96 protein-coding genes, 6 tRNA genes and 1 pseudogene (2 of these 103 cut by a window edge) are annotated in these 115343 nt (G+C 60.8%); 43 read left to right on the top strand and 60 right to left on the bottom strand.

Going from position 1 to position 115343, the window contains the following annotated elements:
• Positions 1-601, top strand: partial view of an ATP-grasp domain-containing protein gene (locus tag SR908_RS14615; RefSeq protein ID WP_246921383.1) — the final stretch only. Its footprint begins 623 nt before the window's first position; 601 of the gene's 1224 nt are visible here — the last part of the coding sequence; its start codon lies off the left edge, out of view; it ends in the stop codon at positions 599-601.
• A 33-nt stretch (positions 602-634) separates the two neighbouring features.
• Positions 635-2656 carry a hypothetical protein gene (locus tag SR908_RS14610; protein WP_246921385.1) on the top strand — a complete coding sequence of 674 codons (2022 nt, stop codon included), beginning with the start codon at positions 635-637 and terminating at the stop codon, positions 2654-2656.
• 85 nt (positions 2657-2741) lie between these two features.
• Here SR908_RS14610 and SR908_RS14605 read toward each other — a convergent pair whose 3' ends face one another.
• The 3 genes from SR908_RS14605 to SR908_RS14595 are packed head-to-tail and all read right to left on the bottom strand — an operon-like array spanning position 2742 to position 5697.
• Positions 2742-4256: a tripartite tricarboxylate transporter permease gene (locus SR908_RS14605; RefSeq protein ID WP_246921386.1), complete on the bottom strand. Its 1515-nt coding sequence runs from the start codon at positions 4254-4256 to the stop codon at positions 2742-2744.
• Positions 4256-4711, bottom strand: coding sequence for a tripartite tricarboxylate transporter TctB family protein (locus SR908_RS14600; RefSeq protein ID WP_246921388.1), 456 nt, complete (start codon positions 4709-4711; stop codon positions 4256-4258). The genes SR908_RS14605 and SR908_RS14600 overlap by 1 nt, the downstream gene beginning before the upstream one ends.
• Positions 4708-5697 carry a Bug family tripartite tricarboxylate transporter substrate binding protein gene (locus SR908_RS14595; protein WP_246921390.1) on the bottom strand — a complete coding sequence of 330 codons (990 nt, stop codon included), beginning with the start codon at positions 5695-5697 and terminating at the stop codon, positions 4708-4710. Before SR908_RS14595 ends, SR908_RS14600 begins: the two co-directional genes overlap by 4 nt.
• Before the next feature lie 199 nt (positions 5698-5896).
• On the opposite strand from SR908_RS14595, the gene SR908_RS14590 reads away from it, so the two are divergent.
• The 5 genes from SR908_RS14590 to SR908_RS14570 all read left to right on the top strand — a co-directional run bounded on the left by SR908_RS14590 (position 5897) and on the right by SR908_RS14570 (position 10498).
• Positions 5897-6487, top strand: coding sequence for an IclR family transcriptional regulator (locus tag SR908_RS14590; protein ID WP_246921392.1), 591 nt, complete (start codon positions 5897-5899; stop codon positions 6485-6487).
• Positions 6484-7191 carry a response regulator transcription factor gene (locus SR908_RS14585; protein WP_246921394.1) on the top strand — a complete coding sequence of 236 codons (708 nt, stop codon included), beginning with the start codon at positions 6484-6486 and terminating at the stop codon, positions 7189-7191. The genes SR908_RS14590 and SR908_RS14585 overlap by 4 nt, the downstream gene beginning before the upstream one ends.
• Positions 7184-8566, top strand: a complete 1383-nt coding sequence (locus SR908_RS14580) for a sensor histidine kinase (protein ID WP_246921397.1) — start codon at positions 7184-7186, stop codon at positions 8564-8566. The genes SR908_RS14585 and SR908_RS14580 overlap by 8 nt, the downstream gene beginning before the upstream one ends.
• Entirely contained in the window at positions 8563-9657 is a 1095-nt protein-coding gene (locus tag SR908_RS14575; RefSeq protein WP_246921400.1) for an ABC transporter substrate-binding protein, read from the top strand. The genes SR908_RS14580 and SR908_RS14575 overlap by 4 nt, the downstream gene beginning before the upstream one ends.
• Before the next feature lie 82 nt (positions 9658-9739).
• The gene (locus SR908_RS14570; RefSeq protein WP_246921403.1) at positions 9740-10498 is read left to right on the top strand and encodes a TlyA family RNA methyltransferase; all 759 of its coding nucleotides are present in this window, start codon (positions 9740-9742) and stop codon (positions 10496-10498) included.
• A 15-nt stretch (positions 10499-10513) separates the two neighbouring features.
• On the opposite strand, the gene mscK is transcribed toward SR908_RS14570, so the two are convergent.
• Positions 10514-13999, bottom strand: a complete 3486-nt coding sequence (gene mscK / locus SR908_RS14565) for a mechanosensitive channel MscK (RefSeq protein ID WP_246921406.1) — start codon at positions 13997-13999, stop codon at positions 10514-10516.
• Between the two features lie 145 nt (positions 14000-14144).
• Here mscK and SR908_RS14560 point away from each other — a divergent pair, with 145 nt between their 5' ends.
• The 4 genes from SR908_RS14560 to SR908_RS14545 all read left to right on the top strand — a co-directional run bounded on the left by SR908_RS14560 (position 14145) and on the right by SR908_RS14545 (position 16245).
• A complete protein-coding gene (locus SR908_RS14560) occupies positions 14145-15158 on the top strand; it encodes a phospholipase A (RefSeq protein ID WP_246921409.1) in 1014 nt (337 codons plus the stop codon).
• An 82-nt stretch (positions 15159-15240) separates the two neighbouring features.
• Positions 15241-15573 (top strand): DUF883 family protein, encoded by a 333-nt coding sequence (locus SR908_RS14555; RefSeq protein WP_246921412.1) that lies wholly within the window; start codon positions 15241-15243, stop codon positions 15571-15573.
• Positions 15573-15968 carry a phage holin family protein gene (locus tag SR908_RS14550; protein WP_246921414.1) on the top strand — a complete coding sequence of 132 codons (396 nt, stop codon included), beginning with the start codon at positions 15573-15575 and terminating at the stop codon, positions 15966-15968. The genes SR908_RS14555 and SR908_RS14550 overlap by 1 nt, the downstream gene beginning before the upstream one ends.
• Positions 15955-16245 (top strand): YqjK-like family protein, encoded by a 291-nt coding sequence (locus SR908_RS14545; RefSeq protein WP_246921417.1) that lies wholly within the window; start codon positions 15955-15957, stop codon positions 16243-16245. Before SR908_RS14550 ends, SR908_RS14545 begins: the two co-directional genes overlap by 14 nt.
• A 43-nt stretch (positions 16246-16288) precedes the next feature.
• Here the strand turns inward: SR908_RS14545 and SR908_RS14540 are convergent, their stop codons facing one another.
• The gene (locus SR908_RS14540; RefSeq protein WP_246921420.1) at positions 16289-16711 is read right to left on the bottom strand and encodes a nucleoside-diphosphate sugar epimerase/dehydratase; all 423 of its coding nucleotides are present in this window, start codon (positions 16709-16711) and stop codon (positions 16289-16291) included.
• Between the two features lie 26 nt (positions 16712-16737).
• Positions 16738-17922 (bottom strand): BaiN/RdsA family NAD(P)/FAD-dependent oxidoreductase, encoded by a 1185-nt coding sequence (locus SR908_RS14535; RefSeq protein WP_246921423.1) that lies wholly within the window; start codon positions 17920-17922, stop codon positions 16738-16740.
• A 273-nt stretch (positions 17923-18195) separates the two neighbouring features.
• Between SR908_RS14535 and SR908_RS14530 the strand changes: the two genes are divergently transcribed.
• Together SR908_RS14530 and SR908_RS14525 are read left to right on the top strand one after the other, a co-directional pair.
• Positions 18196-19314: an efflux RND transporter periplasmic adaptor subunit gene (locus SR908_RS14530; protein WP_246921426.1), complete on the top strand. Its 1119-nt coding sequence runs from the start codon at positions 18196-18198 to the stop codon at positions 19312-19314.
• Positions 19314-22424, top strand: coding sequence for an efflux RND transporter permease subunit (locus SR908_RS14525; protein WP_246921429.1), 3111 nt, complete (start codon positions 19314-19316; stop codon positions 22422-22424). Before SR908_RS14530 ends, SR908_RS14525 begins: the two co-directional genes overlap by 1 nt.
• A gap of 246 nt (positions 22425-22670) precedes the next feature.
• On the opposite strand, the gene SR908_RS14520 is transcribed toward SR908_RS14525, so the two are convergent.
• Complete coding sequence (locus tag SR908_RS14520; protein ID WP_246921432.1) at positions 22671-23672, bottom strand: aldo/keto reductase; 1002 nt, start codon at positions 23670-23672, stop codon at positions 22671-22673.
• 378 nt (positions 23673-24050) lie between these two features.
• Between SR908_RS14520 and SR908_RS14515 the strand changes: the two genes are divergently transcribed.
• From SR908_RS14515 to SR908_RS14495, 5 genes are all read left to right on the top strand, one after another.
• On the top strand, positions 24051-25805 hold the full coding sequence (locus SR908_RS14515; protein ID WP_097024201.1) for a methyl-accepting chemotaxis protein: 1755 nt from the start codon (positions 24051-24053) through the stop codon (positions 25803-25805).
• A gap of 162 nt (positions 25806-25967) precedes the next feature.
• Positions 25968-26783, top strand: a complete 816-nt coding sequence (locus SR908_RS14510; protein WP_097024202.1) for an ABC transporter ATP-binding protein — start codon at positions 25968-25970, stop codon at positions 26781-26783.
• Complete coding sequence (locus SR908_RS14505) at positions 26780-27487, top strand: ABC transporter ATP-binding protein (protein WP_097024203.1); 708 nt, start codon at positions 26780-26782, stop codon at positions 27485-27487. Before SR908_RS14510 ends, SR908_RS14505 begins: the two co-directional genes overlap by 4 nt.
• A gap of 3 nt (positions 27488-27490) precedes the next feature.
• Positions 27491-28360 carry a branched-chain amino acid ABC transporter permease gene (locus tag SR908_RS14500; protein ID WP_097024204.1) on the top strand — a complete coding sequence of 290 codons (870 nt, stop codon included), beginning with the start codon at positions 27491-27493 and terminating at the stop codon, positions 28358-28360.
• Positions 28360-29304, top strand: coding sequence for a branched-chain amino acid ABC transporter permease (locus SR908_RS14495; RefSeq protein ID WP_179703129.1), 945 nt, complete (start codon positions 28360-28362; stop codon positions 29302-29304). Before SR908_RS14500 ends, SR908_RS14495 begins: the two co-directional genes overlap by 1 nt.
• 114 nt (positions 29305-29418) lie before the next feature.
• Here the strand turns inward: SR908_RS14495 and SR908_RS14490 are convergent.
• Positions 29419-30785 (bottom strand): IS3 family transposase gene (locus SR908_RS14490; protein WP_407652255.1). Its coding sequence is split into 2 segments (ribosomal slippage): positions 29419-30323 and positions 30323-30785, totalling 1368 coding nucleotides; the frame shifts between segments, so codons are not numbered across the junction.
• A 128-nt stretch (positions 30786-30913) separates the two neighbouring features.
• Positions 30914-32128: an ABC transporter substrate-binding protein gene (locus SR908_RS14485; protein WP_246920974.1), complete on the bottom strand. Its 1215-nt coding sequence runs from the start codon at positions 32126-32128 to the stop codon at positions 30914-30916.
• A 195-nt stretch (positions 32129-32323) separates the two neighbouring features.
• Between SR908_RS14485 and SR908_RS14480 the strand changes: the two genes are divergently transcribed.
• Positions 32324-32848 carry a cytochrome b gene (locus SR908_RS14480; RefSeq protein WP_246920972.1) on the top strand — a complete coding sequence of 175 codons (525 nt, stop codon included), beginning with the start codon at positions 32324-32326 and terminating at the stop codon, positions 32846-32848.
• A 378-nt stretch (positions 32849-33226) separates the two neighbouring features.
• On the opposite strand, the gene SR908_RS14475 is transcribed toward SR908_RS14480, so the two are convergent.
• The 13 genes from SR908_RS14475 to SR908_RS14415 all read right to left on the bottom strand — a co-directional run bounded on the left by SR908_RS14475 (position 33227) and on the right by SR908_RS14415 (position 40879).
• Positions 33227-33925 (bottom strand): hypothetical protein, encoded by a 699-nt coding sequence (locus SR908_RS14475; RefSeq protein WP_246920971.1) that lies wholly within the window; start codon positions 33923-33925, stop codon positions 33227-33229.
• Positions 33926-34069: 144 nt separating this feature from the next.
• Positions 34070-35809 (bottom strand): hypothetical protein, encoded by a 1740-nt coding sequence (locus SR908_RS14470; protein WP_246920969.1) that lies wholly within the window; start codon positions 35807-35809, stop codon positions 34070-34072.
• A gap of 401 nt (positions 35810-36210) precedes the next feature.
• Positions 36211-36298 (bottom strand) — tRNA-Ser (locus tag SR908_RS14465).
• Between the two features lie 104 nt (positions 36299-36402).
• Entirely contained in the window at positions 36403-36882 is a 480-nt protein-coding gene (locus SR908_RS14460) for a YiiD C-terminal domain-containing protein (RefSeq protein ID WP_246920991.1), read from the bottom strand.
• Positions 36883-36908: 26 nt separating this feature from the next.
• Positions 36909-37469 (bottom strand): nitroreductase family protein, encoded by a 561-nt coding sequence (locus tag SR908_RS14455; protein WP_246920967.1) that lies wholly within the window; start codon positions 37467-37469, stop codon positions 36909-36911.
• Between the two features lie 83 nt (positions 37470-37552).
• Complete coding sequence (gene queF, locus SR908_RS14450) at positions 37553-38386, bottom strand: NADPH-dependent 7-cyano-7-deazaguanine reductase QueF (protein ID WP_246920965.1); 834 nt, start codon at positions 38384-38386, stop codon at positions 37553-37555.
• Between the two features lies 1 nt (position 38387).
• On the bottom strand, positions 38388-39161 hold the full coding sequence (locus SR908_RS14445) for an ABC transporter permease (RefSeq protein ID WP_246920963.1): 774 nt from the start codon (positions 39159-39161) through the stop codon (positions 38388-38390).
• Entirely contained in the window at positions 39158-40120 is a 963-nt protein-coding gene (locus tag SR908_RS14440; RefSeq protein ID WP_246920961.1) for an ABC transporter ATP-binding protein, read from the bottom strand. The genes SR908_RS14445 and SR908_RS14440 overlap by 4 nt, the downstream gene beginning before the upstream one ends.
• A gap of 127 nt (positions 40121-40247) precedes the next feature.
• Positions 40248-40323: transfer RNA gene (locus SR908_RS14435), tRNA-Glu, on the bottom strand.
• A gap of 113 nt (positions 40324-40436) precedes the next feature.
• Positions 40437-40511: transfer RNA gene (locus tag SR908_RS14430), tRNA-Gly, on the bottom strand.
• 37 nt (positions 40512-40548) lie between these two features.
• Positions 40549-40624 (bottom strand) — tRNA-Glu (locus SR908_RS14425).
• 81 nt (positions 40625-40705) lie between these two features.
• Positions 40706-40780, bottom strand: a tRNA-Gly gene (locus tag SR908_RS14420).
• A gap of 23 nt (positions 40781-40803) precedes the next feature.
• A tRNA-Glu gene (locus SR908_RS14415) sits at positions 40804-40879 on the bottom strand.
• Positions 40880-41098: 219 nt separating this feature from the next.
• On the opposite strand from SR908_RS14415, the gene msrB reads away from it, so the two are divergent.
• From msrB to htpX, 4 genes are all read left to right on the top strand, one after another.
• Positions 41099-41500 carry a peptide-methionine (R)-S-oxide reductase MsrB gene (gene msrB, locus SR908_RS14410; protein WP_246920958.1) on the top strand — a complete coding sequence of 134 codons (402 nt, stop codon included), beginning with the start codon at positions 41099-41101 and terminating at the stop codon, positions 41498-41500.
• A gap of 129 nt (positions 41501-41629) precedes the next feature.
• Positions 41630-42586 carry a ribosome biogenesis GTPase YlqF gene (gene ylqF / locus SR908_RS14405; protein WP_246920955.1) on the top strand — a complete coding sequence of 319 codons (957 nt, stop codon included), beginning with the start codon at positions 41630-41632 and terminating at the stop codon, positions 42584-42586.
• A gap of 161 nt (positions 42587-42747) precedes the next feature.
• The gene (locus tag SR908_RS14400) at positions 42748-43980 is read left to right on the top strand and encodes a pyridoxal phosphate-dependent aminotransferase (RefSeq protein ID WP_246920953.1); all 1233 of its coding nucleotides are present in this window, start codon (positions 42748-42750) and stop codon (positions 43978-43980) included.
• Between the two features lie 153 nt (positions 43981-44133).
• Positions 44134-45036: a protease HtpX gene (gene htpX, locus SR908_RS14395; RefSeq protein WP_246920951.1), complete on the top strand. Its 903-nt coding sequence runs from the start codon at positions 44134-44136 to the stop codon at positions 45034-45036.
• A 127-nt stretch (positions 45037-45163) separates the two neighbouring features.
• On the opposite strand, the gene pdxB is transcribed toward htpX, so the two are convergent.
• Positions 45164-46315, bottom strand: coding sequence for a 4-phosphoerythronate dehydrogenase PdxB (gene pdxB, locus SR908_RS14390; protein ID WP_246920949.1), 1152 nt, complete (start codon positions 46313-46315; stop codon positions 45164-45166).
• A gap of 193 nt (positions 46316-46508) precedes the next feature.
• Here pdxB and SR908_RS14385 point away from each other — a divergent pair, with 193 nt between their 5' ends.
• Entirely contained in the window at positions 46509-46793 is a 285-nt protein-coding gene (locus SR908_RS14385) for a hypothetical protein (protein ID WP_097022302.1), read from the top strand.
• A 26-nt stretch (positions 46794-46819) separates the two neighbouring features.
• On the opposite strand, the gene rlmKL is transcribed toward SR908_RS14385, so the two are convergent.
• Positions 46820-49033, bottom strand: a complete 2214-nt coding sequence (rlmKL, locus tag SR908_RS14380) for a bifunctional 23S rRNA (guanine(2069)-N(7))-methyltransferase RlmK/23S rRNA (guanine(2445)-N(2))-methyltransferase RlmL (RefSeq protein WP_246920947.1) — start codon at positions 49031-49033, stop codon at positions 46820-46822.
• 239 nt (positions 49034-49272) lie between these two features.
• Between rlmKL and rmf the strand changes: the two genes are divergently transcribed.
• Positions 49273-49479, top strand: a complete 207-nt coding sequence (rmf, locus tag SR908_RS14375) for a ribosome modulation factor (RefSeq protein ID WP_097022303.1) — start codon at positions 49273-49275, stop codon at positions 49477-49479.
• 90 nt (positions 49480-49569) lie between these two features.
• On the opposite strand, the gene SR908_RS14370 is transcribed toward rmf, so the two are convergent.
• From SR908_RS14370 to SR908_RS14345, 6 genes are all read right to left on the bottom strand, one after another.
• Positions 49570-50574, bottom strand: a complete 1005-nt coding sequence (locus tag SR908_RS14370) for a quinone-dependent dihydroorotate dehydrogenase (protein WP_246920945.1) — start codon at positions 50572-50574, stop codon at positions 49570-49572.
• A 147-nt stretch (positions 50575-50721) separates the two neighbouring features.
• The gene (locus tag SR908_RS14365; RefSeq protein ID WP_245846354.1) at positions 50722-51801 is read right to left on the bottom strand and encodes a hypothetical protein; all 1080 of its coding nucleotides are present in this window, start codon (positions 51799-51801) and stop codon (positions 50722-50724) included.
• A gap of 141 nt (positions 51802-51942) precedes the next feature.
• Positions 51943-56781, bottom strand: coding sequence for an NAD-glutamate dehydrogenase (locus tag SR908_RS14360; protein ID WP_246920943.1), 4839 nt, complete (start codon positions 56779-56781; stop codon positions 51943-51945).
• Between the two features lie 174 nt (positions 56782-56955).
• On the bottom strand, positions 56956-58077 hold the full coding sequence (gene trmA / locus SR908_RS14355; protein ID WP_246920940.1) for a tRNA (uridine(54)-C5)-methyltransferase TrmA: 1122 nt from the start codon (positions 58075-58077) through the stop codon (positions 56956-56958).
• Positions 58078-58135: 58 nt separating this feature from the next.
• Positions 58136-58948 (bottom strand): glutamate racemase, encoded by an 813-nt coding sequence (gene murI / locus SR908_RS14350; protein ID WP_246920938.1) that lies wholly within the window; start codon positions 58946-58948, stop codon positions 58136-58138.
• A complete protein-coding gene (locus tag SR908_RS14345; RefSeq protein WP_097022309.1) occupies positions 58945-59838 on the bottom strand; it encodes a LysR family transcriptional regulator in 894 nt (297 codons plus the stop codon). Before SR908_RS14345 ends, murI begins: the two co-directional genes overlap by 4 nt.
• Before the next feature lie 129 nt (positions 59839-59967).
• Between SR908_RS14345 and SR908_RS14340 the strand changes: the two genes are divergently transcribed.
• Together SR908_RS14340 and SR908_RS14335 are read left to right on the top strand one after the other, a co-directional pair.
• A complete protein-coding gene (locus SR908_RS14340) occupies positions 59968-60432 on the top strand; it encodes a LexA family protein (RefSeq protein ID WP_097022310.1) in 465 nt (154 codons plus the stop codon).
• Positions 60420-61679 carry a Y-family DNA polymerase gene (locus tag SR908_RS14335; protein WP_246920936.1) on the top strand — a complete coding sequence of 420 codons (1260 nt, stop codon included), beginning with the start codon at positions 60420-60422 and terminating at the stop codon, positions 61677-61679. Before SR908_RS14340 ends, SR908_RS14335 begins: the two co-directional genes overlap by 13 nt.
• A 29-nt stretch (positions 61680-61708) precedes the next feature.
• Here SR908_RS14335 and SR908_RS14330 read toward each other — a convergent pair whose 3' ends face one another.
• On the bottom strand, positions 61709-62254 hold the full coding sequence (locus tag SR908_RS14330; RefSeq protein ID WP_097022548.1) for a hemerythrin domain-containing protein: 546 nt from the start codon (positions 62252-62254) through the stop codon (positions 61709-61711).
• A 369-nt stretch (positions 62255-62623) separates the two neighbouring features.
• On the opposite strand from SR908_RS14330, the gene SR908_RS14325 reads away from it, so the two are divergent.
• Positions 62624-63958, top strand: coding sequence for a replication-associated recombination protein A (locus SR908_RS14325; RefSeq protein WP_246920934.1), 1335 nt, complete (start codon positions 62624-62626; stop codon positions 63956-63958).
• 167 nt (positions 63959-64125) lie between these two features.
• Here SR908_RS14325 and SR908_RS14320 read toward each other — a convergent pair whose 3' ends face one another.
• The 4 genes from SR908_RS14320 to SR908_RS14305 all read right to left on the bottom strand — a co-directional run bounded on the left by SR908_RS14320 (position 64126) and on the right by SR908_RS14305 (position 71502).
• On the bottom strand, positions 64126-65385 hold the full coding sequence (locus SR908_RS14320; protein ID WP_246920932.1) for a hypothetical protein: 1260 nt from the start codon (positions 65383-65385) through the stop codon (positions 64126-64128).
• Positions 65382-66008 (bottom strand): condensin complex protein MksE, encoded by a 627-nt coding sequence (locus SR908_RS14315; protein WP_246920930.1) that lies wholly within the window; start codon positions 66006-66008, stop codon positions 65382-65384. Before SR908_RS14315 ends, SR908_RS14320 begins: the two co-directional genes overlap by 4 nt.
• Positions 66005-69715 carry an ATP-binding protein gene (locus SR908_RS14310; RefSeq protein ID WP_246920928.1) on the bottom strand — a complete coding sequence of 1237 codons (3711 nt, stop codon included), beginning with the start codon at positions 69713-69715 and terminating at the stop codon, positions 66005-66007. The genes SR908_RS14315 and SR908_RS14310 overlap by 4 nt, the downstream gene beginning before the upstream one ends.
• A 176-nt stretch (positions 69716-69891) precedes the next feature.
• The gene (locus tag SR908_RS14305) at positions 69892-71502 is read right to left on the bottom strand and encodes a BCCT family transporter (RefSeq protein WP_246920927.1); all 1611 of its coding nucleotides are present in this window, start codon (positions 71500-71502) and stop codon (positions 69892-69894) included.
• A 191-nt stretch (positions 71503-71693) separates the two neighbouring features.
• Between SR908_RS14305 and SR908_RS14300 the strand changes: the two genes are divergently transcribed.
• The 3 genes from SR908_RS14300 to SR908_RS14290 all read left to right on the top strand — a co-directional run bounded on the left by SR908_RS14300 (position 71694) and on the right by SR908_RS14290 (position 75278).
• Positions 71694-73667 carry a RecQ family ATP-dependent DNA helicase gene (locus SR908_RS14300; RefSeq protein ID WP_246920925.1) on the top strand — a complete coding sequence of 658 codons (1974 nt, stop codon included), beginning with the start codon at positions 71694-71696 and terminating at the stop codon, positions 73665-73667.
• 80 nt (positions 73668-73747) lie between these two features.
• The gene (locus SR908_RS14295; protein WP_246920923.1) at positions 73748-74104 is read left to right on the top strand and encodes a 4a-hydroxytetrahydrobiopterin dehydratase; all 357 of its coding nucleotides are present in this window, start codon (positions 73748-73750) and stop codon (positions 74102-74104) included.
• Positions 74088-75278, top strand: a complete 1191-nt coding sequence (locus SR908_RS14290) for an amino acid aminotransferase (RefSeq protein ID WP_246920921.1) — start codon at positions 74088-74090, stop codon at positions 75276-75278. The genes SR908_RS14295 and SR908_RS14290 overlap by 17 nt, the downstream gene beginning before the upstream one ends.
• A 97-nt stretch (positions 75279-75375) precedes the next feature.
• Here the strand turns inward: SR908_RS14290 and SR908_RS14285 are convergent, their stop codons facing one another.
• The 4 genes and pseudogenes from SR908_RS14285 to dkgB all read right to left on the bottom strand — a co-directional run bounded on the left by SR908_RS14285 (position 75376) and on the right by dkgB (position 79589).
• Positions 75376-75789, bottom strand: coding sequence for a hypothetical protein (locus SR908_RS14285; RefSeq protein WP_246920919.1), 414 nt, complete (start codon positions 75787-75789; stop codon positions 75376-75378).
• Positions 75790-75901: 112 nt separating this feature from the next.
• On the bottom strand, positions 75902-77161 hold the full coding sequence (locus SR908_RS14280; RefSeq protein ID WP_246920917.1) for a D-amino acid dehydrogenase: 1260 nt from the start codon (positions 77159-77161) through the stop codon (positions 75902-75904).
• Positions 77162-77314: 153 nt separating this feature from the next.
• A pseudogene (locus tag SR908_RS14275) lies at positions 77315-78597 on the bottom strand (MATE family efflux transporter).
• A 176-nt stretch (positions 78598-78773) separates the two neighbouring features.
• Positions 78774-79589: a 2,5-didehydrogluconate reductase DkgB gene (gene dkgB, locus SR908_RS14270; protein WP_246920915.1), complete on the bottom strand. Its 816-nt coding sequence runs from the start codon at positions 79587-79589 to the stop codon at positions 78774-78776.
• A gap of 220 nt (positions 79590-79809) precedes the next feature.
• Between dkgB and SR908_RS14265 the strand changes: the two genes are divergently transcribed.
• Positions 79810-81624: a sensor domain-containing diguanylate cyclase gene (locus SR908_RS14265; protein ID WP_246920913.1), complete on the top strand. Its 1815-nt coding sequence runs from the start codon at positions 79810-79812 to the stop codon at positions 81622-81624.
• A gap of 61 nt (positions 81625-81685) precedes the next feature.
• Here the strand turns inward: SR908_RS14265 and SR908_RS14260 are convergent, their stop codons facing one another.
• The 10 genes from SR908_RS14260 to SR908_RS14215 all read right to left on the bottom strand — a co-directional run bounded on the left by SR908_RS14260 (position 81686) and on the right by SR908_RS14215 (position 89684).
• Entirely contained in the window at positions 81686-82282 is a 597-nt protein-coding gene (locus SR908_RS14260; RefSeq protein WP_246920911.1) for a YceI family protein, read from the bottom strand.
• Between the two features lie 64 nt (positions 82283-82346).
• Positions 82347-82901, bottom strand: coding sequence for a cytochrome b (locus SR908_RS14255; protein ID WP_246920909.1), 555 nt, complete (start codon positions 82899-82901; stop codon positions 82347-82349).
• Positions 82902-83051: 150 nt separating this feature from the next.
• Positions 83052-83735, bottom strand: a complete 684-nt coding sequence (locus tag SR908_RS14250; protein ID WP_097022328.1) for a type 1 glutamine amidotransferase domain-containing protein — start codon at positions 83733-83735, stop codon at positions 83052-83054.
• 78 nt (positions 83736-83813) lie between these two features.
• Entirely contained in the window at positions 83814-84674 is an 861-nt protein-coding gene (locus SR908_RS14245; RefSeq protein ID WP_097022329.1) for a DUF2797 domain-containing protein, read from the bottom strand.
• Entirely contained in the window at positions 84674-84937 is a 264-nt protein-coding gene (locus tag SR908_RS14240; RefSeq protein ID WP_097022330.1) for a YeaC family protein, read from the bottom strand. The genes SR908_RS14245 and SR908_RS14240 overlap by 1 nt, the downstream gene beginning before the upstream one ends.
• A complete protein-coding gene (locus SR908_RS14235; RefSeq protein WP_097022331.1) occupies positions 84937-85791 on the bottom strand; it encodes a rhomboid family intramembrane serine protease in 855 nt (284 codons plus the stop codon). The genes SR908_RS14240 and SR908_RS14235 overlap by 1 nt, the downstream gene beginning before the upstream one ends.
• Before the next feature lie 168 nt (positions 85792-85959).
• Complete coding sequence (locus tag SR908_RS14230; protein WP_097022332.1) at positions 85960-86967, bottom strand: metallophosphoesterase; 1008 nt, start codon at positions 86965-86967, stop codon at positions 85960-85962.
• A gap of 1 nt (position 86968) precedes the next feature.
• The gene (locus tag SR908_RS14225) at positions 86969-87850 is read right to left on the bottom strand and encodes an NAD(+) kinase (protein ID WP_097022333.1); all 882 of its coding nucleotides are present in this window, start codon (positions 87848-87850) and stop codon (positions 86969-86971) included.
• Positions 87851-87954: 104 nt separating this feature from the next.
• Positions 87955-88224 carry a hypothetical protein gene (locus SR908_RS14220; protein WP_097022334.1) on the bottom strand — a complete coding sequence of 90 codons (270 nt, stop codon included), beginning with the start codon at positions 88222-88224 and terminating at the stop codon, positions 87955-87957.
• Positions 88221-89684 (bottom strand): aminotransferase-like domain-containing protein, encoded by a 1464-nt coding sequence (locus SR908_RS14215; RefSeq protein WP_246920907.1) that lies wholly within the window; start codon positions 89682-89684, stop codon positions 88221-88223. Before SR908_RS14215 ends, SR908_RS14220 begins: the two co-directional genes overlap by 4 nt.
• Before the next feature lie 166 nt (positions 89685-89850).
• Here SR908_RS14215 and SR908_RS14210 point away from each other — a divergent pair, with 166 nt between their 5' ends.
• Both SR908_RS14210 and zntR read left to right on the top strand, forming a co-directional pair.
• A complete protein-coding gene (locus SR908_RS14210) occupies positions 89851-90852 on the top strand; it encodes a DUF1853 family protein (protein WP_246920905.1) in 1002 nt (333 codons plus the stop codon).
• Entirely contained in the window at positions 90846-91286 is a 441-nt protein-coding gene (gene zntR / locus SR908_RS14205; protein ID WP_097022337.1) for a Zn(2+)-responsive transcriptional regulator, read from the top strand. The genes SR908_RS14210 and zntR overlap by 7 nt, the downstream gene beginning before the upstream one ends.
• A gap of 9 nt (positions 91287-91295) precedes the next feature.
• On the opposite strand, the gene SR908_RS14200 is transcribed toward zntR, so the two are convergent.
• Together SR908_RS14200 and SR908_RS14195 are read right to left on the bottom strand one after the other, a co-directional pair.
• The gene (locus SR908_RS14200; RefSeq protein WP_246920903.1) at positions 91296-92939 is read right to left on the bottom strand and encodes an FMN-binding glutamate synthase family protein; all 1644 of its coding nucleotides are present in this window, start codon (positions 92937-92939) and stop codon (positions 91296-91298) included.
• A gap of 94 nt (positions 92940-93033) precedes the next feature.
• Positions 93034-93909 (bottom strand): carboxylate/amino acid/amine transporter, encoded by an 876-nt coding sequence (locus SR908_RS14195; RefSeq protein ID WP_246920901.1) that lies wholly within the window; start codon positions 93907-93909, stop codon positions 93034-93036.
• Positions 93910-93937: 28 nt separating this feature from the next.
• On the opposite strand from SR908_RS14195, the gene SR908_RS14190 reads away from it, so the two are divergent.
• The 3 genes from SR908_RS14190 to SR908_RS14180 all read left to right on the top strand — a co-directional run bounded on the left by SR908_RS14190 (position 93938) and on the right by SR908_RS14180 (position 96123).
• Positions 93938-94402: a DUF6314 family protein gene (locus SR908_RS14190; protein ID WP_246920899.1), complete on the top strand. Its 465-nt coding sequence runs from the start codon at positions 93938-93940 to the stop codon at positions 94400-94402.
• 111 nt (positions 94403-94513) lie between these two features.
• Entirely contained in the window at positions 94514-94981 is a 468-nt protein-coding gene (locus SR908_RS14185) for an outer membrane lipoprotein (protein WP_097022340.1), read from the top strand.
• A 152-nt stretch (positions 94982-95133) separates the two neighbouring features.
• Positions 95134-96123 carry a lipid A deacylase LpxR family protein gene (locus SR908_RS14180; RefSeq protein WP_246920897.1) on the top strand — a complete coding sequence of 330 codons (990 nt, stop codon included), beginning with the start codon at positions 95134-95136 and terminating at the stop codon, positions 96121-96123.
• Positions 96124-96183: 60 nt separating this feature from the next.
• Here SR908_RS14180 and SR908_RS14175 read toward each other — a convergent pair whose 3' ends face one another.
• Positions 96184-96468 (bottom strand): hypothetical protein, encoded by a 285-nt coding sequence (locus tag SR908_RS14175; RefSeq protein WP_246920894.1) that lies wholly within the window; start codon positions 96466-96468, stop codon positions 96184-96186.
• A 265-nt stretch (positions 96469-96733) separates the two neighbouring features.
• Here SR908_RS14175 and SR908_RS14170 point away from each other — a divergent pair, with 265 nt between their 5' ends.
• Positions 96734-97222 carry an FKBP-type peptidyl-prolyl cis-trans isomerase gene (locus SR908_RS14170; protein WP_246920892.1) on the top strand — a complete coding sequence of 163 codons (489 nt, stop codon included), beginning with the start codon at positions 96734-96736 and terminating at the stop codon, positions 97220-97222.
• 89 nt (positions 97223-97311) lie between these two features.
• On the opposite strand, the gene SR908_RS14165 is transcribed toward SR908_RS14170, so the two are convergent.
• A complete protein-coding gene (locus SR908_RS14165) occupies positions 97312-97968 on the bottom strand; it encodes a CDP-alcohol phosphatidyltransferase family protein (protein ID WP_246920890.1) in 657 nt (218 codons plus the stop codon).
• An 86-nt stretch (positions 97969-98054) separates the two neighbouring features.
• Here SR908_RS14165 and msrA point away from each other — a divergent pair, with 86 nt between their 5' ends.
• Positions 98055-98657, top strand: a complete 603-nt coding sequence (gene msrA / locus SR908_RS14160) for a peptide-methionine (S)-S-oxide reductase MsrA (RefSeq protein ID WP_246920888.1) — start codon at positions 98055-98057, stop codon at positions 98655-98657.
• Positions 98658-98667: 10 nt separating this feature from the next.
• Here msrA and SR908_RS14155 read toward each other — a convergent pair whose 3' ends face one another.
• The 3 genes from SR908_RS14155 to SR908_RS14145 all read right to left on the bottom strand — a co-directional run bounded on the left by SR908_RS14155 (position 98668) and on the right by SR908_RS14145 (position 103336).
• Entirely contained in the window at positions 98668-99870 is a 1203-nt protein-coding gene (locus tag SR908_RS14155) for an MFS transporter (RefSeq protein WP_246920886.1), read from the bottom strand.
• A gap of 102 nt (positions 99871-99972) precedes the next feature.
• Positions 99973-100581 (bottom strand): C40 family peptidase, encoded by a 609-nt coding sequence (locus SR908_RS14150; protein WP_246920884.1) that lies wholly within the window; start codon positions 100579-100581, stop codon positions 99973-99975.
• 298 nt (positions 100582-100879) lie between these two features.
• Complete coding sequence (locus tag SR908_RS14145) at positions 100880-103336, bottom strand: DUF1266 domain-containing protein (protein WP_246920882.1); 2457 nt, start codon at positions 103334-103336, stop codon at positions 100880-100882.
• A gap of 204 nt (positions 103337-103540) precedes the next feature.
• On the opposite strand from SR908_RS14145, the gene SR908_RS14140 reads away from it, so the two are divergent.
• Together SR908_RS14140 and gabT are read left to right on the top strand one after the other, a co-directional pair.
• The gene (locus SR908_RS14140) at positions 103541-104989 is read left to right on the top strand and encodes an NAD-dependent succinate-semialdehyde dehydrogenase (RefSeq protein ID WP_246920878.1); all 1449 of its coding nucleotides are present in this window, start codon (positions 103541-103543) and stop codon (positions 104987-104989) included.
• Positions 104990-105002: 13 nt separating this feature from the next.
• Complete coding sequence (gene gabT / locus SR908_RS14135) at positions 105003-106283, top strand: 4-aminobutyrate--2-oxoglutarate transaminase (protein WP_246920875.1); 1281 nt, start codon at positions 105003-105005, stop codon at positions 106281-106283.
• A 90-nt stretch (positions 106284-106373) separates the two neighbouring features.
• Here gabT and SR908_RS14130 read toward each other — a convergent pair whose 3' ends face one another.
• From SR908_RS14130 to SR908_RS14115, 4 genes are all read right to left on the bottom strand, one after another.
• Positions 106374-107663, bottom strand: coding sequence for an acyltransferase family protein (locus SR908_RS14130; RefSeq protein ID WP_246920873.1), 1290 nt, complete (start codon positions 107661-107663; stop codon positions 106374-106376).
• 136 nt (positions 107664-107799) lie between these two features.
• Positions 107800-108042: a GlsB/YeaQ/YmgE family stress response membrane protein gene (locus SR908_RS14125; RefSeq protein ID WP_040243976.1), complete on the bottom strand. Its 243-nt coding sequence runs from the start codon at positions 108040-108042 to the stop codon at positions 107800-107802.
• 109 nt (positions 108043-108151) lie between these two features.
• A complete protein-coding gene (gene mdoH, locus SR908_RS14120; protein WP_246920871.1) occupies positions 108152-110653 on the bottom strand; it encodes a glucans biosynthesis glucosyltransferase MdoH in 2502 nt (833 codons plus the stop codon).
• Positions 110646-112235, bottom strand: a complete 1590-nt coding sequence (locus SR908_RS14115; RefSeq protein WP_246920869.1) for a glucan biosynthesis protein G — start codon at positions 112233-112235, stop codon at positions 110646-110648. The genes mdoH and SR908_RS14115 overlap by 8 nt, the downstream gene beginning before the upstream one ends.
• Before the next feature lie 253 nt (positions 112236-112488).
• On the opposite strand from SR908_RS14115, the gene SR908_RS14110 reads away from it, so the two are divergent.
• Positions 112489-114018, top strand: coding sequence for a glucosyltransferase domain-containing protein (locus SR908_RS14110; protein WP_246920867.1), 1530 nt, complete (start codon positions 112489-112491; stop codon positions 114016-114018).
• 199 nt (positions 114019-114217) lie between these two features.
• Positions 114218-115343: the 5' portion of a solute:sodium symporter family transporter gene (locus tag SR908_RS14105; protein ID WP_246920865.1), read on the top strand. 470 nt of this gene lie beyond the right edge of the window; only the first 1126 of its 1596 coding nucleotides appear in the window; it begins with the start codon at positions 114218-114220; its stop codon lies off the right edge, out of view.

The raw sequence follows: 115343 nt of genomic DNA, 5'->3' as shown, positions 1-115343 counted from the left end.
CAACGGCAAGATCCGCTTTCTCAACATCTCCGAATACGTGACCCTGGGGTATTCGGTGTTCGTCCCGGCGACGCCAGAACTCGAGAGATACCGCGAGTCGATCACCCGCCAGATCGAGAAGCTGATCAAGACCTTCGACATCGATTTCGGCTTCGTGCATCCGGAATACTTCGTCACCAGCGACGGCGAAATGTACTTCGGCGAGGTTGCCTACCGCCCGCCCGGCTTCAAGGTCTTCGAGTTGCTCGAGCGGGCCTACGGCTTCAATGCCTATCAGGGCCTGATCCTGTCCTTCGACCCCAAGACCACCGAGCAGGAGATCACCGACTTCTTCCCCCGTGAAGTGGTCGATGCCAAGGGCGTCGCCGGCTGTTTCGGCGTCTATCCGCGCCGCCGTGTGGTAAGCCGCCTGGAGATGCCCGAGGAAACCGAGGACCACCCCTACTTCGAGTCTCATGAATTGACCTCGCCGCTCGAGGAAACCGTCACCAAGCGGACGGCCTTCGGCACGCACTGGGGGCTTTTGTACTTCTTTGGCGACGATCCGCACACCATGCGCGATCTGCTCAAGCACCAGGAAGATCTCGACTTCTATGTATAATCGCGCCTGTACTCCTGGGCAAAAGGAGCCCTTGTGACGAGCCACGACGAACAAACACCGGATAACGCCAAGCTGGACGCCGCGCTGGCGAAACTCGACGAAGCGGTCGAGATCCTCGCCAATGCGCGCGATTTCGCCAAGCCCGGCAAACTGCGTCGGGTCTTTGACGGCGCCCGCAAGGTGATGCTGCAACCCGGCGGCTGCGCCGCTATCGAGAGGCGGACCCAATCGATCGAAGCCGCCGGCATCTTCGACGGCTCCGACTGGGCCCAGCCGCAGATCCTGGTGCCGTCGCTGACCGTGCATTCGCTTAAGAGCCCCGAGAGCGACACCGTGGTGCTCGAGGCGCTCAGCGAATTGCGCTTACTGGCAGTGGCCATGGGGCGCTACGCGCATACGTTGATCTCCGCCGAGCAGGCGCACCACTATCTCACCCAGGTACTGGCGATCAATCTCGATCTCCTGTTCAGCGCACCCAGCGAGGCCGAACGCGAGACCCAGGGCCGCCTGGCACAGCTGACTCGCAGCCTGTTCGTGCATCTGGCCGAGACTATCGGCTACGAACATGTGATCGACCAGCTGATCGACGAGATCTGGCGCATCCTTCAACAGCGCCCCATTCAGGTCGATGCGATCAAACGCATGATCACTCAGATCGCAATCTGTCAGGCCGATCCCGACATCGACTTGGGCGCCAGCGGCCAAGGCGCCGACCGTCTGGTCAGCAGCCTGTTCGGGGCGACCCAGGCATCTCGTGAGGACCCCGGTGTCGAGGTCTATCTCGAGCGCTTGCAGGCGATGGACAGCGGCGCACTCCAATACGAAGCCACCGGCTTCGCTCGCGCCATGCACGATACCGGGCTGGTCTCGGCCTACCATGCCGTGTTGCTGCGCCATCTACTCGACCAGGGCGATCATCTGCTGGCCGAGGCGTTGGGACTGTCGGCCACCGGACGCGACTGCCTACTCTGCTACCGCCAATTGGTCCAGGCGCTCATCGAGGAAAGTGTCTTTCCCGCAACGCCCCAGGCGGTGTACGGGCTAGCGCTAATGCTCGAGCGCGGCATTCTCTATCAGCAACCGGTCGCGCCCGCCCTATGGCGCCAGATCGGCCTGCCGATCTCGGCCTGGTCGCAGGAGCGCATTCGCATGGCCTATGGCGATGCCGTGCCACCACGCGCCCGCCTGCTGGAGGGGGTACTGTGCATGCTCGGCCTGCCGCTGGGCGTCGGCCAGGGCAACAACCCGACCTGCCAATCGGCGCGTGCGCTGTCGATGTGGGCCTATAACGACCCCGACTATCTGCTGCAGATGGTCGCCTGGGCAGCCCGCGACGACGAGATCATCATGCATTTCGAAGGTATGCCGCTGTCGTCGATGGCCAGCCTGTCCGGCGTGGCCACGGCCCTGCCGCTGGATCTGGACCCGCTATCACTGATCGTGGTCCCGCATCTCGACCGTATCTATGCCGAGATGGGCCGGCGCTGCATCGGCCGCGAGGGAGACCCCCATCGCTGGGTCAATCCGGAATTCCATGGCTGGTGGGCCGGCCGCGGCTTTCACATCAACGTCGACGTGGAAACCGGCCAACTCCATGAACTCGACGTTTTTCTGCGTCACTTCTATGCCAGCTACCATCCGTATTACAACGGCAATCAACCGTTGATCCATCCGCAGCCCGCCGGCATCGCGGTGACCGACAGCGCGGCACGCTTTATCGGCTGGCACGCCATCACCCTGCTACGCGTCAACCTGGACCCTCAGGACGTAATGCGCGCCTACTTCTTCAACCCTAACAACGACAGCGGCCAAGACTGGGGCGACGACGTCAAAGTCAGCACCGCCGGTTGCGGCGAACGCTTCGGCGAAGCCTCGCTGCCTTTCGAACAGTTCGCCTCGCGGCTTTACATCTTCCATTACGATCCACTGGAACACGGCGAACTGGCTACTATCCCCCAGGCCGAGCTCGATCGTGTGATCGGCTATGTGCACCGCAGTTGGGGAGGCGATCGCGTCCCCGCCGCGGAACTGCAAGCCCTTTCATCGCCGTCTTGATTCCTCCAACGACAACCGCCCCGGAAGGTAGAACCATCCGGGGCGGCTGACATCGTGCTCGCGTGTCATGCGAGCAGGGTACTACTTACTCGGCGCTTTGCCGCGCAGCATTCATCCGCCGACGCAGAATCGGGCCGACGATATACGGCAACACCAGGCCGACGAAGGCCACGACCCACAGGCCGATTGCCAGGCCACTGCTCCATAGCACGGTCCAGTCGCCATCGGCGATGTCCAAGGCATGTCGCAGGTTCTTCTCCATCTCCGGGCCCAGCAACAACCCGAGTATGATCGGCACCATGGGAATTTCCAGCTTGCGCAGGAAGTAGCCGAACACGCCGAAAGCCACCATGAAGTACAGATCGAACGCGGAGTTGCTGATCGAGTAGATGCCCACGAAGGCCACCATAGTGACGATCGGCAGCAGGTACTTGGGCGGTACCGAGAGCAACCTGACGAAGATCCCCACCAGCGGGATGTTGAGCAGCAGCAACAGGAAGTTGCCGATCAACAGCGCCGCGATCACACCCCAGACGATATCGGCGTTCTGGGTGAACATCAGCGGCCCGGGGGTGATGTTCATCGAGATCAACAGCGCCAGCAGCACAGCGGTCGTGCCGCTGCCCGGCACACCAAGCGTCAGCATGGGCACCAGCGCACCACTCGAGGCCCCGTTGTTACCGGCCTCGGGGCCGGCAACACCACGCGGGTCACCTTCACCAAAGTAGCCTTTCTTGCCCACTACCTTCTTTTCGAGGGTATAACCGATGAAGCTGCCCAGCGAGGCGCCCGCGCCCGGCAGGACACCCGCGATGAAGCCGAGGACACCGCCACGGATACTGGACGGCATGATCTCGCGAACTTCCTTGAAGGACAGCGTGAGCTTGTTGACCTTCATCGGCCCCTTGCCATCACCGGCGCGACTCTCGATGAAGAAAAGCAGCTCGGAAATCGCGAACAGGCCGACGATGGCGATGATGAAGTCAATCCCTTCATAGAGTTCCAGTACGCCGAAGGTGTAGCGCTGCGTGCCGGTCGAATCGATGCCTACCGTGGCGATCATCAAGCCCAGGGCCGCGGCCAACACCGTCTTGATCGGGTTCTTGCCGGTGATGCCACCCAGGGTGGCGAAGGCCAGCACGAATAGCGCGAAATACTCGGCCGGGCCGAAGGTCAACGCGAACTTGGCCAACAGTGGCGCCAGCAGGATGAGCCCGATCGTGGCGATGAGACTGCCCATGAAAGAAGCGATCGCCGAGATCGCCAATGCCTCGGCGGCCTTGCCCTTCTGGGCCATCGGATAGCCGTCAAGACAGGTCATCATGGCCGGTTCGTCGCCGGGGATGTTGAGCAGTATCGAAGAGATACGCCCCCCGTACATGGCACCGGCATAGACCGACGTCAGCATGATCAGCGCGGTTTCCGGCGGCAGGCCCAGCGTGAAGGCCAGCGGAATCAAGATGGCGACGCCGTTGGCGGGCCCCAGCCCCGGCAAGGCCCCGATCAGGGTCCCCAGGAAGGCCCCGATCAAGGCGAACATCAGGTTGTGCGGCGCCAAGGCGACGCCGAACCCGTCGATCAGATAGCCCAGGGTTTCCATCAGCTTCCCTCCAGGACGCTAAGCACACCCAATGGCAAGGCCAGATTGAGGGCATAGGTGAACAACAGATAGACCACCACGCCGGCGATCGCGCCGGTAACATAGGCACGCATAGGGGGAGCGCCCATGCGCCAGCACAACGTGCCCACCGCCAGCAGCGTCGCGAGAATGAAGCCGAGCGGCTGGAGCAGCAATGTATAGGCGACCAGCACGGCCACGGCGATGACCAGTTCCAGCACGATACGGCCCGTGGGCCAGGCGTTGTCCGGATCCGGCTTGACGATCAGATAGAGACTGGACAGTGCCAGCACTACCGCGAGCACCTTGGGAAAGGTATCGGGGCCGACCGACTCGGCCCCACCGAACGGTTCCGGAAACTGCGTGGCGCCCCAGCCGTACGCGACGGCCAGGACGAGCAGCAGCACACCGCAAATACGGTCGTTGCGTTGGGTCATTGCTTGATCAGCCCGATTTCCTTGGAGAGCGACTGGATGTCCTTAATCTGCTGATGGACGAATTCCTCGAACTCGGCACCGCTGACGTGGAACGGCATTAGGCCATTGCTCTTCATGACCTTCTTCCATTCGTCGCTGGCGTAGAGCTCATCGACGGCATCGATCCAGTACTGCTTGGCCTCGTCGGAAACATCCGCCGGCATGTAGAACCCGCGCCAGTTGGGCCCCACGGCGTCGATGCCCTGCTCCTTGGCAGTGGGAATATCACTGAATTCACCGGGCAGGCGTTCGTCGGAGAGCACGGCCAACACGCGCAAATCACCGGATTCCATGAAGCCCTGGGCTTCGGTGATGTCGCCCGTGAAGGCATCGACATGACCGCCGACCACCTGGGTCATGGCCTCGCCACCATTGTTGTAGGACAGATACGGAATCCGGGGCAGATTATCGACATCCGCCGCCTGCGCCGCGATCAACACCTTGAGGTGATCCCAGCCACCCTTGGCGCTACCACCGGCGAACTTCACCGAGCGCGGGTCTTCCTGGAGGGCATCCATCAGCTCGTTGAGGTTCTGGTAGGGCGAATCCTTGGAGACAGCGATGACGCCGTAGTCGGCACCCAGCGCACCGACCCAATTAACCATGTCGGCATCCAGGCCCTGAAACTGCCCTTGCGCCAACCGTGTAGTGGTCGCCGTGGACGCCGCAACCAGCAACTGGTCGTCGCCGGCACGCTTGCTGACCGTGTGCGCGTAAGCGACACCGCCGCCAGCGCCAGCCATGTTGAGGGTCTGCACGCTACCCGGCACCAGGTCGAGCTCTTCCATCACATTACCCACGCTACGGCATGTGAAGTCCCAGCCGCCGCCGGGATCGGAGGGTGCGATGCACTCGACCTTACCTTCCGGCTCGAAAGCCATGGCGGAACTGGCGCCCAGTGTCAGCGCAGCGGCCATGACGAGTTTGAGTGGCGTCTTTAAAGCCATTGTTGTTATCTCCCTTGCACGAGATTGAAATGGGTTGCGGGCAACCTGACACTTACCTTACAGTTCTGTAAGGCAGAACAACGTTCCCTTGAGCGGAAAACTAGGCATGTCGAGAACGAGCGTCAACGCCAATGACGCCGTTCGCGACTAAAGTTGAATGCCGCCATGGAGGCGGCACGGATCGCTGGAGAGTCCCGCCATGGCGCAGGATCGGGTGGAAGCCGTCGAGCGCGCGCTGACGGTCATGGAAGCCTTCGACACACCGCGCGACAGTCTATCCTTGGCCGAGCTGGCCGACGCGACGGCCCTCTACAAGAGCACCTTGTTGCGCTTGCTCGGGTCCCTGGAGCGCTACGACTACATACAACGCGACGGGCGCGGACGCTATCGCCTGGGCACGACGCCGGCTCGCCTGGCCAGGCGTCATGCCCCCTCGCGTCAGCTCGCCGATCTGGTCATGCCTACGCTCGATGCCTTGTGTCGGCAAACCGGCGAAACCGCCTCACTGCTGGCGCTCGCCGGGGACGACGTCGAGTGCCGCCTGAGCGCGCTACCAGACACCGACCTGCGTCACACGCTGCGCCCTGGCCAACGCTGGCAGCGACAAGGCGACGTCCCTTCCTTGACGATCCCCGGTGGGCGCATGCTGTGTCAGGCGCTGCCCGGCACCGCTTACTGGTTGAGCCTTTCCGGTCCCAAGGGGCGCTTGCCCGCGCGCGAGGCACGTCGCGCGTTGCAAGATGCCGTGGCGCAGCTGCATCGGCACGAACTGCAGGATTACCCACTATGACGCCCGACATCACACCTACCTTGCTGCTCGTCGAGGACGACGCCCTGCTCGCCGGTACGCTGCACGACGCGCTGGCCCTGGCCGGCTACCGCATCGAGACGCTCGAGGAAGGCGACAGTGCCCATGCGCGACTGGCCACCCCGGGACACGGCTATGCACTCGTCTTGCTCGACCTCAATCTCCCGGGACGGGGTGGCCTGGAAATTCTCGACGCCATGCGCCGCCATGACCGCGATACGCCGGTGCTGATCCTCACCGCGCGGGGCGCCATCGAAGACCGCGTCACGGGGCTCGACCTCGGCGCCGATGACTATCTGGCCAAGCCTTTCGCCCTGGACGAACTGGAAGCCCGTGTCCGCGCCCTGCTGCGCCGACGCCAACACGACGACAGCCCTCAGTTACACGTCGGTCCGCTGCACTTCGATGGCCTGGCGCAACGCTTCACGCTCAGTGGCACCCCTCTCGACTTGCCACCCCGAGAGCAGCGTCTCTTGGCCTACCTGATGCGTCACGCGGGAGAGCCAGTGGAAAAGGGCCACCTGCTCACGCACGTCTTCAGCGGGGAAACGCTGGGTGACAATGCCATCGAGGTCTACATACACCGGCTACGACGGCGCCTGGCGGAGTCACCGCTCACGCTGCGCACCGTGCGCGGTCTGGGATACGTGTTGGAGAGCGAGACGTTGGAGGGCGAGAGTGAGTGAACCGGCCACCTTGCCGAGTCTCTACCGCCGCTTGCTGGTCTGGCTGATGGTGCCCATGTTGCTGCTCGGCAGCCTGGTCCTGGCCCAGGCCTACATGGCGTCTCGCGATACCGCCGATCGCGCGTTCGACCGCCTGCTCGAAGCGGCTTCGCTCTCCATCGCCGAGCAAGTCAAACGCCAACAAGGGCAACTGTGGATGGACTTGCCGCCCGCGGCCTTGAAGATGCTGGCATCCCAAGTCGAGGAGCGCGTCTTTTATGCGCTCTACGATGCCAACGGTAATTTCATCAGCGGCAATGCCGAGCTGCCGGCACTCGACGACACCCCCGGCAACATGCGCTTCGCCGATATTCAGTGGCATGACATGGGCCTGCGCCTGGGCGTTCGCCACTCTCAGCTCGAGGGCTGGCGCGACCGTCAGCCATTCGAGGTGCGCGTCGCGCATACCCGCGAGGGGCGCGAGGCATTAACCCAGTCGCTGTTCCAGGGCAGCATGCTGCGCCTGGTCGCCATGGCCATGCTGGCCATCGGTGTGCTGCTGCTGGGGATTCGCATGGCACTGATGCCCCTGACCCGCTTACGCCGCGCGATCCGCGCCCGTGACCCACGCACCCTGGCGCCACTGGACCTGGCAATGCCCCGTGAACTGGCCGAGCTGCGCGAAACCCTCAACGACCTGCTGGCGCGCATGCGCCGTGTGCGCGCCAACCAGGAGCGCTTCATCGGCGACGCCTCTCATCAGTTGCGCACACCGCTGGCCGGGCTTTCGGCACGTGCCGAGCTGGCCCTGCGTCAGGACGATCCACACGCCTGGCGCGACGCCCTGGAGGTCATGCGCGGCAGCGCCGACAAGACCGCGCGTCTGGCGTCGCAGTTACTCTCGCTGACACGCCTCAACAACCCCGAAGCGACGCCCGAAGCGGTCGCCATCGACCTCTGCGATACCGCCCGCCAAGCGGTACGCGACGCCTGGACGAACTGCCACCGTGACGGCATCGACCTGGGCGCGGAAGTGCCGTCGCATCCGGTGATGCAGCATGCAGTGGAATGGCAGCTCGCCGAAGCCCTGGCCAACTTGATCGATAACGCCAGGCGTTACGGCGCGTCCCGCATCACGGTGCGCGTCGGCGAGGCCCCCACGCGCCTCGAAGTCGAAGATGACGGCCCCGGCATCCCCGAAAGCCAGCGCCTACTGGTACTCCGTCCATTCCATCGCGGTATCGAAGGCGGGCAAGGCTCGGGGCTGGGGTTAGCCATCGTCGACGGCATCGCCCGCACGCATGGAGCACGGCTCAGCCTGGTGCCGGCACGCCCGAATGCCGAGCCACCGGGTTTATGCGTGCGCCTGCATTTCACCGAGGAGGCCACATCATGACCACCTTGCGTCGTCTATGCGGCTTGGCCGTGATCGCGTGGGCCGGGGTCACGGCCTCGATGGCCAGCCTCGCCGACCCGCAGGTGCTGCGTTACCCTGCCACTCAGGATCCCGCGCAGCCCCTGGAAATTCATGGCGCGTTGGACAGTGACTTGATGGCCCCACTGCTGGCTGATTTCCAGGCGCGTCACCCCGAGATCGAACTGGTCTATCACAACCTGACCACACTGGCACTGTACCGCCGCTTCATGTCCGCGGACGCCACCTCGGCCGATGTCGTCATGTCGTCGGCGATGCCGTGGCAATATCAGCTCGCCAACCGCGGCCAGGCTCAGTCACTCGACACCGCCGAGGCTCGCGCGTGGCCTCAGGCGTCCCGCTGGCGCCACGAATTGTTCGGCTTTACCTTCGAACCCGTAGTCATCGTCTATCGACGCGACGCCCTCGAGGGCGTCACGCGACCGGATAGCCACGAAGCCTTGTTGAGCTTGCTCACCAACGAACGCCAGCGTCTCAAAGGCCGCGTAGTGACGTATGACCCCTGGCGCAGCGGCGCCGGCTATACCTATGCCACCGAAGACGCGCACATGTCACCGCGCTACTGGGAACTGGTGGCCGCCTTGGGCGGCGTGGAAGCAGCACTGGCCGATACCACCGGCGAAATGCTCGATGGCCTGGCCGACGGACGCTACGCCGTCGGCTATAACTTGTTGGGTTCCTACGCACGCGACTTCGTGGCCGATCACCCGCAACTGGAAATGGTCATTCCCAGCGATTATGCCCTGGTGACGCAGCGTCTGGTGCTGATCCCCAAGCATGCGCCGCATCCGGAGGCCGCCAAGCGCTTCGTCGCGTACCTTCTCAGTCGTCAAGGCCAGCAGGCGATACGCGACAAGACGCCTCTCGGGGCGGTACACACCGCACTCGAAGGCGAAGGCACCGCCCGTGACTTACGCCAGACCCTCGGGGATGCCATTCACCCGATTGCCATCGACCCCAGCCTGCTGGCCACACTCGACACCCTCAAGCGCCACTCGCTGCTCGAGCGTTGGCAACGCGAGTACACGCGGCTCAGCGACAGCGGGCCGTGAACGCATGAACGTCATGCGTCCTCGCGCTATACTGCGCAGCGCTTTATCGACGCTTTTTATCAACTCCTCCAGCGGTGTGGGCATGCAACGTCTCGACCAACTTCTCGTCGCCCAGGGCTGGGCACGCTCACGCACGCGGGCTCAGCGTCTTATCCGTCATGGGCGAGTCACGCTAGTTTCGACGGACCCTCCGCGCACGCTGACCAAGCCTGGCGAAAAAGTCGCCGACGACAGCCGTTTCCAACTCGCCGAAGACCCGGAGGAGCGCTACGTCTCGCGTGCCGGTCTCAAGCTGGAGGCCGTTCTCGACACGCTGGAACTTCGCCTCGAAGGCATGACGGTACTCGACGTAGGACAATCCACCGGAGGGTTCACGGATTGTGCTCTGCGCTACGGCGCCGTATGCGTTATGGGTATCGAAGTCGGGCGCGACCAGCTCGACGCGTCGCTGCGCGAGGATGAACGCGTTATCTGCCTGGAAGGCGTCAACGCCCGCGCACTTCCCCAAGAACGGCTCGCCGCCCTGGCGCCGGAAGGGCTGCACGTGGCGGTCATGGACGTTTCCTTCATCTCACAGACCTTGATCCTTCCCCAACTTGCCGCCGTGCTATCCCCCGGCGCGCACCTGGTCTCATTGGTCAAGCCGCAATTCGAGGTCGGCCCACGCAAAGTCGACGCCCATGGCATCGTGCGCGACCCGGCTCTCTACGCGGCGGTGGAAGCTCGCATTCGCGAGAGTTGCGCCGACGCCGGCTTCGAGATTCACCACTGGCAGGAAAGCCCGCTGCGCGGCGGCGACGGCAACCGCGAGTTCCTGCTGCATGCGGTCAAGGGCACCTGACGGCTGCCCCTCCCCTCATTCATCGCTGTTAGCCGTACCGTCTCCACCGGGGCTACGACCGACATCGACATCCTCGATACCATCGCGTCGCGCCGGCCTCGGTGTCGACACCTCACCGCCCAACGGGGCATCCGCCTGGGGCTGCGAACTTACCCAAGCCTGCCGCCCCGAAGCATCGTGCAACCAGACATCCATTTGATTGAACGCAATACGGATGCCATGTTCGTGGAACAGGCCATCGAGGCGCCGATTGATTTCATCGCTGGCATAAAGGCGATCCATCAGGTCGTTGACGAAGATCCGCAGTTCGAAGCTGAACGCCGTCGCACCGTATTCGAGGCAGAATATCTGCGGCTCGGGTTCCCGCAGCACACGCGGGTTTTCCTCGGCGGCCTGGCGCATCAGGCGGTGGACCTGCTCCAGGTCGGAGCCATGCGACACGCCATAGGTCAGCACCACCCGCGTAATGTTGTCGGAAAGCGACCAGTTGATCAGCTGATCGGTGACGAAGGTCTTGTTGGGAATGATGATTTCCTTGCGGTCGAAATCCGTCACCGTGGTGGCACGAATGCGGATACGACTGACCGTACCGTGCAGATTCCCCAAGGTGATGGTATCGCCGATACGCACGGGGCGCTCGAACAGGATGATCAACCCCGAAATGAAGTTGGCGAAGATCTCCTGTAGCCCGAAGCCTAACCCCACGCCGAGCGCAGCGACCAGCCATTGCAGCTTGTCCCACGACACCCCCAACGTGCCCAGCGACACCACGACCCCTGTCCCCACGATGGTGTAGGAAAGCAGCGAGGAGATGGCATAGGCACTACCCTGCTTGAGGCTCAGGCGCGAAAGCACCATGACCTCCAGAAGCCCGGGCAGGTTGCGCGCCATCATTAAGGTCAGCGCGACCAGCACCAGCGCCGTGAGCACATCGGCCACCGTGATCGGGCTGGTGGTCATCGCCTCGCCCTGGCCACGTTCGATCTGCCACACAGTGACGTTGTCCAGGTAGGACAACACGCCAAGCAAGTCCGCCCACACCACGTAAAGCAGCAGGGTGAAGCCCAGAAACAGAATCAGCTTGGACAGGCGCAGCGACTGCTGGTTGACCTGCTCCATATCCAACGGCGGCTCTTCGACCACCTCGAGGCCACTTTCGGTGTCTTCCTTGGCCTGAGCACGACGACGCGCCACCGCGCGCCGATAGGCCAGTCGCCGCGCCGCGACCGCCAACCCGCGGACGACCGCTGCTTCAACGAGAATCCACAGTCCGAGAATATAGATAGAGGTAATGAAGCGGCCGACCAAGCTTAGCGCGGTGTATTCGAACCCCATGACAATAAGGCCCGCGAGTATCAAAGGCACGATCGATAGCGCCAAGCCCAGCAGCAGACGGAAGAGCTTGAGACCGAAAAACGGCACATGGGCGAGGATCAGACGCACCAAGACTGCGGTCATCGTCACCAGCCCCAGCAGCAGCAACAGCAGCGACAACGGCCGCTCCGCCAGGCGCCCATCGCTATAGGGCGCCACGTTACTGATCAAGATGACCGGAATCAGCGCAATGCCCAGCCATAACAACAGCCGACGCAAGCGCTGCACGTACTGCGGTGACCAGTGAAAGTGGCGCGCGGCCACGCCATCGGCGACCAGCAAACGTCGCGACCAGGCGATGACGCCCCATGCCAGCGCCAGCTGCAGCAGCGCGTCCCCCAGCACCACAGCGAACCCACGCCCGCCCAGATTGAGCGCCCCACCCAAGGCCGCCAACGACAAGGGACCATGTGCGGCAAGCAACGCATTGAGCGCGATCGCCCTGGGCGTATGCATCTGGGTGTCGCGCTTGAGACGTCCGATTTCCTCGTGCAGCCGAAGCAGTGACGTCTTGAGACGACGCCGCCATAGCAACAAGCCGCCGGAAAGCAGCAACAGCGGCACCATGACGAACGCCTCGCCATCAGGGCGTTGCCAAGCGGACACCAACGTCGAACGCCAGTCGCCCTGGGTCATGCCTTGCCACAGCGTGCGTGGAAACTGCCGCAGCCATGCCCAGTCGAGTGGTCGCCCATTGGCCACCCAGAACAGCTGCTCTTCGATGGTCGCGCGCAGCTCGTCGCTGATCTTCAGTAACTGCTGCTGATTGAGCTGCTGGTTGATGGCAATCGTCAGCAGGTTGCCGTATTCCTCGTCGAGCTGATCAAGCAACTCCCGGCGCGACTCGAACAGCTTGACCAACGCCTCTCGCAGCCCCGGGGCGTCGTCGATATCGGCCTCGGCGAGGCTCTCGTCAGCCAATTGCTGAGGACGTCGCAAGGCGTTGCGTTGCTGCGACAGATCGAACTGACGCAGGCGCAGGTCGGCGATGTCGTCCTGCAACCCGCCCAATGCGTCCACCTCGGGCAACGACTCTCGCTGCTCGCGAAGGATCCGCGATAGCAGCAAACTGCCACGAATCGCGTCGATCTGTTCGTTGAGCGTGCGCTGGACCTGGCGCACACGGTCAAGCTGGGTACGCGTTTCGATACCCTCGCGAACCAAGTCATTGGCGCGGTCGGTCACCTCCAGCAATTCACTGCTCAGGTCGCGATTGACCTGCTGCACCTGGGTCAACACGGGATGCCCCGCAATGGTCTCGGCATCTTCGCGGCCGACATCGGCGATGGTTTTCTCCGACTGCGTACGCCGCTCTCGGTCCAGCGCGGATTGCAACGCCGACAATTGGCTTTCCTGGAGCGCGATGCGCTTTTCCAGCACGTCGCGCTGCTGCATCGCCAACTCGCGCAGGCGGGTGTTGTGAGAAAGCTCGCTCTGATGCCACTGCGCACGGCGCTCGGCCAATGCCTGTTCGACCCGATAGCGGTCGCGCTTGGCAAGTTCCGCCTCGTTTGACTCCTCGACGTCGTCCAGCTCGGCCAGTTGCGACTGACGCGTATCGGCACGTGCTCGAGCTTCGGCGATCGCCGTCTGGGCGCGTTCGGGAAGGGTCTGGGCACTGATCAACTGGGCATTGACGTCCGCCAGACGGCTTTGCAGCGTCTCGAGCTCCTCCAGGGCATCACCGGTGCGCTCGCGCAACTCGTCCAGCGACAAATCGCCGAGTTCGTTCTCACTCGGTGACGCCGAAGACTCTTCCAGACGCTGCAGCTGTTGCGTCAAGGATTGCGATTCCTGAGGCGCGTTCTGCGCACGCTGATCCAGCGCGTCGAGTTTACCGTCGACCGAGTCGAGCGCTTTCAGCGCCTCCAGCGTCGCACGAGTATCGTCTATTGCCGTGCGCTGGTCGCTATCGGGTTGCTCGACGGATTGAAGCCGGTCCAGGCGCGCCGTCAGCGCATCGTGTTCAGGTAATGCCGACTGCGCCGAGGCGTCGCCGACCGCCCACAGCAGGCAAAGCGCCACACATGCGATACAATGGGTGACACGCCACTTGGCATGTGCACGCCCATGCCGCCCAGGCCAGCATTGCCAAGCGAAGAAATGATGCCAGCGTCGACACGACATGCTCTGTCCTCGTCCCATACGTTGCGCCGATTGTCGGTGCGTGACACGCACATGGCAATCTCGTGCGGATATTTGCGTTCTACCACCAGCGTGATAGAAACATTCATGATGCCCAGTGCTAGCCATCGACAAGGTACTAAATGACATGGAGTCACCACGCCCCTGCTTGCCGATCCTCGTGTTGCTCACGCTCGTGCTGTCCGCCCCTGCGCAGGCCGCCACCAACCTGAGCGATAGTGAACGGGAGGCCATTGAGGCGCGCGTCCAGTCACTGGAAGCGGAGCTTCACGAGCTACGCGAAACATTGGCCGACGACGCCACGCCCGCAGAACGCGAGGCGCAGAACTTAGAAACCCGCGCCGTCAAACGTCGCGAACTGGAACGAGAGTCGTCGCGTAACCCTTTGGCCGTGACCACGTATCGGCGCAACTACCTGCTGCCGTGGGCCTACAACGCCAATCCGGATCAAGATCGCTTCCGCCAGGTCAGCGATGCGGCCAGCGCCGATAGCGCCGAGGTCAAGTACCAGTTGAGCTTCAAGGTCAACCTGGTCGAAGACCTGTTCGATGATAACGGCGATCTATACTTCGCTTACACCCAGCGCAGTTGGTGGCAGGCTTACAATTCCGAGGCCTCGGCACCCTTTCGCGAGACCAATTACGAACCCGAAATGTTCATAAGCTTCGATAACGACATGAGTGCCCTAGGCTGGACCAACACCATCAATCGCATCGGCTTTGCGCACCAGTCGAATGGCCGCTCCGACCCGCTGTCGCGTAGCTGGAATCGTGTCTATGCCGATATGGTATTCCAACGCGGCGAGTGGGCGGTCAGCGTTGCGCCTCATTGGCGAGTCCCCGAGGACGAGGAAGACGACGACAACCCCGACCTTCAAGACTACATCGGCTATGGTGACATCACCATGGTGCGCGCTTTCGGCGATCAGGAGATATCGTTATTGATGCGTGGCAACCCCGACCAGAGTCATTATGGCGCCCAGTTGGACTACTCGTTCCCGCTATTCGGCAAGGTTCGCGGTTACGTGCAGTATTATCACGGCTATGGTGAAAGCCTGATCGATTACGATCACATCAACCGACGCCTAGGGCTCGGTTTCAGCATCAACACCTTCCTGGCCGGTATTCCAGGCCTGGAGTAACGATGCAGACCATAAGGGCTGTTGATACAACGGCTTTGCCTGCTATGCTGAGTACGCCATTAACCTGTCAGAGGAAGACACCATGACCATGCAGCCTACCGGCGGCCACCGCGAAAGCGAAGCTTCCACCGAGCAGCTCAAGGATGACCTGCGCCACCTGTCACAGACCGTTGAAGAACTGGTCAAGGCGACAGCTGACGATTCTCGCGGACACATCACCGAGGCACGCGAGCGTGCTCAGAAGCATCTCAGCGAAACTCGCGCCAAGCTTGAGGCGCGCGGTGAAAAATTTTACGAAAGCGCACGCGACCAGATGGATTGCTGCGATCGTTACGTACGTGACAATCCCTGGACCAGCATCGGCATCGGCGCTGGTGTCGGGGTCGTCATTGGCTTGCTCATCGGGCGTCGCTAATGGCGGATCGCCAGGGACCGGCGGAGCGCGTCATCACCTCGGCGCGACGTCTGCTTTCCAACATGATCGCCACAGGCGAGACGCGTTTGCGTCTCGCCGTGCTCGAGCTGGAAGCCGAACGTGATCGCATGCTCAGCCTGCTATTGTTGGCTGGCGCAGCGCTGATCACCTTCTCATTCGCCATTGGCATGCTGCTGTTATTGCTAGTGGTCTTGTATTGGGAAGATCATCGTCTGCTAGCAATTGGTGTGTGTGCGATCGTGCTGTTCATCATCACCGCATGCCTTGCGTACGGTGCCAAGCGGATCGCCAAACGCCGGCGCCTGATGCAGTCCACCTTGAGTCATTTGGAACAAGATCGCCAAGCGCTGGGGGGCTCTCGTGAATCGTCGTGAACGCGCTGCGGAACTCGAATATCTCGAGACTCGCATCCTGCAGCAACGTCTCGATATGGGGCATGCGCTGCATGACTGGCGCGAGGCCACGGCACCCATCGATCATGCCTGGCAACGCTTGATGCAGTGGCGAGCGCCACTGATCGGCAGCTTCGGCCTACTCGCAGCACAGGGCGTACGTCGCCCCCGGGCCACACGCGCCTGGATGCGTCGCGGCCTCTCGACCTTCTTGTTGGTCAATCGAGCGCGCGCCCTGTACCGCCTCGTACGCCGTTAGCCCCCGCTATTGTCATGAAGCCCCCTCGGGGGCTTTTTCATATTCAATATGTCAGCCCGCTCGTCAGCTTGGCCTCGATATCCTCGTCGTCCGGCGACAGGCGTACATAGGGCACACCCAACGTCACCAACCGTTCACGCGTTTCATCGGCGAAGACGGCCAAATCGTCGTCGTGGCAATAAACCACCGCCGCTACGCCATGACGCTCCACCAGTGACGGCACCTCGCTGGGATAGTAAACCCGGACGCCTTCCACCTGGGTCCCGTGATGCCATGGATAATCGTCGATTGCCGCCAACGCGATATAACGACGCGAGCGAGCGAGCCGCGTTAGCACCCGATAGTGAGCGTAATCGAGACCACACACGATCACCGGCAAGCGCCGTCGAGCCTTCTTCCCTGAACGCCCCAGCGGGCGCCAATGAAGCAGCGCGCGGAAAAGGCCTCCTCCGGCATGTTGCGACATCGTCGTCTCCTTTCCGTTTACCAGGGTTAGACCGCCTGCCCACAGGCCACACCCGACGCCCAGGCCCATTGGAAATTGAAGCCGCCCAATTGGCCGGTGACATCCAGTACCTCGCCGATGAAACGCAAGGCGGGCAGGCCTTCCACCTCGAAGGTCTTGGAGGAAATCGCTCGCGTATCGACGCCGCCCAGTGTCACCTCGGCGGTACGCCATCCCTCGGTGCCGGCGGGCTTGAGCTGCCAACGTTTTAGTTCGCCCTCCAGGCGCGCGACTTCACGGTTGGACAACGCCCCTAACGGAGCGTCCGTCACACCGTTCCATTCGCACCAGGCCTGCGCCAAGCGCTTGGGCAGTCTCTCTCCCAGCCACGTGGATACACGCCGCTTGGGGGCATCGTGGCGCATCTCGGCCAATTCTCCGGCGACATCGATGTCCGGCAGCAAATCGATGGACAATGCCATGCCCGGTTGCCAGTGACTGGAGGCCTGCAGCATGGCCGGTCCCGAGACGCCGCGATGCGTGAACAACATCGGCTCACGATAGCGCCCCTCGCCGATATCGACCGTCACCGGGCAGCTCACGCCCGCCAGCGACGCCGCACGCTCACGCCATTGCGACGTCAGCGTGAACGGCACCAACGCGGCCCGCGTCTCGGATACTGTCAGCCCGAACTGACGCGCCACGTCATAACCAAAGCCGGTCGCGCCCATGGTGGGGATCGACAAGCCACCCGTGGCGATGACCACCGTGCCAGCGTCGATCACGCCACTCGAAGTCATCAGGCGCATGCCCTCGCCATAGCGTTCGAGTGACTCGACGGAGGTCTTGAGGCGAACGTCCACGCCCGCCCACTCACATTCGGTCAGCAGCATGGCCACCACCTGCTTGGCCGAATCGGCACAAAAAAGCTGGCCCGGCGCCTTCTCGACATACTCGATGGCGTGGCGCTCGACGAGCTCGACGAAGTGGCCTGGCGTATAACGCTTGAGCGCAGAGATACAGAAATGCGGATTGGCCGAGAAGAAATTCGCCGGCCCCGTCGCCAGGTTGGTGAAGTTGCAGCGCCCTCCACCGGACATCAGAATTTTCTTGCCCGCCTTGTTGGCATGATCGAGCAACAACACACGGTGCCCCGCGTATCCCGCGGTCGACGCGCACATCAGCCCCGCTGCGCCGGCGCCGATCACCACTACGTCATACGTCTGCGCCATCGTCGTCTCTCATTCCAGGCAAAGGGTGGCATTCTAAGCGTTATGCGACATCTCGACGAGCGCGGTGGCGTATGTCCCTCGTGCCGCGTTGAACGCAAGCCTTGGCCTATTCACCCAAACGTGAAAAAAGCGTGCATGATGTCGCATGCGCCAGTACGCCCTTTTATCCAGCGCCCGGGTCGGATACAACAAGAGACATTCAGCAACATTTCAGCGCACGCAGGCGCTGCTCCCGCAGTCGTCATCAACGAGCCGAGACAATAACGAGACACTATGCACGTACCTTCTCTGCTAGCCGTGACCGCCCATGGCCAACATCGCTGGGCGGTGGCGCTAGTTGGCCTATTGATGCTGGGCAGCGCCAACGCACAGGACACCGACACACGCACATCGGTCATCGCCGCACCCGTTACCACCACCCAATGGAGCGATCCGCTGGAAGCGCTGGGCACGTTGCGTGCCGACGAGAGCGTGACGCTTTCCGCCACCGTGACCGACACCATCGCCGAGCTCAGCTTCAACGACGGCCAACGCGTCGCGGAAGGCGACCTGCTGATCCGCCTCCACGATAGCGCAGAACAGGCCGAACTGCGTGCCGCTCAAGCCTTGCGCCGAGAACGCGAAAACGCCGTGCGCCGCGCCCGGCAACTCCAGGATCGCAACGTCGGCACCCGCGCCGAATATGAAGACGCCCAGGCCCAACTGGCGCAGGTCAATGCCCAGATCGACGAGATACAATCCAGCCTCGCCGACCATCGAATACGCGCGCCCTTCGCCGGCACCGTGGGCCAGCGGGACATCAGTGTCGGCGCCTTGGTCACCCCCGGCACCGAGCTGATCACCCTAGATAAGCTCGACCATATGAAGCTCGACTTCACCGTCCCGGCGACGTTTCTCGGCGCGCTTGAGCCCGGCATGTCACTGAGCGCCACCACGGCCAGCTATCCCGAACAGATTTTTCGTGGCGAGGTCACCAGCATCGGCACCCGCATCGACCCCGTGTCGCGCAGCGTCAGCGTGCGTGCTCAGTTGCCCAACCCCGATCGCACACTGCTCCCCGGCATGCTGATGATCGTGACCCTGGAGCGTCGTTCCCGCGAGACGCTGGTGGTACCGGAGTCGGTACTTGTGCCCAGCGGCGAACGCCAATACGTGATGCGCATTGCGCGCGACGCAGACAACCAGATTCAGCGCCGCCGGGTAGAGATCGGCGCGCGCCGCGCCGGCGAGGTCGAAATACACAGCGGCTTGCAAGCGGGCGACTGGGTCGTCAGCCACGGCACCACCCAGGTACGCGACGGCGACCACGTTGACATACTGGCGCTCGACGATGGCAGCCGTGAGATCAGTGACATCCTCAAGGCCGCGCGCGACGAAGAGGACAGCGGCTGATGCGTCTTTCCGATACCGCCATTCAGCGCCCGGTGCTGGCGACCGTCTTCGCCCTGCTACTGATCGCCTTTGGCCTCCTCGCCCTCGAAAGGCTCCCGGTGCAGGAATATCCTGCCATCGACCCGCCGGTGGTGAGCGTCGAAACGAACTACCCCGGCGCCTCGGCGGATGTGGTGGAAACTCGCATCACGCAAGTGATCGAGGACCGCATCGCCGGCATCGAAGGCATTGATCTTATCGAGTCGACCAGCAGCGATGGCGAGTCGGAAATCGACATCACCTTCAACCTCGACCGCGATATCGAAGCGGCGGCCAACGACATTCGCGATCGCGTCTCCGGGGTCAGCGACAACCTCCCCGAGGAAGCCGATCCCCCGGAGGTGGAAAAATCCGACAGCAGCGATGACGTCATCATGTGGCTGAGCCTCACGGCGGAAGGCTACTCGGTGCCCGAACTGACCGATTACGCCAATCGCTACCTGGTCGACCGCTTTTCCACGCAAACGGGGGTGTCGCGCGTACGCGTCGGCGGCGGCAAGGAATACGCCATGCGCGTATGGCTGGAGCGTAACGCCCTGGCCGCTCGTGAGCTTACCACCACCGATGTGGAAGACGCGCTGCGCGCCGAGAACGTGGAATTGCCCGCCGGCTTTCTGGAATCCGACTCACGCCAGTTCACCTTGCGCCTGCCACGTAGCTTCGAAACCGACGACGACTTCCGCGACCTGGTCATCGACCAGGGCAACGATGGCTATCTCACGCGGCTGAGCGATGTAGCACGTGTCGAGGTCGGCTCAGTGGAGGAGCGCTCGCTGTTTCGCGGCAACGGCGTGCCCATGGTCGGCCTGGGCATCATGAAGCAGTCCACCGCCAACATTCTGGAGGTCTCCCAGGGCGTCAAGGCGGAGATGGAGCGCCTGGAATCGACACTGCCCGATGGCATGCAATTGCGGCTCAACTTCGACTCCTCGGTGTTCGTCTCCGGCGCCCTGAAAGAGGTCGTGGCCACGCTGTTCATCGCCATGGGGCTGGTCGTCGTGGTGATCTTTTTGTTCCTGGGCAACATACGCACCACCCTGATACCTGCAGTCACCGTGCCGATCTCGATCATCGGCACCTTCATCGCCTTGAACGCCTTCGGCTTCACGCTCAACCTGCTCACGCTGCTCGCCCTGGTGCTGGCGATCGGCCTGGTCGTCGACGATGCCATCGTGGTGCTCGAGAACGTTCACCGACGCATGCAGCTTTACGGCGAAACGCCGCTCGTTGCCGCATTTCGCGGTACGCGTCAGATCGGCTTCGCCGTCATCGCCACCACCCTGGTATTGATCGCGGTGTTCGTGCCGTTGAGCTTTCTGCGTGGCGATATCGGCCGGCTGTTCACCGAGTTCGCGCTGACCCTGGCCGCCGCCGTGGCGATCTCGTGCCTGCTGGCGCTGTCGCTGGCGCCGATGATGTGTTCCAAGGTGCTTGACCCCCGCATGCATGAAAGCCGTATCAGCCATGCCGTGCATACCTTGCTCGACGCTACGCAGCGCCTTTATCGCTATGTACTGGTCACCCTTTTGCGGTGGCGCTGGTGGTGTCTCGTGGCATTCGCCGCGCTGCTCGGCGCCACCGTGTGGCTGTTCGGCGAACTGCCCAACGAGTACACCCCGCAGGAAGATCGCGGCAACTTCTTCATCCTCGTCAACGGCCCCGAAGGCGCCACTTTCGACTACATGCAGGATTACATGGACGAGATAGAAGCACGCCTGCTGCCAATGGTCGACAAGGGCGAGCTGCGCAACATCTCGGTACGCGCGCCGCGCGGCTACGGCAACATCGAGAACTTCAACGATGGCATGGTGGTGGTGAGTCTCGCCGATTGGGGCGAGCGGCGCTCGGCCTGGGCGATCATGGCCGACGTACGCCAGCGTCTCGCGGACCTGCCCGGCGTCGAGGCGGCCCCGGTGATGCGGCAAGGCTTTGGGGGGCGCATTCAAAAACCGGTGCAATTCGTCATCGGCGGTGGCACCTACGAATCGCTGGTCACTTGGCGCGATCGCCTGCTCGAACGCATTCGCGCGGACGAGGACTCGGGGCTGACCGCCCTGGATAGCGACTACAAGGAGACCCAGCCGCAACTGCGCATCGAGATCGACTACCAACGCGCCGCCGCGCTGGGCGTGAACGTCGACACCATCGGCCGCACGCTGCAAACGCTTCTCGGGGGGCGCAGCGTCACCAGCTACGTCGACGACGGCGAGGAATACGACGTCATCCTCGAGGGCGAGCGCGACACGCAGCGCAGCCCCAGCGCGCTGGACAACATCCAGGTGCGCTCCGACCGCAGCGGCGAGCTCATCCCCCTGGCGAGTCTGGTGACACTCAGCAACTATGCTGACGCCAGCGAGCTCAACCGTTTCAACCGCGTGCGCGCGATCACCCTGGAGGCCAACCTCACGGACGGCACCTCCATGGGCGAGGCCCTCGGCTACCTCAACGCTCTCGCCGACGACGAACTGCCCGCCGACGCCATGATCGACTACAAGGGTCCTTCGCGGGATTATCAGGAATCCAGCGGCGCCACCACCTTTTTGATGATCATGGGCTTGCTGGTGGTCTTTCTGGTGCTCGCGGCGCAGTTCGAAAGCTTCGTGCATCCGCTGGTCATCATGTTGACCGTACCCCTGGCGATCAGTGGCGCCCTGCTCGGCCTGTGGCTGACCGGTCAGTCGCTGAACATCTACAGTCAGGTGGGCATGGTGATGCTGGTAGGGCTGGCCGCCAAGAACGGCATTCTCATCGTCGAGTTCGCCAACCAGCTGCGCGACGAGGGCCGCGTCTTCCGTGATGCCCTGATAGACGCTTCGGTGACACGCCTGCGTCCGATCCTGATGACTGCCGTCACCACCATGGCCGGTGCCGTGCCGCTGATCTTCGCCAGCGGCCCCGGCGCCGAGACGCGGCTCGTCATCGGCACGGTCATCTTCAGCGGCGTGGCCGCCGCGACGCTGTTTACGCTACTCGTCGTGCCCGTGGCCTACGATCTTTTGGCACGACATACCGGCTCGCCCAACGATGTCAGCCGGCGTCTGGCGCATGAGATGGAAGGAACGTCAGGATGAGAGGAACGTCGTGATAAAAGCGGCACCGACACAGTCGGCGTCAGGCGCACGGCCAGCATGAAAACGGGAGAGAAAGGGGAAACGCAGGGAACGGCGAGGAAAATAAAAACCCCGGCCATCCTAGCCGGGAGTTTGCACGGCGCATCCTTCGCCGCACCTTCATTCTAAGAGGTTGTCGGTGATTTGCCTGTCAGAGATCAGCAACACGACCTGTGCGCCAAACGCACCACGTGGGGCATCTCGCTGTCAGGCAAATTCCTCGGTATCGATATCCGCCTGCTGCGCCTCGCTGTAGCGTCCGCCACGTACTTGATCGGGTGTCATCATCGCATTCAACTGTTCGCGCGAGGCCGCATCCAGCCGCAGCGTCTCCGCCGCTAGGTTTTCGCGCATATGCGCGACATCACGCGTGCCGGGAATAGGCACGATATCCGCGCCCTGCGCCGTCACCCACGCCAGCGCCAACTGCCCCGGGGTCATCTCCAGCTCATCGGCCAGCGCAGTGAAATCCGCCAGCAAGCGCTGGTTATGCGGGTAATGCTCGGCACTGAAACGCGGCATGCCACGACGCATGTCGCTTTCTTCCAGGTGCGCCGGGTCCGGCACTGCATCCGCGAGAAAGCCTCGGCCCAACGGGCTGAACGCCACCAGCGTGGTGTCCAGTTCACGGCATGCTGCAAGCAAGGCGATCTCGGGGTTGCGCGTCCACAGCGAGTATTCCGACTGCACCGCTGCCACCGGGTACTCTGCGTGAGCACGGCGCAGCGTCTCGGCGGAGACCTCGGAAAGCCCCACCGCACGAAGCTTGCCCTCTTCTACCAGACGACCCAGCGCCCCGACGCTTTCCTCGATGGGCACCTGGCGATCCATGCGATGCAGGTAATAGAGATCCAGCCGGTCGGTCCGCAGGCGCTGCAAGCTCGCCTCGCACTGGCGACGCAGCGTCTCGGGGCGTCCATCGATCACCTTGCGGCCGAGCGCCGGATCGATCGCCATGCCGCCCTTGCTGGCCAGCAGCAACTGATCGCGCCGCCCCTCGAGCGCCTTGCCCACCAGCGACTCGTTGGCCGTCGCTCCATAGAGGGTCGCGGTATCGAAATGCCGATACCCCATCTCGAACGCCGCCTGCAACGCCCGCACGCCCTCGGCCTCCGGCACCGGCGTCCCGTAACCATGGGACAGATTCATGCAGCCGAGCCCGATGGTCGGCGACGCAACCTCCTCGAGAAGAGACAACACATTCGACATGAGGAAATCCTTGTACGCGGAAAAGAAAACAACCGGCAAGCAACCGGGGTGACAGACACACAGCTTAGCAAGAGAACGGCAAGCAAGGCTGTGGTTTCCATGATATGCCTGAGGGATAGCGCTTCTGGGTAGCACCGCTGCGCACGAGACGAGTGTCGAGCGCATCAGACTCCAGGCGGCAATCATCGATACCATGCAGCTCATGTCCTAGCGCCACCACTCCCCTGCCCCCTGACGGCGAGATGCAATTCGTACGCTTCATGAATCTTTCGGGGAATGACTTAAGTATCAGTAACCAAAGTCGCATCCAGACGCTCTCAGATATGCCGATATGACAATGGCATGAAGCATTCACTCTGTCGACGGGAGCTCGTCTGGATGGCTACAACAAGACACGGTGCGCACCGCGGTATTTCGCTCAGCCTGCAGAATAAGGTCCTGCTGCTGGTACTCATTCCACTGTTGTTTATGACCATGACCCTGATCGGGGTGGTCGCCTACGACCTTGTCCAGGCGTCACGCACCGCCCTGGCCGAGCAGCGCGACATGTTGGTCGAATCGCGTAAAGCCGCCGTAGAGAACGTTATCGAGACCGCCAAGTCTGCCATTGAACCGATCGTCGCCGAGGCCGGTCCCGACGACGCCGAAGCTCAGGCCCGGGCTAAGGCGATCCTCAGCAGCATGCGCTTCGACGGCAACAACTACGTCTTCGTCTACGACTATCAGGGGACCACCCTGGTGCAGCCGTTGAAGCCGGAGAGCATCGGCAAGAGCGCCATCGAGACCCAGGACAAACATGGCAATCTGCTGATTAGCGACATGATCGAGCTCGCCAAGCAGGGTGGCGGTCATTATCAGTACGCCTGGCCGCATCCGGACAGCGGCGAGACCGAAGCCAAGTATTCCTACGCTACCGGTATCGACAAGTGGAACTGGATGCTGGGCGCCGGCACTTATGTAACCGGCATCGACGCGGCCATGGCCGCTGTCGAGGCTACTCAAGCGGCCGAACTGCGCAAAGTTCTGATCGCTACCGTACTGATCGGTGCAGCCATCTTCGTCGTCGTTGCCATCATCGCCTATTGGCTGACCCGGCGCACCATCCAGCCCATCCGCCGCACCGCTCATGCTATGCGAGACATCGCCCAAGGCAAGGGTGACCTGACCCGGCGACTCGAAATTGAAAGTCGCGACGAGGTCGGCGAACTGGCGACCCAATTCAATGCCTTCGTGGTACGCATGCAAGAGACCCTTCGCGAGGTGCGCGCCAGTACCGCACAGGTCTCTCACTCCTCGGACGAGATCGCCCGCAGTAGCGAAGAATTGGCAACACGTACCGACCAGGCTGCCGCCAATCTGCAGGAAACCTCGGCCTCGATGGAAGAGATTACCTCCACCGTCACGCATAGCGCGGAATCGGCCCAGCAGGCCAATCAGCTGGCCCAAACCACGGCCGACGTAGCGCGCCGCGGCGAAGAATCGATGAGCCAAGTCGAGCGAACCATGAGCGACATCAACGACTCGGCGACCAAGATCGGCGAGATCATCACCATGATCGACTCAATCGCCTTCCAGACCAATATCCTGGCACTCAACGCCTCGGTAGAAGCAGCCCGCGCCGGCGAGCACGGCCGCGGCTTTGCCGTAGTCGCAGAAGAAGTACGCACCCTCGCCAGCCGCTCCAGCGAGGCCTCGCGGGAGATACGTGAGTTGATCGACACCTCCGTGACGTACACCCGCTCGGGCACCGAACTGGTACGCAATGCGGGCGAGACCATGCAGGAGATTGTCACCAGCGTAGCCCGCGTCACCGATGTGATCGGCGAGATCAGCGCGGGCGCGCGGGAGCAAAGCAATGGCATCAGCCAAGTCAATGTTGCGGTGACGGAAATGGACACCATGACCCAGCAGAACGCCGCCATGGTTCAGCATACTTCCGGCAGCGCCGATGCCATGCGCGCGCATGCCCAGCGTCTGAGCCAGTTGATCAACGGCTTTGTGCTCGGCGAGGACGAGGGCTCGGCGACATCCCGTCCATCTGCTTCGCAGCCGGCGGGATACGCGGCACCGGTACGAAGCGAGAAAACCAAGTCGCCGGTAACCAGCGAGGGTGATGACTGGGAAGCGTTTTAGGCGCTTTTCAGACGAGGCCCAGAAACATGACATTGATATCAATCGCCTGATAGTCTGAATTGTGTTATTTCGTGAACAAGTTCAACTAAGCGAGAGGAGCCCGGCTAATAGCCAGATCCGCGCGCGCACAACCACAACAAAACGCTTACGAGGCATTCTTCCTTGATTCGAATCGACAACGTCTCCAAGGCGTTCGGCGGCTTGCAGGCGGTACGGGGCGTTTCCTTCGAGGTAGCGCAGGGCAGCATCACCGGCTTGATCGGGCCCAACGGGGCCGGAAAGAGCTCGCTGTTCAATATCGTCGCCGGACTCTTCCCCCCTTCCAGCGGCCGCGTGCTGCTCGACGGCCACGACATCACCGGCCTGCCGCCCCACAAACTCTTCCACCGTGGCCTGGTGCGCACCTTCCAGATTCCGCATGAATTCTCGCGCATGACGGTGCGCGAGAACCTGATGGTGGTGCCGCCGGGGCAAAGCGGCGAGAACCTGTTCAAGACCTGGCTGCGTTGGGACAAGGTCAAGCGGCAGGACAGCGAGGTGCTGGACCGCGTCGACGACGTGCTCGAGTTTCTGGAGATCACCCACGTCGCCGACGAACTGGCCGGCAACCTCTCGGGTGGGCAAAAGAAGCTGCTCGATCTGGGCCGCACGATGATGACCGACGCCAAGATGGTACTGCTCGATGAACCCGGCGCCGGCGTCAACCGCACCCTGCTGGGCAAGATCCGCGAAGCGATCCTGCGCCTCAACCGCGAACGCGGCTACACCTTCTGCGTCATCGAGCACGACATGGACCTGATCTCGGCACTCTGCGAGCCGGTCCATGTGATGGCCGATGGCGAGCTCATCGCTTCCGGCTCAATGGAGGCGCTGCGCCAGAACGAGGAGGTCCGCGAGGCCTACTTGGGCGGTGGCGCCAGCGGCCGGATGGGCGAAACGGCCCGCCAGCCCTCGACGGATGAAGGAGAGCCCTCATGAGTAGCCTGCTCGAAGCCAAGGGCCTCTATGGCGGCTATGGCGGCGCCGACATCCTTCAGGGCACCAACCTGCGCGTGGAAAGTGATGAGATCGTGGTCGTCGTCGGCCCCAACGGCGCTGGCAAGTCCACTGCCATGAAGGCGATATTCGGCCTGCTGCACATCCGCGAAGGCGAGGTCCGCTACCGCGGCGAGACAATCACCAACGCCAAGCCCGAACAGATGGTCCGCCGCGGCATCGCCTATGTGCCCCAAGAGAAGAACGTCTTTCCGTCGCTGACGGTGGGCGAGAATCTCGAGATGGGGGCCTACCTGATGAAGGGCGACCTAGCGCGGCGTCTCGACAAGGTCTACACGCTGTTTCCCAAGCTTGCCGAGCGGCGGCGCCAGCAGGCCGGACTGATGTCCGGCGGCGAGCGCCAGATGGTCGCCATGGGCCGTGCGCTGATGATCGACCCGCAGTTGTTGATGCTCGACGAACCCACCGCCGGCCTCTCGCCGCTGCTGATCGATGAAACCTTCGAGCGCATTCAGGAAATAAATGCCCAGGGCATCGGCGTGCTGATGGTCGAGCAGAATGCCAAGCAGGCACTGTCCATCGCCAACCGGGGTTACGTGCTGGCCACCGGTAGCAACCGCTACGAAGACACCGGCCCCAATCTGTTGGCCAACCCGGAAGTCGCCGAAATGTTCCTGGGGGGCTGAACCATGACCGATATCCTGCAACTTCTCATCTACGGCCTGGTATTGGGCAGCGTCCTGACCATGGGCGCGATCGGCGTGTCGATGATCTTCGGCATCCTGCGCTTCGCGCACTTCGCGCATGGCGATTTCATGACCTTGGGCGCCTACCTCGGCCTGTCCTTCATCTCGGCCTTCGGACTGAGTTCGTGGTGGGCGCTGCCCGCGGCGATGGTCGGCATGGCGGTGATCGCGGTGTTCATCGACCAGGTGCTTTACCGGCGCATTCGCCGTACCCAGCCGGTGATTCTGCTGATTGCCTCGTTCGGCATGGCGTTGATCCTGCGCAGCCTGGTACAGCTGATCTGGGGCTCTGACAACCAGACGTACGCCTCGGGCATCCAGTTTCCGTGGCAACTCGACTGGTTGGGCGGGATGCGACTCAAGCCCGATCATCTATGGATCATGCTGATCTCGCTGGGCCTGGTCGCCGGCGTGCACCTGTTCCTGACGCGTACCCGGCTGGGCAAGGCGATGCGCGCGATGTCCGATAACATGGATCTGGCGCTGGTATCGGGAATTCCCGCCGAGCGCGTGATCATGGTCACCTGGGTGATCGGCGGTGCGCTGGCAGGTGCGGCCGGCGTGTTTCTGGGTATCGACACGCGCCTGCATCCGGTGATGGGCTGGACCACCCTGCTGCCAGTGTTCGCCGCGGCGATTCTCGGCGGCATCGGCCGGCCCTACGGCGCCATCGCAGGCGGCATGATCATCGGCGTGTCGATGGAGATGTCGACGCTGCTGATTCCCGCCGCCTACAAGCCCGCCGTGGCCTTCGCGATCATGGTCGGCATGCTCATTCTGCGTCCGCAGGGCATCTTCAAGGGGACTGTGTGATGGAACTCACCGGCATCGCCTCGTACCTGATCTCGTTTCTGACCTTCGCCGGCGTCTACGCCGTACTCGCACTGGGCCTCAACATGCAGTGGGGCTTCACCGGCCAGTTCAACATCGGTGTCGCCGGTTTCTTCGCGGTCGGCGCCTATACCAGCGCGATCCTCACCACGCCATCGAGCCCCGCCTATCTGGGCGGTTTCGGCATGCCGTTCCTGGTTGGTCTGGCCGGCGCGGTCATCGCCTCGACGCTGCTTGGGCTGATCGTCGGCCTGATCACCGCGCGCCTGCGCACTGATTATCTGGCCATCGCCTCGATCGGCATAGCCGAGATGGTCCGCCTGTTCGTCAAGAACGAGGATTGGCTGACCAACGGCGTACGCGGCATCGCCGGCATCGAGCGGCCGTTCGCCGACACCGTGCTGGATAACCCGTTCGTTTACCTGGTGATCGTGGCGTTGTTCGTCGCTGGAGTGTATTTCCTGGTCCAACGCGCCTATGCCTCGCCCTGGGGCCGCGTGCTGCGCGCCATTCGCGAGAATGAGCCGGCCACCGCCGCGGCCGGCAAGTCGATCGCCGGCTTCCGGTTGCAGGCGTTCGTCCTGGGCTCGGCGATCATGGGCCTGGGCGGCGGGCTCTATGCCCACTTCTTCGGCTTTCTCAGCCCCGAGGCGTTCATGCCGCTCTACGGCACCTTTCTGGTCTGGGTGATGCTGATTGCCGGCGGCAGCGGCAACAATCGCGGGGCGATCCTTGGCGCCATCGTGGTGTGGGGCGTGTGGTCGGGAACCGAGCTACTCACCGGGATGCTGCCCTCAGAACATGCCACCCAGGGCGCGGCCCTGCGCGTGCTGCTGATCGGTGTGTTGCTGCAGGTGATCCTGGTCACTCGGCCCGAGGGGATTCTGCCCGAGAAGCCACCCAAGCTGATCGCCAAAAAACGCTGAGCACCTGCGTCGGCGACGCTCCAACGGCTTTCACCCTATACGTTTCCTGTCATGACAGTAACGACAACGCCCGGCCTAGTGAACTGACCCCCAATCGTTGGACGGTTAGTTCTCTTAACCGGCGGCCATGGCCTGAGTCCTGTATTGCACGGGGCTCAGGCCTTTTAGTCTCTGCTTGATCCGCTGATGGTTGTAGTAGTGGATGTACTCGGCAATGCCTTGCTGCAACTGCTCAACGGTATCGAACCGGTTCAGATGGAAGTACTCCGCTTTCAGGGTGCCGAAAAAACTCTCCATAGCGGCATTGTCCAGACAATTCCCTTTCCGTGACATGCTGCGCAGTATCCGCTTCTCCGCCACCAGGCGACGATAGTTAGGGTGGCGGTAATGCCACCCCTGATCCGTGTGCAATAGAGGCCGATCATCCGGCCTGAGCCGGTCAAAGGCGCTCTTCAGCATATGCTTCACTAGGCCGAATACCGGTCGTGGCCCAGTCTGGAAGGCGATGATTTCGCCGTTATACAGATCCATGACCGGTGACAGGTAGAGTTTCTGGTCATTGACCTTGAATTCGGTGATGTCGGTCACCCAGCGTTGATTCGGCCCTTGGGCTTGAAATCGACGCTGTAGCGTATTGGGAGCGGCATAGCCCTCGACGCCGCGATAAGCTCGATATCGTTTGGGGCGAACGCGGGACTTCAAGCCCAGCTGCTGCATCAACCGCTGGACGGTCTTGTGGTTGACCGCCTCGCCTGCCTGGCGCAGCACAGCGGTGATACGGCGATAGCCATAGCGTCCCTTGTGGTGATCATAGATCGCCTGGATACGCGCCTTCAGAGGCGCATACAGATCGTCAGCCCTCAGGGCCTTGAGCTGGTAGTAGAACGTGCTGCGCGGCAGCGATGCCGCACGCAGCAGCAGCGCTAGGGGGTGCTCATGCCTTAACCCTTGGACGGCTTGGGCTTTTTGCCCCGTGTCGTCGCCCGTTTCTCTCGGGCCAAGGCATCGAGCTTTTTTAGATAGGCATTCTCTGCCCGCAGATAGGCCAGCTCCTCGAGCAACTCCTCATGGGAGCGCTCACCATCGGCGGGAGGCTCAGGCGTTGGCGATGGGGGCTTCTGGGGCATCGGGCGGCGTCCCGTACGTTTCGGTTCCAAGGCAGTTAGGCCACCACTATGGTACTGACGCTCCCATCTGCCAATAGCGCCAGCAGCACGGATATCAAACAGGATCTCGGTCTGTCGGATCGACAAGCCGTCGCGCCACCTCCTTTCCAGCACCTCACGCTTGAACGCTGGGCTGTAGTGACGGCGTGTTTGGCGCCATCCCAAAGGCCCATGCTGCCGGTACTGCTCCACCCATCGCCTGACCATGGAATAGTCCAGACCCAACTGATGGGCAACCACTTCTAGGCCGACATCTCCACTCAGGTATTGCTGCACCACTTGCAGCTTAAACTGGTCGCTGTACTGGTTCTTCATAGAAACACCCCGAAGGTTGGATTGGATGTCCAACTTTCGGGGTGCAGTTCACTAGGCCGGGCGTTGCGTGGGTACTGCTGAAAAGATCGTCGCGTCGGCCAGTCGATATCCGACCGCCTGACGAGCGATTACATCGTGGGTTCGAAGATTCGGTTAGTCACCACTTCACCGTCCTTGAACGCCCACTCGCCGAAGGTCCCCGGTACGTCGCCGTTGTCATCGAAGTTGACCGAGCCGGAAGCACCTTCGTAATCGATCTCCTGGCCTTCCTCGAGCAGCTTGGCGGCCTTCTCGAATTCGCCCGGACCGACCTGCTCGCCCGGCGGATTGGCGACGGCACGCAGCTGATCGCGAATCGCCACGCTATCGGTGGAACCCGCCGCCTGGGCCGCCAGCGACAGCAGATAGAAAGCATCGTAGGCGGTATCCAGATAGGGCTTGGGCGGCAGCGAGCCGTATTCGCTCTCATAGGCACTGCTGAAGTGCTGAGCCCCCGGTGAATCGTCGCGGGCCTGCGGCACGGTACCCACCGAGCCTTCGAGGTATTGAGCGCCCAGGTTCTCGACCAGCTCGGGGGCCTTCATACCGTCGGTGAACACGAAGTTCTGGAAGAAACCGCCTTCCAGAGACTGACGCAGGATGGTCTGTCCGTTCTCCGGGTACCCGACCAGTACTAGCGCGTCCGCATCGTCGCTGGCCGCCTGCTGCAGTTCACCGCGATAGGCTGCCTGACCTTGCTCGTAAGCTACCGTCTCAGACACCGTACCCCCCGCCTTTTCGAAAGCCTGGGTGAAGGCCTCGGCCAGCCCTTTGCCGTAGTCGTTGTTGATATAGATGATGCTGACATTGTCGTAGCCCTTCTCCTGCGTCACCTCGGAGAGCGCTACGCCCTGGAAGGCGTCCGACGGCACGGTCCTGAACAGGAAGTCGTCGTCATCGAGCGAGGTAATGACCGGCGAAGTCGAAGCGCTGCTGATCTGCGGTATCTGTTCGCCCTTGGCAACGCTCTGCGCCACGGGAATGGTCACCCCACTGGAGAGCGCGCCCATGATCGCGCTGACGCCCTCGATGTTGACCAGCTTCTGGGCCGCGGCGACGCCGGGCTGCGGCGAGGTCTGGGTGTCGCCACTGCTGATCGCGACGTCTTCACCGAGCACGCCGCCGGCGGCATTGATCTCCTTGGCGGCAAGTTGCGTCGCCTTGAGCGCGGGTTCGCCATAGCTTTGCAGGTCGCCGGTCAGCGGCACCAGCACACCGATCTTGAGCGGCTCGGCCAGGGCGGAAAGACTGGTGGCCAAGGCCACCGCGGAAATAGCACCGATAAGCGGTTTCTTGACGGTCATTGCAGAAGACTCCTTGTGCAGACCTTAATTGTTGATTGATCGGCGGGTATGACCCTTCATTTTGCTATCAACCCGACATTCAGCATAAGCGGATCGCTGACATTAGACAAAGCATCGGGGAGAGAGAACATCGATGAAGAAATTTGAATCCAAAGATGAGAACATAAGACATTCTTTTTAATACGGATTTACGTCATGTTGAGTGACTCACCCAGCCACTACGGCAGCCTCACGCGATCCCTGCACTGGCTCATCGCGATTCTGGTCATCCTTCAGCTGACCAGTTCGCTGTTCAATATCTTCTGGGAAGGGAACGTCTACAGTCAGGCTGTCGTGCAGTGGCATACCACCATCGGCGTCGGCATTCTCTCCTTGATGGCCATACGCACGCTGTGGGCCATCTCGCAACTCAGGCACCGACCAGAGCACCGTGGCTCACTTCAAAAGGCGGCGATATGGGGTCACGCGCTGATGTATCTGGTGCTGTTGCTGATGCCGCTCTCGGGTATGGCATTCACTTGGGGGTCAGGCTATGGCGTATATGTATTCGATACAGCGTATTGGGCCGACGCCGATGTGCCCTGGGCCGCCACGTTCGGCCAAATCCATGCACCACTTTCCTGGTTCCTATCCGCGCTGGTAACCGGGCATATCGTCATGGCTGGCTATCACCGGTTGATTCGGCGTGACGACACGCTACACCGGATGCTCGGGCGCTAGGCGATGTGGCCGTCTCTATTCTCCCCTGATGGGCCACTTCCCGGCCGCTACCAACTCAGCGGCCGGGCGTGGCCGCCCGAATAGGACAGCGATGCATAGCTGGACGGGAAGCTACCAAGACGGCTTTCGTGCTCCCCTTCATCAGCTCGCTTGGGTACACCTCCTTTGCTACCCGAGATGTAGTGCCGGAGTTCACGGCAGATGAAGATGCTGAGAGAGCGTTTTTTCGAACAGCCGATATTGTAATCGGTAACCGCACCACTAAGGTTTTGGATGCCCATCGTGACGATGAGTAGAGTAATGAAACGGAAGCGTGAAAAACAATAGGCTTTAACTGCCGAAAAGGAAGGGCCCCTGTTAGAAGGGCCCTAATAGTATCTATGTCTCAACTTCTTTGACTACTTTACCTTGTTTTTCAAAAAGCGTTGTTGTGCCCGAGCCGAACTCACCCTGCCTATCTTTATAGGCCTCGATGATCTTTAAAACATTCTCATCCACCGCGAACCTAATCACGCCATCTAGTGGGTGAGTCCTCCATCGTCCATCTATGCTTGCCCAAATAATAGTGTTGTCGTCAATCTTGCAGCGATATCTCCACTGTTTACCATCTTGAGGGCGTGTATAAGATACATAGTATACGCTCCCCTGCGTACCGTCTATCTGTGTTATGCTGTAGGATCTCCCCATTGCAGCGGCCACACCTGCTCGACATATTTCAGCTTTTCTAAAGGGGGCTGAGTTAGGGCTTTCTTCAATTTCTATGGGGTGTTTATTGGGATTGGGGGAATTGCTGTCAGAAGAACTAATCCCCGCGCTTTCAGTGCTACCTACTTTCTTGTCACCATCGTCGAAAAACGCTACCATGTCTTTCGTTTCAAAATCTTGTACTGCAGGAACTATGTATCCCCATGAACAATAGGCAAGAGCCAGGACCCCTAGAACACTTACTATATACGATGAAATGCCTTTCTCTTCCTGTCTAGCTTTGTCTTTTTCGATCAGCGCTTCTTGGTTAGACAAAAATAAATATTTATGCACCCCGCAATGAGGGCATTTCCTTGCTGAGGCATTAACCATTTTCCAGCACTGCGTACATCTAGTTGAAGACATTACAAACCTTTTCTCGCTTACGTCTTAGACACAAACAACTTAACATCTCTTAATGCTGTTTTTAAAGATGAAAAAGGAGGATCTTTTATATTGAAAGTTATTTTAGTAAACTTACCTCCCTTCTAGGAGATCGCCAACCCTCACCTTGTTAACCTTTGACTCATTTAAAATGCATCGTAGTGCTGAAATTATTTTTTCAGAAGCTTCTAGACCATTTTCACAAGGAAGGCGGCCAAATCGTTCAGAAAACACAACAAACTTTTCCACTACACCTCTTACGCTAGATGACTCAATTCCTTTAATCAAATCCACAATTTCAGTCACCTCACCGCTTGCTATCACTTTGCTGGTATTTGAGTCTATCTCATACTCGTTTTTAAAAATCCCTAACATAACTTCCTGTACCTGAAGACCATCTACATACTCTTGAGTAGACTTTACAAACCCCGCATAGACATCCTGATCCCAGTGATCGATAAAATGCATGGCTGAAATGTCTTGATCAAGCATCACATGTGACTTTGCAAATCTCGGGTTTTCCCTAAAAAAATTACCAACAACATCACCAACGTCCCTCTCCTCATCGATCCTCTTTATTAAAATAATCGCATTATTAAAGTTAAGGAGAGAGATATCCTTTGGATTTTTTGTGACCCCCTCCCACAACAGATCGAGAACATCGTCTGTTCTAGCATAGAAATCTTGATGATAAAGCTGATATGCTTTTCTCAAGGCCGGACTGTTCTCAAAATGCAAGTCATCTAATTTCACAACAGCTTCATCAAGACAAACAAAATCTACGAACCCTTGTAAAACAGACAACCTCACACATTGTTCCAAAGGTGGGTGCACAGTGCTAAACCCCACTTCAGAAATGAGTTGCTCCCAATTCTTTTCTTTTGGTGTCAGGTTACCATTATCATCTGGAAGCCGAATGGCTTGGTACTTATTATCAATAAAATCCAAAGGCGGTGAGTCACTTGCATACTTAATCCAGCAGTGCACTGTCAACGAAATAATGAGGGAATTTCGCAGAAAGGCAGGATGGTCTTGGCCAATCACTCTTGAAAACTTCTGGTAATGTAAAAATATCCTCTCAACAACCCTAATGTTATTCACTCCCAAATTTTCAAAGCACTCTCTAAACGCACCCTTCTCATCCTCATCCAAGTTGCGGCAAACAATTTCATCTAAGTACTCATCTACATTCAACGAAAACTCAATCTCCACATCTGCCAACTTCTCAAACGAAGATCGAAATGCCGACTCATCGCTATCGTTCGATACATTCGATATTATTACAGCCTTACATCCCATACTACTTTTTAGATAATCAACCAGCCCAAAAACAGTTTTAACATCCAGCCCCTCACCTCTTCTTTCCAAATCATCAACACAAACAAGCGACCCTTTGATTGAACGAAAGTTAAGATCATTCACGAAAAAGCTAGCTATACTAAACGGTGGGTAGGACTCGAAATATTTCAAAAGCCAAGAAAAACAAAAAACAACCATGTACCAAAGAAACTTCACCACACCAACGGCCTTATGGAACACTGAATTCTCAGGCCTTTTTAGATATTTTAAAAACGCACCAGGTTTGAATAAAACCTTTTTATCTCTAGAAATCGCCTTTTTAACCTCCCCCAAGGAAGTGAGCCCGAACATAGAGCTATAAGAGTACTTTCGCCACCAACTCTCTTGGAAATAAGGATCGTTTTGTACAACATCTTTCCAAAAGCATGTTTTCCCCGCACCCCAGTTTCCATGAATAATCAAAACCTTCTGGTCTTCATCGTGCAAAAATTCAGCAACAATATTTTTATAATGCTGATACTTTCCACCATCCATAAGCGTCACCTATCACTACAAGAGCTTACAAAGCTCGTCCAATACTGACCTGGCATCACCCTAAGATTTCCACGTCCTTCATGCTCTCTAGCTGGACAATTTCTTTTCATAACGTGAATAATCGCTGATCAACAGCCAGGCCCCGCCCACGACGCGTTGCACGCGCTTGATGCTTACCTCTGAGCTAGTCCCGAATAGCTAAGGACCACACATCCGCCTACCACTCAAAACACTTAGGAAACACTACCGAAAGCCACAGTAGCTGTCATTCCTAAATGAGCGGATATGCGACCAGACGGGGATGGCGAAGAAGAGGGCAGGAGCCCAGTAAGTGCGGGGAGGTTCCTCCATAAGGCAGGCACAAAAAAAGCCGCTGATGGCTCAGCGGCTTTTTTAAATTCTGGCGGAGGGGGAGGGATTCGAACCCTCGAAGCCTTTCGGCTTACACGCTTTCCAGGCGCGCTCCTTCGACCACTCGGACACCCCTCCGCAAATTGTCGTCCCGTCGGGCGGCGTTGCATGTCCGTCAGAACGGCGCACATACTATCGAGCTAAGTGCTGTTTTGCAAGCGATTTTCCGTCTCGACGGGGAATCACTTGAGTACCGCGTAGCTGCCCTGAGCTTCCATGCAGAGGGTGTCGCCGCAGTAGACGCGCTGAACGAGTTTGATGCGCCCTCTCCCCTTCTCCGCCAGCGAGGCTTCCAGGCGGGCAATGCCGTCCGCTTCGAGAGGGAAGCACTGCATGTGATAGTCCGTGGTAACGGGGGCGAGAAAACGCTGCTGGCCTTCGGCGATCACCACGTCTTGCGCCCTGCCCTGAGCGCGTAGCCATAGTGTCGTCCAGCACCAGCCGAGCAAGGTGGTTTCGCCGGCGAGCGCGCCGCCGAAGCCGGTACCTTTGTCATTGAGGTTGGCATCCAGCGCGACTTGCCAGTGGAGCGTCGTCGCGTCCCAGGCAGGCGAGTGAATGCCGTAATGCGCAACCTGCGGGATCGCCTCACGCAGCCAGGCGAGAAAGCTCTCGAGATCGTCTCCATCGCTCGCCTCGGGCAACGGCAAGCGGGGATGCATCACCCCCGGGCGGCGTGGCGTACCGTTCACGACCAGCGCTCGACGAAGTCACTCGGATCGCGTTCGGGCAGCGGCTTGTGGCGCCCGCCCATCTGACCGAGATACAGAAAGCCAACCAACTCGTCGTCTTCGGCAAGGCCGAGGCCTTCACGCACGGTGGGGTCGAAGGCGTAGTGACCAGTGCGCCACATGACGCCCAAACCTTGCGCCTGTGCCGCAAGCAGGATGCCATGCGCCGCACAGCCGGCGGAAAGCAGCTGTTCGATACGCGGCACCTTGGGATGATCAGGCGTGACCTTGGCGATCACCGCGATGATCATCGGCGCACGCTTGGGCTTCTTGCGCGCGGCGTCCAGGTGGCCATCGTCGATGTGCGGATTAAGACGCTGCTCGGCCTTGGCATACAGCTCGCCCAGCCGGTCGAGCCCTTCCCCTGAGAACTCGATGAACCGCCACGGGGTCAGGGTATCGTGATCGGGCGCACGCAAGGCGGCGCGGTACAGCGCGTCCAATTGATCGCGATCGGGGGCGGGCGCGGCCAGTTTCCCCATCGAGCTGCGCTCGTGCAGTAAGGTCATGGCATCCATGAACATCTCCTTGGCCGTCTGAATAGGGTAATGATGTGCGGCCGAAGTCGCCTGCGTTCAATGCATGGCGTCAGGTTTCACACTTACTGGCGCGCCAGCCGGAGTGGCGTGGGCGGCCGCTCGCCGGGCGTGCCCCGCCAGGGGCTGATATCCAGCCCGCCCCGCCTCACGTAGCGCGCCATGACCAGCAGCCGCTCTGGCCTGGCCCGCGCCATGAGATCGACGAACAGGTGCTCGACGCAGTGCTCGTGAAAGTCCTGATGCTGCCGGTAGGAGATCAGGTACTTCAGCAAGGCCTCGCGCTCCAGTCGGGGACCGCGATAGCGAATCAGCACGCTGCCCCAGTCGGGTTGGCCGGTCACCGGGCAGTTGGACTTGAGCAGATGCGAGTGCAGCGTTTCTTCGACGATCTCTTCGCCGACTTCGATCAGCTCGGGGGTCGGCGTGTAGTGCTCGATGCTCACGTCGAGATCGTCCAGGCACTCGCCGGGTAGCGCCCGGGGCGTCAGGGCATCGTCCTCGACGCCGAACAGGGCCACCGTCACCGGCGCACCTGCCTCCTGGGCCAGGTCACGCTCGAGTGTCTCGACCACCGCCTCGCGGCTGTCGAAGCGCGTCTGATTAAAGCTGTTGAGATACAGCTTCCAGGACTTCGATTCGATCAGCGAGGGCGAGTCGGCGGGCAGCCGGAACCGGGCCACAGCGACGATCGGCTTACCTTTCGCATCGAGCCAGGAGAGCTCGAAGGCGTGCCACTCGTCCTCGCCCTCGAACGGCAGCGCGGCGTCGTCGAGCCCCAGCGGCGCGCGGTTGGCCTGCCGGGGGATGGGGAACAGCAGGCCGGCGTCGTACTGCTCGGGATACGCCGGCTCGCGCCCTAGCGGCGCATGCTCGAGAGTCTCGTCACGTTCGCTCATATCAGCTCCGGATCCCCTTGCCACGGTCGAGCATCCACATCCCCAGCGCGAAGAACACGACGATGAACACCGCGATGGCCACCAGCGCCCCGCCGACCGGAATGTCCGAGACCCCGAGAATGCCGTAGCGGAAGGCGTTGACCATGTACAGAATGGGATTGACCATCGACACGCCCTGCCAGAAGTCCGGCAGCATGTTGATCGAGTAGAACACCCCACCCAGGTAGGTAAGCGGTGTCAGCACGAAGATCGGCACGATCGAGATGTCGTCGAACTTGTGTGCCACCAGAGCGTTGATGAAGCCACCGATGGAAAACAGCAGCGCCGTCATGATCACCACCCCGATGGTCACCAAGGGATGATGAATCGAAAGGTCGGTGAAGAACATCGATACCACGGTGACGATCAAGCCCACGGCCAGACCGCGCGATGCACCGCCGACCACGAAACCGGCGAGAATCACCCAGTTGGGCATCGGCGAGACCATCATCTCCTCGACGCTGCGCTGGAACTTGTTGGAGAAGAAGCTCGAGGCCACGTTGGAATAGCTGTTGGTGATCACCGCCATCATGATCAGACCGGGCACGATGTAATCGATGTAGTCGATATTGTCCATGGGCCCGATGCGCGAGCCGATCAGGTTGCCGAAGATGATGAAGTACATGGTCATGGTGATCGAAGGCGGCAGCAGCGTCTGCGGCCAGATGCGCATGTAGCGGCGCACCTCCTTGGTCACCAGGGTCCAAAGCGCGATCCAGGTCTGCCAGGCATTCATGAGCGCACCTCCACCTTGTCGGTGGATCGGCCGCTTTCGGCGTTGGCGTGCTCGACCATCGACACGAACATTTCCTCCAGGCGGTTGGCGCGGTTGCGCATCGAGACGATTTCGAAGCCCTGCGCTGAGAATTGCTCGAAAGCATCGTTGAGCCGCTGTCCTCGCTCGACCGAAAGCGCCAGTTGCGTGGCGTCGACACGTTCCACGCTGAAGCCTTCCAGTTCTGGCGCGGTCTCGACCGGCCGGGCCAGATCGAGCAGGAAGGTCTCGGTGTTGAGCTGGGCCAGCAGGTCACGCACGCTGGTGTTCTGGACGATATCGCCGTGGTTGATGATGGCGATGTTACGGCACAGGCTCTCGGCTTCTTCCAGATAATGCGTGGTGAGGATGATGGTGGTGCCTTCACGATTGATGCGCTTCATGAATTCCCACATGCTGCGGCGTAGTTCGATATCCACCCCGGCGGTCGGCTCGTCGAGAATTAGAAGCCGAGGGCGGTGGATCAGGGCACGTGCGATCATCAGGCGGCGCTTCATGCCACCGGAGAGCATGCGCGCACTCCCCTTGCGCTTGTCCCACAGGCCGAGATCGCGCAGCAACTGTTCGGCGCGCGGCTTGGCCTCGCGCATCGGCATGCCGTAATAGCCCGCCTGGGTCAGGACGATGTCCTCGACCTTCTCGAACTGGTTGAAGTTGAATTCCTGCGGCACCACGCCGAGGTGATACTTGGCCTTGGCGAAGTCGCGGTCGATATCGATACCGAACACGCTCACGCTGCCACCCGTCTTCTGTACCAGGGATGATACGACCCCTAGCGTGGTGGACTTACCCGCCCCGTTGGGACCGAGAAGCGCAAAAAAGTCGCCTTCGGCGACGTCGAGATCGATGCCCTTGAGGGCATTGAAGCCATTACCGTAGACCTTCGTCAGCCCGCGGATGGACAGTGCTGGTTCTGCCATCTGGCGCACCCAATTCTTGATATTCGAAAGAAACCTTGCAAAGACAGCAGACAATGCGGGCAAATCGAGAAAAATCAATGTCTCGAACGCCGCACTCAGTGGCAAGGCATATTATAAGCAAACGAAGTGGCGTCCCATAGGGGGTTCGAACCCCTGTTACTGCCGTGAAAGGGCAGTGTCCTAGACCACTAGACGAATGGGACGTATCGAGATAGGAGGAGTAGTATTTTGCTACCAAACTTGGAGCGGGAAAGGAGATCGACCGGGCTGGCGTTCCAGCTCCCGACCCATGCTGCCTATCGGATACCACCAAATTTGGAGCGGGAAAGGAGATTCGAACTCCCGACCCTCGCCTTGGCAAGGCGATGCTCTACCGCTGAGCTATTCCCGCATCACAAAACACTGGTACTACGACCACAAGCTGGAAGTGGCGTCCCATAGGGGGTTTGAACCCCTGTTACTGCCGTGAAAGGGCAGTGTCCTAGACCGCTAGACGAATGGGACGCATTTTGGAGCGGGAAAGGAGATCGACCGGGCTGGCGTTCCAGCTTCCGACCCATGCTACCTCTCGGATGCTGCCAAATTTGGAGCGGGAAAGGAGATTCGAACTCCCGACCCTCGCCTTGGCAAGGCGATGCTCTACCGCTGAGCTATTCCCGCATTTCCAGCCACACGAGGTGAGTTGGCGTCCCATAGGGGGTTCGAACCCCTGTTACTGCCGTGAAAGGGCAGTGTCCTAGGCCACTAGACGAATGGGACGTGTCATCACTCGCCTCGTCGAGGTGCGGCGTATATTACTGGGCGCCCCCTTGGGTGTCAACCCATCGTCGCAGCACCCTTTTCTCGTGGATGCTTTGGCCCCATATTATGGGCCAAGTAGCGCCCACTGCTAGTAAACGCCGTGACATCCCTCATGCTATACAGGGGCTCTCGGCATCGGCATGGCACATCACAGTATCCGCAGCGCAGGAGGCGGCCATGAGCGAGAAGACGCATAAAAGCGAGCACGAATGGCGGGAGCAGTTAACCCCCGAGCAGTATCGTGTGACGCGCGAGAAAGGCACCGAGCGTCCTTTCACCGGCGACCACCAGGTCTCCGACGAACAAGGCATCTATCACTGCATCTGTTGCGGCGCCCCGCTGTTCGAGAACGAGCATAAATTCGATTCCGGATGCGGCTGGCCAAGCTTCGACCGTCCGCTGGCCGATGCTGGTGTCGAGGAGCATTTGGACACGTCTCACGGCATGCGCCGCGTCGAGGTTACATGCCGTCGCTGCGACGCCCATCTGGGGCATGTATTCCCCGACGGTCCGCAGGAGACCACCGGGCAGCGTTATTGCATCAACTCAGTATCGCTCGACTTTCACCCCGGCGAGTAATTCACCGGAAGAGTCTTGCATCTGGAAAGTCTTGCATCTGAAGAGTGAGATTCATCGCGGCCGCCGCTCTGCTAGCGGGCTTCGCTCTGCTACCATAGGCGGCCGTTTGTTCGAGCTGGAGTAAAGACGATGCTGGGTTGGTATCCCGGACACATGCACAAGGCCCGCCGTCAGATAACGGAGGCGCTACCGGAAATCGACGTGGTACTCGAAGTTCTCGATGCCCGCCTGCCCTACTCCAGCGCCAATCCCATGCTGGCCGAGTTGACCGAGCACAAGCCAGTGCTCAAGGTGCTCTCGCGCGCCGATCTCGCCGACCCCGAGCAGACGGAGCGCTGGGTGGAACACTTCAACGCCCAGCCCGATATCCGCGCTCTGGCGGTCACCACCACCCAATCGCGCGAGTTGAAGCGCATCCCCGCGCTGTGCCACGAGCTCGCCGGTCATGTGCGCGCCGATCGCGACGTGCGCGTGATGGTGATGGGCATCCCCAATGTCGGCAAATCGACCTTGATCAATGGTCTGGCCGGCAAGAAGCTCGCCAAGACCGGCAACGAGCCGGCCGTCACCAAGCGCCAGCAGAAGATACGCCTGGATGGCCGCGTCGCGCTGATCGACACCCCCGGCGTGCTATGGCCGAAGATCGAGGACCAGGCCAGTGCCTATCGCCTGGCGGCAAGCGGCGCGATTCGCGATACCGCGATGGAATATAGCGATGTCGCCATCGTCGCCGCCGCCGAGCTGGCCAAGCGCTACCCGGATGCCCTCAAGGCGCGTTACAAGCTCAAAACGTTACCTGCCTACACCCCCAATCCGGATGCCGGCAGCGTCGAAGCCGACGGGCCACCGCATCGCGACTTGCTGGCGCTGGCTGGCTTCGATGGCCAAGCCATCGTCGAGGCCATCGCCGGCAAACGGGGCGGCTTGCGCGCCGGCGGCGTCGTCGACATGCACCGCGGTGCCGAAGTGCTGCTGCACGAGCTGCGCGATGGCAAGCTCGGGCGTCTGACGCTAGAAACACCGGACGACATCCCTGTGCCCGAGGAAAACGATCCCTCCCTGGACGAGTCACCCTCCCCGGCCTAAACAGCCAAGCTTTTACCCTTCTACTTCAATCGCCTATTCCGATGCGGGCCATTTGCGTGGCCCGCGCGCCACGGTATGCTAGGAAGCGGCGCGGCAGCCCGCCCCGAACGGTACGGAAACACCGCCTCCACCCCACCGGCTGCGCAGCAAACGGAAGCCACATGGATACCGACACGCCCATTCGGAAATCGCACAAGCTCGATAACGTCTGTTACGACATTCGCGGCCCGGTACTCGACCACGCCAAGCGGCTCGAAGACGAAGGCCAGCGCATCCTCAAGCTCAATATCGGCAACCCCGCATCCTTCGGTTTCGAAGCCCCTGAAGAGATTCTTCAGGATGTGATGCGCAACCTGCCGACGGCCCAGGGCTACTGCGATTCCAAGGGACTTTATTCGGCGCGCAAGGCGATCATGCAGGAATGCCAGCGCAAGAACATTCCCGATGTCAGCGTCGAAGATGTGTTCGTCGGTAACGGCGTCTCCGAGCTGATCGCCATGGCCATGCAGGCGCTGCTCGATGACGGCGACGAGGTGTTGATTCCCGCGCCTGACTATCCACTGTGGACGGCATCGGCCAATCTCTCCGGCGGGCGACCGGTGCATTATCTGTGCGATGAGCAGGCCGACTGGGCGCCGGACTTGAACGATGTACGCGACAAGATCACCGCACGCACCAAGGCCATCGTCATCATCAATCCCAACAACCCCACCGGCGCCGTCTATCCGCCGGAGGTGGTCAAGGAATTGCTGGCGATCGCGCGGCGCCACGGCCTGGTGGTGTTCTCCGACGAGATCTACGACAAGATCCTCTACGACGATGCCGAGCATGTTTCCACCGGCGCGCTGGCCGACGACGATCAGCTCGTGGTGACGCTCAATGGGCTGTCCAAGAGCTATCGCTGCGCCGGGTTTCGCAGCGGCTGGATGATTCTCTCCGGAAATCGCGGCAAGCAGCGCGCCGACGACTTCATTCAGGGGCTCAACATGCTGGCCTCGATGCGTCTGTGCGCCAATGTGCCCGCCCAGCACGCCATCCAGACGGCACTGGGCGGCTATCAGTCGATCAACGACCTGGTTCTGCCCGGTGGTCGTCTGCGTGCCCAACGCGACATCACCTATGACAAGCTCAACGCGATTCCCGGTGTCAGTTGCGTCAAGCCCAAGGGGGCGCTGTACGCCTTTCCGCGTCTCGACCCCGAGGTCTTCAACATTCAGGACGACCAGAAGCTGGTACTCGACCTGCTCTTGCAGGAGAAGATCCTGCTGGTCCAGGGCACGGCCTTCAACTGGCCGACTCCCGATCATGTGCGCATCGTCACCCTCCCCTGGGCCGACCAGCTCGACGATGCCCTCGACCGCTTCGCCAACTTCCTGTCGCGCTACCGCCAATGATCCGGCCCTCGCCCGAGCCTGGCTCGGGCGAGAATCATCGTACTTTCAACGATTCTCGACATTTGTCTTGAAACCCAAGGCAAGACGCCGTATCTAATGGCCAACAAGAATCGACATGACCATTGCTGTCTCACTGACTGAGGGAACCCATCGATGATGCGAATCCTGCTGTTTCTAGCGACCAACCTGGCCGTGGTGATCGTGGCCAGCATCACCCTGCGAATACTCGGGGTGGAGCCCTACCTGAACGCCAACGGGCTCAACATGAACAGCCTGCTGATCTTCTGCTTCGTGTTCGGCATGGCAGGGTCGTTGATCTCGCTGTTCATCTCTAAATGGATGGCGAAGAAGAGCACCCAGGCCAAGGTGATCGAGCAGCCCAGCAACTCGACCGAGCAGTGGCTACTCGACACCGTCGGCGAGCTGGCCCGGGATGCAGGCATCAAGATGCCCGAGGTGGCGATCTTTCCCGCGCAGCAATCCAACGCGTTCGCCACGGGCTGGAACAAGAACGATGCCCTGGTCGCGGTGTCCGCCGGTCTGCTCGAGCGCATGCGCCCCGATGAAATTCGCGCGGTACTAGCGCACGAGATCGGCCACGTTGCCAATGGCGACATGGTCACGCTGGCGCTCATTCAGGGCGTGCTCAACACCTTCGTGATGTTCTTCGCACGCGTCGTCGCGCAACTGGTGGATAGCTTTCTGCGCCGCGACGATGAAGGCGGTGGCCTGGGCTTCTTCGGTTACATGGCGGTAGTCATCGTTGCCGAGATCGTCTTCGGTCTGGTGGCCTCGATCGTCGTCGCCTGGTTCTCACGCTTCCGTGAATACCGCGCCGACGCCGCTGGTGCCAAGCTCGCCGGCAGCGGTGCGATGATCAATGCCCTGGGGCGCCTCAAGGCCGAAACGCAGATGAAGGACCAGATGCCGGATACGCTGACGGCCTTCGCTATCACTTCCGGCCAGACACGCAAGCTCATGGAACGGCTGTTTTCCAGCCACCCGCCGCTTGATGATCGCATTCGCGCACTCAAGGAAAGCGCCTACCGCGAATAATCACGGCACACTGCTGCGCAACGCAAAACACCCACCGACCCTGAATTCATCAAAAGGTCGGTGGGTGTTTGCGTCTCGGCGCGCCATAGGACGCCACGCTACTGGCTACTTATTAGAAAGCTTGTTGCTACTTATTAGAAAGTTTGACCTTGAAGCCGAACCCCTGGAGGGCGTCACGCAAGCCGCCTTTGTTCTGTTTGAGTTCGACCCTCAAGGTGGAAAACTCACGGCGCAGCGGATACTCGGCGCGGTAGGCGTCAAAGCCCGCCGCCATGCCCATGCGTCGCCGATAGCGGTCAAACGCCAGCATGTCGCGGCGTACGTCATAGCAGGCCCGCGTACATAGCGATAGCGCTTCCAACGGCGGCGCCCAAGGCGTCAGAACGATCTTGCGCAGCCACGGGTCAGGCTTGAGCTGGCCCAGCTTCTTGCGTGCCGGCAGGCCGAAATGGCGCATCGCCGCCTGGTAGACCAGCTCGGTGCCACGCATCTTGCCGTCGATGCTATGCCCAGCGATATGCGGCGTGGCGATATCCACGAGATCGTAGAGCGCGGCATCGATCTGCGGCTCGCTTTCCCACACATCGAGCACCACGCGTAGATCGTTGACGCGTTCGAGACGCTCGCGCAGGGCCTGGTTATCGAGACAGGCGCCACGCCCGGCGTTGATCAGCACGGTGCCCGGCGCCAGGGCTTCAATACGCGCCGCATTCAGCAGGTGTCGGGTCGCGTGCTCTCCGTCCGACACCAGCGGCGTATGCAGGCAGACGATATCGGCACGCTCGAGCAGGCTATCCAGCGCCAGAAAGTCCTCGCGGCCTTCCGCCTCGGCACGTGGCGGATCGCAGATCAGGCACGTCACGTCGAGATCGTCCAGGCGCTCCGCCAGGCGGTTGCCCACGTTGCCGGCGCCGACGATGCCGATGGTCTTGCCGGCCAGGTGGAAGCCGTCTTCCTCAGCCAGCAACAGCAGGCTCGAGAGCACGTAATCGACCACCGAGTCGGCGTTGCAGCCCGGCGCGTTGGCGAACCCGATGCCCGCTTTCTGCAGATAGTCGAGGTCGACATGGTCGGTACCGATGGTACAGGTGCCTACGAAACGCACGCGGGAGCCGTCGAGCAGCGCCGCATTCACCGGTGTAATCGAGCGCACGACCAACAGGTCCTGATCGCGGACCGCCGCCGCATCGATGTCGCGCCCAGGCAAGCGGGTGATATCGCCCAGCTCGCCGAAGAATTCATCGGCCAGAGGAATGTTTTCATCGACCAGGATGCGCATGACCTTCTCTTTTCTCCCTTGTTCACGTCCGACGGCCGGTTACAATACGCACGGGGCGCACTTGCCTGTCCACGGCGACGCCGGAGACGGCGCTTGCCGGGGATTCGATACCCGCCGGGAATGTCGATAGTAGGCCCGCGAAAGACACGTCACAAGCCCATTGCCAAACACAACGGCGCCATCAGGAGTTCTCGTGATCGTCCGCTGGGAAAGTGAACACGACTACGTTCTCGTGCATGTCCACCAGGATATGTTCGGTGACTGGATATTCAGCCGCGCCTGGGGCCAGATCGGCACCCAATTCGGCGGCCTCAAGCATCAACTGGCCGACAGCTATGCGCAGGCCATGACATGGCTCGAGGATGTCGCGCATATCCAGTCCTCGCGCGGCTTCGCCAAGGTCTTCGAGGCCAGCGATGACACCAGCCCCGAAGCCCAGGAAGCGATGCGCCAGCTGTCGCTGCTCGACGGCCTCTAAATCCGCTTCATGCGCGGCCGTTGCGCTCAGTGGTGACGAATCAGGAAACAATGATGCAGATCCGGGCGCCGCACGAAGTCCGGATCGAACGTCTGCGCCGAAATGTCTTCCACCGCGAAACGTTCGCCGATGCTGGTGTCGAGCGTAAAGCGCCGCTGATTGTTGGAGAACACCAAAGTCCCATCCGCTGACAGGCGCGCCATCGCCAGTTCGATGAGGCGTGCGTGATCGCGCTGTACATCGAGTACGTCATCCATCTTCTTGGAATTGGAGAACGTCGGCGGATCCATGAAAATCAGGTCGAACTCGCTACCCGCGGTTTCCAGCCACCTAAGGCAGTCGTCACGAATCACCCGATGCCGGCTGGGATCGAGGCGGTTGAGCGCGAAGTTATCGCGTGCCCAGGTCAGGTAGGTATTGGAAAGATCGACGCTGACACTGTCGCTGGCGCCCCCCAGTGCCGCCTGAACCGTCGCCGTTCCCGTGTAGCAGAACAGGTTGAGAAAGCGCTTGCCGTCGGCCATGTCACGCAACATTCGGCGCACGGGGCGATGGTCCAGGAACAAGCCGGTATCCAGATAGTCGCGCAGATTGACCCACAACCGTGCCGGCCCTTCACTGACCTCGAAACGTTCGCCGCTGGCACCCTGCTTGGTGTACTGAGCCTTGCCTGATTGTCGCGTGCGCTGTTTGTAGTGCACGTTTTCCGCCCGCATGCCCAGCACCTGGGGAATGACCTCCAAGGCATCGAACAAGCGACGCTGCGCCTGGCGCGGGTCGACCGAGCGCGGCGGCGCGTATTCCTGCACATGTACGTGATCGCCGTAGACATCCACCGCCAGGGCATATTCCGGCATATCCGCATCGTAGAGCCGATAACAGCTCTCGCCGGACTTTTTGAGCCACTTCTTCAGTCGCTTGCGATTCTTCTCCAGCCGGTTGGCGAACATCTGCGCACCCTCATTGCGCGGGGCACGGCTCGGCGCCTCCTGGGTGTCCTGCTCGCCTGCCGAGTCGCTCTTGGTCGATTCCTGGGCAGTGGTACCGCGCGAGGCACTCTCCGCCACGACCGGGATCAGTAGCAACTTGCAATCCAGCGGTCCGTTCTTGAATGCATACTGCTTGGTGGCCCGCAGCCCGGTGCGGTGACCCAGGTCGGGGTTGCCGGTAAATAGCGCCAATTGCCAGCCCTCGAACTCGGCGCGCAAACGTTCACCGAGGGCGGTGTAAATGGGCACCACTTCGGGCAACTCGCCCAGGCGCTCGCCATACGGCGGATTGGTGATGACCAGCCCTGGCCCGTCGATATCTTCCGGTCGCGTCAGTTGCGCTACCTCGGCGCCTTGCAACTCGATCAAGGAAGGAATCCCCGCGCGCATGGCGTTGGCCTTGGCGGCGGCGATGGCCGGTGGACTCTGATCGCGCCCGAACAGCTTTGACTTCACGCGGCGGCGCCCCACGCTGGCACGGGCATCCGCCTCGCGCTTGAGCTCTTGCCACACGTCGGGGTCGTGATCCACCCAGGACTCGAAGGCGAAATAGGACCGGGCCAACTGGGGAGCGATGTCCGCCGCCATCAAGGCCGCTTCGATGAGCAGCGTACCTGCCCCGCACATGGGATCGAGCAAAGGTTCCCCACGCCGTGCCCGCGCCGGCCAGTCGGCACGTATCAGCAAGGCGGCGGCGAGGTTCTCCTTGAGCGGTGCATGGCCGGCATCGCGGCGATAGCCGCGCTGATGCAGGCTACCGCCGACCAGGTCGAGTCCTAGCAGCAAGCGCCCACGATGCAGATGCGCGTAAATACGCGTATCGGGGTTTTTGAGTTCGATCACCGGGCGCTCATGGCCAGCCGCCCGCATCGAATCGACGATGCCATCCTTGACGCTCTGAGCCCCGAAGCGCGTATGGCGGATATGCTCGGATTGGCCATGGAAATCCACGGCCAGGCTGCTTCCGGTACGCAGGTGCGCGCGCCAGTCGACCCGGCGGGCGGCCTCGACCAACGACTCGGGACGTTCTATGTCCTGCTCGCGCAGAAGGCAAAGCACCACGCGATTCGCCAGGCGCGACCACAGGCAGATGCGATAGGCCATCGCGACATCGGCCTGAACGTGGACACCCGCCACGGTCGTCCCGGTCACCTCCGCGCCGAAGCCCGCGAGTTCGTCGGCCAGCAAGCCCTCGAGGCCCTTGGGACAGGTGACGTAGAGCGTCAAGGATTGGGATTGCACATCGGTCATAAAGTCGTCATCCCGGCGCCACGCGCCGGTCATATTCCTGTGGTTTACATGGAACGTTTGGCTTATGCCAAATCGCTGGTCGACAAATCCGCGTCAAAGCACTAAAACTTAAAAATAGTAGCTACTGAAAACGCATGCGTTTCGTGTCCGGACGTTCCGGTTCATGGCGGTGATGGGTGCCCCATTGTCGGCATGTACTGTCAGATCTCAATAATCGGTTCTTGATAAGAGGCCATCCGATGAAACGACAGAAACGTGATCGCTTTCAGCGTGCATATGTCCACGGATACAAAGCCGGCATGACGGGGCGCTCTCGCGATGATTGCCCCAGCCAGAACATCAACCTCCGTGAGTACTGGATGAGCGGTTGGCGTGAAGGTCGTGGGGACCAATGGGCCGGCATGACGGGGATTTCCGGCATCCATCGAAACCCCATGGTACTGTGATGGTAAAACCCTTCGTGGCGCCTGAATCGACGCCCCATTGACAGGTCCACGACAAGGCCCGCGTTGCGGGCCTTTTTACGTCAACGCACGTTACGTCAAGGCCCCGGCGCATTCACCCACCAGCGCTGGCCCCCGATAGATGAAGCCAGTATACAGCTGCACGAGGTCGGCCCCCGCTTCGCACTTGGCACGCGCCGCATTCCCGCTATCGATACCGCCGACGCCAATGATCGGCAGCGTCGGCAGATGGCGGCGTAACTCATGAATCACCCGGTTGGACGACTCGAACACCGGGCGTCCGGAAAGCCCGCCCTGCTCATCGGCATTCGCAAGCCCCGCCACCGCCTCGCGCGACACTGTGGTATTGGTAGCAATGACGGCATCGACACCGTTGGCCGCCAGCGCCTGTGCAACTAACGCGACTTCGTCGTCATTCATGTCGGGAGCGATCTTCACAGCCAGGGGCACTCGCCGATCACCAGCGGCATCGAGGCGGTGTTTTTCCTCGACCAGTGTGCCCAGTAACGCCTCCAGATGCTCGCCGAACTGTAAGTTGCGAAGCCCCGGCGTGTTCGGCGACGACAGGTTCACCGTGACGTAATCCGCGTGCGCGTGCACCTTGCGCAGACACGTCAGGTAATCGTCCACCGCGTGCTCCACCGGGGTATCCAGGTTCTTGCCGATGTTGATGCCGATGACACCCGCGTAACGGCTCTTGCGCACGTTGTCGACGAGTCGGTCGACGCCGGCATTGTTGAATCCCATGCGATTGATGATCGCGCCGCATTCCGGCACGCGAAACAGACGTGGCCTGGGGTTGCCCGGCTGCGGCTTGGGCGTCACCGTGCCCACTTCGACGAAGCCAAAACCCAGTGCCCCGAGCGCATCGAGATGCTCGGCATTCTTGTCGAGCCCCGCTGCCAGCCCCACGCGATTGGGGAACGTCAGCCCCATCAGCGTGACGGGCGCCTCGACATGCGCGCCCATCCACCTGCTCAGCCCCAGGCGATGGCCGGCATCGAGTGACGTCAGCGCAACACCGTGAGCGGTTTCGGGGTCGAGTCGGAAAAGTAGCGAACGGGCCAGGGCGTACATGGTTCCTCGGGCAATGTAGTGAGCGGCAAGACATGAAATGGGCGCGCAGTATAGCGTAGCCGTGCCCAAAAGCGCAGAGCCCCGCATTCGCGCATGGCGAAGCGGGGCTCGCGTCGGGGAGCGTCAGCCCCGACACTGCTGCAGGCCTTAAGGCTGAGTATCGAGCTGCTGCACGCGTAGCGTGTAGTTGTTGACGCCGCTCATCGCACTGCCGAACTTCTGGCCTTTCACCCAAACGGTGTAACGCCCTGGTTGCAGCGTGGTCTCGATATCGAAGTCGCTTTCGAAACCTTCGCCCGCGTCACTCGCCACGACATCACCGCTTTCATCGAGAATCCGCGCCTCGAGACGATAGGTGCCCTCGTTGCCAGGGAAGGTCGAGCTGGTCACCGACACAGTGCCCGCTTCCACCACGTCGAAACTCAACACCTTGCCCTGCTCACGAATGGCCAGGTCGGTCACGATCTCGTCGAAAGCATCCGGCAAAGCGTCTTCGTCATTGGCGGATGCGGCCTCATCATCATTGGCGGACGCGGCCTCATCGTCGGAAGAACCAGCGGCCTGGTCACCGGCCGATGCGCTGGACGTCTCCGACGAGGGCGCAGAAGACGCTGCCTCGCTGGCGTCGGGACGCGGCGCAGCGATGGCCGCCACCGCATCGTCTTCATCGACGAAGGCCGTGGTACGACCATTCTTACCCGGGCCACCGAACATGATGCCGCCACCGGCATCGACACCACTTTCATCGCTTGAAAGCGGGTTGCCCTGGGCATCCAAGCCATTGACGGAGATAACGAAGCTATTACCGCCCGTCTTGGTGGTACCGAACTTCTGGCCAGAGACACGCAACACGTAATCGCCGGGTTCCAGGCGTTGTGCCATGGTCAAGCCATCGTTCTGGCCCAGCCCCGACGCCGAAGCGATCTCATTGCCCTGCTCATCGAGCAGGGTCGCTTCGATTCGGTAATCATCAGAGTCGCCCGGCAAGGTCGAGCTCTGGAATTGATAGCGGCCTGACTTTTCGACGGTAAAGGGATGCGTCTGCGTCCCGCCGAAGAAAAAACTCTGGCTACGTGCATCGGAGCTCGACTGCAAGAAATCGGTAAGATCGATTTTAGCCGCCGCTTCGTGCGCCTTCTGCTGTGCAGCGCTCTGGGCCATGGCCAGCGATGACGTGCCGGCCAGTCCCAGGGCCACGAGCATTGTGGTAATAACGCGATGATTCATGGGGCTTCTCTACTTGGCTTCGAACCTGAGTCGAGCACAGCATATCAGAGACATAAGCGCCAATGCTTTACTTGCAGGTTCGAAGAGGAAGGAAAATCGACAATGCCTCGAGCACGCGGCTCGGGGCATTTACGTGCGGGCTTACCCCTCGCCGTTGCTCTCGGCAAGATCGACCAGTTCGCGAATGGCCACCGCGAATAGCGGGAAACCACCCTGGGCGCCCGAACGCACCTCGTTGAGCAGGCCACACCAGCGTTCGACCAAGCCGGCATGCCGTTCCAGCCACTGCTCGACACGGGGCTCCACACCACTCGGCGCGCCGTCCATCTTGAGCACGCTGATGGTCAGTGCCAATTGCTGACGATCGAGATCATCGCGGAAGGTTTCGCGCGCCTGCGCCTGCCAGCTATCGCGTACTTTCAGTGCGTTGATCTGGCTATTCATCCACGGCAGTTCCAGGCGATGACCGATATCGTAATAGACCTCCGCGACACGCTGGATCTTCTCGTCGGTCGCGCGGGCCGCCTCGATGATGCCCAGCCCGGCGTACAGGCTGTCGGCCGCCGCGACGATGCTCGCCAAGGTGGTCGGCACGCCGGCTTTTTCCAGCTCGTCACGACGCGCGTCCCACATTTCATGGTCCCCGCCGCGCAGGCGCTTGCCGATACCTTCTTGTAGCTGCGTAATACGCGGCGCGAAGTATTCCACCGCCTCCTGAATGCTCTGGTTGGTGCGATGACGCAGGAACCAGCGCGTGGCCCGGCGCAGCAGCCGCATCAGATCGAGCATCATGCTGTACTGAACGCGGCTTTCGACCTGATAATCGAGTGCCTCGATCTGCTCCCAGAGGCCTTCGAGGTTGAAGCAATCGCGCACGATGAGATAGGCGCGCGTCACTTCCGCTCGCGTGGCGCCGGTGGAGTCACGCAGGCGCCGCACGAAGGTGATACCCATGTGATCGACCAGGTCGTTGGCGATCTGCGTCGCGGTGATCTCGCGCTTCAAACGATGCTGATACATCTCGTCCGGAAAACGCTCGACCAGCGTCTTCGGGAAGGCCCGCGCCATGTGCCGCTGGACATGCGGATTGTCCGGCAGATCGGAGGCAATCATGTCGGTCTTCAACGCACTCTTGGCATAAGAAATCAGCACCGACAGCTCGGGCAGCGTCAGGCCTTTTTCCATATTGCCGCGTTCGACCAGCGCTTCGTCGGAGGGCAGGAACTCCAGCTCGCGATCCAGTCCTCCAGCGGCTTCCAGTTCATTGATGAAGCGCCGATAGGGACCCATGCCTTGCTGGCTGAGAATCTCCGACAACGAGAGTGCCTGGGTCTGACGATAGTTATCGCGCAGCACCAGTTCACTCACTTCCTCGGTCATGCTCGCCAGCAACTCATTGCGCTGCTTGTCGGTCATGTCGCCGGCTTTGACGATATCGTCGAGCAGGATCTTGATATTGACTTCATGGTCGGAGCAATTGACCCCGCCGGCATTGTCGATGAAGTCCGTCGTGACGCGTACGCCCTGCTCTGCGGCTTCCATGCGTCCGAGCTGAGTAAAGCCGAGATTGCCGCCTTCACCGATCACCCGGCAGCGCAATTCATGACCATCGACACGCAAGGCATCGTTGGCCTTGTCGCCCACTTCGGCATGCGTCTCGTCTGAGGCCTTGACGTAGGTGCCGATGCCGCCGTTCCAGAGTAGATCGCAACGCGAGGTCAGAATCGCGCGAATCAACTCGTTGGGCGACAATTTGCCCGCCTTGATGTCGAAGGCTTTCTTCATCTGCGGCGTAATGTTGATGGACTTGGTATCGCGCGAGAACACGCCCCCACCCTCGGAGATCAAGGCGGTGTCGTAATCCTCCCAGCTCGAGCGCGCCAGCTCGAACATGCGCTGGCGTTCTTTGAACGACGCCGAGGTGTCCGGATCGGGATCGACAAAGATATGCCGGTGGTTAAAGGCAGCGATGAGGCGGATCTTGTCCGACAACAGCAGGCCGTTACCGAATACGTCACCCGCCATGTCGCCGATACCCACCACGCTGAACGGCGTTTCCTGGGTGTTGAGGCCCATTTCGCGGAAGTGACGCTTGACCGACTCCCAAGCCCCCTTGGCGGTAATCCCCATCTTCTTGTGGTCATAGCCGTGCTCGCCGCCGGAGGCGAAGGCATCGCCCAGCCAATGGCCGTATTCCAGCGAAATGGCGTTGGCAATGTCCGAGAAAGTCGCGGTGCCCTTGTCGGCAGCCACCACCAGGTAGGGATCGGCCTCGTCATGACGTACCACTCGCTCGGGCGGTACGGTCTCGCCACCTTCCAGGTTGTCCGTCACGTCGAGCAGCGCGCGGATGAAAGTCTGATAGCAGGCGATACCTTCCTTCTGCACCGTGTCGCGGTCGGCGCCATCGGGCATGCGCTTGCAGATGAAGCCACCCTTGGCGCCTACCGGAACGATGACGGCGTTCTTGACCTGCTGCGCCTTGGCCAGACCCAGGATCTCGGTGCGGAAGTCCTCGTGACGATCGGACCAGCGCAGCCCGCCGCGCGCGACCTTGCCACTGCGCAGGTGAACACCCTCGACGCGCGGCGAATAGACGAAGATTTCGAACATCGGCCGTGGTTTAGGCATGTCCGGCACTTTCGTCGGCTCGAGCTTGAGGGCGATGTACTCCTTGGACTCGCCATCTTCGCGCCGTTGATAATAGTTGGTCCGCAGCGTCGCCTGAATCAACGCCATGTAGCGACGCAGCAGCAGATCGTCATTGAGGCTGGCGACCTCATCGAGCAGGCTCTCGATGCGCGCCACGCATTCCTCTATCTCGCTGTCGCCGGCGGTATCATCGGGATCGAAGCGTAGTTCGAACAGCGTCACCAGCTCGCGGGTAATGTCCGGATGGCTGGTCAGAGTATTGGCGATGTAATCCTGCGACAGGCCGAAGCGCAACTGCTTGAGATAGCGCGCATAGGCACGCAGCACCGCCACTTCACGCCAGGCCAGGTTGGCACCGATGACCAGGCGATTGAAGGCATCGCTTTCGGCAGCGCCAGTCCAGATGCGCGTGAACGCCTCGATGAAGACATCGCGCATTTCTTGGAGATTGACGACCCCGTCGCCACGGTGTTCGAGGGTGAAGTCATGAATCCAGTAGGCCTGATCGGGGCACTCGACCTCGTAGGGACGTTCGCTGATCACGCGGAGTCCCAGGTTTTCAAGCACTGGAAGCACATCGGAGAGCGGGATCGGCTGATCGGCGTGGAAAAGCTTGAGGTTGACCCCGTCGATGTTCTCCTCGACCAGCCGATAAAGACTCAGGCTGATCGGCGCATTTTTGCCCAACTCGCCGAGGTGGTGGATATCGTAGACGGCAGTGCGGGCCGAGAAGTCTTCGCGATAGCTGTTGGGGAACGCCTCACGATAGTCTTGCATCAGGCGGTTGGCCTGTTCCTCGCCGTAGCCCTCGACCATGGCGGCCTGCAGATCGTCCCGCCAGCTACGCGAGAGCGCTGTGATCTTCTTCTCCAGGCGGCGTATATCGTATTCGGCCGGGCGCTCGCCGTTGAAACGCAGGATGAACTGGATCCGCGCCAGCACTGACTCGGACAGATAGGTATTGAAATCGCCAAAGGTCGCGTCGAGTTCTTCGCAGAGCAGGTTCTGGATGCGCACGCGCAATTCAGTGGAGAACACATCGCGCGGCACGAACGCCAGGCACGAATAGAACTGGCCGAAACGGTCTTCGCGAATGAACAAGCGTACCTTGCGCCGTTCGCGGATATTGAGGATACCGAAGGCGGTCTGCGCCAACTCGTCGGTATCGATCTGGAACAGATCGTCACGCGGGTAGACCTCGAGGATCTGCGTCAGCTGTTTGCCGTTGTGCCCCTTGGGATTGACGCCTGCGGCCTTGATGACAGCTTCGATCTTCTTGCGCAGCACCGGCACGTTGCGCGGCGATTCGTTGTAGACCGTCGAGGTATAGAGCCCTAGAAAGCGCCGCTCGCCGATGACGCGACCGTCTTCATCGTAACGGTCGATGGAGATGTAATCCGGATAGGCCGGGCGATGAACGCGCGCGTGATAAGCGCTCTTGGCGAAGGACAAAAGCTCCGGCACCAGCACATACTGATCGTCCTCGACGCCCTCGTCGGTACTGATACGCTCGCGGTAACGCGGCTGATCGAGCTTGAACACGCCCAATTCGCTCTTGGGTATCTGGCGCAGACGATCCTGGCCTTCTTCCTGCAATACCTCGTACTCGTCATAGCCCAGGAAGGTGAAATGATCGTCGAGCAGCCACTCGAGGAAGGCGATGGCTTCTTTATGATCGTCGGCCTTGATCTGCTTCGGGCGCTGCGCCTTGAGCTCCTTGATCGACTGACGCACCCGCTCACGCATGGGGTCGAAGTCTTCGACCGCCGCGCGCACGTCGCGCAGCACTTCTTCGAGACTGTCGTGAAGGTCGTCCAGAGTCGCTGTATCGGAATGGCGGTCGACCTCGACTAGAATGATCGACTCGCGCGATGCTGGCGCGTTCTTGGCCTCGGTCGAGGTAACACGCTTGAGATGATGCTTGGCGTCGCGCTCCACCGCCAACACGGCATTGTGGATCGCGTGAACCGTCAGGCCGCGGCGATTGAGCTCGATACGCACCGAGTCGACCAAGAACGGCATATCCTCGTGCAGCACGGCCACAACGGTATGCGGCGACTGCCAGCCGTGTTCCTCGAAATCGGCGTTGAAGACGCGCACCTTGGCCTCGCTGGGATCATGCGTCTGCATGAAGTGCCACGCCGACAATGTGGCGCCGTAGATATCATCCAGGCCGCGCTCGGCGGCCTCCTCGAACGGCGCCGAGGCATACAGGTCCCCCGCGAAGGCAGCGATCCGCTCCACTTTTTCCTGAGGAAGCCGCTTGGCCAGTTGTTCTTTGAGCTGGGCGAGAAAATCTTCCTTGCCCTCGATCGCAACGTGTTGCATCAAGCACCTCGTCTACGACCGGCCGCCCTTCATGGCGACCGATGAATGATCCTTTGGCGGCATGCACGCGTCTTGCATGTACCACCACTGTGACACGAGCTTACTCCCATCGCGCGTCAAGCCCCACCGATGTGACGCACCCTCATGGCGTATGCCGGTTGTGCATGGGCCTTGTCACGCGTGCGCTGGTGTTTCCCGGCGTTCCAGCAGCACGCCACATTCGCAGTGGTCGGTATACGGAAACTGATCGAACAATGCGAAACGGGTCACGACATGGGTTGCGCTCAACGATTCGAGATTCGCCTCGAGCGTGTTCGGGTTACAAGAAATATAGACGATTCGCGAATAGGCCTTGAGTTGCTCGCAGCTATGCGTATCGAGTCCGGCCCGCGGCGGATCGACCAGCGCCGTGGTGAAGGCATGCTCATCGAGTGCCATCGCCGCCACGCGCCGTCCGCTTTTCTCGCCGGCCAGGGCTTCGCTGAACTCTTCAGCGGACATCCGCGCCACCACGGCGTTGGCCACACCATTGGCCTCGAGATTGACGTTAGCCGAGGCCACCGAGGTCCGCGAGATTTCGGTGGCTACCACGCGACGAAAGTTCTCGGCCAGCGCAATCGTGAAATTGCCGTTGCCGCAATAGAACTCCACCAGATCGCCGTCGCGGCTCTCACAGGTCACGTCCCGCGCCCACCCCAGCATCGACCGACAAATCGCCGCATTGGGCTGAGTAAAGCTGTTCTCTACCTGCTGATAGACGAATTCGCGCCCTTCGACGTTCAACCGCTCCCAGACATGATCGCGCTCAAGAACGAGACGCTGCTTACGCGCCCGGCCGATGATCGACACGTTCAGCGCTTCCTGTAACGCCCGTGCTTCCTGCTCCCAAGCCTCGTCGAGTTGGCGATGATAGATCAAGGTCACCAACGCTTCGCCACTCAGCGTGGTCAAGAACTCGACCTGGAACAACTTGCGCCGCAGGGTATCACTTGCCAACAGTGCCTCACGCAAGACGGGCATGAGCGCGTTGATGCGCTCCCCTGCCACCGGATATTCATCCAGGCGGATGACCGTTTTGCGTTTGGGGTCGGCAGGATCGACCTCGAACATGGCATAGAACAGGTCGTCGCCGTCATGCCAGATACGAAACTCGCAGCGCTGCCGATAATGTCTCGGTGGCGAGGGAAAGACCTCCAACGGCGGCGGAGAGAAGCGCGCGAATTGTGCCGTGATACGCTCGCGCTTGGCATCGAGCTGAGACTCGTAACGCTCGGGGTCGACGACGGGTACGGCCACGAAAACTCCTTTCAGCAAAAACTCGCGGTGCCGCCGCAGCGACACCGTCTCATGGAAATCAAAAGGTTAAAACAGTGTCAGGCAATGCCAAAGGATTCGGTGCGCTGAAGCCGTAGCCCGCCAGGGTGCGGGCCAGGCCCGATTGTTGCGGAGCGCTGGCCCAGCTTGCATCGCTACCCGGCGCATCACGCGCGGCCTCTGATACGATCGGAGAAACGATCTGCGCCACGCGCCGCGCAATGGCGTCACCGGAATCGATCCACACAATCTCGCGCGGCGCATGCCTCTCGAGCGCCTCGCGCAGCAGCGGAAAGTGCGTGCATCCCAGCACTACGGTATCAAGACGCGATGCTTCCCATAACGGCGCCAGACTGGCGGCGATGACCGCATCGTCCCACGGCATCCCGGTCAGGACACGTTCGGCCTGCGCGACCAGCGGATCGGCGGCCAGCCTTACCACCGTGCAATCCGGCGCAAACTCACCAATCAAACGCTGCGTATAAGGGCGCGACACCGTCGCCGAGGTCGCCAGCAACCCGAATACACCACTGCGCGAGGCATGGGCCGCTGGCTTGATCGCCGGCACGGTGCCGATCACCGGGATACTCAAGCACTCGCGCAAGGCCTTTAGCGCCAAGGTGCTGGCCGTGTTGCAGGCCACCACCAGGGCGCGAGCACCACTCGCCGCCACCGCCGCGCGACACACCGAGACGATCCGCGCAACCAACCAGGCATCGGGCTTGGTGCCATACGGCAACGCGGCGTTATCACACACATACGCCAGCGGTGCGCCCGGCAGGCGTGTGCGCAAGGCACCGACCACCGAGAGCCCGCCGATACCGGAGTCGAAGATCAGAATTGGCGCCGTCATGCGCGGGTCTCCGCGAAGTGCGCCAGCAGCGTATCCACTAAGGCCCTCAGGCGCGCGGGGATGAACTCACGCTCGGCATACAACAGATGGACGCTGATCGGCGCCACGCTGAAATCGTCCAGCACCCGGACCAGTCGCCCGGCCTCGACTTCCGGCTCACCCAGGAATGCCGGTTTATAGACCAGCCCCATGCCGCGTATCGCCGCCTCGGTCAGGGCGCGTCCGTTGTTACAGGCCATGACCGGCCGGATGCGCACCCGATACGGCGCCCCGGCGACCTGGAAGTGCCAATAGTGCCCTTCGCGCGCCAGGCTATAGTGCAGACAACGATGCTCACGTAACTCGGCGGGATGCGTGGGCGTCCCGTGCCGTGCCAGATACTCCGGCGCGGCGTAAACGTGGCGCGGCATGTCCATCAACGGCCGAGCGATCAAACTGGAATCCTCCAGCTCACCGATACGCACCACCAGATCGAAGTCTTCTGCCACCGGGTCGACACGGCGATCCTCGAGTACGACATCGAGCATCACCGCGGGATGGCGACGCTCGAACGCCTGCAAGGCGGGTATCAGTGCGCGCACGCCGAAATCCAGCGGTGCGGAGAGACGCAACTTGCCGCGCACCTCGCCGCGCTGCTCGCTAAGCCCTGTCTCCAGCTCCTGCAATTCGTCGAGCAAGCGGCTAGCGCCATTGAGGTAACGCTCGCCCTCGGCGGTCAACTGCAAGCGCCGTGTGGTACGCGTCAACAAGCGCACCCCCAGGCTGGCCTCCAGCTTGGAGATCTGTTTGCTGACCATGGCATTGGAGAATTCCAGCTTGCGCGCACCGCCAGCGAAACTGCCAGCTTCGACCACGGCGCGAAAGATGTGCATCGCCTGCAGGCGGTCCATACGACTTCCTCAAAAACACGTGCGCTCATTCTACCTTACCCACCCACCCGATGAGATGGCTCGACTTGCCTCGAGGCATAATACTGTTTATTTTTACAGTACCTTTTATTTCGTTCTCGAGGTCTCGCCATGTCCATGACGCCTATCGCTCTCGCCGCGTCCACCTCGGCGCCAGCATCGAGCGACATCCTGCCACGCGGCGCCAGCGGCTTTCCTTCCCCCGCCGACGACTACCGAGAAGCGCCGCTGGACTTGCATCGTCACTTGGTACGGCGTCCCGCGTCGACGTTCTTCATGCATCTGGAGGGTGATGACCACCGCCACGCCGGCCTGTACCACGGTGACTTGCTGGTGATCGACCGCGCCATTTCTCCGCGACCCGGGCATTGGCTGGTCGCAGTGATCGACGGCGAACTGAGCGTGTTGCGCCTAGAGCGCCGCGAGGCTCAGCTGTACCTCGCGCCGTCACGCCCCGGTCTGGCGACGCTGCCCTTCGAGACCGACGATGACCGCTTGTGGGGCGTCATCTGCTACGCCATTCACGCCTTGCCCGCCACGGGTGATGAACCGGCCGAGCCGACATGTTCGCGCTGATCGATTGCAACAACTTCTATGCCGCCTGTGAGCGTTTGTTCGAACCACGTCTGGAAGGCGTTCCGGTGGGCGTGCTATCCAACAACGATGGCTGTGTCATCGCGCGTTCCGAGGAGTTCAAGGCACTCGACATCCCGATGGGCATCCCGACCCACAAGATCGAACCGCATCTGCGTCGACGCATCGTGCTGAAATCCTCCAACTACACGCTCTACGGCGACCTCTCGGCACGCGTGCAGCAAGTGCTGGCACAGCAGGTCCCTACGCTTGAGCCCTACTCCATCGACGAATGCTTTCTGGATCTACGCGGCATGCGCGAGGATTGGCACGCCCTCGGCGCAACACTGGTGCGCAGCGTGCAACGCCGAGTCGGCCTGCCGGTTTCCATCGGCATCGCGCCGACGCGCACCCTGGCCAAGCTCGCCAATCGACAGGCCAAGACACAACCGACACGCCCCCAGGTGTGCGTTTGGCGAAGCGCGGACGCGCCCGACTTGACGGCACACCTGAACCGGCTATCGCCGCGCGATGTATGGGGCGTGGGAGAACGCCTCAATGCACGCCTGGCCGGCATGGGCATCGTGACCGCCGCCGCCCTGCGCGAGACACCCGACAGCGTGTTGCGGCGGCGCTTCAGCGTGGTACTGGCGCGCACCGCCGCCGAGCTCAACGGCCAGGCCTGCCTGGCGATGGGCGACCTGGAAACACCGCGCCGCAGCATCCTCTGTTCGCGCTCGTTCGGCCAGCCACTCCGCGACCGCGCCTCCCTGGCCGGTGCCTTGCGTCATCATTGCCAGCGTGCCGGCGAAAAGCTGCGACGCGACGCCATGCAAGCCTCGGCCATCGGCGTGTACATGCGTACCAACCCGCACCATGCCGGCAGCTTTCATCAGGCCTGCGAGTGGGCAGCGCTGCCCTTTCCCAGCGCCGACACGCAACAACTCAACCGCGCGGCACAACACCTACTCGCGCGGCTCTGGCAGCCCGCGGCCTATCAAAAACTGGGGGTGATGCTCACCGAGCTGACACCCCGCCGACAGAGCCAGACGACGCTCTTCGACGGCGCCGAGCCGGCGCGACAGGAGGCGCTGATGCATGCCTGGGACGCCATTCGCGCCCGCTACGGACGCCAAGCACTGACCCTGGGCCCGCAACCCGCCGACGCTCCCTGGCAGATGAACAGCGCCTACCGTTCGGCCTGCTATACCACGCGCTGGGACGAACTGCCCCGGGCACGCGCCAGGTGATGGCCATGCCATACACGCGGCAAGACGGCTCAATTCAACGGCGAGGGCGCCTCGCGAAACTCGGCATAAAGCGCCGGATAGGCCTGCTGCAAACGGGCCAACTCGGCTTCCGCGCCTTCAGGCATGGCTTTCGCCAGCTGATCCAAGTCGTCCTCGCCGAAATGTTCGCGGATCAGCGGAAACAGCTCCTCGCGTTCGCCGCGCAAGTAGGCGCGATGCGACTCCAGATAGGCCTTGAGGTCCTCGCTGAACTGGTCCATCGGCACCACGGCGTCCATCAGGATCATGTCGAGGTCCTGGGAAAGCCGGGCCAGACGGGCATTGAGCGCTCGATAGTCCTCGGACAACCGTTGACACAGCCCGTTGGCCTCCGGCGCCCGTGTGTTCAACTGTTCGGTGCACATCTGTTCGAGCGGGGCGGTGAAGCCACTCATGTAATCGAGAATATAATCCACGACCTCGCGCATCATCTGGAAGTCGGGGCGCTCGCCTTCCGCCAAAGTCTTCTGCTTGAGCTGCAGCACGTGCAGCAGACGCGCCATGTTGGCATGATCTTGGCGCAGTTGGGTCAGCATGGGCATGGACAGGCCTCCTTTGCAGTCGGCGCGTGGCAGCGCGGGGTATCCGGCCGCCTATTTGACCAGTTTAGGCGAGAGTCTTCGTCGACTCCCACTCCCCCGATAGGAAACACCCTACCGGGGCTCGAATGTTTTACCCTAGCGGGTATGACAGGATTACGCCTGTTGATCGAAAGTCTAGTGACGATTTTTGGTGACCCGACGCAGAGGGTCTTTACAAAACAGGCGAACGAAGGCAAGACAAGGCAAAATTGGCCGAAAACGCGGAGTTTACATGGGGTAAATGAGTATTTTGAGGCCAATTTAACGCCGTATTGTCAAGTGCAGCCCTTTTGTAAACACCCTCTCACCCACGGTGGCATACACATGGACATGTTCGCTTCATCCCAATCCGATAACACACCGCTGGCCTACCGCATGCGGCCTCGCAACCTGGACGACTATGTCGGCCAGGAAGCCCTGGTCGGCCCCGGCAAGCCGCTGCGTCGCATGGCGGAAAGCGGGGCGGTACGCTCGATGATTCTGTGGGGACCACCGGGCGTGGGCAAGACGACCTTGGCCGATATCCTCGCCGATGCCTCAGGCGCCATGCTCGAACGCCTATCGGCGGTGATGGCCGGCGTCAAGGACATCCGTGCCGCCGTCGAGCGCGCGCGCGAGGGACAAGTACGCGGGCAGCCGACGCTGCTGTTTCTCGACGAGATCCACCGCCTCAACAAGAGCCAGCAAGACGCCCTGCTACCCCATGTGGAATCCGGCTTGCTGACGTTGATCGGCGCGACCACCGAGAATCCGTCCTTCGAGGTCAACTCGGCGCTGCTCTCACGCGCTCGCGTCTACGTGCTGCGCAAGCTGGAAGCCGACGATCTGCTGCGCGTGCTGCGCCAGGCCCTGACGGACACGGAACGCGGCCTGGGAGAACGCCGCATCGCGGTCGATGACGAAGTTCTCGAAACCCTCGCCCGAGCGGCCTCGGGCGATGCCCGCCGCGCACTGGGTCTGCTGGAGACCGCCTGCGATTTCGCCGAACCCGGCGACGACGGTGAACGCCTGACCCATCAAGCCCTGCACGAAGTGCTCGGCCACCAGGCCAGTGCCTTCGACAAGCAGGGCGATCATTATTACGACCTGCTCTCGGCGATCCACAAGTCGATACGCTCGTCGCGCCCCGACGCCGCGCTCTTGTACATCGCCCAGTTCACGCAAGGGGGCGGCGACCCGCTCGATGTTGTCCGCCGCCTCGCCGCCATCGCCTCGGAGGATGTCGGCAATGCCGAGCCCCGCGCCCTGCCGCTGGTGATGGCTGCCTGGGATGCCTATCTGCGCCTGGGCGACTACGAAGGCCAGCGCGCCATCGCGCATGCCGCATTGCATCTCGCCATCGCCCCCAAGAGCAACGCCATCGACCAGGCCTGGAACGCCGCCAAGCAGTTCGTCGCCGCGCATCCCGACTTCGAGGTGCCCACCTACCTGCGCAACGCCCCGACCAAATTGATGGAATCCCTCGGTCACGGCGAGGGCTATCGCTACGCGCACAACGAACCCAACGGCTATCCCGCCGGCCATGCGCACGACTGCTGGCCCGCGGAGCTCCCCGCGAGCACCTTCTTCGCACCCACCGAATACGGACAGGAAAAACGCTTCAAGCAGATGCAGGCCTGGCGCGCCGAACTCGACGCCCAAGCCGATGGCACGTCATAAGCGCCCCGCCGCCCTCAACGGCGGCGGCACATCTCGATCACGCGCAGCGTGCTGTCGACGATGCCAAAGACACGCGTCTGCTGGGATTCGTCATGGGGTGTCATCGGCCGGCTCCGTTGCGTGCATGTCGCTGAGCCAACGATGCGTCTTGGGTGTTAACGCTTCGTTCATGCCGAATTCGCCAGTTGCAGGGTGACGTCGTGAATCAGTCGCAGGTCGTTGAAGCGGCTGGCTCGGCTCTCCGATTGATGTAGCCGAAAGGCCTGTTGCTCACTACGCGGTAGGCCTTGGTACTCGGCGATCACCTGGAAGAGCCAGATCTCGTCGCCCCATTCCATGTCACTTTCCTGCAGGTAGGCCAGCGCGCTGATACCCATGGGATCGGGATGGTCGATCACCGTCAGGTAGAAACTTTCCACGTCTTGCTTGAGCGCCTGTTGGCGAGCTGCCACCGAACTTTGCTCTTCGGCCTCGGCAGGCCGTGCGGCAGCGACGTCCTGCGGCTTGTGCACCGGCCTCGGCAACTGGTGCACTAGGTCGGTCAGCGTTCGAATGTCCGGTTCATGATCCAGGGCCGGCGCGGCAGCAGCGATCAGAGGAACGGCTTGGTTGATCAGGTCCGGCACTTCGCTGCGCCGCGCATAATTGCCGGGAACGAAGTTGGGGTGTTCGCGTAAAAACGCCGCCATGCCACTAATCAGCCGGCTACGCGATTGCTGCTGGCGGAACCGGGCCATCAGTTCGGTAAGACGGCTCTGGACTTCACGCAGGCTGGTGTAGTGCTGACTGACTTGGCGTTGCAATTGACTGATCAGCAGTTTGCGCAGGGTGCCGTCGCTACCGACCAGTTCGATCAACTCATCGAAGTCGATCAGTTGCAGGCCATCCAGCAGGCGCACGATCTGCTTCTGGGCACGATCGTTTTCGCGGATCTTGTCGTTCAGGCGGCTGACGAAACCGAAATCGCTATTGAGGCGCTGCCAGAGACTATCGATAGCGTCAGCGAAACGTCCGTTGAGGTCATCGACGGCCTGGCGCAAGCGCAGCAACTGCTGCTCCTGGCGCCAGTATTCCCCCTGGCTCTGGGCCTCGCGATAGCTCTGCACCAGCGTGCGCAAAAGCTCCAGGGTTTCGCCCACGTCGGCGTTGACCTGGCGGCGGGTTTCGTCAGCCAACATCTCGGCGATCAACTCGCGCACCCTGGGCGCCAGCTTGACGCCACCCTGATCGTCGGGCCGCCAGACGATGCGTGCGGCAAGCAGCCGCCGCAGTGCGCTATCGCTCAAGGCTTCCAGTGGCACTTCATCGCGGCTGTAGCCTTGCATCAGGGCATCGGCGTGCTTGCCAAGCAGCGCTAAACGCTCCACGCCGGTGCCGATCAGGCGACTTTCCAACTCATGCTCGTCGCGCACAGCAAGCTCCTTCATAACAAGCTTTCCTGCGTCTGAGGGCGCTCATCCTCGACGGGCAGGTTTTCTTCGTCGCGGATGAGTCGCACCAGATCGACGAGGTAATCGATCTTGCCGGTGACCAGATAGACCTGGCGGTCGGCATGCGGCTGCAGCAGATAACCGTGCTCCTTGAGACGTTTGAAGACCTGCTTCATCTGAGCGTCGAGCTGCTCGCTCTGGGAGCCGAAGAAGGTGTCGCCGGCGAGACGTTCGAGCTGCTCGCGCAGACTCTGGTTGTCCTCGCAGCGAGCGCTGAGTTCGGCGGGCTTGAGTACATCGCCCGGCGCCACTAGGGCGTCATGCCCCATCGCCTCCTGCATCAGTTGAAGCCATTCGAGCATCGGCATCAAACTGTGCAGTACCTCGCCAAGCTGTCGCGAGAGTTGCTCGCGGGCCTCGTCGTTGAGCTGCCGCCAGGCCAGGAAGTAGACACTGCCTTCGGCGTTGGTAGCCAGACGACGGTTGAGCGGTCGCAGGTACGTGTCGATCTGCTCGCGCACCTCCTCGTCCTCGAGGCGACGAAAGGCTCTGTCATCGCTAACGGCGCAGACGAACTCGCCGGCCAGCAAACGCTCCAGCAGCGGACCATGTTCGATCATGACGAGACCTCCTCGGTGGTGCGTTCCTGCAGGCGCTCGGCCAGGCGACTCAGACGCGGTTCGATGCGCTTCAAGCGGCGGCGACTCGGTTGCTCGGCGTTACGATCGATCAAGTAGCGGTTATGGAATAACAGCAAGACGTCAGACTCGGGGTTGGGAAACGCCCCAACGATATGGATGCGATTGCTATCGCAAGCATCGAACAGCATCTCGACGTTGTGATAAGCCAGCGTACCGATCTCATCGATGGGCCAGTGAATGGCGATCTCCGAGGGCCCGCGCAACAACCGCGTGAAGGCGAGCAAGAACTTGCACAGGATCAGGTAGGCCATGCCGTGGCTCGAGGATTCGAGCAACTGACGATCGCTTTTGATCACCAAATCGGTGCCGCCCTCGTTCAAGTGCAGCTCGAGGCGCAGCAGGCTTTCGAAACTGTATTGCTGGTCATGGCGCAGCAGGTCGACGACATCGGCCAGCGCATCCAAGTAGTCATCACTGGGCAGCGTCTGGCTGGAGCTCTCCCAGTCACGATAAAGCTGAGCGAAGCGCTTGAGCGGCTCCCAGAAGCCCAGCTCGTCGATGGTCGACTGAATGCGCACCTCAGCTTTGTTGATGCCCTCGAGACGCAAGTCATCGGCCACTTCTTCGGACAAGCGACGGCTCTGGGCGCTGATGCGTCGATTGAGATCGCGGAAGACGGTGAAGAACTTGTCCAGATCGGCGCCCAGATTGCGCCCCTGCTGGATCAATTGCTGCTGCTGATCTTCGAGCAATTGCAACATGCCCCGCAGCAGCGGAAGCTGGCGACGCGGATTGATGCCCTGTTCGCTCGCCCCGCTGCCCGACCCACTGAACAGCTTGCCGCGCTCGGCTTCCAAGGTCTCGACGAAGCCCTCGCTAGCCCCCTTGATCAGCTCGCTCTCGACGTGCTCGCAGCCCTTGCGTAGCGTTTCCACCTCCCTGCTCCGGTTGCTCAGCGCCTGGCGTGTGCGCTCGATGCGCTCATGCACATCGCCCGGCGCTTCTCGAGGCGGCTCGCCGGCGGCATCCGGCGTCGACGTCAGTCCAAGCCCCTCGACCTGACCGAGCAATGGCTTGAGGGCATCGATGACCTCGCGTTCACCATTGCAGCGTGCCTGGAGCGTCTTGACGGCTTGCTGATGCGCCACCTTGGCGGCCTGAAAATCGCTGCGGCATTGATCGCGCTGGTGCTCGGCGGCCTGCTTGTCACGCGTCAGCGTCGCTTCGCGGTCGACCAGTTGCGGCTTGCGCTCGCCCCATTCGACGCGCATGAAGCGTGTGTAAGCATCGAGTTCTTCGCGGCGGCTTTCGGTGACGCGAATGCGCTCTTGCAGGTCACTGATGCGCTGGCGCGTCGCACGCAGGGTTTCGGGATCACCGCCCTGGTCCTGCAGCTCCTGATCGAAGGCAGCTTCCAGCTCCTGACGTTGACGCTGGTGCTCGGCCTTGAGGTCTTCGAGTTGCTGCTTGTACTGATCGAGGCGTGCGTCGAAGCTGGCCAGTTGGCTCTGGCCATCGGCCTTGAGTTCCAACAGTTGCGACTGATGGGTGTCATCGAGCGTGCTCAGTGCCTCGCGTTTTTCATCGCGCAGGGCCTTGTCGGCGGCCTGCTGGCTAGCCAGTGCTTCTTCGGCGACTCGACGGCGCTCCTTCTGCTGCCGAGCGTGACGCTCCTGGAGTTGATGTCGGGCATCCAGGGCATATTCGACTTCGTCATCGGCATGCTTGAGGGCGAGCCGCGCCTGGCTAAGAGGTTCCTCGGCTCCCTGCACCCGGTCATGACAGGTCTTGAGCTGTTTCTCGGCGGCTTGAAGGTCAGTTTCGGCGCGCGCTTGCTCGGCCTCGGCGGCGTCGATAGCGGCATTGAGACTCGCCTCGTCGCGGGCATGATCGGGCAGCTCAATAGCGGCAAGATCGAGTGCCACACCGAACAGGTCGTCATGCTCGGTTCCGCCAAGCTGTGGCGAAAGATCACGGCGTTCAAGCAGTTCGGGCGCGATGACCTTGCCCAGGCGGTGCTCCCAGCCGGGGCGGTGGTAACGCATGAAATAACGCAGACTGCCCTCGGCGGGATCGCGCTGACGCTGAAGCTCCTGGGAACGCTGGTTCGCCCGATTGAGTTGCTGTTTGGCGCTTTCCCGCTGCTGTTCTGCTGTGTCACGCTCGCGCCGTAGGGTTTCATGCTCACGGCGCAAGCCTTCGAGACGACTGGCGGCAGCGTTGCGATCGCTTTGGGCCTGATCGACCCTGGCCTGGGCGAGCTCAGCTTCCTGCAGCTCTTCGGGCACCTGGCCGGTCGAGGCGAGCTGGGCCTTGAGGTCGGCCAAGCGTTCGATGCCTTGCTCGAGCCGCGTCTGATAGGCGGCATCCAGCTCGCTGCGCTGCGCATGGTACTGCGCTTCCAGATCACGCTCGGAGGCCCACTGCTGTTCCTGGCAAGCCGACTTTTCATCGCCCAACTCATTGATGAGCGCCTGGAGTTCATCGGTGCGCCGCGACAGGTTATCGGCAAGCTCGCGCAGGCGACCGTCAAGACGTGAGCGATTGGCTGCGGAAGCCTCCTGCATCACCGCCAGATGTTCCTGCAACTGCTGGGCCTGTTCCCGCCATTGCGGTAGTTCGGCCAGGTCCCGCTCCAAGGCGGGCATATCGGCCTCGGCATATTGCTCATATTGCTGCTGCAGATCATTAAGGCTGCGCTGGGTGCGATCCAGCTCGCTGGCAAGCTCACTGATGCGGTCGTTGAGCGTGTCACGCGCCTGTTCGTATTCCTGCTCGCGAGCCTGAAAGGCTTCCTGCTGCGTATTCAGCTCGGCCTCGGTATCGGCCAATACACGCTCGGCCCGATGGCGGTCGGCATCCAACTGTGGCTTGAGCTGCCAGAGTGTCGATTCAAGATCGACGATATCGCGGTCGACGTCTGCCAGCGCCGCCAATGACTGTTGCAGCGGCTCCAGACGCATCGACTGGCGCATCTGCGCGATCCAGTCGCGCGCCTTGGTGTTGCGGATACGGGTGACCGGCAGCTCGACGCCGTCTTCCTCGAAGATCGCCGCCAGCATGGTCTTGAGGGTATCCATCTTGCCCTCTTTGGCATGCACCGCCGAAATCAACTTCTCCATGTGGCGAATGCGTCGCTCGGGCTTGACCAGGCTGAATTTCGCGGCGGTCTGGCGCAGTTTCAGGGCCTCGCGTCGGTTACCCTGCTGCTGAGTGAAGTCGTTCTGAATCACCGCACGGTATTCGGAGGTTGCCCCGTACTTGGCCGAGAAGTCGATACCGGCGCGGCGCAACCCAGCCAGCCAGTCGCCGTACTCCAGCGCCACGACACCGTCCTGGCTTTCCACCAGATAATCCTCGGGCTGGTACGGCGCGCCGACAAAGCGATATTCCAGGCCGCCCTCTTTCTTGCGCGTCAGCACTGCCTGGCAGACATTGCCGGCTTCGCGACGATATTCGTAGATCAGATAGCTGTTGCGATGCGGCAGGTAGAAAGCATCGAACTTCATCCGTGTCTTGGGGACGACCTTGTTGGGCAGTTCGCCATAAAAGACGGGCACCAGTCGCTGCAACGTGGTCTTGCCCGAGGCGTTGGTGCCACAGATATTGGTATGGCCATCGACATCCAGTTCGACGACGCCTTCCAGATGACCGTGAATCATCACGATACGTAACAAATGGGCCATGCCGCGTCCTTGGTAGTTTGCGCTTTTTTGCAAAAAGCCATTCTACCCACCGCTGGCATGCACAACCAATCGTTGGCACGTCCGCCATGCATCGGCACTGATATAAGCAGCGCCATCAATCCACGTCAGACAGTCCCCACTCCATGCTGCCACGCCGCACGTATGCCCTGACGCACCTACAGGTCATCGGCCCGCGGCGGCTTGCCGACGGTCACCTCGCTGAGTTTCTCGTGGGACAAGCCGCGCAACAGCGCAAACATCATCGCGAAGACCAGGATGAACATCGGCAGGCCGACGACGGTGATGACCTGCTGCAAGGCAGTCAAACCGGCATCGCCGGCAAGCACGATCAACATGGCGGCCAGCGCCCCTTCGGACACGCCCCAGAACACCCGCTGATGCCAGGGGCCAGGTTCGGGTGTCCCGGTACATAGCATGTCGACCACCAGCGAAGCCGAGTCCGACGAGGTGGCGAAGAAGATCGCCACGATGACGACCGCAAGCCCCTGTATCAGGGTCGCTGCCGGGAAGTTCTCGAAAAAGGCGAACATCGCCAGTGGAATACTCTCCTCCACCGCCGCAGACAACGACCCGGCCTGCGCGCCGAGTGCCGCGCGGGCATCTTCGCCGATACCGTCGATCTGCATCGCCGACCAGCCGAAGATCGCGAACCACACCAGGGTGAATATCGACGGGGCGAACAGCACCCCGAGCACGAATTCACGGATCGTACGCCCACGGGAGATGCGCGCCACGAAGATGCCGATGAACGGCGACCAGGTCACCGTCCATGCCCAATAGAAGACGGTCCAGCCGCCCTGCCAGCCCCAGCCGCCTTCCTCGTGGGTATATTCCGCCAGTGCGTCGTTCCAGAACGCCATCGGCACGATATTGGAGACATAGATGCCGACGGTCTCGATGATCGAGCGCAGCAGGAACACGGTCGACCCGGTGAAGAGTATGAACAGCATCAGGCCGACGGCCATGCCGATATTGACGTTGGAAAGCACCCTCACGCCCTTGTCTAGGCCGGCCACGATCGAACATACCGCCACGGTCGTGAGTATGGCGATGATGATGACCTTCGGCATTACGCCATCCGAAATGCCGAACAGTTCCGTCAAGCCAGCATTGATCTGCTGGGTCCCCAAGCCGATCGAGACCGCCACCCCGAACAAGGTGCCGAGAATCGCGAAGATATCCAGCGTCTTGCCGAGTGGCCCATAGATGCGATCGCCGATCAACGAGTAGAACACCGAACTGAAACGCATGGGCAGGTCATAGCGGTAGATGAAATACGCGAATGCCAGCCCGGGCAGCGTGAAGATCGCCCAGGTATGCAGTCCCAAGTGATAGATCGCGAACCCCATCGCGTCGTCGGCAGCCTGCACCGAGAAAGCCTCGACATCCGGCCGCGGCGGGTTGGCGAAATGGGACATGGGCTCGGCCACACCCCAGAACATCAGCACCGTGCCGATGCCCCCGGCAAACAGCATGGTGAACCAGGAGACATTGCCATAAGCCGGCTTGGCGTCATTACCGCCGAGGCGAATCGCGCCGAAACGACTGATGGCCACCCACAGCAGGAATATCACCCAACTGGTCACCCCGAAGATGAAAAACCAGCCGAGATTGGTGACGATCCAGGCCCGTCCGGCACCAAATGCAGCGCCGATGGGTTCAGGCGCTATTAGCAGGGCAATCAGGAAGATCACCATGATGCCGGCCGACACGAAGAAGATGGTCGGGTCGGTTTGTAGACCGAGTCTACGGGCCAGTTTTTCCATAGGTTATTCCTTTATCTTTTATTGTCCTTCTATAAATACCGTAGAAGCAGATAGGCAAGGCGTCGAATGGCGCATGCCGGCCAGCATCACCGACGCCGCCGATATGCGAGAATGAAGGAAGAGTATCGACGAGCGCCCATAGCCACGCCCCGATATTCCGGCCCTACTCAGTTCTGCAGCGAGAGCGATCGATGATTCAGGAAACCTTGCAACGTGTCTTCGGCTATTCCGACTTTCGCCCCGGCCAGCGCCAGGTGGTCGAGGCCGTGACCCAGGGGCGCTCGGCGGCGGCGATATTTCCCACCGGGTCCGGCAAATCGCTTTGCTACCAGTTGCCGGCACTGCATCTGCCGCACCTGACCCTGGTGGTATCACCGTTGCTCGCGCTGATGCAGGATCAGCTCGATTTTCTGGCGCGTCACGGCATTGCGGCGGCGAGCCTCGATTCGCGCCAGAGCCGGGAGGAAGCCTCGGCGGTGATGGATGGCGTCAGGCGCGGCGACATCCGCATCCTGATGATCTCGGTGGAACGCCTCAAGAACGAACGCTTCCGCGCCTTTCTGCAGCGGGTGCCGGTCTCGCTGCTGGTGGTCGACGAGGCGCACTGTCTCTCCGAGTGGGGACACAATTTCCGCCCCGACTATCTCAAGCTGCCCGCCTATCAGCGTGAATTCGCCATTCCGCAGGCACTGTTGCTCACCGCCACGGCGACGCCCCGCGTCATCGAGGACATGCGCGACAGCTTCGCCATCGATGCCCAGGACGTCGCCGCCACGGGATTCTATCGTCCCAATCTCGACCTGCAGGTGCAGCCCACTGCCATCGAGCGTCGCCCCCGCGCCCTGGCCGAGTGGCTGGGGCCACGTCTTGCCGCCTCACCGCCCCAGCCCAGTATCGTCTACGTCACCTTGCAGAAAACCGCCGAGCAGATGGCGGCATATCTGGGCAAGGCAGGCCTCGAGGCCCGCGCCTATCACGCCGGCCTCGACAGCGAGACCCGCGATACGCTGCAACAGGCCTTCATGAGCGGCGAGATCAATTGTATCGTCGCCACCATCGCCTTCGGTATGGGCATCGACAAGGCCGATATCCGCAACGTCGTGCATTTCGACCTGCCCAAGTCGATCGAAAATTACAGCCAGGAGATCGGCCGCGCCGGACGCGACGGGCAACCGTCGAGCTGTTTGATGCTAGGCGGCCGCGATGCTCTGGGCGCGCTGGAAAACTTCGTCTACGGCGATACCCCTGAGCGCGATGGCATCGAGCGCGTCCTGCGCGACATTCGCGACACCGCGCCCCACGGCCAGTGGGAGGTGCGCCTCAACGCCCTCTCCCAGCACAGCAACATTCGGCCGCTCCCCCTCAAGACCCTGCTGGTAAGGCTCGAGCTCGAGGGCATCATCGCCCCGCGTTATGCCTATTTCGCCGAGTATCGCTTCAAGTATCTGATCGAGCCCGAGGCACTGATCGAGCGTTTCAACGGCGAACGTCGCGATTTTGTCGCCGCCCTGATCGAGGCCTCACCCAAGGCCAAGACATGGTGCACCCTGGACCATGACGCGCTCGACGCCCTGGGTGGCGCCCGCGGTCTCGATACCTCACGGCGACGCGTCATCAGCGCGCTGGAGTATTTCAACGATCAGGGTTTCATCCAGCTCGAAAGCAAACAGATGACCGAGGTGTACGGGGTGCTGCAGGCCGAGTTCGATACCGCGGCGCTCGCGACGCACCTGACCGAATATTTCCAGCGCAAGGAAGCCGCCGAGATCGAGCGGCTGCAGGCCATGCTGGCCCTGTTCGAGTCGACGACCTGCCTCAGCCGTCGCCTGGCCGATTATTTCGGCGACCACCAGGCGCCCGAGCGTTGCGGCCATTGCTCGGTGTGTCGCGACCACATCGCACAGTGGCCCACGGAGACGACTCGCGCACCGCTCGATCCGCACCAGGTGGCCGCGCTGTGCGCGCCACTGCGCGAACGCCTGACTGCGCTGGCCGATGCGCCACCGCCCAGCGACGCGTTATTCACACGCTTTCTCGCGGGGCTTACCAATCCCTTGCTGACGCAGCTCAAGGCACGCCAACTCGAGGGGTTCGCGGCCCTGGAAGACCGCCCCTACCCAGAGATCCATACGGCCGTGAAGGCCACATCTTCGCCCGAGGCGTAAATCATGCCCCGTTGCGGTAGGCCCGCCCCGGTGCTGGCTTCTACACTGGTATAAATCACCTGAAGGAGGCAAAGAACACCATGAGCGAACTTTCCGAGCTGAAATGCGAAGCCTGCAGCGCCGATGCCCCCACCGTCAGCGAGGCGGAAATGCATAGCCTCGGTGCCGATGTTCCCGAGTGGCGGATCGTGGAGCGCGATGGCATCATGCAACTGGAGCGTGAATTCACGTTCCGCAACTTCAAGCAGGCCCTGGCGTTCACCAAGCAGGTGGGCGATCTCGCCGAGGCAGAAGGCCATCACCCGGCGCTGATCACCGAATGGGGCAAGGTCACCGTCACCTGGTGGTCCCACAAGATCGGGGGCTTGCACAAGAATGATTTCATCATGGCCGCCAGAACCGACGAGGTAGCGCAGTCCAATGTTCGAGCAGATTGAACGCGTACCCGGGGATGCAATCCTCGGGCTTATCGAAGCCTTCAAAAAGGATCCCAACCCCCAGAAAGTCGACCTGGGGGTCGGCGTTTACCGTGACGCTCACGGCAATACGCCCGTCATGCGGGCCGTCAAGGAGGCCGAGGCGCGGCTGCTGAAGAACGAGACGACGAAGAGCTACATCGGCTCGCACGGTGACCCGGGTTACGGCCAGGCCGTGCTCGAGCTGGTGTTGGGTGAAGACTCGCCGGTACTGGCTGCCAAACGCGCCAGCGCGACCCAGTCGCCCGGCGGTACCGGCGCGCTGCGCCTGGCGGCGGATTTCATCAAGTCACAGCTGCCCGGCAAGGGCATTTGGGTCTCCGATCCGACCTGGCCCAACCACCTGGGTATCTTTCATGCGGCGGGCGTCGAGCTGAAGAAGTATCCCTACGTGGATGCCGACAACCGTCTCGATTTCGACGGCATGCTGGGCGCGCTGCAGCAGATTCCCGAAGGCGACGTGGTACTACTGCATGCCTGCTGCCACAACCCGTCGGGCTTCGACCTATCTCGCGAACAATGGCAGCGCGTGCTCGAGGTCGTCCGCGAGCGCCGTCTGCTGCCACTGGTCGACTTTGCCTATCAAGGTTTCGGCGATGGCCTCGATGCCGACGCCTATGGGCCGCGTCTGCTGGCCGAGAACCTCGACGAGGTGATAATCACCAGCTCCTGCTCCAAGAACTTCGGGGTCTATCGCGAGCGTACCGGCTGCATGATCATGATTGCCCGCGATGGCGAACAGATGGAGAACGTTCGCTCGCAGATGGCCATCGTCGCCCGCGAGAACTACTCCAACCCGCCGGCTCATGGCGGCGCAGTGGTCGCCGAGATTCTCCAAGACGATGCGCTGGCAACGGTGTGGCGCGACGAGCTCACCGAGATGCGTGATCGTATCAACGGGCTACGCCGTGACTTCGTGGAAGCACTCAAGCCTTATGGTCTGGACGAGCGATTCGCGTTCATCGCCGAACAGCGCGGCATGTTCTCCTACACTGGGCTGAGCCCGGAGCAGGTCGATCGTCTGCGCGACGAATTCGGTATCTACATGGTGCGCTCCGGTCGCGCCAACGTTGCCGGCCTGGCGCAGGAAAACCTGCCCTACGTAGCCAAGGCCATCGCGACTGTCGTCGGCTGATCGCGACGCCAGCGTCCGGTACGAAAACGCCCGATGCGTGAATCCCTTCAGGATCACGTATCGGGCGTTTCTGCTTTTAGCATGAATGCCGCGCGGCTTAGTCTTCCACCTCAGGCAGCGTGTCCGAACCGGTCTCTTCCCGGAACGTCTCCCGCGTGACCTCGCCTTCGCCGTCATCGAGACGCTGGAAGAGCTCGAGCTGGCCGGCCTGACGCGCCTCTTCTTCGCTGAGCACGCCATTCTGGTCAACATCCATCTGACCAAAGGTCACCGCGTTACGGCGCTGGTCGAGCGGTGTCTGCGCGCCACCCTGACCGAAACTGGCATCCTCGTCGCTGACCCCAGTCGCCTTCTCGCTGACCTCGCCTGGCTCGGTCGCTTGGCCTTTCTGCTCCCCGGACGTCGTAGCCTCGTCCTGGGCGAGTACCGCCCCGCTCATCAGTATCGAACTGCTCAATAAAAACACCAGCATGCTAACGCTTGCGGCACGCCAGTCTGAGCGAATCGTCATCGCTGCCTCCTCAATAGCTCTCATCACACCCAAGAGTACCCGGTACTGATGGACCGAGTCTGATGCGAGTATTGGACAAGCGATGCGCTCAGGGATTCCCCACGCCACAAGATCACGCGGCGTAACGCGCCACACCCAGCCCGTGGGGATCGATTTCCGGGCGACGGCCCGCTATCAGATCGGCAAGCAGGTGGGCACTGCCGCAGCTCATCGTCCACCCGAGGGTGCCATGCCCGGTGTTGAGCCAGAGATTGTCATAGCGGGTTGCGCCGATGATCGGCGTCGAATCCGGGGTCATCGGGCGCAGACCAGTCCAGAACTCGGCCTTGGCCGCGTCGCCACCTTCAGGAAAGACATCGCGCACCACCATGCTGATGGTCGCACGGCGTTTTTCCAGCAGACTCAGGTCATAGGAGGCCAGCTCGGCGGTACCGCCGACACGAATCCGGTCGTCGAAACGCGAGATCGCAACCTTGAACGTCTCGTCCATCACCGTGGATTGGGGCGCACCACCGTCGTCGGTCACCGGCAGCGTCAGGCTATACCCCTTGACCGGATAAATCGGCAAGCGGATGTCCAGATCCTTGACCAACAGCGGCGAGAAGCTGCCCAGACACACCACGTACGCATCGGCGCTCAAGGCACCCTCCGAGGTCATGACTTGCTCGACACGTCCCGCCTGACGCTCGATGCGCTGGATATCGACATTGAAGCGAAATTCGACGCCCAGGTGCTCACGGCAATGCTCGGCCAGACGCTGGGTGAACAAGTGGCAGTCGCCGGTTTGATCGTCCGGCAAGTGCAGCCCGCCCACGAATTTGCCCGGCACGCGTGCCAGCGCCGGTTCGGCCGTCGCCAACTCCTCGGCGCCGAGCAGCCGATGACGCACACCGCATTCGCTCAGCACCCGCATGTCCTTGGTTACCGCCTCGACCTGCGACTCATGCCGAAACAGCTGTAGCAGACCTCGCTGGCGATCCTCGTAGCGAATCCCCGTATCACGACGCAACGCATCGATGCACTGGCGGCTGTACTCGGCGACACGCACCATGCGTTCCTTATTGACGGCGTAGCGCTCGGGCGTGCAGTTGTTGAACATCGCCATCATGAAACGTGCCATGGCGGGGTCGCGCTTGGGCTGAATCTTCAGCGGCGCGTGCTCCTGAAACATCCATTTGAGCGCCTTGCGCGGGATGCCGGGCGCCGCCCAGGGTGAGGAAAAACCGAACGACACCTGACCAGCATTGCCATAGCTGGTCTCCATGGCGGGTCCGGCCTGACGGTCCACCACCGTGACCTCGTGCCCCTGGGATGCCAGGTAATAGGCACTGGTGACGCCGACGACACCACTGCCGAGAATGAGTACGTGCATGGCCTTCCCCCGCTTGGCGCTGATTGGATGCTGAACGAAGCGCCAGTATAGGATGGGAAGGCTAGTAAATTATGAGGTAATCTAGTCTACACCTAGATGATGAAATCGATTTTTATACATAGTCTGGTTTTTATGACTTAAAGAACAGCGTTCTCAAGTATCGGAATTGACCGCCATACGTTGCGTCAAGGAACGCCGGAAAATGGTCCAGGCGACCCCCCGGCCAGCACATTGCCCAACGCGGCCCCCCAGGCGACCCCGAAGATCCCCGACAGCCAGGCGCCTACCGCCAAGCATGGCAAGTAACATACGAACAAGCGCATGAAGGAAAGCAGCATGGCACGTACCGGCCAGCCCAGTGCATTGGAGGCAGACACCACCAGCATGCAAAGGCCCAGCAAGCTATAGCTGGGTAACAGCCAACGAATCAAAGTCGCGAGTTCGTCGCGTATTTCCGGATTGCCCGACAAGACGAACGCCACCCAAGGCGCCGCCAATGCCATGACACATCCCAGCCCCAGTTGCCAAAGCACGGCGGTACGCGCCGCCAGGCTCATCAAGGCGTCGATGCGCGACCAATCGCCAGCACCGTAACAACGCCCCAACCAGGGTGGCAGTGACATGGTCAGCGCCAGCACCACCATCATTGAAAGCGTTTCCAGGCGGCTAGCCAACCCCCAGGCTGCGACGGCAGTCTCCCCCAGATCGGCAACGATCGACGTCGCCAGCATCGCCGAGAGCGGCGGCATCAACTGGCTGATCATTGCAGGCCCAGCGATCGCCATGAACGGCACGGCCGAGGCACGCATTTCGTCCCGTAATCCGTGACGCGCCAACCAGTCATGTGCACGCAGACGCATCACCAAGTGCCAGATGCCGATAGCAAACGCCAACGCTGTCGCCCAAGCCGCACCGGGCAGCCCCCAGCCCGACCAGTCGCCGACACCGAAAATCAGCAGTGGATCGAGGCCCAAATTGATCAGGCTGGTCAGCACCATCAGCTTACCCGGCAAACGCGTATCGCCGTGCGCCCGGAATAGGCTATAGCCGAAATACAGCACCGCCCCCAGCCAGTTGGCCACCAACTGCGGCCCCCAATAGGCGCGAATCAGCTCCCGCGTGGGAGCATCGGCCCCCATAAGCGTGAAGATCGGCGTCTGCGCGACCCACATGATCAGCATCAGCAGTGCCATAAATACGCTTCCACCGACCAGCACAAGGCTGCCTAGACGCCTGGCTTGCGCTGTATCGCCGGCACCCAGGGTGCGTGAGATCAGCGCCGCGATGGCAATACCCAACCCCACCTGAACACCGATGATCAGAAACGATAGCGGGAAGGTGAAGGACTGTGCCGCGAGCGGCTGGGTGCCCAAACGGGCGATGAAAGCACTATCGACAAGCTGAAAACCCAGCAGCGAGAGCACGCCAATGGCCATGGGCCAGGTCTGCTGCCATAGCTGGCGACGTAGCGAGGATATGGATTCCGTCACGGAAACCTCATTGCGAATCAACGATCAAGGTATCAAACAGGGCGCCCCCGGTATCGGTCGACACCGGGGGCGCCAAGTCTAACAGGCTGTCAGCAAAAAGCGCCTTCGTGAGTGATGACGGTTCAGGCATCCCACTGCGGGGCAAAATCCGGATTGGCGATACGTTCGCCCCGGTCGAGCGCATCGATGCGTGCCATTTCGTCGGCACTCAGAGTGATCGCCATCGCTTCCAGGTTCGATTTCTGGTGCTCGGGCTTCGTGGACGACGGGATCACCACGATATCGCGCGCCGCGACCCAAGCCAGCGCGATTTGCGCCGGACTCGCTCCGTGCGCATCGGCAATTTCCTTGAGCACGGGCTCGTCCATCACCTTGCCCACCGCCAGCGGCATGTAACCGGTGACTTGCAGGCCCTTGTCCTGGCAATGCGCGACCACGGTGCGATTAGCCAGGAAGGGATGCACTTCGATCTGGTTGGTGATCAAGTGCTCGCCCCCGGGGACCGAGAGTGCCTGATCGAGCTGCGCCACTGTGAAGTTGGAGACACCGATCTCGCGCGTGAGGCCTTTCTCGCGCACCTGACTCAAGGCACCGATGTAATCAGCCATCGGCACCTCGTCGTCAGGCGATGGCCAGTGCACCAAGGCCAGATCGACATATTCGACACCGAGTTGCCGGCAACTCTCTTCGAAGCTTTCCAACAATGCCTGCGGCTGTAGGCGGTCCCACCACACCTTGGTGGTCAAAAAGATCTCGTCGCGAGGGACATCGCTTTGCTTGAGCGCCTCGCCCACAGCACGCTCGTTATCGTAGAACTGAGCGGTATCGATATGCCGGTAACCGAGTGACAGCGCTGACGTAACCGAGTCGATGACGTCTTGGTCCTTGAGACGAAAGGTACCGAGACCAATGCGGGGCAACGTGCGTTGGTTAAGCATGGTGGCTCCTTGTCAGATGGCAAAAGACAGTACAAAACGCCTGGTTACAATATGAAACATGGCGTCAGGTGATCTGTCCTATCAATACATCAGGTGGGGACCGTTAAATTGACTTTCAACACCTTCCTCACGCTAGATCGCCATTGAGCTTGGCTACCAAGTGCCGTTATGATCAATCGAAACGTAACCATTGGTTACATATCTGAGGAAACGCCGCCTCATGCCCCACTCACTCTACGCACGCATGATAATTGCCGCCATCGTGCCCTTCATGATCATGCTGACCGGGAGCCTCGCCCTCTATCAGGCGTCTCAGGTCGAGCAGCGCACGGCACGCACCGTCGCCCAGACTCTCGAGGTGATTGCCGATGCCAATCACTTGATGCGCCTGTTTATGGACGCCGAAACTGCCCAGCGTGGCTATGCCCTGACCCGAGATGGCGATTACCTGGCGCCCTACCAACGCGCCTTGAGCATGTTTCCACGCACTCTGAGACGCTTGCAAGAGGCCTCAAACGACGCGATGCAAAATCAACGCCTCGATCAGGCCAATCAGCTTTTCCGGCAGTGGATAAAAAACGTCGCCACCGACAGCATTATCAAGGCGCGCAACGACAATGCCGCACTCCCTCCCGTAGCCGATAAAGCCAGCAAACGCCTGGTCGATGAGTTCCGCACGGTAATGGGAGCCTTCATCGATACTGAGCAGGAAGCTCTCCATAAACGCCAGGCCGATAGCCAGGAAGCCGCGAAACGTGCGCAGTACATCATGGTATGGAGCATTTTGCTGGCGCTGGCGAGTGCCCTGCTGACCTGGTGGCCGCTGTTTCGTCGCACCCGCCACGCTGTCTCGGAAATCACCCAGCGCTCACGGCGTATGGTCGCGGGGGATCTCAGCCAGCGCGTGGCACTCAGGGGACGTGATGAATTCACCTGGATGGCACATGCCTTCAATGCCATGGCAGCCCGCCTAGAAGCGATGGTCGCCACCGAAAAACGCACCAATCGCGAGCTCGCCGAACGCGTCAATGTGTTGGTGCGCGACCGAACCCGCGATATGCGGGCACGCCATGATCTTATCGAAGCCCTGCAAGCCTGCCGCAGTACACAGGAAGCGCAGTCGACCCTCCGCGACCGGTTACCCACGGTCTTTGCCAATACCCTCGGCGGCACGTTGTGGTGCCTTGATGCACAAGCTAGCCCGCCTCATCGCATTTGCCAGTGGGGCGAGGACCAAGGTGATATCGACTTAGGCGAATGCCTGACCCTGCGTGAGGGCGGGATACGCGATGTCACTCTTCCAGCGGCGCACTCTGTACAGGTCTGCTCTCATCTACGCGCCGCTCATCCCGGGCGCCATCTTTGCATACTGTTAAAAGGCACGGAGGAGCCGATGGGTGTCCTGCATCTTCATCTCGCCAGTGCCCCTGAGGAGGCGGATAACGGCGATCCTCAAGCCGAATTTGCCAAGGGCGCCGCCGAAGATATGGCACTATCGCTAAGCAATGTGCGACTGCGCGAACAACTCGAGGAGGCCAGTATCCGCGACGCCTTGACCGGTCTCTACAACCGACGCTTCCTGGACGATACCTTGACGCGCGAATTGGCACGTGCCGAGCGCCAGTCCAGCCCCTTGTCAGTCCTCATGCTGGATATCGACCATTTCAAGCCAATCAACGATGACCACGGCCATGCCTTTGGCGACAAGGCATTGATCGACGTTGCGAACCTCTTGAGCGACAACGTTCGGCGTGGCGATATCGTCTGCCGTTACGGCGGCGAGGAATTTGTGGTCATCATGCCTAGTGCCGGACTATCCGCCGCACGGCGGCGCGGCGAGCATCTCCGCCAACAGGTCGCCACTTTGGATATCGCCATGAACGAAGGGACGCCGCTTCGTCTTACCGTCTCTTTGGGGCTCGCCTGTTACCCCCAGCACGGTGAGTACGCCGAAACCCTGCTGCATCACGCCGACATGGCACTTTACGAGGCCAAACAAAGCGGGCGCAACCGCCTGGCGATCTCCCAAGACTGAGCCCAACGCAAATCGCCCCGCACAAGGCGGGGCGATTCAGGCTCGATCATGCGTGGCGAATTTACTGGCGGATACCTTCCACCACCAGGTACATATCGACAGTGGACGCAGTCGGCCCCAATTTGCTGGTATCGATACCGAAGTCGGACAGCGTCAGCGTCGTTTCACCCTCGAAGCCATTCCGGTATTCGCCCCAGGGATCGTCGCCCCCACCGATATGGTCGACATCGATGGTGATCGGCTGCGTTTCGCCATGCAGCGTCAGGTCGCCGGACAGCTTGCCCTCGCCTTCGCCAGTCGATTCGAAGCCGGTCGACTCGAACGTTGCGGTGGGATACTCCGATGCGTTCAGGAAGTCGTCGCTCAAGATGTGCTTGTCACGCTCGGCATGGTTGCTGTCGAGGCTGGTCACGTCGATCTCGACATTGGCGCTGGACGCATCCGGCGCATCGGGATCATAAGAGAAAGTCCCCGAGAACTCGTCGAACGTACCCAGCACGTAGGAATAGCCCAAGTGGCTGATCTTGAACTGAATGAAGGCATGCTGCCCTTCGGTGTCGATCTGGTACTCGGCGGCACTGGCCTGGGTCATCGGCAATAGCGCGGCTGCGCCGAGGGCGGCGCCAGTGACGGTCTTGCGTAGCGATTTCGAGAACATCGTCATCTCCTGAGATGAAGGATGGAAGTACTAGAGTGGCGGCATACCGCCACGGATATCGAACTCATTGGCGTCGAGATCCGCCGGGCCACCACATGCGACGCAGGGTGTCCCGACGATCGAAAATATGATGTTTAAGCGCCGCCAGCGTATGGCCCACGGCCAGCACTATCAGTGCCCAGGCAGCGTACCAATGCACATCGCCCGCCAGGGTCGCTTGATTCGGCAGCTCGCTGATCAGCGCCGGCACCTCAAAGGCACCGAACACGCTGATGCCCTGGCCCTCGGCGGTCGAGATCAAATAGCCGCTCATCATTACCGTCAACAGCAAAACGTACAGCAGGCAATGGCCGGCATGCGCCAGCATTCGCTCCCAAGACAGGCCATGCGCCTTGGGAGTGGGCTGACCCAGGCGCCATGCCAGCCGCAGCAGCGTCAAACCCAGTAGCATCAGGCCCAGTGACTTGTGCCACCACGGCGCGAGTTGATACCAGCGATCGTAATAACCAAGGCCAGTCATCCACCAGCCAAGCACGAAGAGCGACACGACCAACACGGCACTCAGCCAATGCAGGAGAATGCTAGGCAAACCCCAGCCGTGTACCGAATTACGCCACATGCGTGCCCCTCCACCGATTATGCCTTCAGCATAATGGCTATTACGCGTCACGCCAGCATGCATCGAGGAAAGGCATTATTAACCCAAAAGAAATAATGGCCCGCCAAGGCGAGCCATTACAAGAGAAGTGTATAAGGATCGAGGGTAATCTCAGCCTGTCAGAGCATCCAGCAGCAACTTGGCTGTCGGTGCGCTAGAGGCCGGGTTCTGACCAGTGATCAACAGGCCATCGCGCAGTTGGAAGGCATCGAAATCCGTGTCGCCGCGCTCATAGTGGCCACCTTTTTCTTTCAAGGCATCTTCCACCAGCAACGGCACGACAGCGGTCAGCCCCACGGCGTCTTCCTCACTGTTCGAGAACCCCGTGACACGATGCCCCTTGACCACTGACTGACCGTCGGTGCCTTGGGCATGCACCAACACGGCAGGCGCATGGCAAACCGCCCCGACCGGCTTGTGAGCCACGAGGAAGTCGTGAATCAACTGCTGGGAATGGCGATCTTGCGTCAAATCCCACAGCGGGCCATGGCCACCGGGGTAGAAGACCGCATCGTAGTCATCGGCGCGCACCTCAGCCAGCTTGCGCGTATTGGCCAACTGCGCCTTGGCTTCCTCATCGCCATCAAAGCGGCGTGTCTCATCGGTCAGCGCATCGGATTGTGTGGACGTCGGGTCGATGGGAGGCTGCCCGCCCTTCGGCGAGGCCAGGGTCAACTCGGCGCCCGCATCCTTGAACACGTAGTACGGCGCAACGAATTCTTCGAGCCAGAAGCCGGTGGGATTACCGGTATCACCCATACGATCATGCGACGTCAGTACCATCAAAATCTTCATGCGAGCTCCTTGGCTGAACGACATCGGTGTCGATACTCCTAAGATGGCATCGCAGGGCTCGACTTCAAGGTCCCATGCTCACTCGATCGCAACGTCCACTTCGTACCCACCGAACTTGCGCAGATTGATGACGCCGGTATCGAAAATCAGGTACTGCCCTTTGAGCCCCATCAAACGGCCGCTGACCTCGGGGGATTTATCGAAATTGTGCGACACCACCTTGCGGGGAGATTCCAGGACAGGATAGTGCAGCTCGACCGGGGGCTCCGTCAGCGTACCAATCGCCTGCTCGCCAACACGTTGCTTAAGCGACGCCAACTCCTGATCGAGCGCGGACAATAGACGATCCCGCTCGGCGGGCAGATCGAGCGGCGCCACATCACCTTTCAGCATTGCCCGCCAATTGGTGCGATCGCCCACCACCTGCTTGAACAAGGTTTCGACCAATCCCGATTGCAGGCGATTGTCGACCTCGAGAATAGGCAACGCCTGAATCGCTCCCTGATCGAGCCAGCGTGTAGGCAATTGCGTCTTGCGCGTAATGCCGACCTTGAGTCCCGACGAATTGGCCAGATAGACCACGTGCGGCTGGAAACAATGCTGCTCGCCCCACGCCGGCTCGCGGCAGGTTCCCAAGTGGTAGTGACAGGTCTCCGGCTTGACGATGCAGGTATCGCACTGCGCCAGCGACTTGAAACAGGGGTAGCAATAGCCTTGGGCGAAACTCTTGCGCGTGGCGCGCCCGCAATGCACGCAATGGATGGCGCCGGTATGCACGAGCCGCAGCGAGGCACCCAGGTGCGCATTGAGACCGATGCGCTGTTCGCCGGCACGCAGGGTGTATTGCGCCGGCGTCTCCGCGTCGCCGGGCACTATGTCCATCTTGCGCAGAGGCCCGCGCGCGGCGCTGACATCCGCCACGCTGAACAGATCGCTCATCAGTTCATCCACTTGATGGCATCGGACTCGCCGGTTTCATCGTTAGTGCCACAACCGCCGCGCTCAAGATAGCCCACTCGCTCGTCTTCAGGGATACCGTGGGCGACTTCGTATTTCATCACCGCCTCGAGGCACAGCTCGGTCTGCTCTTGGCTCAAGCGCTGTCCATCCGGCCATTTACGCAACGCAATCGCCTGCTTGAAGCTGTCGTACATGGCGGGTGTCATCTGCGCCACCATCTTGTCGAAGGTCATGTCACTCACTAACGCTCTCCTCTCGCGGCACGTCCACCGGCCCACCATCCCACGACCAGCCCGACCAACAGACCGCCCAGGTGCGCCTCGTTGGCAACGTTGCCGAATCCAAACAAGCCTGCCATGTCGGTCATCGTGAAGACCATCCAGGCAAGCATGAACACCACCAGCATCTGGGGCACGAAAAATCCGCTTTCCGGGGCCCGACGGGCCATCAGCCAGACATACCCCAGCAAGGCATAGTCGACTCCAGACATGCCGCCGAACAGCACGGTCCCCGTGGCGTATTGCGCCAGGTTGGAGACGAATGCCGCCACGACGGCGAGTATGATTAGGCGCGCAGGGCCTTGCAGGGCCTCGACCTGGCGTCCGAAATACCATAGCCACAGCATGTTGAAGACTAGGTGCATCCAGCCGAAATGCATCAACGCCGGCGACACCAGGCGCCATATCTGACCGCTGGCCAAGGAATCTCCCAAGGTGCCGACCGTCAAGCGTCCGGACACGGCATCGACGGGCACGAAGGTCAGTGCGGCGACCACGCGGTCACCGAACAGCGCCATCAAGGCGAAGACCGCCACACACAATGCCACGCAGGCAGCCGCCATTGGTGCCTGAGTAAAGGCACTGCCGAGCATGCCAGACGAACGGCGTTTCGTGGCCTGGGCGGGACGCTCGGCCAACTCGCCACGATGCCATTGCTCGATCAGGTGCGCCGCCTCATCACGCTGACGCGGATCGGCCAGCCATAGCACCTGAACCGCCTCCTCTTCGGTCACTTGATGGCCGATACGATGCGCCCACAACGATCGACGCAGCGCGACGATATCCTGTTGAAGAGGCAATTCCATCAGTTTGTACATGGGCGGGGTCCCTTTCAGTACCGCAGACGAACGCACAAAAGAAAAAGTCCGGCGGAGGGGGCCGCCGGACAAGAGCAAGGGATCATTCAAGGGAACACTTACTCTGACGACGCCCCACCGCGATGAGTTCCCGGCGCAACGAAATTTTTTTCAACTTTTTTCTGTCCCTCACGCCAGCGCGATGTCATCGGGCGCCGGGGGCACCGATCCCTCACGCGCCACATCGACCCACACGAAGTGATTGGCATCCAGACGCTGCTCACCTTCCCAGCGATAGGCCACCAGACGTCCGTATTTCACCGCGCTGTAATCGAGACAAGCAATATTCGGTGCCGGCAACGCCGGAACCCCCTCGCACCAATAGTGGCCAATGAATAACGGCGGCTCCTCCGGTCCGTAATAAGGCAGTCGCTGTCGCTCTTCCGTGCTCAAGGGCTGATTCTCGAGATCATCGGGCAGGTTATCGGGCTGGAAGACCACATCACCGTAGGTCAAAGGGGCCCGCGCCCAGAAATGGGCACGGAAACTCGTGCGCGTGAAGCCGTCGCCGGAGTAGATCCGTAGGCCCGCCGGCAGCGGCAGGGAGGGGCCGCGCGTCAGGCGATCCATGACACGAAAAGCGAATGTGCCCGGACACGCCGAATCGTAAAAGAATTCCTCGCTCATGCAACCATCGGGGCACTGCGCCAGAAATGGCGCGATGAGATCATGGTCCCAGCAGGCATGCACCACCCGTAGTCCGTCACGCTCGAGGCACAACGGCATCGTCATGAACCAGTCGAGATGAGACTGCCACTCCTGGGGATGATCGCGAAACTGTGCCAACGTCTCGTTGATGATGCGATTGTGGCGCGGCGAATGCTCACGCAGCCACTCCCCGGCCCATTCTGGCGGCGCTCGGCGACAATACGCCAGGGCATTGTATTCGTGATTGCCCATCACGATATCCGCCTCGCCCGCCTCGACCATGTCACGCGCGATATTCAGCGCCAGTCGAATGCGCGGGCCGCGATCGATCAAATCGCCCAGAAAGATCACTCGACGACGCGGATGACGATACACGCCCTCTCGATAGGAATACCCGAGCTTTTCCAGTAACACGGCCAGCGAGGCGCCACATCCATGCACGTCGCCGATCAGATCGTAGCCGTCGAGATCCTGTCGAATCAGCGTCATGTCACTCCCCCATCCGGCTGCTCCAGCCGAGCTTGGTGCGACAGGCCTCGAAATAGTTGTGCCCATGCGGATGAAGCAGTGTCAGCCGTTCCCGTTTGCGGCGCACGACCAGGCGGTCGCCGGGCTTGGAAACCACCTGGGTCTGGCCGTCACAACTGACATGCGGATACGCGTGGTTGGTTTCACCGATATGCACCGTGATCTCGCTGGCCGCATCAATGACGATCGGCCGACTCGACAACGTATGTGGAAACATCGGCACCAGCGTGATGGCCTCGAGCCGGGGATGCACGATCGGGCCACCTCCCGACAAGGCATAAGCAGTAGAGCCGGTCGGCGTGGCGATGATCAACCCGTCGCTGCGTTGGCTGTAGACGAACTGACCGTCGATGAACAACTCGAACTCGATCATCCGCGCAGCCTTGCCAGGATGGATGACGACATCGTTGAGTCCCGAGGCCGTACCGACCTGTTCGCCGGCGCGGAACACTTCCGCCTCCAACAGGAAACGACGCTCGCTCTCGAAGTGCCCATCGAGCACTTCGCCGATGCGCTCTTCGACTTCATCCGGCGAGATATCGGTCAAAAACCCCAACCGCCCCCGATTGATACCCACTACCGGCGTACCCGTAGCGCACAACTCCCGCGCAGCGCCCAACAGACTGCCATCGCCGCCGACCACGATCGCCAGGTCGCAGCGCTCACCCAATTGGCGACGACTCACCTCGGGATAACCATGATTGGGCAATACCGTAGCAGTGCGTTCCTCAACGATCACATTGAGTTGGCGAGCACCGAGAAAGCGGAGCAGCCGCTTGAGCGTCTCTACCGCGTTGGGGTTGCCCAATCGCCCGATCAGGCCAATGGTCTTGAATGGCTGCATGTAAGCGTCTCATTGCCGGCGTCGCGGCCCGTCATTATGCGGACTGGCGAGCAGCGGAGCAAACCGCGCCCAACCGGAACGCTTGCAACATTAGCAATCTTCGCTCATTGCCTATGGTCGTTGTACTGATCCGACTCGGGCGTCTGCACGGGGTGCAACTCCCACCAGTAGAGATACAAGGCCACGGGCGACGCAAAGATCGTATTCAAGATCATGAAGGTCACCAACGCTGCCTGCCCCTGACCATCGACCTCACCGTAATAGAGCATCATGAAGGCGATGCCAGCGACGCCCACAATTACGTTGATCACGAGGATAGCCGCGAAGAATTTGAATATCGCTTTAAGTTTACGCGACATTGGCTTTTTACTCATGGTATCGCTCCTTGCTGGATTTCATCTGTCGAGTGGTCCCCGCATTCCAGCTGCTGGACGATCAGGCGCCCGAGAATTTCCATGCCGGTCTGTAAGCGCTCATCCCAAGGATGGCCATAGTTCAAACGCAGACAGTGGCGAAAACGCTCGTGCGAAGAAAAGATACTACCCGGCGCGATACTGATACCTTCGGCCAGCGCCATCTGGTGTAGCCGCGAAGTATCCACACACTTCGGCAACTCGACCCATAAAAAATATCCTCCAGCGGGATATGTCGTCCGAGTACCTTCAGGGAAATGCGCCGTGATCGCTTGCAGCATACAGTTACGCTGCCATTCAAACCTGTGCCTAAGCGTTCGCAAATGCCGATCAAACCCGCTTCGTGACAGGTAAGCCGATAGCGCTACCTGAGCCGGCGCTGATGCCGATAAAGAAAGTGAAAGTTTGTCGCGCATGATGTGCTGGGTATAGCGCCCACCTGCCACCCAGCCAACACGCCAGCCAGGTGCCAGACTTTTGGAAAATGAGCTGCAGTGCATGATCAAGCCTTCTTGGTCGAAGGCTTTGGCAGGTAGCGGCCGGCGGCTATCGAAATAAAGCTCACCATAGACATCATCCTCGATCATCGGCAGCGTATAGCGTTGCAGTAGCGCGACAAGATCGCGCTTCTTGTCTTCTGGCATCAGGCTACCCAACGGGTTCTGGAAGTTGGTCATCAACCAGCATGCCGCCGGCTTATACCGCTGTATCGCCCGTTCCATCGCCTCCAGGTCAATACCATCGCGTGGATGTGTCGATACCTCGATTGCCCGTAGGTGATTCCGCTCCAGCGCTTGGAGCGCGGCATAAAAGGTAGGGGACTCTACAATGACCGCATCCCCCGGCTGGGTGACGACACCCAGGCAGATATTGAGCGCTTCCAGTGCGCCATTGGTCACTACGAGATCATCCGCATAAACTTGCATACCATCCGCGTGATAGCGCAGTGAAATAGCATGACGCAGTTGAGCACTACCGGGGCTCAAATCATCCACCGTATGCCAGACACCCAGCTTGGGTAGCGTGGATGCCATGACCTGAGAAAGCCTCGGGATAGGATAGAGCTCAGGACTCGGCAGTGCAGACCCCAAAGGCACCAGGTCGCGGCGCATAGTGGCGCCTAGCACCTGGAGAACACGATCGCTGACATCGACATTGAATACACGCTCGTCAGGCGCGCTGGTCATCTCGATTTCCGGCGGACGGGTGCCTTCCGGCCCAACGACATAGAATCCTGAGCGATCACGCGCCCGGATAAGTCCTTTGGCTTCCAGCAGATAATACGCCTTGAACACAGTCGTGGGACTGACGTTACGGCTGATGCTGGCAGCACGAATCGAAGGCAGACGATCCCCGGCATGCAACGCACCAGAGAGAATTGAAGACTCAAGTGCTTCGGCCAGATGTTGATAACGCTTCATGTCCACCTCCGACAACACTCAATACCTGTTTAAACGCAACGGCAACGGGTTCGCATTGTCTTGCGACTGGAGATATTGTCAGGGGAATACCATGGAGAGTACAGATTCAGATAAGTATGAAAAAAGCATATCAGTTGAAGACAGGCGCCTCACACATGACGACGAAATGACGCAAGTACTGCTCAATGCCGCCACGCCCGCGCGGGAAGACGAATCGACATCGCTTAATCACCCTTGGGTGCGGGACCTCGCTTGGCTATTGCATGCACCGGATATCATCGACAGCGATTACCCGGGCCGACCGACCCTCGAGGAGCTCGGGCTTGGCGACGCCTCGTGCAGAAAGGCTTGGCTGCATGCACTCGACGCCGAGCCGCAACGGCTCATGCCTTATATCAGCGCGACGCCACCGCGACGCCTGGGGCATTATCATGAGCGTCTCTGGCACGCCCTGCTCGACCTTGCCCCAGCGACACGCCTACTGGCTACCAACATCGCGATTCGCGAAGCCGGCCGTACCCTCGGTGAGCTGGATGTGATCTATGCCGATACCCAGGGACAGCCCATCCATCTTGAACTAGCCATCAAATATTATCTGGGACTTCGCGAAGGACCTGGCGAAGAGCGCAACCCGGCACGCTGGATCGGACCCGGCTGCGCCGACTCGCTGGCGCGCAAGCATGCCCATACCGGCCATCATCAGTTGCCCCTGGCCCATCATACGCTCTCGATGGCACGCTTGAACGCGCTGGGTATTGACCCAAGATCACTTCGACAGCGTGCAGCCATGCTAGGGATGCTGTTTTACCCTTGGCCCATCACGATAGCGGCACCGCATCCGGCACGCACCACCGCCACGCATGGCAATTGGCTGACATGGCAAGACTGGCCGATACTGCGTGACAACTTGCCGCCGGGGACCCTGGGTGCCCCGCTTCACAAGCCGCATTGGCTTGCGCTCCCCGGATGCGAGACATATCGCTCGCTGGAGAGCCTGGAAGTCGAGCTCAAGGCGCATTTCACGGGCACCAACGCACCACGGCAATATCATCTACAGGCTCCCGACGGCTCACAGCGGCGTTTTTTCATCGTGCCCGATGACTGGCCGCGCAGCCTGCCACTGCCACCTACTTACGCCCACCATAGGGAGGGATTCCCACCATGCTAAGGATCGGAGAACTGGCCGAGCGTAGCGGCGTCAGCGTCGATACGTTGCGCTACTACGAAAAGGAAGGATTACTCCCCGACGCACAACGCGGCGATAACGGTTACCGTTACTATGCCGCGGACAACCTCGATCGCCTGCATTTCATCCTGCGCGCCAAGCGCCTGGGCTTCACCCTGGCCGACATTCGTGAACTGCTCTCGCTACAGGTCGACGCCGATGCGCACACCTGCGAGGAGGTCAAGCGCGTCGCCGAGGACAAGCTCGCTGCCATCGACTCGCGCCTAGCGGAGCTGCATCACATGCGCCAGGCACTGGCCCACCTGACCGATGCCTGCTGCGGCGGGCCGCACGCGGCCACGCAATGCACGATCCTGACCGCCTTCGCTCAAGGTAAGGCCGCCCCCGAACCGCATCAGCACCGTCATGACGCCTGAAAACACCCTCTACGCAGCCGTCGCCCCACTCGGCGCATCAGCCAACTGCATGGGAGCGAAGCTCTTGGCCTGCGCCATGCGCCAGATACGCCCATAGAATGGGCGCTGATCGGGGTCGCGCAACAACTCGCCAGGCTCCAGGAACGGATGTAGATGAGAGAATAGCTTCACTTCGTTTTCAGAGACCCGATGCACGAGGTGGTCAGGGGTGATCTGCCACGGGCGCGTCAGCCCCGCCGCGGCGATCATTTCTGCCAGGGCATGCAGGGTATTGTGATGAAAGTGATACACCTGCTCGGCCTTGTCGCCGACCACCAATGCCTTCTGGCGTAGCGGGTCCTGGGTAGCCACTCCCGTCGGGCAGCGGTTGGTATGACAGCTTTGCGATTGTATACAGCCCAGCGCAAACATGTACCCGCGTGCGGCATTGACCCAATCGGCGCCCATGGCCATGACCCGAGCGATATCGAAAGCGCTGATGATCTTGCCGCTCGCTCCGAGACGAATCTGCTCACGCAGCCCTACGCCGACCAGCGTGTTGTGCACGAACAAGAGCCCTTCACGCAATGGCGCTCCCAGATGATCGGAGAACTCGACCGGAGCTGCGCCCGTGCCCCCTTCACTGCCATCGACGACGATAAAATCGGGCACAATCTCGGTTTCGAGCATCGCTTTGACGATGGCCATGAACTGCCAGGGTTGGCCGAGACACAGCTTGAAGCCGACCGGCTTACCGCCTGAAAGCTCACGCAATTGCGCGATGAAATCAAGCATCTCGAGCGGCGTCGAGAACGCTGGATGGCTGGCCGGCGAGAGACAGTCCTCTCCTTGAGGGACCTCCCGCGTCTGGGCGATTTCCGGCGTAATCTTATCCGCCGGGAGCAGCCCTCCGTGACCGGGCTTGGCGCCCTGGCTGAGTTTGACCTCGATCATTTTGACTTGCGCATCGCTGGCCTGCTCGGCGAAGCGCTTCGGGTCGAACTCGCCAGCCAGCGTACGACAGCCGAAATAACCACTGCCGAGTTCCCAGATCAGATCACCGCCATGTTCGCGATGATACGGACTGATGCCCCCTTCCCCGGTGTCATGCGCGAAGCGTCCAAGCCGGGCGCCCTTGTTGAGGGCGCGAATCGCATTGGCGCTCAGTGCACCGAAGCTCATCGCCGAGATATTGAATAGCGAAATCTCATAAGGCTGGGCGCACTGGTCGTTACCGACGGTCAGACGAAAATCGTCCGGCTCCGCCACTGGCGCCGTTTCCATCGAATGGCCGATATACTCATAGGCATTGGCGTAGACATCGCGCAATGTCCCGAAGGGCTTGGCATCATTATGCTGGCGCGCTCGCTGGTAGACTAAGCTACGCTGCACATGGGAAAACGGCAGCTGCTCGGTATCAGCCTCGAAGAGATACTGACGCAACTCCGGGCGTAACGCCTGAAAGACATAACGCAAGTTGCCAATGACAGGGTAATTGCGACGTACCGCATATCCACGCTGCGAGAGATCGGCAATCCCCAGGAGCACCAACGCACCACTCACCAACGGCACCAGCCACACACCATGCCACTGTATGGCCATGAGCGTCGTCACCAGCGTGATCACGCAGCACACCGTGAAAAAACCGTAACGCGATAACAAAGAATGCTTCATGAAGATATCCTGAACGAAAGGCGTCATCACCATGAAAACACGAAACGTCGTCCGGGTTTAGAGCCGCCTGGCTCAACAGGCGGCCGCAACGCGATCAAGCAATACCCAGCGACGCCTGATGGCGCCGGCGCCACCAAGTATTGATCAGCAACGAGGCCAGCAATATTCCCCCGCCCAATATCAGACGCGGCACATCCGCGTCACGGTTCCAGATCAGCAGATTGACCAGCAATCCGGCGGGCACCAGCGCATTGTTCATGATCGCCAGCGTCCCGGCATCGACTCGACAAGCTCCCTTGTTCCAGAGGAAGTAACCCAGCCCCGACGCAACGACGCCCAGCCATAGCAAGACGCCCCACTGTAGCGAGGTCGTCGGCAACGCTGTGACATCACCGAACAGCCAGAACGCCGGTAGCGCCACGCACAACGCACCCAGATAGAACCAGCCGAAGACATGGCGATGCGCTATCTCCCGAGGCAAGCGTGGCGCCAAATGACGATAAGCGACCTGCCCCACGGCAAAGCACAGGTTCGAACTCTGTACGACCAGAAACCCGACCCAATAGGTGTCGCTGATGTCCGCGTAGCGGATGACCGCCGCCCCGAGCACGGCAAGCGCAGCGGTGAGCAGATAGAATGGCGTGAAATGCCCCTTGAGGATGTCATCGATCAAGGTGATGTAGAGTGGTGTGAAGATCGTGAACAGCAAGACTTCCGGCACGCTCAACAACAGAAACGACTGATAGAAACCGATATACATCGCGCCCAGTTGCACAGCGCCAATGGCCATCAGTCCCAGTACGTTCCCGAGCGGCAAACGTCGCGGACGTAACCAGATCAGAAAGACCAGCGCCGCCAGTCCAATGCGGGTGAGCACGGCGAAATAACTATCGACCTGGCCGGAGAGGTAGACACCGATCAGGCTGAAGGAAAATGCCCAGAGCGTCGTCACACCAATCAAATATCCCATTTATAGTTAACCTACGGATTTATAAAAGTTGACTACCATTATACGCTTGGCACGCCTGTTGCCTAGTATTCACCTACTGAGTTTCACGTCTCGCTCGGGAAGCGCTTCCGGGGTGGCCTGGTCCGGGCAAGGCTCGGGAACGGTAGCGCCTGAGACACATACCGACTGGGTGCGTTTCACCGAACACGGCCATTTCCTGCCTCAAGGGCAATCCCGCGAGGTCGCGTTTCGCAATGTCTATCGCTGGGACCTTCATCCTGAGCATATCGCGCTCTATCACGAGCGCCGGGGCCCTGACGCGGCGGTCTGGCTATTCGATCTCGTCGCCGGCTCGTCGACAACGTTGATCAGCAAGTCGCCACATCTCTGCGGTGCCGATACCTACCAGGCCCAGCTCACCCTCGAGGCCCACGGCTTTCGACTCGAATGGCATATAGCGGGACCTCGCAAGGATGAGCGACTCGTCTATCATTATCGGCAGCCAGACGAGTAACGCAGCGCAGCGACGCTGCCTTCGTCGCGCGCACTGGTCGATATCGCCACAACGCGCTAGAATAGTTTGAGAACGCTGTTTCAAAACAGTATGGCAAGCAACGGAGGTCGCATGAAAGCACTACTTCCTTTAGCACTCATCGGAACATTGGCACTGGCCGGCTGCGCCAACACCTCGCCTTATTCCGGCGACGTCTATCGCAGCGGGCAAGCCGAAACCGCACAGTCGGTGACTTACGGCACTATCACCTCAGTACGTCAGGTGCAGATTCAGGCCGGCGGTCAGAATGAAGGCATTTTGGGCGGCCTAGGTGGCGCCGTGCTGGGTGGCTTGCTCGGGAACCAAGTCGGCGGGGGATCCGGACGTACCATCGCTACGGCAGCCGGCGCCATTGGTGGTAGCGTCGCTGGCAGCAAGGTCGAAGATGCCGCCAATCGTACGCAGGCCTGGGAGATAGAAATCCGGCGCGATAGCGGCGATTCCGTCGTCGTGGTCCAGAAAGCCGACCGCAATTGGCAAGTAGGACAGAAAGTACGCATGGTTGGCAGTGGAGCCAATCTGAGTGTCGCACCTTATTGATCGCCAATAAGCGATTGTCAAACTGGCAATATGCCGTCCGTGTGTTTGTCAAGGCTCGGGCGGCATGAGCCAGCACCAAGTTTCCCTATCCGCATTCGCTTACATACGCTATCGTATGTGACGTGATACGCCCCGGATAGGAAAATCGTCTCATGAACACAGGACGCACGCTCGGTTACCTCGTCTCGACCCTCGCCTTTGCGGTCTTCTCCAGCCCTGCACTGGCTGACGGAATGCTTACGCTCAAGAGCGAAAATGACCTGTTCGCCAGCGGCGACGACGGGCATTACACCAATGGGCTGGAAATAAACTGGTCATTTACACCCGATGAGGCGCACTGGACGCGACGTCTCGCCGATGCCGTGCCCGGCTGGTCGGGCGCGGAGCTCGACGGTGTGGCTTATCGTGCAGGTCAGCAGATCTACACGCCCGAAGATATCGACCGCACGGACCTCATCCAGAACGACCGGCCCTACGCGGGCCTGCTCTATGCCGGCGTGTCACTCTTTGATGACCGCCAGTACAGCGGCTGGCGCCAGGCGGACGATCTCCACTTCGACGCCGGCATCGTGGGGCCGGCATCGGGGGGGAAAGCCGTACAGAAGAACTTTCATCACCTCATCGGTAGCGACGAACCCAACGGCTGGTCGAACCAGCTTCATAACGAACCGGTGCTGAACCTGACCTACAAGCGCAGCTGGTGGGTGCAAGACTCGCTCGGTAACCTGGACATGGAATATGGCCCCAACGCCGGCTTTGCCCTCGGCAACCTGTATACGTATGCCGCAAGCGGCGTGGGCCTGCGTATTGGCGATAACCTGCGCAATAGCGCCGGCATGCCTGCCGTCGCTCCCGCCCAAAGCGGCCGAAGCCATTTTACACCCGGCCAGGGCTTCAGCTGGTATGCGTTCGCGAGCCTCGAGGGCCGCTTCATGGCTCATAACCTGCTGCTGGATGGCAATACCTTCGAGGACAGCCCTTCAGTGGACCGCCGCCAATGGGTCGGTGATGCGCTGGCCGGGGTCGCTTTGACGTGGGACAGCTGGCAGCTCACCTACACCAGCGTCTGGCGAACCCATGAATTCGAAGCCCAAGACGAACATGACCAATTCGGCTCATTGACGCTTTCGCTGTGGCTGTGACGCCCCAACGACAATGCCCCGCATTAGCGGGGCATTGATCTAGCGCAGAACAGCTTTTGCTCAGTGTAACTTGACGCGGCGCATCAACCAGCACCCCACACGCTTGGCGACCCAGTAAATCAGCGCCAGAATAATCAACGTCAGTAACATCGAGATCGGGTTGACGATGAAAGTGGCGCCCAACACGGCCAAGGCAATACTCCACACCCAGCGATCGTCACCGTCCAGCTGCAACGCCGCCGGAATGCGGCGCATGACCACCTGTCCGAGAGAGCCGTCCCACGCACGCAGCGCCAAGAAAAGAATCACGGCGAAAGCGATCAGCCAGATCAGCGTTACGGTCATGTTGGCCTCCTGATAGGCAACGTCGGTAATCTTTCAATTGCACCAATGTCGGCAGGGTACCGTCACCCCCCTTACCGCGCAACCGGCGCGACGTCCTGACGCAGGGCGCTGCTCAAGAGACCCTTCGGCGGCGAATTCGTTCCCGACGCATCTTGAAGTGTCGTCATGCAACTTAAAGGGCATATGAAAACCCCGAGAGGCCCCTGACACACTTGGGTGAGCGCGTTACCATGGGAAGCGACATACACCCAGAAAGGTCTTCAACATGCAGATTGCCCAGAATTCCGTGGTTTCCTTCCACTACACCCTCACCAATAACGAGGGTGAAGTGCTGGATAGCTCGGAAGGCCGCGATCCTCTGACTTACCTGCACGGCGCGGGCAACATCATTCCAGGGCTGGAAAAGGAACTGGAAGGCCGTCAGAACGGCGAGAACCTCAAAGTCACCGTCGAGCCGGCAGAAGGCTACGGTGAAACACAGCCCGGCCTGATGCAAGAAGTGCCGCGCGATGCCTTCCAGGGCGTCGACGAAATTCAACCGGGCATGCAGTTCCAGGCGCAGACCCAAGGCGGGCCGCTCATGGTCACGGTCACCCAGGTCGAAGGCGACACCGTCACCGTCGATGGTAACCATCCGCTGGCCGGTCAGACCCTGAATTTCGATGTCGAGATCGCCGAAGTACGCGAAGCTTCCGAAGAAGAAGCCGAACATGGTCACGTCCACGGTGAAGGCGAGCAAGAACAGGAGCACTAAGACGCTCCTTCGCAACACCTGACGTGAAAACGGGCGGCCTCCGGGCCGCCCGTTTCATGTCTATGCCCCGCCTACCTTGGCTCGCCCTTCTATGCGTCAGCGCCGCTCTCGAACCTCTCCCTAGGCGCCTCTTCCGCATGGACCAAGGCACGGTAGCCTCCCCCGATGCGCGTTGCTGTCGTGAGCAGACACGCCAATGCGAAGAAGATCGCCCACCCGGGAAAATATGCCGGCCACAGGCAGAACACGACGAAGGCGATGATCGTCTCGGTGCCTTCAGTCAAGCCATCCAGGTAATAAAACGCCTTGTGCTCAAAGTGCGGACGCTCCAGACCATGGCGTGTCGCAGCGATCGCAAAGGCCAGAAACGACGCGCCGGTCCCCATGAACGCGAAGAGCAAAAAGGCCGCAGGCAGGGCATTTTGCACTGGGTCGGCAAGCGCGAACCCCAATACGACGGCGGCATAGAAGACAAAGTCCAGGACAATATCGAGAAAGCCACCGGCATCGCTTTGACATTGCAGATGACGCGCCAAGGCGCCGTCCAGACCGTCACACACGCGATTGAGGACGATCGCCATCAGTGCCAGGCCATAGGCTTGATAGGCCAATAACGGCAGCGCCAGCATGCCGATTGCAAAACCGCCCACCGTCAGTTGAGTTGGCGTCACGCCGCGACGCCCCAAACCAGTGGCGCAGCGCGCCAGTACCGGCGCGACCCAAGCGTTCGTCCATTTATCCAGCATACGGGCTTCCGCTATTTTTCGAGTAGACTTGATGTATGTTCACCGCAGCAGCATGGCACATTAACCCGACGCTCAGGAGCTTCCCGATGCGCTTTCCCGTGATGGCGTTAGCCCTACTCGCAACGCTTGCATTCATTCCCATTTCCCAGGCACATGCCGCACAGCGCGAGGCTATTTTCGCCGGTGGCTGTTTCTGGTGCATGGAGCCGCCTTACGACAAACTAGAGGGCGTCGTCTCGACCACTTCCGGATACATCGGCGGTGATAGCGAGCGCCCCACCTACGCGCAGGTCAGCAGCGGCAATACCGGCCATGCCGAGGCGGTCAAGGTCGTCTACGATGACGAGGTTGTCGGCTACGAAACGCTGCTCGACGTGTTCTGGCACAATATCGATCCCTTTGCCGAGGGACGCCAATTCTGCGATGTCGGCAGCCAATACCGTAGCGCCCTCTTCCCCCTCGATCAGCGTCAACGACGCCTCGCCGAAGCTTCCAAGGACGCCGTGGAAACGCGCTTCGAGCGCGACGTCAAGACACGTATCGAGCCGAAGGCGCCCTTCTGGGACGCCGAGGAATACCATCAGAATTTCTACCAGAAAAACCCAGTGCGCTACCGCTTCTACCGTGCCGGCTGCGGTCGTGACGACCGCCTCGAAGACGTGTGGGGCGATGACGCCGGCAAGCCTTGAGAGTACGCGCTCAGGTCGACGCTGGCATGTCGACCATGCGTCGCTCGCGACGCCACAACCAAGCCGACACGCTAAAGGTTCCCAGTAACACCAGCAGCGAAGCAGCGATTACGCCGCTCCACTGCCAGCGCGCCCAGAACGGCTCCAGATAAAAACCACCGAGGCTGGCGCCCAAATAGTAGAACACCAGATACAGCGACGACGCACTGCCCCGCGCGCGCTGTGCCTGCCGCCCCACCCAGCTCGAGGCCATCGAGTGCGCCAGGAAGAATCCCACGGCATTGATCGTCAGTCCCACAATGATCGTGATCAAGGAGGGCATCAACGTGAGTAACGAGCCGCTCATCAGGATGCCGATGCCCAGCATCATGCAGGCCGGCTGCGACAAGCGCTGCGCGATACGCCCGGACAGCGCCGAGCCCACGGTACCGCCGAGATAGGTCAGGAAGATCAGGCCCAACCATTGCGAGGTGAGAGAAAATGGCGCCTCACTGAGCCGAAACGTCACATAGCTGTATTGATTGAGGAAGATGAAGAAGTTGAACCCGCCGATCAGATAGGCGGCAATCAAGCGGGGGTCGCGCAAATGCCCTTGCATGTCCCGCGCGGCCTGCCCCACGCGCAATGGCGAAGGGCGGAACTGTCGGGCAGGCGGCAAGGCGCGCCAGAAGGCCCAGGTGCATGCCAGGCTCAGACACGCAATCGCCACGAAACTACTATGCCATCCCCAATGTTCGGCAACCGTGCCGCCAATGACACGCCCGCCGATCCCACCTAGCGTGTTACCGCTGATATAGAGCCCGACGGCCAGCAAAAGCGCCGGCTTGTTGAATTCATCACCCATCCAGGCGATCGCTACCGCCGGCAAGCCGCCCAGCAAGAACCCCTGCAAGGCACGCAAGGCCAATAGACTCGCGAAGTTGGGCGCAAATGCCATGACCAAGGTGCAGAGGCTGGCGAGTACCAGCGTGACACGCATGATGGCGGCCCGGCCGATGGCATCGGAAAGCGGGCCGTAGAACAGTAGCGACAGTGCCAGCGTCAACATGCTCACCGACATCGCACTGCCCGCAGCCAGCGTCGAGACATCGAAGCTCTCGCGAATGGCCGGCAGCAATGGCTGGGCAACGTATAAATTGATGAAGACGGTAAAGGAGCCCAGGCACAGTGCCAAGGTTGCGCGCCACCAGGCGCGGGTACGTGGTTCGATCATGACATCCTCCATGAGTACATCATGATCTCGTCCGACGCAGCATTATACAAACCAGATACGAGAGGCACCTATCGACCAGGCATGACGAAACCTGCGAGCCGCTCATCCTTCTTGGGGTGGGCGATCGATACGCGCCGCCAGCTGTGTTCTGTCCATGGGCCGCCGTGATTGCCAGTAGTGACGATTCCAGTAGACATTGTCGAGGCGTGACAACTTGACGCCCTGTGACGTCGAGGCATGCAGGAAATAGCCGTCGTCAACATAGACGCCGACATGGTTGTAAGGGCCTGGGGAACGGAAAAAGACCAGATCGCCTGCTTCCAAGTCGCTGCGCTGGACCCGTTTTCCCTCTTGTATTTGCTGCTCGGTGGTACGCGGCAGGGAGAGATTGAATGCATCGCTGTAGACATGCTGCATCAGCGCCGAGCAATCGATGCCGCGTTGCGTGGTCCCACCGAGACGATACGGCGTTCCCACCCAGCGCCGATGTTCAAACAGTAACGCCTCACGAATACGCGCCGGTGATACCAGCGCCCGTTGAACGTCGCTGGCGCGAAAAATAGCCAGCGGAGATTCGCGGCCGGCGTCGGAGAGCGCATCTTCACCAACCTTGGCGGACACAGACAGCGCAGACGATTGTGGAGCGGTATATTGCGGGCTTTGCGTGGCACAACCACCCAAAAGAGCAGCCAGTGCCCATCCCAATGCCATGGTTCGAAGCATCCAAGCGACCTCATCACACGTATTCAACCTCGCGGATGCCTCGGGGCACTTGCATGAATGAATGCAAGACGACGCCCTGCCTTACTAGGCACTACCTGGCGAGGGGGTCGCTGTGGTGGTGGCGCGCATCGCAAGTGCCACCGCCAGAGCGGCCTAGACTCGACTCGTTAACATGTCGTGTGCCCAGCAGGGCATCAAGACCGATACGATGATAGAGAAACTCCCGCCTTTTGACGAGAGCTCTCAGAGCGGGATACGAAATGTTTCATCCCAGCGCCCTGCCCCATCAGTGCAACGTCCGCGCATCGCCCGGTAGGGTATCGATATGCAAAGGCGCCCAGTGACGTGCGGGCGCGCCCGGGAAATCGAGACTCGCCCAGCCACCGGCCAGCGGTGGCGCAGCCGTCAACCAAGCGGTCAGCGCCTCGCCGAACCCCTGCAGGAACGCCTCACGTTCATCGGTCTCGCCCATGAAGAAGGAAAAACCCGCATAAAGCCCCCGGGCGTAATCGTACCAACTGGCATAGTGCGCTTGCGCCAAGTGAGCGGCGCGCTCCACCAGGGCGTCGAACTCCCCCGCCGATAGCCAATCCATCTGTCGCCCGGCAATGGCGAGATCGACGGCCTGCGCTACATCCCAGGCAGCCATGTCATATTCGTTGCACCCCGACGCGTTATTCTCGACGCGCCGCAGGCGCAGTAGATGGTTGCGATCATCCTCGCTGCACTCGCCGGACTCGATAATCGCGACTTCCTCACGCAAGCGCGCGGAATTGAGCGTATAAGGCGCATAGTTGATCTGATATTCCTGACGATCGCCCGCCTCGATCAGGAAATCCAGGAACTCCTTGAGTGCCTCCGCCGACAACAACCCATAATGACTATCGAGCCATTCGCGAAGCTCCTCACGCTCGCTGCCAACTTCAGGGCCCGGGGCACTCCAGACAGGGGCATTGAGAGGCCCGACCAACGCCAGGGCCGTAAAGCGTGGCAGCGACAAACGCTCGCCGGGTTCGAGCCAAGTGCCATGACGCCAGTCGAGCCAATGGAAGGGGCTTCCAGGGTCATCTCGGTGCCAACGGATTTCCGCCACCAGGGACGGATCCTCCGCTTCGGGCAACGCCGCCTCCCATGCCGCCCACGCTTCGATCAGCGCCTTGGGGCCACTATAAAAACGGCTCAGTACGCCGCGTAGCGACTCCGCCAACGTCTCGAGCTCGCGTCGATCGTAATCGCCGCTGTCCGCACACATCATCAGGTAGAAGGCGTATTTCTCCGCCATGAAGATCGTCGCCGCATGGCGCGTGCAGTGTTTGAGTCCGTTGCGTAGCCGCACGGCCTCCGGCATCGCGTGTCCAAAGGGCGTTTTCGCCGCCGGCAATGCACCGTGAGCGGCATCGGCGGCCAATTGATTGAGATGATGCACCTGTCCGGGCAGCCACAAGCTGGCCAGGCCGGCCGTGCCCATGGAAGGCTCGAGACCCAAGGTGTCACGCAGATAACGACGCGCCTCGTCTCGCTGCTGCGCATCTGGAGTGCGGTCGATGCCCTGGCGGTACAACAGATCGGGTTCACGCATCGCCGCCAACGCCAGGACCCAATGCCATGCCGGGGCACGCCAATCGCGAATGGCCGACCGCGCGGCCTCGCGTTGGGCGTCGTCCAGCAGCGTATCGAGCGTTATCTGCCAGGGGCTCGACCGTGAACGCAGCAAGACGTCCCAGTCACGCGAGAAATCCGCACGTCGATCGGCCCCCTCGAAAAGACTACGCCCACGCTGATACGCCTTGGCGACGGCCGTCCAGTCAAGATACCGGCGCATCAGCAGATCGCCCGCGTGCGCCGCAAATGCCTCGGCTTCCTGCGCGTCGAGCCAGCCCGCGTTCCAGCCTGCGTAGGCCAGATCCGCCAACCGTAGCCAATCCCATGCCGCCCATTCCAGGGGCTCTCCGCTGTCGAGGAATGTCAGCATCATATGGCCATAGTCCCTCGCCTCACCGAGCGATTCCAACCACTGACGTCGAGCACTCCCCCCCTGTGAAGTCAAACGCGCGGCATCGAGATCCCATGTATAACGATGCCCTTGCCCGCCCAGCCACAGCAGCATGCGAATCAATTCATCGCGCCCATCGATGCGCCAGACCTCGGCCAACCAGCGTTCCACCTCCGGCCAGTCCAAGCGTGCATCGCACGTCGTGGTCAGCACGGGGGCGAAGACCGCGCGCAGACGCCATACGCCACTATTCTGATCGACTGGCCACGGTAGCTGACGAGGCCGATCGGAGAGCCACACGGCGAGCGCAGCCCAGGTAACGCCGGCCGCTTCGCGCTCGAGTTGCGACAATGCTTCGCACGCCTCGAGAAAACCGTCATCATCTTGTGTCCAGTCGATTTGTCCCCGCTCGCGCCGCAACGCCGTCAGCCATGCGTCCAGTGAGGCATGCTGCGCCTGGATGTCAGCGGCAATCCATTCCGCCCAGGCGTGTGCCCGGCGAGCGTCCAGCCACTCGGCGGCGCCCGACAACGCCAGCAGCTCAAGTGCCTGTAGCTGACGCAAGGCCTCGCCCTGCCCCGGCATGCACGCTTCGGCCAAGCGCCAGCCAAGCTCTCCTCGTTCGCGCACGTCCAACAACGCTAAGCGTGCCTGCGCCGTCTCGGGCGACACGCTCAACGGTTCGGGATCAAACGCCCAGCCGCACAGCACCAATTGCTGTGCCCACCAGGCGTTAAGAGGATCGATCAAGACGCACCTCACTCATGACTCGGCATTCATACAACGGCGCCATAGTGTACCGGAAAGAGCCTGGTGTCGCCGATACGCAGGGCACGATAACCTTGCCCGTGCAAGATACGAAAAATCGCTGGACGCCACCCTGGCCAAGTGTTTTAAATAATGCACACACCGTCAAACAATAGACGATGAATCACGCTTCACCCGGAGGCTTCCATGAGTCAGCCAACACCCAATATCTTGACCGACCGCGCTTACATAGGCGGGGAATGGCGCGATAGCGAGCGCCGTTTCGCGGTTACCGACCCTGCCACGGGCGAATGCCTGGCACAGGTTCCCGATCTGGGCGCCGACGAGGCACGCGATGCCATCGCCGCCGCCGAGGCTGCGTGGCCGCAATGGCGTCGACGCCCCGCCAAGGAGCGCGCATCCTTGTTGCGTGCCTGGTTCGAGCGTGTCATGACCAATCGCGAGGCACTGGCGCAACTGATGACCCTGGAACAGGGCAAGCCGATCGCCGAATCGCGGGGCGAGGTCGCCTACGGGGCGAGCTTCATCGAATACTACGCCGAGGAAGCCAAACGCATCGCTGGCGAGACCCTGCCCGGCCACGGCGCCGACAAGCGTATTCTCGTCATGCGCGAGCCGATCGGCGTGGTCGCCGCGATTACGCCCTGGAACTTCCCGCTGGCGATGATCACACGCAAATGCGCCCCGGCCTTGGCGGCAGGCTGCCCGGTGGTGATCAAGCCCGCGGAAGCCACACCGCTGACCGCCCTGGCGTTAGCCAAACTCGCCGATGATGCCGGACTCCCCGCAGGCGTCATCAACGTACTCACTGCCGAGAAGCCCGCCGAGATCGGCCACGTGTTGACCACCGACCCTCGGGTGCGCAAGGTCTCGTTCACCGGCTCGACACCGGTCGGCAAGCGCTTGCTGGCGCAGTGCGCGGAGACCGTCAAGAAAGCGTCTCTGGAACTGGGCGGCAATGCGCCCTTCGTGGTTTTCGACGACGCCGATCTGGATGCCGCCGTGGAAGGCGCCATCGCCTCCAAGTTCCGCAATTCCGGGCAAACCTGCGTGTGCACCAACCGCTTTCTGGTGCAGGACGGCATCTACGACGCCTTCATCGCCAGGTTCGCCGAGCGCATCGCGGAACTCAAGGTCGGTAACGGCCTCGACGACGACGTGACCCAAGGCCCCTTGATCAACACCGCAGCCATCGACAAGGTTCAGGCACACATTGCCGATGCCCGGTCCAAGGGCGCACGCTTGGTGTGCGGCGGCGAGCCGCACGCCTTGGGCGGCACCTTCTTTCAACCGACCCTGCTCGCCGACGTCACCGAAGACATGCATGTCGCTCGCGAAGAAACCTTCGGTCCCGTGGCACCCGTCTTTCGTTTCACCGACGAAGCCCAGGCCATCGCCATGGCCAACGCTACCGAATTCGGCCTTGCCGCCTATGTCTATGCGCGCGACTATCGACGTATATGGCAAGTGATGGAGGGTCTCGAATACGGCATGGTCGCCATCAACGAAGGGCTTCTATCGACCGAGCTGGCGCCCTTCGGCGGCATCAAGGAGTCCGGGCTGGGACGCGAAGGCTCCCACCACGGTCTCGAGGAATATACTGAACTAAAATACGTCTGCATGGGCGGACTTTAACAAGGAGGCAAGCATGAACAACGCACAGCTCAATGAACTCAAGACACGTTACGTCGCCAGCGGCGCCGCGAGCCCAGCGACCCAGTTTGCCGAGCGTGCCGAGAACGCCCTGATCTGGGACGCCGACGGCAATCGTATCATCGACTTCGCTGGCGGCATCGGCGTGCTCAACGTCGGCCACCGTCATCCCAAGGTGGTGCAGGCGGTCAAGGACCAACTCGACAAGGTGATGCATACCTGTCAGACGGTGATGCCCTATGAGGGCTACGTGAAAGTCGCCGAAAAACTCAGCCAGCTCACTCCGGTACGCGGCCACGGCAAGGTGATGCTCGCCAACTCCGGCGCCGAGGCACTTGAGAACGCCGTCAAGGTGGCTCGCGCGGCAACGGGACGCGACAACGTCATCTGCTTCACCGGCGGCTATCATGGCCGGACCTTCATGACCATGGCCATGAACGGCAAGGTCGCGCCCTATGCCACCGACTTCGGCAGCATGCCGGGCAACGTCTTCCGCGCGCCCTATCCGGTGCCCTACCACGGGGTTAGCGAGGAAGATGCGCTAAACGGTCTGAAGATGACGCTCAAGACCGACGCCAACCCCCGCGACACTGCCGCCATCGTGCTTGAGCCGGTACTCGGCGAAGGTGGCTTCTACGCGGCGTCGACCAGTTTCCTCGAGGCGGTCCGCGAGATCTGCGACGAGCACGGCATTTTGCTGATCGTCGACGAAGTCCAGTCCGGCTTCGGGCGCACCGGCAAGCTGTTCGCCATCGAGCACAGCGGCGTCGAGCCCGACATCATCACCATGGCCAAGAGCATGGCCGACGGCATGCCGATCTCCGCCGTGGTCGGCACCGACAAGGTCATGGACGCCTCTGGTGGCAACTCGCTGGGCGGTACCTACACCGGCAGCCCGGTCTCCTGCGCCGCTACCCTCGCGGTACTGGAAGTCTTCGAGGAGGAGAAAATTCTCGAGAAGAGCCAGGCGCTGGGCGACAAGTTGGGTGAGCGCTTCGCAAAATGGCAGCAAGATTTCGCCTGCGTCGACAATGTCCGCCACCTGGGCGCCATGGCCGCCTTCGACGTAGTCGCCGACAAGGCCAAGCACACGCCGGATGCTGAGCTGACCGGGGCGCTGTGCAAGAAAGCACGCGAGAAGGGGCTGATCCTGCTGTCCTGCGGCCTCTACGGCAACACCCTGCGCTTCTTGATGCCGGTCACCATCGAGGACGAAATACTCGAAGAAGGCCTGGACATCGTCGAGACTTGCCTCAAGGAATTGAGCCACGCGTAAATGACTCGCGCGTACTCATGACACAAAGGGGCGCCATGCCGATGGCGCCCCTTTGTCATTCAGGCCGGGTATTCAAAACGAGCAGCTACGTCAGCGCGCCACCTTCTCGGTATGCGACGGTGGCGTCCCCACCCTCGGCAGCAGCCAACGCTGCATGACATTGCGCACCCGCAGTACGAACTGTTCCTGAAACATCACGCAGAACAGCACCGTCAGCAATAGAAACAACGGATAGAACACCACGGAGCTGTCACCGGCAGCGTCGAGGCAGGCGCGAAATCCACTCGTGCACAGTGCTGGATCGCCGGCAAGCACGCGCTCGATTCGGGTGAAGATCACGAACAGCGGGACATGTAGCGCGAACATCGGCAACGACGCCCCTCCCAGTCGGCTCGCCAAGCGACGGACTCGACGACTCTCGGGCGTGCGCCATTGCGTGGCCAGTAGAATCAGCGCCAACTGCGCGGGCAGTAACAGGCCATTATGCAACAGGTAATACCAGGCATGGCCTTGGCCCAACAACCAGACTGCTACCACCACACAAGTCGCCACAAATGTCGCCAACATCAGACGCCGCCTGACACTCAGCCAACCGCCCGCCGCGCGATAGCGGGTATACCACACGCACAGTAGTATCCCCGCCACGAATTCAGGCAAACGAATCAAGGGGTTGCGGTGCAGGATACCCGTTTCGGGCATACCGAAGTCGGTCATGGCGATGACCACCAACGGGGGAATCAGGTACAGCAAATTGGTCAGCGCTAGGGCTCGGCCCACGCGACGGAGACGAAATAGACGCGGCGCTATCCACGGGAAGACCAGATAAAAGGCCATCAGCGCCGAAATCGACCAGGACGGCGGGTTGAAGGTCAGATAATACGGATTCCAGGCATGCAGCAGCCCGACGTTGAGTGCCAGATTGAGCGCAAGCTCTCCGTTACCCATGAAATGCTCCAGGGCCCCCGGCGTCACCTGCCCAAGGTCATTGTTGACGTCGTATATCACGAAACGCCACGACATGTCGGCGTCTTCCGGCGAAATCGCCAAATACCCGATTAAAGCCGACATACTGACCGCCAGCACCAACGCTCCGATATGAATCGGATATAAGTTCGAGAAACGCTTGATCCAGAAGCTGCGGGCTGGCTCACGCAACTGGCGACGCTCATCGAGGTACACGTGGGTCAGCAAGAAGCCCGACAGCACGAAGAAAGTACTCGTCGAGAAGAAACCGATATCTGTCACGTAATGCGACCAGGCACTGATCGACGGGTAGGTATGCAAAGTGTGGAAGATAACGATATAAAGCCCGAGCGCGAAGCGTAACCACTCCAGGCCTATAAAGCGTTCCTTCTGGCCTGGCTGTTGTGTCTTGTCCATAAGCACGAGTCTCACAGCAGTTCCGCGGACACGGCATCCACGAAAAACCCCGACCTTTCAAAGGGGCCGGGGCAAGGAATCATTCGTTTTCCATATTCAACGGACACTCTTCAGGGCATCGGTAACCCACGACGCGCTACGACTTCCGGACCTTGGCCACGATCCACAGCAGCAGCACGGCACCAATCACGGCCATGATCAACGAGCCGATGATATTGGTCTGCGCAAGTCCCAGTAGACTGAAGAGAAAGCCACCGATAACCGCGCCCACGATGCCGACACCGATATTGCCGAGGATACCGAAGCCGCCACCGCGCATTATCTTGCCTGCAATCCAGCCGGCCAGGCCCCCGATGATCAACCACAAAATGATACTCATTCCTTCATCTCCTTCTTTCCTTGAATGCGACGCTACATGAAAGGCCACTCACGGACATCGCCTCCAGCATAGCAGCTAGGCTGGCGGCGATACGTCGTGACGTGTCATCTCATCCCGGTACCCGCCATGAGACAGGCGTCGGCGTACCGAGTTCGCGCCAGTCCGGGTGTGCGTCGGGCGATGTCCATACCCAGTGATGCAGCATCGACAGCAGGACGGGGTCATCGAGAAAGTTCAAACGGGTCGCTGTCTCAACCTTGCTGGGGTTCTCGGTGACGACCGCCCTGACCCGCTCTTCTCGACGCCGCCGCAGAAGCGCCGATACGCCATGTCGGCTCGTGGCCAGCGCACACCCTAGCGCATTGGCCATGGGATCGACGACCACCTGCACGAACGTCGGCGCCGTTGCCTGCTGGGCGCGCATACGTTTCAGATGACGCACCATGCGCCGCAACACACGCGGGGGATGCGTCTCTTCGGGAATACGAAACAAGCGCGCATGCTGGCACCAGCGTCCTAGCGACACGCGGCTGGAAAACACCGAAACCGGGATCGACACCATCAAGGCGCCAACGATAGGCGCCAGCCACCACAGGAAGGTCGGTTCCATGTAATACACGCCCACGGCCCACACCGCCCCGATGAGCGTCTGAACGCCATGGTGACGCATGGCATCGCCCCACGGCGTATCGCTGTTGTCACGCGACGGAGAGCGCCACTGTATGGCACGCCCGAGAAGCGCCGTCATTACGAAGCGTGTATGGAAGAGCATCCGTACCGGCGCCATCAGCATGGAGAACAGCGATTCCAGGACCATGCCCGCGCATAACCGCAAGCCGCCGCCGAATTCCTTGGACCCCTGCGCGATGACCAGGATCACACTGAGCACCTTGGGCAAGAACAAAAGCGTGGCCGTCGCCGCGAACAGCCCCACCGCCATGGTTGGATTCCACTGCGGCCAGACAGGAAACATCATGCCGGGCTCGGGGAAATACTGCGGCGTACTCAACGTATGTACCGCCAGCAAAGCGGTCGACAAGATCAGGAACAAGCACCACAACGGCGCCGATATGTACGACATCACCCCGGTCAGGAAGACCGCACGATGCACGGGGTGAATGCCCTTGGCCAGAAACAGGCGAAAGTTCATCAAGTTGCCATGACACCAACGACGATCGCGATTGAGCTCGTCGAGGAGGTTGGGTGGCATCTCTTCGTAACTACCATCCAGGTTGTAGGCGATCCACACGCCCCATCCCGCCCGACGCATCAACGCCGCTTCGACGAAATCGTGCGACAGAATTTCCCCGGACAGAGAGCCTTTCCCGGGCAACGGCGCCAGCATGCAGTGACGCATGAAAGGGGCCAGGCGAATGATCGCGTTATGTCCCCAGTAATGCGACTCGCCCAACTGCCAGAAATGCAGCCCCGCCGTGAAGAGCGGTCCATAGACACGCGTCGCGAATTGCTGCATACGTGCATAGAGATTCAGCCGGCCGGAGGCGCGCGGCGCAGACTGGATAATCCCGGCCTTGGGATTCGCTTCCATCAACCGCACCAAGCGCGTCAAGCAAGCACCGCTCATGACACTGTCAGCATCCAGCACCACCATGTAGCGATAATTGACGCCCCAACGACGGCAGAAGTCGTCGATATTGCCGCTCTTGCGCTTCATGCGGCGCTGGCGGCGCCGATAGAAGACTCGGTCGAAGGCATCCAGTTCACGACACAACGCCAACCAGGCGTGCGTCTCCGCGATCGCCAGTTCGGGATCGAAGGTATCGCTCAAAATAAACAGGTCGAAGTGGCGTTCCTGGCCGCTATCGCGCAGTGACTCGAGCGTGGCCCGCACGCCGGCAAAAACGCGCGCCACATCCTCATTGCAGATGGGCACAACCAGCGCCGTGCGCGCCGTTTCGTCAATCGGCGCTTCCTCCTGCACGTCACGGGCATCGATCGCGTAGCGGTCGCGTCCACGCAAAAGCTGGAAGAACCCCATGAGGGCCGTCCAGAACCCCGCCGAGACCCAGCAAAACAACAGCACGAACAACGTCAGAATGGCGACTTCGAGCACTTGCTTGCCTTGATAGGGCAACACCGAACGCATGTATTCCGCCGCCACCAGGCTTTGACCTACCACCAGGATCAACAGAATCTTGCGACGTAGCCTGCCAACTTTCTGCCAGCGAGGGGTCGGCACGGCATCCGCACCACCCTTATGACGTCGGCGAAAACCACGCTCTACCCAGTTGCGCGCACGCTGGGCATAACGCACGAAAGGATTAGCCGCCCATGGCTCCGGCGCCAAGGGTGTGCGTGCTATCGGCGGCGTCGTGCAAAGCCGCGTAATGCCTTGCGCGTCAGTCGTGAGCACAGTGGGCGGCGCCAACGGACGGGCGCTATACGCCAGCGACAGACGCGCGCCCACCGACGCCGCAGCCGGATCATCCTCCGAGACCTCGCGCGCGCCGAGGCTCGAGTGCAAGGCTTCCATGCCGTGTTCATCGAGACGACTAGCAAGTAACTCGCGGCGCGCCCCTCGGGAGTCCGTTTCCTGTGCCAGGCGTTCGAGATAATCGCCGGTCACCGTATCAGCTTGTGTATCAACCATTGGCAGGGAGCCGGTAATACCAGGTTTCCGAAAGCCGCTCATCCCCATCCTTCAGGTAGGCGCGGATATCCAAGGGCTGACTGTCATCGCTACGCTTGACGCGCACGAACATCCGCCAACCACCTTCGGCGTCATTGGGAACGACACGACTTTCGACCAGTTCGCCGTTATCTCCGACAGAGGCATCGACTTCCATGCTGGCACCGTCTTTGATCGACTCCAGCCCCGGCCCCTTGAAATCGACGATGAACGCCAGCGAACCATCGGTCTCACGCACCAAGTTGTCTTGACGCACCTCGCCTTGCGAGCGACGCGTCTGGCTAGCCCAGGACAAATCAGGGCTATGGAACTTGGCCTCGTGCGTCGTCCAGTACATGCGGTAATTGAAGTCGAGTTCATCCCCCGCTTGCGGCGCTTCGTCGGGCTTCCACATGGTAACGATGTTGTCGTTGGTCTCGTCGGGCGTGGGGATCTGGATCAATTCGACCTGGCCCTTGCCCCAGTCATCTTGAGGCTCGATCCACACGCTTGGACGACGATCATAACGATCTTTGAGGTCTTCATAATCGTGAAAATCATGACTGCGCTGCAGCAGCCCGAAGCCCTCGAGAGAGTCGACATCCTGCTCGTCGACCATCAACTTGTCAGGATTGGCAAGCGGGCGCCAGATCCACTGCTCTTCATCGCCGCCATCGTGCACCAACAAGCCATTGGAATCGTGAATCGCCGGCCGATAGTTGAGTGAGTCCGTGGGCTGGCCAGGGCCATACAAATACATACTCGTCAGAGGCGCGATCCCCAATTTTTCCACAGCGTTACGCATGAAAAGCCGCGATGTCACATCGACGACGGTGTCTTCGCCGGGACGCAGAACGAAACGATAAGCGCCGGCAAGGCTTGGCGAATCAAGTATCGCGAACACCGTCAGGTATTGGCTATCGTTGCTTGGTTTGACGACCCAGAACTCACGAAACGCGGGGAATTCCTCACCACTGGGTAATGCGGTGTCGATCGCCAGACCACGGCCGGAAGACCCATAGGTCTGATCACGCCCCAAGGTGCGGAAATAACTCGCCCCCTGAAAAGCCATGACTTCATTCATGCGATCGGCGTCATTGAGCGCATTGGTAACCTTGAACCCTGCAAACCCGAGGTCCTCGAGATCTTCCTCGGGAATATCCAGATCACCGTAAGTGAAGTCATCAGGGTCGAAAGCAATATCCTCCACTTCACCATCCACGACGCTGTGTATCTTCACCGAGGTGTCGTAGTGCATCCCCTTATGAAAGAAAGCGAGATTGAAGGGTAAATCGTCGTCCTCCCACAGCGCGTGACCATCTTTTGTATGAATCTTGGCGTAGTCCGAGTACTCCAGGTTGCTCAGCGATTCCGGCACGCTTGTTTCGGGTGACTGGTATCCTTGCTCGGAAAGTTGCTCGGCTTTCTTGACCACATCCTCGAAGCCAAAGGCAACACACGCCTGCGCCGCGAAGGCTAACCATACGCCCAACATGCCCGCGAGAGGGCGACTACAACGACGCGGAAAAATTGCCGTCAAAAAATGTCGATTCGGTACACTCACATTACTACTCCCTTGCGGCTTTTCAGGGGCAAGTCACCCCTTTACGTCACATTCTTCGGCTGAACACACTAACGTATGCAATACACCCAACGAAGATGAAAGTTCCAGAGGCGACGCAGATCGATGAGACGAGAAGCTCTCCATGCTCCCGATATGAGAGCTTAGCATCACGCAGGGCATGAAGGGAGCCCAGCGCAGCGTTGTCGTCACATTGCGCTCATCCACGCTTTCTCCACACCACGAAGGGTACCTGATGTCGATACCGTCAATTCCGCTGCACTCTCGCACGCCCAGCCCGGATGTCTGGCGATGGATGGGAGCCTTCATTGGTCTTGTGCTGGCCACTTACCCGATCGTGGCGGCCGATCGTCTCTATCTCGACGATATCTGGCGCAGCATGTATGGCGAGCCCGGTTGGACTTCAAATGCGCGCCCTCTTGCCGATGTCGTTATGCTCGCGCTCAATCAAGGCACGCGTGTCGTCGAGTTGGCTCCACTTCCTTTATGGCTGGGATTGACCAGCATCGCGACAATGCTCGTTGCGCTACGTCAGGCCTTTGTAAAATTTAACGACGGTCACGCCTGGCTTGCGATGGCACTATTGGTGCTACAGCCCTTCTTCCTGCAAAACCTTTCCTATCAGTTCGATGCCCTGCCCATGGCACTTGCTGTCAGTTGCGCCGGACTGGCGCTTGCCGCCGGCATGAGAGCATCATGGGGAAAGGGAGTCATGCTGTCGGTTATCGGCTTATTCGCCAGTCTCTGCTTCTATCAGGCGGCAGTGAGCGTTTACTTCGTGTTGCTCGCGTTTCATGCTCTTCTCAGCCTGGCCACTTATGGCACGCTGCAATGGCGGCGCCATGTCGGCTTGCTAGTCGCTGGCGCCGTCACACTCCTGGGGTACAAACTGATATCAGTCTGGTGGCTGGCTGGCGGTTATAGCCTGTCGCATAGCCAGATGGCTCCCCCAGCGACATTGCCCATGCATATCGTCGACAACACCCTGACGTTCTGGCGCTATGCAGCCAGGACACTCGCTGGCGCACCTTGGTGGGGCCTATCGGCCACGGCCCTGATCGCACTGACCGGCCTGACCCTGGGTGCCCTCCGTCCGTCACAGGCCAAGCGTCCCCTTGCATGGCCCTGGCGGCTCTTGATCATGTTGATCATCTTGCTGCTACTACCGCTTGGCGCGCTCGGTATCATGGCGGCGCTTGAAGACCCTCTCTGGCGTCCGCGCACCTTCATCGGGTTCGGTGCCTTATGCGCCGGCTCACTGTTCTGTGCAGTGGCTACTTGCGAATATTACGGATGGCGCCGCTTAGGCGTTTCAATGCTTGTTCTCGTGCTGGGAGGTGCCACGGTGATCGCTTATGCCTACGGCAATGCTCAAGGCAGTCAGAAATCGTTCGAGGAAAGCGTGTCGCGCCAGTTGGTCGACGACCTGCGACGACTCGAGGCGGAAGGTGCCCTCGTCGTCTTCGGCACTCTCCCACTCAGTAAAAGCGCCGACAATACCGTGCATGCGTTCCCCATACTCAAGGAACTAGTGGGAAGTTATCTCGACAACGGCTACTGGTGGGGCTATCAAAATCTCTACCGCCTGGGCTTGCCTCAGCGTTACGAGTTCAATGGCGACCAGGCGCTGCGCGACGCCTTCGCTGACCACTGCACTACCCTCGAACCTCTCTTGGAACGTGGCTGGTACACGCTATATCAGTGGCAAGACGCAATCTTCGTGTCCTTGGACGGAGCTTGTCGACGGGATACTGGCGACCCATGAGCCGTGTTATACAGACATTACTTGGGCAATGTCAGACAAATGGCGAATGGTAGTTTACTGTTTGCCGGCTAAAATTCGTTCCCACGATGTAGTGTCATCGACGCGCCCGTACGCTTGAAGCCTGACGATATGCCAAGGGCAGTCGCCAGTCTTCAATCGCCACGGCCATGATCCATGAAAGCCCAAGGATGCCCATTCCATGCATGCCCTGACGCTGATCTCGTTTCTTTTCTTCACGGGGCTCGTCGCACTGATCACCTGGTTGATCACGCGCCGAGACGACCTGCGTAGCACCAGCGGCTACTTCTTGGCCGGTCGTAGCCTGACTTTCCCGCTGATCGCCGGCTCACTTTTGATGACCAATCTCTCCACCGAGCAGATGGTGGGTCTCAACGGGTCGGCCTTCACTGATGGCCTGAGTGTCATGGCGTGGGAGGTCGTTGCGGTCGTGGCCTTGGTGCTACTGGCGCTCTTCTTTCTGCCACGCTTCCTGCGTAGCGGGATCGCGACCGTGCCGCAATTGCTGGAGATTCGCTTCGACCACGGCACGCAGTTGATCTGTAACATCATCTTCCTGATCGCCTATGCGGTCATTCTGCTGCCTATCGTGCTGTACTCCGGCGCGATCGGCTTGCAAGGCATGCTCGATCTCCAAGGGCTGACGGGCATCGAATCGAGCAGTTTCCTGCTGTGGGCGACCGTGTGGATCGTAGGCCTGATCGGCGCCGTGTATGCGCTCTTCGGGGGGCTGCGGACGGTAGCCGTGTCCGATACGCTCAATGGAGTCGGACTGCTCATCGGCGGCCTCTTGATCGTGTTTTTCGCTCTCAACGCCGTCAGCGATGGCGGAGGCATCCTGGCCGGCTGGGATATCCTCAACGAACAGCATCCCGAGATGTTCAATTCGATGGGACGCGAGGATCAAGCCGTACCCTTCGCCACGCTATTCACCGGCGTCTTCCTGATCAACGTGTTCTACTGGACCACCAATCAGCAGATCATTCAGCGCACCTTCGCCGCCAAGACCCTCGCCGAAGGCCAGAAGGGCGTTCTGCTGACCGGCTTCTTCAAACTTCTCGGCCCCCTGTACCTCGTCCTTCCGGGCATCATCGCGTACCACATGTATGCCGATCAGGGCGTCAAGGCAGATGAAGCCTACGGCCACCTAGTGTTCGACGTCCTGCCCCCTTACCTGACCGGCTTCTTCGCTGCCGTGATGGTCGGCGCCATCCTGTCGTCGTTCAACTCGGCGCTGAATAGCACCACAACACTGTTCAGCCTGGGCATCTATAAGGGCGTCATCAACAAGAACGCCGATGAAGCCC

This window comes from Chromohalobacter canadensis, assembly GCF_034479555.1.
GTDB lineage: Bacteria > Pseudomonadota > Gammaproteobacteria > Pseudomonadales > Halomonadaceae > Chromohalobacter > Chromohalobacter canadensis.
This window is presented reverse-complemented; position numbering and strand designations above follow the sequence as displayed.

Bases quoted from the DNA above. Each gene is read 5' to 3' on its own strand.
- SR908_RS14570 (WP_246921403.1), top strand. From the start codon at position 9,740: ATGCAACGTCTCGACCAACTTCTCGTCGCCCAGGGCTGGGCACGCTCA.
- SR908_RS14165 (WP_246920890.1), bottom strand. From the start codon at position 97,968: ATGCTGGATAAATGGACGAACGCTTGGGTCGCGCCGGTACTGGCGCGC.
- SR908_RS14225 (WP_097022333.1), bottom strand. From the start codon at position 87,850: ATGCAGCCATTCAAGACCATTGGCCTGATCGGGCGATTGGGCAACCCC.
- SR908_RS14195 (WP_246920901.1), bottom strand. From the start codon at position 93,909: ATGGGATATTTGATTGGTGTGACGACGCTCTGGGCATTTTCCTTCAGC.
- SR908_RS14110 (WP_246920867.1), top strand. From the start codon at position 112,489: ATGTCGATACCGTCAATTCCGCTGCACTCTCGCACGCCCAGCCCGGAT.
- SR908_RS14310 (WP_246920928.1), bottom strand. From the start codon at position 69,715: ATGGCCCATTTGTTACGTATCGTGATGATTCACGGTCATCTGGAAGGC.
- rlmKL (WP_246920947.1), bottom strand. From the start codon at position 49,033: ATGACCGATGTGCAATCCCAATCCTTGACGCTCTACGTCACCTGTCCC.
- SR908_RS14500 (WP_097024204.1), top strand. From the start codon at position 27,491: ATGACCGATATCCTGCAACTTCTCATCTACGGCCTGGTATTGGGCAGC.
- SR908_RS14360 (WP_246920943.1), bottom strand. From the start codon at position 56,781: ATGCAACACGTTGCGATCGAGGGCAAGGAAGATTTTCTCGCCCAGCTC.
- SR908_RS14505 (WP_097024203.1), top strand. From the start codon at position 26,780: ATGAGTAGCCTGCTCGAAGCCAAGGGCCTCTATGGCGGCTATGGCGGC.
- SR908_RS14530 (WP_246921426.1), top strand. From the start codon at position 18,196: ATGCACGTACCTTCTCTGCTAGCCGTGACCGCCCATGGCCAACATCGC.
- SR908_RS14550 (WP_246921414.1), top strand. From the start codon at position 15,573: ATGGCGGATCGCCAGGGACCGGCGGAGCGCGTCATCACCTCGGCGCGA.
- SR908_RS14140 (WP_246920878.1), top strand. From the start codon at position 103,541: ATGAGTCAGCCAACACCCAATATCTTGACCGACCGCGCTTACATAGGC.
- SR908_RS14495 (WP_179703129.1), top strand. From the start codon at position 28,360: ATGGAACTCACCGGCATCGCCTCGTACCTGATCTCGTTTCTGACCTTC.
- SR908_RS14345 (WP_097022309.1), bottom strand. From the start codon at position 59,838: ATGGACCGCCTGCAGGCGATGCACATCTTTCGCGCCGTGGTCGAAGCT.
- SR908_RS14290 (WP_246920921.1), top strand. From the start codon at position 74,088: ATGTTCGAGCAGATTGAACGCGTACCCGGGGATGCAATCCTCGGGCTT.
- SR908_RS14265 (WP_246920913.1), top strand. From the start codon at position 79,810: ATGCCCCACTCACTCTACGCACGCATGATAATTGCCGCCATCGTGCCC.
- mscK (WP_246921406.1), bottom strand. From the start codon at position 13,999: ATGTCGTGTCGACGCTGGCATCATTTCTTCGCTTGGCAATGCTGGCCT.
- msrA (WP_246920888.1), top strand. From the start codon at position 98,055: ATGCGCTTTCCCGTGATGGCGTTAGCCCTACTCGCAACGCTTGCATTC.
- mdoH (WP_246920871.1), bottom strand. From the start codon at position 110,653: ATGGTTGATACACAAGCTGATACGGTGACCGGCGATTATCTCGAACGC.
- SR908_RS14320 (WP_246920932.1), bottom strand. From the start codon at position 65,385: ATGAAGGAGCTTGCTGTGCGCGACGAGCATGAGTTGGAAAGTCGCCTG.
- SR908_RS14215 (WP_246920907.1), bottom strand. From the start codon at position 89,684: ATGAAGCGTTATCAACATCTGGCCGAAGCACTTGAGTCTTCAATTCTC.
- dkgB (WP_246920915.1), bottom strand. From the start codon at position 79,589: ATGCTTAACCAACGCACGTTGCCCCGCATTGGTCTCGGTACCTTTCGT.
- SR908_RS14440 (WP_246920961.1), bottom strand. From the start codon at position 40,120: ATGGCAGAACCAGCACTGTCCATCCGCGGGCTGACGAAGGTCTACGGT.
- SR908_RS14525 (WP_246921429.1), top strand. From the start codon at position 19,314: ATGCGTCTTTCCGATACCGCCATTCAGCGCCCGGTGCTGGCGACCGTC.
- SR908_RS14370 (WP_246920945.1), bottom strand. From the start codon at position 50,574: ATGTACGCCCTGGCCCGTTCGCTACTTTTCCGACTCGACCCCGAAACC.
- SR908_RS14470 (WP_246920969.1), bottom strand. From the start codon at position 35,809: ATGGATGGTGGAAAGTATCAGCATTATAAAAATATTGTTGCTGAATTT.
- SR908_RS14200 (WP_246920903.1), bottom strand. From the start codon at position 92,939: ATGAAGCATTCTTTGTTATCGCGTTACGGTTTTTTCACGGTGTGCTGC.
- SR908_RS14245 (WP_097022329.1), bottom strand. From the start codon at position 84,674: ATGAGCGATCTGTTCAGCGTGGCGGATGTCAGCGCCGCGCGCGGGCCT.
- htpX (WP_246920951.1), top strand. From the start codon at position 44,134: ATGATGCGAATCCTGCTGTTTCTAGCGACCAACCTGGCCGTGGTGATC.
- rmf (WP_097022303.1), top strand. From the start codon at position 49,273: ATGAAACGACAGAAACGTGATCGCTTTCAGCGTGCATATGTCCACGGA.
- murI (WP_246920938.1), bottom strand. From the start codon at position 58,948: ATGACGGCGCCAATTCTGATCTTCGACTCCGGTATCGGCGGGCTCTCG.
- zntR (WP_097022337.1), top strand. From the start codon at position 90,846: ATGCTAAGGATCGGAGAACTGGCCGAGCGTAGCGGCGTCAGCGTCGAT.
- SR908_RS14595 (WP_246921390.1), bottom strand. From the start codon at position 5,697: ATGGCTTTAAAGACGCCACTCAAACTCGTCATGGCCGCTGCGCTGACA.
- pdxB (WP_246920949.1), bottom strand. From the start codon at position 46,315: ATGCGCATCCTGGTCGATGAAAACATTCCTCTGGCCGATGAATTCTTC.
- SR908_RS14170 (WP_246920892.1), top strand. From the start codon at position 96,734: ATGCAGATTGCCCAGAATTCCGTGGTTTCCTTCCACTACACCCTCACC.
- SR908_RS14480 (WP_246920972.1), top strand. From the start codon at position 32,324: ATGTTGAGTGACTCACCCAGCCACTACGGCAGCCTCACGCGATCCCTG.
- SR908_RS14220 (WP_097022334.1), bottom strand. From the start codon at position 88,224: ATGAGTAAAAAGCCAATGTCGCGTAAACTTAAAGCGATATTCAAATTC.
- SR908_RS14155 (WP_246920886.1), bottom strand. From the start codon at position 99,870: ATGATCGAACCACGTACCCGCGCCTGGTGGCGCGCAACCTTGGCACTG.
- SR908_RS14460 (WP_246920991.1), bottom strand. From the start codon at position 36,882: ATGCATCCCCGCTTGCCGTTGCCCGAGGCGAGCGATGGAGACGATCTC.
- gabT (WP_246920875.1), top strand. From the start codon at position 105,003: ATGAACAACGCACAGCTCAATGAACTCAAGACACGTTACGTCGCCAGC.
- SR908_RS14485 (WP_246920974.1), bottom strand. From the start codon at position 32,128: ATGACCGTCAAGAAACCGCTTATCGGTGCTATTTCCGCGGTGGCCTTG.
- SR908_RS14575 (WP_246921400.1), top strand. From the start codon at position 8,563: ATGACCACCTTGCGTCGTCTATGCGGCTTGGCCGTGATCGCGTGGGCC.
- SR908_RS14175 (WP_246920894.1), bottom strand. From the start codon at position 96,468: ATGACCGTAACGCTGATCTGGCTGATCGCTTTCGCCGTGATTCTTTTC.
- SR908_RS14130 (WP_246920873.1), bottom strand. From the start codon at position 107,663: ATGGACAAGACACAACAGCCAGGCCAGAAGGAACGCTTTATAGGCCTG.
- SR908_RS14445 (WP_246920963.1), bottom strand. From the start codon at position 39,161: ATGAATGCCTGGCAGACCTGGATCGCGCTTTGGACCCTGGTGACCAAG.
- SR908_RS14295 (WP_246920923.1), top strand. From the start codon at position 73,748: ATGAGCGAACTTTCCGAGCTGAAATGCGAAGCCTGCAGCGCCGATGCC.
- SR908_RS14455 (WP_246920967.1), bottom strand. From the start codon at position 37,469: ATGGATGCCATGACCTTACTGCACGAGCGCAGCTCGATGGGGAAACTG.
- SR908_RS14400 (WP_246920953.1), top strand. From the start codon at position 42,748: ATGGATACCGACACGCCCATTCGGAAATCGCACAAGCTCGATAACGTC.
- SR908_RS14250 (WP_097022328.1), bottom strand. From the start codon at position 83,735: ATGAAGATTTTGATGGTACTGACGTCGCATGATCGTATGGGTGATACC.
- SR908_RS14600 (WP_246921388.1), bottom strand. From the start codon at position 4,711: ATGACCCAACGCAACGACCGTATTTGCGGTGTGCTGCTGCTCGTCCTG.
- SR908_RS14585 (WP_246921394.1), top strand. From the start codon at position 6,484: ATGACGCCCGACATCACACCTACCTTGCTGCTCGTCGAGGACGACGCC.
- SR908_RS14535 (WP_246921423.1), bottom strand. From the start codon at position 17,922: ATGGCGCAGACGTATGACGTAGTGGTGATCGGCGCCGGCGCAGCGGGG.
- SR908_RS14315 (WP_246920930.1), bottom strand. From the start codon at position 66,008: ATGATCGAACATGGTCCGCTGCTGGAGCGTTTGCTGGCCGGCGAGTTC.
- SR908_RS14605 (WP_246921386.1), bottom strand. From the start codon at position 4,256: ATGGAAACCCTGGGCTATCTGATCGACGGGTTCGGCGTCGCCTTGGCG.
- SR908_RS14255 (WP_246920909.1), bottom strand. From the start codon at position 82,901: ATGTGGCGTAATTCGGTACACGGCTGGGGTTTGCCTAGCATTCTCCTG.
- SR908_RS14365 (WP_245846354.1), bottom strand. From the start codon at position 51,801: ATGAATCATCGCGTTATTACCACAATGCTCGTGGCCCTGGGACTGGCC.
- SR908_RS14185 (WP_097022340.1), top strand. From the start codon at position 94,514: ATGAAAGCACTACTTCCTTTAGCACTCATCGGAACATTGGCACTGGCC.
- SR908_RS14235 (WP_097022331.1), bottom strand. From the start codon at position 85,791: ATGTACAAACTGATGGAATTGCCTCTTCAACAGGATATCGTCGCGCTG.
- SR908_RS14335 (WP_246920936.1), top strand. From the start codon at position 60,420: ATGTTCGCGCTGATCGATTGCAACAACTTCTATGCCGCCTGTGAGCGT.
- SR908_RS14285 (WP_246920919.1), bottom strand. From the start codon at position 75,789: ATGACGATTCGCTCAGACTGGCGTGCCGCAAGCGTTAGCATGCTGGTG.
- SR908_RS14475 (WP_246920971.1), bottom strand. From the start codon at position 33,925: ATGGTTAATGCCTCAGCAAGGAAATGCCCTCATTGCGGGGTGCATAAA.
- SR908_RS14125 (WP_040243976.1), bottom strand. From the start codon at position 108,042: ATGAGTATCATTTTGTGGTTGATCATCGGGGGCCTGGCCGGCTGGATT.
- SR908_RS14555 (WP_246921412.1), top strand. From the start codon at position 15,241: ATGACCATGCAGCCTACCGGCGGCCACCGCGAAAGCGAAGCTTCCACC.
- SR908_RS14305 (WP_246920927.1), bottom strand. From the start codon at position 71,502: ATGGAAAAACTGGCCCGTAGACTCGGTCTACAAACCGACCCGACCATC.
- SR908_RS14300 (WP_246920925.1), top strand. From the start codon at position 71,694: ATGATTCAGGAAACCTTGCAACGTGTCTTCGGCTATTCCGACTTTCGC.
- SR908_RS14340 (WP_097022310.1), top strand. From the start codon at position 59,968: ATGTCCATGACGCCTATCGCTCTCGCCGCGTCCACCTCGGCGCCAGCA.
- queF (WP_246920965.1), bottom strand. From the start codon at position 38,386: ATGAGCGAACGTGACGAGACTCTCGAGCATGCGCCGCTAGGGCGCGAG.
- ylqF (WP_246920955.1), top strand. From the start codon at position 41,630: ATGCTGGGTTGGTATCCCGGACACATGCACAAGGCCCGCCGTCAGATA.
- msrB (WP_246920958.1), top strand. From the start codon at position 41,099: ATGAGCGAGAAGACGCATAAAAGCGAGCACGAATGGCGGGAGCAGTTA.
- SR908_RS14590 (WP_246921392.1), top strand. From the start codon at position 5,897: ATGGCGCAGGATCGGGTGGAAGCCGTCGAGCGCGCGCTGACGGTCATG.
- SR908_RS14540 (WP_246921420.1), bottom strand. From the start codon at position 16,711: ATGTCGCAACATGCCGGAGGAGGCCTTTTCCGCGCGCTGCTTCATTGG.
- SR908_RS14230 (WP_097022332.1), bottom strand. From the start codon at position 86,967: ATGACGCTGATTCGACAGGATCTCGACGGCTACGATCTGATCGGCGAC.
- SR908_RS14560 (WP_246921409.1), top strand. From the start codon at position 14,145: ATGGAGTCACCACGCCCCTGCTTGCCGATCCTCGTGTTGCTCACGCTC.
- SR908_RS14180 (WP_246920897.1), top strand. From the start codon at position 95,134: ATGAACACAGGACGCACGCTCGGTTACCTCGTCTCGACCCTCGCCTTT.
- SR908_RS14520 (WP_246921432.1), bottom strand. From the start codon at position 23,672: ATGTCGAATGTGTTGTCTCTTCTCGAGGAGGTTGCGTCGCCGACCATC.
- SR908_RS14280 (WP_246920917.1), bottom strand. From the start codon at position 77,161: ATGCACGTACTCATTCTCGGCAGTGGTGTCGTCGGCGTCACCAGTGCC.
- SR908_RS14210 (WP_246920905.1), top strand. From the start codon at position 89,851: ATGACGCAAGTACTGCTCAATGCCGCCACGCCCGCGCGGGAAGACGAA.
- SR908_RS14325 (WP_246920934.1), top strand. From the start codon at position 62,624: ATGGACATGTTCGCTTCATCCCAATCCGATAACACACCGCTGGCCTAC.
- SR908_RS14515 (WP_097024201.1), top strand. From the start codon at position 24,051: ATGGCTACAACAAGACACGGTGCGCACCGCGGTATTTCGCTCAGCCTG.
- SR908_RS14150 (WP_246920884.1), bottom strand. From the start codon at position 100,581: ATGGCATTGGGATGGGCACTGGCTGCTCTTTTGGGTGGTTGTGCCACG.
- SR908_RS14260 (WP_246920911.1), bottom strand. From the start codon at position 82,282: ATGTTCTCGAAATCGCTACGCAAGACCGTCACTGGCGCCGCCCTCGGC.
- SR908_RS14330 (WP_097022548.1), bottom strand. From the start codon at position 62,254: ATGCTGACCCAACTGCGCCAAGATCATGCCAACATGGCGCGTCTGCTG.